119 protein-coding genes and 2 tRNA genes (2 of these 121 only partly in view) are annotated in these 115,343 nt (G+C 42.6%); 92 read left to right on the top strand and 29 right to left on the bottom strand.

All coding sequences use genetic code 11. The features are described from left to right. The 6 genes from EC328_RS10045 to EC328_RS10025 all read left to right on the top strand — a co-directional run. On the top strand, window positions 1-277 hold the 3' end of the coding sequence (locus EC328_RS10045) for a glycosyltransferase family 4 protein (protein WP_128426665.1). The gene continues 944 nt to the left of window position 1, outside the view; only the last 277 of its 1,221 coding nucleotides appear in the window; its start codon lies off the left edge, out of view; its stop codon occupies window positions 275-277. 162 nt (window positions 278-439) lie between these two features. Beyond that, window positions 440-601 (top strand): hypothetical protein, encoded by a 162-nt coding sequence (locus tag EC328_RS11550; RefSeq protein ID WP_164906096.1) that lies wholly within the window; start codon window positions 440-442, stop codon window positions 599-601. A gap of 32 nt (window positions 602-633) precedes the next feature. Next, complete coding sequence (locus EC328_RS10040; RefSeq protein WP_128427051.1) at window positions 634-1,521, top strand: radical SAM protein; 888 nt, start codon at window positions 634-636, stop codon at window positions 1,519-1,521. A gap of 174 nt (window positions 1,522-1,695) precedes the next feature. After that, on the top strand, window positions 1,696-3,201 hold the full coding sequence (locus EC328_RS10035; protein WP_128426664.1) for a DUF1846 domain-containing protein: 1,506 nt from the start codon (window positions 1,696-1,698) through the stop codon (window positions 3,199-3,201). Window positions 3,202-3,313: 112 nt separating this feature from the next. After that, window positions 3,314-3,390: transfer RNA gene (locus tag EC328_RS10030), tRNA-Pro, on the top strand. A gap of 95 nt (window positions 3,391-3,485) precedes the next feature. Beyond that, window positions 3,486-3,917: an SRPBCC family protein gene (locus EC328_RS10025; RefSeq protein WP_128426663.1), complete on the top strand. Its 432-nt coding sequence runs from the start codon at window positions 3,486-3,488 to the stop codon at window positions 3,915-3,917. A gap of 39 nt (window positions 3,918-3,956) precedes the next feature. On the opposite strand, the gene EC328_RS11940 is transcribed toward EC328_RS10025, so the two are convergent. Both EC328_RS11940 and EC328_RS11845 read right to left on the bottom strand, forming a co-directional pair. Further along, window positions 3,957-4,292 (bottom strand): GNAT family N-acetyltransferase, encoded by a 336-nt coding sequence (locus tag EC328_RS11940; RefSeq protein ID WP_206363977.1) that lies wholly within the window; start codon window positions 4,290-4,292, stop codon window positions 3,957-3,959. A 115-nt stretch (window positions 4,293-4,407) separates the two neighbouring features. Continuing rightward, window positions 4,408-4,530, bottom strand: a complete 123-nt coding sequence (locus tag EC328_RS11845; RefSeq protein ID WP_276318538.1) for a hypothetical protein — start codon at window positions 4,528-4,530, stop codon at window positions 4,408-4,410. A 100-nt stretch (window positions 4,531-4,630) separates the two neighbouring features. Between EC328_RS11845 and EC328_RS11545 the strand changes: the two genes are divergently transcribed. Next, window positions 4,631-4,774: a hypothetical protein gene (locus EC328_RS11545; RefSeq protein WP_164906095.1), complete on the top strand. Its 144-nt coding sequence runs from the start codon at window positions 4,631-4,633 to the stop codon at window positions 4,772-4,774. Beyond that, on the top strand, window positions 4,767-5,645 hold the full coding sequence (locus EC328_RS10015) for an MBL fold metallo-hydrolase (RefSeq protein WP_128426662.1): 879 nt from the start codon (window positions 4,767-4,769) through the stop codon (window positions 5,643-5,645). Before EC328_RS11545 ends, EC328_RS10015 begins: the two co-directional genes overlap by 8 nt. Here the strand turns inward: EC328_RS10015 and EC328_RS10010 are convergent. After that, a complete protein-coding gene (locus tag EC328_RS10010; protein ID WP_128426661.1) occupies window positions 5,642-6,343 on the bottom strand; it encodes a DUF4386 family protein in 702 nt (233 codons plus the stop codon). The two genes, EC328_RS10015 and EC328_RS10010, sit on opposite strands and share 4 nt — an antisense overlap. Then, window positions 6,333-6,923 (bottom strand): TetR/AcrR family transcriptional regulator, encoded by a 591-nt coding sequence (locus EC328_RS10005; RefSeq protein ID WP_128426660.1) that lies wholly within the window; start codon window positions 6,921-6,923, stop codon window positions 6,333-6,335. The genes EC328_RS10010 and EC328_RS10005 overlap by 11 nt, the downstream gene beginning before the upstream one ends. Window positions 6,924-7,124: 201 nt before the next feature. Between EC328_RS10005 and carB the strand changes: the two genes are divergently transcribed. The 7 genes from carB (at window position 7,125) to EC328_RS09970 (ending at window position 15,931) form a co-directional block, all read left to right on the top strand. After that, window positions 7,125-10,355 (top strand): carbamoyl-phosphate synthase large subunit, encoded by a 3,231-nt coding sequence (gene carB / locus EC328_RS10000; RefSeq protein WP_128426659.1) that lies wholly within the window; start codon window positions 7,125-7,127, stop codon window positions 10,353-10,355. 29 nt (window positions 10,356-10,384) lie between these two features. Beyond that, entirely contained in the window at window positions 10,385-11,200 is an 816-nt protein-coding gene (gene proC / locus EC328_RS09995) for a pyrroline-5-carboxylate reductase (protein ID WP_128426658.1), read from the top strand. A 150-nt stretch (window positions 11,201-11,350) separates the two neighbouring features. Continuing rightward, a complete protein-coding gene (locus tag EC328_RS09990; protein ID WP_128426657.1) occupies window positions 11,351-11,809 on the top strand; it encodes an NAD-binding protein in 459 nt (152 codons plus the stop codon). After that, on the top strand, window positions 11,802-13,139 hold the full coding sequence (locus EC328_RS09985; protein ID WP_128426656.1) for a TrkH family potassium uptake protein: 1,338 nt from the start codon (window positions 11,802-11,804) through the stop codon (window positions 13,137-13,139). The genes EC328_RS09990 and EC328_RS09985 overlap by 8 nt, the downstream gene beginning before the upstream one ends. An 11-nt stretch (window positions 13,140-13,150) precedes the next feature. Continuing rightward, on the top strand, window positions 13,151-13,801 hold the full coding sequence (locus EC328_RS09980; protein WP_128426655.1) for a potassium channel family protein: 651 nt from the start codon (window positions 13,151-13,153) through the stop codon (window positions 13,799-13,801). 24 nt (window positions 13,802-13,825) lie between these two features. Next, complete coding sequence (locus EC328_RS09975) at window positions 13,826-15,232, top strand: sensor histidine kinase (protein ID WP_128426654.1); 1,407 nt, start codon at window positions 13,826-13,828, stop codon at window positions 15,230-15,232. Between the two features lie 3 nt (window positions 15,233-15,235). Beyond that, entirely contained in the window at window positions 15,236-15,931 is a 696-nt protein-coding gene (locus EC328_RS09970) for a response regulator (protein WP_128426653.1), read from the top strand. Between the two features lie 359 nt (window positions 15,932-16,290). On the opposite strand, the gene EC328_RS09965 is transcribed toward EC328_RS09970, so the two are convergent. From EC328_RS09965 to EC328_RS11660, 3 genes are all read right to left on the bottom strand, one after another. Continuing rightward, entirely contained in the window at window positions 16,291-17,220 is a 930-nt protein-coding gene (locus EC328_RS09965) for a carbon-nitrogen hydrolase family protein (RefSeq protein WP_128426652.1), read from the bottom strand. A 53-nt stretch (window positions 17,221-17,273) separates the two neighbouring features. Beyond that, the gene (locus tag EC328_RS11665; RefSeq protein ID WP_206363855.1) at window positions 17,274-17,768 is read right to left on the bottom strand and encodes a type III PLP-dependent enzyme domain-containing protein; all 495 of its coding nucleotides are present in this window, start codon (window positions 17,766-17,768) and stop codon (window positions 17,274-17,276) included. Window positions 17,769-17,830: 62 nt separating this feature from the next. Then, entirely contained in the window at window positions 17,831-18,112 is a 282-nt protein-coding gene (locus tag EC328_RS11660; RefSeq protein WP_206363854.1) for an alanine racemase, read from the bottom strand. A gap of 89 nt (window positions 18,113-18,201) precedes the next feature. Between EC328_RS11660 and EC328_RS11745 the strand changes: the two genes are divergently transcribed. The 8 genes from EC328_RS11745 to EC328_RS09925 all read left to right on the top strand — a co-directional run bounded on the left by EC328_RS11745 (window position 18,202) and on the right by EC328_RS09925 (window position 24,868). Continuing rightward, a complete protein-coding gene (locus EC328_RS11745) occupies window positions 18,202-18,522 on the top strand; it encodes a PLP-dependent transferase (protein ID WP_240671478.1) in 321 nt (106 codons plus the stop codon). Between the two features lie 85 nt (window positions 18,523-18,607). Beyond that, a complete protein-coding gene (locus EC328_RS11740; RefSeq protein ID WP_420841496.1) occupies window positions 18,608-18,784 on the top strand; it encodes a PLP-dependent transferase in 177 nt (58 codons plus the stop codon). A 164-nt stretch (window positions 18,785-18,948) separates the two neighbouring features. After that, a complete protein-coding gene (gene msrA / locus EC328_RS09950; RefSeq protein WP_128426651.1) occupies window positions 18,949-19,509 on the top strand; it encodes a peptide-methionine (S)-S-oxide reductase MsrA in 561 nt (186 codons plus the stop codon). A gap of 147 nt (window positions 19,510-19,656) precedes the next feature. Continuing rightward, the gene (locus EC328_RS09945; protein WP_128426650.1) at window positions 19,657-20,073 is read left to right on the top strand and encodes a thioesterase family protein; all 417 of its coding nucleotides are present in this window, start codon (window positions 19,657-19,659) and stop codon (window positions 20,071-20,073) included. Window positions 20,074-20,215: 142 nt separating this feature from the next. Continuing rightward, window positions 20,216-22,225 carry an HD domain-containing phosphohydrolase gene (locus tag EC328_RS09940; protein WP_128426649.1) on the top strand — a complete coding sequence of 670 codons (2,010 nt, stop codon included), beginning with the start codon at window positions 20,216-20,218 and terminating at the stop codon, window positions 22,223-22,225. Between the two features lie 269 nt (window positions 22,226-22,494). Then, window positions 22,495-23,634, top strand: coding sequence for a hypothetical protein (locus EC328_RS09935; protein WP_128426648.1), 1,140 nt, complete (start codon window positions 22,495-22,497; stop codon window positions 23,632-23,634). A 118-nt stretch (window positions 23,635-23,752) separates the two neighbouring features. Beyond that, window positions 23,753-24,490, top strand: coding sequence for an alpha/beta hydrolase (locus EC328_RS09930; protein ID WP_128426647.1), 738 nt, complete (start codon window positions 23,753-23,755; stop codon window positions 24,488-24,490). 15 nt (window positions 24,491-24,505) lie between these two features. Continuing rightward, window positions 24,506-24,868 (top strand): VOC family protein, encoded by a 363-nt coding sequence (locus EC328_RS09925; RefSeq protein WP_128426646.1) that lies wholly within the window; start codon window positions 24,506-24,508, stop codon window positions 24,866-24,868. Window positions 24,869-24,884: 16 nt separating this feature from the next. On the opposite strand, the gene EC328_RS09920 is transcribed toward EC328_RS09925, so the two are convergent. Genes EC328_RS09920 through EC328_RS09910 form a run of 3 tightly spaced genes read right to left on the bottom strand, consistent with a single transcriptional unit; the run spans window position 24,885 to window position 29,281 of the window. After that, window positions 24,885-27,149: a transglutaminase-like domain-containing protein gene (locus EC328_RS09920; protein WP_128426645.1), complete on the bottom strand. Its 2,265-nt coding sequence runs from the start codon at window positions 27,147-27,149 to the stop codon at window positions 24,885-24,887. Next, window positions 27,142-28,347, bottom strand: coding sequence for a DUF58 domain-containing protein (locus EC328_RS09915; RefSeq protein ID WP_128426644.1), 1,206 nt, complete (start codon window positions 28,345-28,347; stop codon window positions 27,142-27,144). Before EC328_RS09915 ends, EC328_RS09920 begins: the two co-directional genes overlap by 8 nt. Then, on the bottom strand, window positions 28,340-29,281 hold the full coding sequence (locus EC328_RS09910) for an AAA family ATPase (protein WP_128426643.1): 942 nt from the start codon (window positions 29,279-29,281) through the stop codon (window positions 28,340-28,342). Before EC328_RS09910 ends, EC328_RS09915 begins: the two co-directional genes overlap by 8 nt. A gap of 189 nt (window positions 29,282-29,470) precedes the next feature. Between EC328_RS09910 and pdxA the strand changes: the two genes are divergently transcribed. The 13 genes from pdxA (at window position 29,471) to EC328_RS09845 (ending at window position 41,703) form a co-directional block, all read left to right on the top strand. Continuing rightward, window positions 29,471-30,460, top strand: a complete 990-nt coding sequence (gene pdxA / locus EC328_RS09905; RefSeq protein ID WP_128426642.1) for a 4-hydroxythreonine-4-phosphate dehydrogenase PdxA — start codon at window positions 29,471-29,473, stop codon at window positions 30,458-30,460. Between the two features lie 19 nt (window positions 30,461-30,479). Continuing rightward, complete coding sequence (locus EC328_RS09900) at window positions 30,480-31,514, top strand: S66 family peptidase (protein ID WP_128426641.1); 1,035 nt, start codon at window positions 30,480-30,482, stop codon at window positions 31,512-31,514. 92 nt (window positions 31,515-31,606) lie between these two features. Next, entirely contained in the window at window positions 31,607-33,823 is a 2,217-nt protein-coding gene (locus EC328_RS09895; protein WP_128426640.1) for a beta-propeller domain-containing protein, read from the top strand. A gap of 328 nt (window positions 33,824-34,151) precedes the next feature. Next, window positions 34,152-34,853, top strand: a complete 702-nt coding sequence (locus EC328_RS09890) for an FAD-dependent oxidoreductase (protein ID WP_128426639.1) — start codon at window positions 34,152-34,154, stop codon at window positions 34,851-34,853. A gap of 156 nt (window positions 34,854-35,009) precedes the next feature. Further along, entirely contained in the window at window positions 35,010-35,489 is a 480-nt protein-coding gene (locus EC328_RS09885; RefSeq protein ID WP_128426638.1) for a DUF6530 family protein, read from the top strand. Window positions 35,490-35,543: 54 nt separating this feature from the next. Beyond that, window positions 35,544-36,047: a GNAT family N-acetyltransferase gene (locus EC328_RS09880; protein ID WP_164906094.1), complete on the top strand. Its 504-nt coding sequence runs from the start codon at window positions 35,544-35,546 to the stop codon at window positions 36,045-36,047. A 76-nt stretch (window positions 36,048-36,123) separates the two neighbouring features. Then, the gene (locus EC328_RS09875) at window positions 36,124-37,239 is read left to right on the top strand and encodes a M20 metallopeptidase family protein (protein ID WP_128426636.1); all 1,116 of its coding nucleotides are present in this window, start codon (window positions 36,124-36,126) and stop codon (window positions 37,237-37,239) included. Between the two features lie 198 nt (window positions 37,240-37,437). Further along, window positions 37,438-37,557 (top strand): neutral zinc metallopeptidase, encoded by a 120-nt coding sequence (locus tag EC328_RS11935; protein WP_128426635.1) that lies wholly within the window; start codon window positions 37,438-37,440, stop codon window positions 37,555-37,557. 111 nt (window positions 37,558-37,668) lie between these two features. Continuing rightward, on the top strand, window positions 37,669-38,763 hold the full coding sequence (locus tag EC328_RS09865) for a putative NPN-dependent ornithine cyclodeaminase (protein ID WP_128426634.1): 1,095 nt from the start codon (window positions 37,669-37,671) through the stop codon (window positions 38,761-38,763). Between the two features lie 138 nt (window positions 38,764-38,901). Continuing rightward, window positions 38,902-39,801, top strand: a complete 900-nt coding sequence (locus EC328_RS09860) for a sensor domain-containing diguanylate cyclase (RefSeq protein WP_128426633.1) — start codon at window positions 38,902-38,904, stop codon at window positions 39,799-39,801. Between the two features lie 89 nt (window positions 39,802-39,890). After that, the gene (locus EC328_RS09855; protein WP_128426632.1) at window positions 39,891-40,304 is read left to right on the top strand and encodes a VOC family protein; all 414 of its coding nucleotides are present in this window, start codon (window positions 39,891-39,893) and stop codon (window positions 40,302-40,304) included. Window positions 40,305-40,307: 3 nt separating this feature from the next. Next, on the top strand, window positions 40,308-40,772 hold the full coding sequence (locus EC328_RS09850; RefSeq protein ID WP_128426631.1) for a DUF1801 domain-containing protein: 465 nt from the start codon (window positions 40,308-40,310) through the stop codon (window positions 40,770-40,772). Between the two features lie 355 nt (window positions 40,773-41,127). Further along, on the top strand, window positions 41,128-41,703 hold the full coding sequence (locus EC328_RS09845) for a ferritin-like domain-containing protein (protein ID WP_206363852.1): 576 nt from the start codon (window positions 41,128-41,130) through the stop codon (window positions 41,701-41,703). 21 nt (window positions 41,704-41,724) lie between these two features. Here EC328_RS09845 and EC328_RS09840 read toward each other — a convergent pair whose 3' ends face one another. Then, complete coding sequence (locus EC328_RS09840) at window positions 41,725-43,194, bottom strand: UDP-N-acetylmuramoyl-L-alanyl-D-glutamate--2,6-diaminopimelate ligase (protein ID WP_164906093.1); 1,470 nt, start codon at window positions 43,192-43,194, stop codon at window positions 41,725-41,727. A gap of 401 nt (window positions 43,195-43,595) precedes the next feature. On the opposite strand from EC328_RS09840, the gene rsgA reads away from it, so the two are divergent. Next, on the top strand, window positions 43,596-44,345 hold the full coding sequence (gene rsgA / locus EC328_RS09835; RefSeq protein ID WP_128426628.1) for a ribosome small subunit-dependent GTPase A: 750 nt from the start codon (window positions 43,596-43,598) through the stop codon (window positions 44,343-44,345). Window positions 44,346-44,397: 52 nt separating this feature from the next. Here rsgA and lpdA read toward each other — a convergent pair whose 3' ends face one another. The 4 genes from lpdA to pdhA are packed head-to-tail and all read right to left on the bottom strand — an operon-like array spanning window position 44,398 to window position 49,164. Further along, window positions 44,398-45,777, bottom strand: coding sequence for a dihydrolipoyl dehydrogenase (gene lpdA / locus EC328_RS09830; RefSeq protein ID WP_128426627.1), 1,380 nt, complete (start codon window positions 45,775-45,777; stop codon window positions 44,398-44,400). Between the two features lie 16 nt (window positions 45,778-45,793). Further along, window positions 45,794-47,086 (bottom strand): dihydrolipoamide acetyltransferase family protein, encoded by a 1,293-nt coding sequence (locus EC328_RS09825; protein WP_128426626.1) that lies wholly within the window; start codon window positions 47,084-47,086, stop codon window positions 45,794-45,796. A gap of 12 nt (window positions 47,087-47,098) precedes the next feature. Further along, window positions 47,099-48,079: an alpha-ketoacid dehydrogenase subunit beta gene (locus EC328_RS09820; RefSeq protein WP_128426625.1), complete on the bottom strand. Its 981-nt coding sequence runs from the start codon at window positions 48,077-48,079 to the stop codon at window positions 47,099-47,101. A 2-nt stretch (window positions 48,080-48,081) separates the two neighbouring features. Further along, entirely contained in the window at window positions 48,082-49,164 is a 1,083-nt protein-coding gene (gene pdhA / locus EC328_RS09815) for a pyruvate dehydrogenase (acetyl-transferring) E1 component subunit alpha (RefSeq protein WP_128426624.1), read from the bottom strand. Between the two features lie 319 nt (window positions 49,165-49,483). Between pdhA and EC328_RS09810 the strand changes: the two genes are divergently transcribed. Together EC328_RS09810 and EC328_RS09805 are read left to right on the top strand one after the other, a co-directional pair. After that, window positions 49,484-50,356, top strand: a complete 873-nt coding sequence (locus EC328_RS09810; protein ID WP_128426623.1) for a DUF1538 domain-containing protein — start codon at window positions 49,484-49,486, stop codon at window positions 50,354-50,356. Then, window positions 50,298-50,678: a P-II family nitrogen regulator gene (locus tag EC328_RS09805; RefSeq protein ID WP_128426622.1), complete on the top strand. Its 381-nt coding sequence runs from the start codon at window positions 50,298-50,300 to the stop codon at window positions 50,676-50,678. Before EC328_RS09810 ends, EC328_RS09805 begins: the two co-directional genes overlap by 59 nt. Before the next feature lie 50 nt (window positions 50,679-50,728). Here the strand turns inward: EC328_RS09805 and EC328_RS09800 are convergent, their stop codons facing one another. After that, window positions 50,729-51,631 (bottom strand): pseudouridine-5'-phosphate glycosidase, encoded by a 903-nt coding sequence (locus EC328_RS09800; protein WP_128426621.1) that lies wholly within the window; start codon window positions 51,629-51,631, stop codon window positions 50,729-50,731. Continuing rightward, window positions 51,628-52,578: a carbohydrate kinase family protein gene (locus EC328_RS09795; RefSeq protein WP_128426620.1), complete on the bottom strand. Its 951-nt coding sequence runs from the start codon at window positions 52,576-52,578 to the stop codon at window positions 51,628-51,630. The genes EC328_RS09800 and EC328_RS09795 overlap by 4 nt, the downstream gene beginning before the upstream one ends. Before the next feature lie 147 nt (window positions 52,579-52,725). On the opposite strand from EC328_RS09795, the gene EC328_RS09790 reads away from it, so the two are divergent. Both EC328_RS09790 and EC328_RS09785 read left to right on the top strand, forming a co-directional pair. Beyond that, window positions 52,726-53,334 (top strand): cysteine peptidase family C39 domain-containing protein, encoded by a 609-nt coding sequence (locus EC328_RS09790; RefSeq protein ID WP_128426619.1) that lies wholly within the window; start codon window positions 52,726-52,728, stop codon window positions 53,332-53,334. 32 nt (window positions 53,335-53,366) lie between these two features. Continuing rightward, entirely contained in the window at window positions 53,367-54,488 is a 1,122-nt protein-coding gene (locus tag EC328_RS09785) for an aminotransferase (RefSeq protein WP_128426618.1), read from the top strand. Between the two features lie 49 nt (window positions 54,489-54,537). Here EC328_RS09785 and EC328_RS09780 read toward each other — a convergent pair whose 3' ends face one another. Further along, window positions 54,538-56,136, bottom strand: a complete 1,599-nt coding sequence (locus EC328_RS09780; RefSeq protein WP_128426617.1) for an amidohydrolase — start codon at window positions 56,134-56,136, stop codon at window positions 54,538-54,540. A gap of 207 nt (window positions 56,137-56,343) precedes the next feature. On the opposite strand from EC328_RS09780, the gene EC328_RS09775 reads away from it, so the two are divergent. Further along, on the top strand, window positions 56,344-57,174 hold the full coding sequence (locus EC328_RS09775; RefSeq protein WP_128426616.1) for a deoxyribonuclease IV: 831 nt from the start codon (window positions 56,344-56,346) through the stop codon (window positions 57,172-57,174). A gap of 20 nt (window positions 57,175-57,194) precedes the next feature. Here EC328_RS09775 and mnmA read toward each other — a convergent pair whose 3' ends face one another. Both mnmA and EC328_RS09765 read right to left on the bottom strand, forming a co-directional pair. Continuing rightward, window positions 57,195-58,307: a tRNA 2-thiouridine(34) synthase MnmA gene (gene mnmA / locus EC328_RS09770; protein WP_128426615.1), complete on the bottom strand. Its 1,113-nt coding sequence runs from the start codon at window positions 58,305-58,307 to the stop codon at window positions 57,195-57,197. An 81-nt stretch (window positions 58,308-58,388) separates the two neighbouring features. Beyond that, a tRNA-Ala gene (locus EC328_RS09765) sits at window positions 58,389-58,464 on the bottom strand. Between the two features lie 121 nt (window positions 58,465-58,585). On the opposite strand from EC328_RS09765, the gene EC328_RS09760 reads away from it, so the two are divergent. The 6 genes from EC328_RS09760 to EC328_RS11930 all read left to right on the top strand — a co-directional run bounded on the left by EC328_RS09760 (window position 58,586) and on the right by EC328_RS11930 (window position 62,079). Continuing rightward, window positions 58,586-58,807: a hypothetical protein gene (locus EC328_RS09760; RefSeq protein WP_128426614.1), complete on the top strand. Its 222-nt coding sequence runs from the start codon at window positions 58,586-58,588 to the stop codon at window positions 58,805-58,807. Then, window positions 58,776-59,099 carry a YbjQ family protein gene (locus EC328_RS09755; RefSeq protein ID WP_240671475.1) on the top strand — a complete coding sequence of 108 codons (324 nt, stop codon included), beginning with the start codon at window positions 58,776-58,778 and terminating at the stop codon, window positions 59,097-59,099. Before EC328_RS09760 ends, EC328_RS09755 begins: the two co-directional genes overlap by 32 nt. A 51-nt stretch (window positions 59,100-59,150) precedes the next feature. After that, window positions 59,151-60,227 carry an AI-2E family transporter gene (locus EC328_RS09750; RefSeq protein WP_128426612.1) on the top strand — a complete coding sequence of 359 codons (1,077 nt, stop codon included), beginning with the start codon at window positions 59,151-59,153 and terminating at the stop codon, window positions 60,225-60,227. After that, entirely contained in the window at window positions 60,224-61,036 is an 813-nt protein-coding gene (locus EC328_RS09745) for a ferredoxin (RefSeq protein WP_128426611.1), read from the top strand. The genes EC328_RS09750 and EC328_RS09745 overlap by 4 nt, the downstream gene beginning before the upstream one ends. A gap of 112 nt (window positions 61,037-61,148) precedes the next feature. Then, a complete protein-coding gene (locus EC328_RS09740; RefSeq protein WP_128426610.1) occupies window positions 61,149-61,751 on the top strand; it encodes an acetate uptake transporter in 603 nt (200 codons plus the stop codon). 142 nt (window positions 61,752-61,893) lie between these two features. Continuing rightward, on the top strand, window positions 61,894-62,079 hold the full coding sequence (locus tag EC328_RS11930; RefSeq protein WP_128427050.1) for an N-acetyltransferase: 186 nt from the start codon (window positions 61,894-61,896) through the stop codon (window positions 62,077-62,079). Here the strand turns inward: EC328_RS11930 and truA are convergent. Beyond that, window positions 62,076-62,813, bottom strand: a complete 738-nt coding sequence (truA, locus tag EC328_RS09730; protein WP_128426609.1) for a tRNA pseudouridine(38-40) synthase TruA — start codon at window positions 62,811-62,813, stop codon at window positions 62,076-62,078. The genes EC328_RS11930 and truA overlap by 4 nt on opposite strands. 12 nt (window positions 62,814-62,825) lie before the next feature. Then, on the bottom strand, window positions 62,826-63,671 hold the full coding sequence (locus EC328_RS09725) for a YitT family protein (protein ID WP_128426608.1): 846 nt from the start codon (window positions 63,669-63,671) through the stop codon (window positions 62,826-62,828). 167 nt (window positions 63,672-63,838) lie between these two features. Between EC328_RS09725 and EC328_RS09720 the strand changes: the two genes are divergently transcribed. From EC328_RS09720 to EC328_RS09700, 5 genes are all read left to right on the top strand, one after another. Next, window positions 63,839-64,906, top strand: a complete 1,068-nt coding sequence (locus EC328_RS09720; RefSeq protein ID WP_128426607.1) for an NADH:flavin oxidoreductase — start codon at window positions 63,839-63,841, stop codon at window positions 64,904-64,906. An 83-nt stretch (window positions 64,907-64,989) separates the two neighbouring features. Continuing rightward, on the top strand, window positions 64,990-65,475 hold the full coding sequence (locus tag EC328_RS09715; protein ID WP_128426606.1) for a ferritin-like domain-containing protein: 486 nt from the start codon (window positions 64,990-64,992) through the stop codon (window positions 65,473-65,475). 4 nt (window positions 65,476-65,479) lie between these two features. Continuing rightward, window positions 65,480-66,082 carry an isochorismatase family protein gene (locus EC328_RS09710; protein ID WP_240671474.1) on the top strand — a complete coding sequence of 201 codons (603 nt, stop codon included), beginning with the start codon at window positions 65,480-65,482 and terminating at the stop codon, window positions 66,080-66,082. Between the two features lie 38 nt (window positions 66,083-66,120). Further along, window positions 66,121-66,444 (top strand): thioredoxin family protein, encoded by a 324-nt coding sequence (locus tag EC328_RS09705; protein ID WP_128426605.1) that lies wholly within the window; start codon window positions 66,121-66,123, stop codon window positions 66,442-66,444. Between the two features lie 90 nt (window positions 66,445-66,534). Next, complete coding sequence (locus EC328_RS09700; RefSeq protein ID WP_128426604.1) at window positions 66,535-67,020, top strand: CBS domain-containing protein; 486 nt, start codon at window positions 66,535-66,537, stop codon at window positions 67,018-67,020. A gap of 20 nt (window positions 67,021-67,040) precedes the next feature. Here the strand turns inward: EC328_RS09700 and EC328_RS09695 are convergent, their stop codons facing one another. Continuing rightward, window positions 67,041-68,570, bottom strand: coding sequence for a hypothetical protein (locus tag EC328_RS09695; RefSeq protein ID WP_128426603.1), 1,530 nt, complete (start codon window positions 68,568-68,570; stop codon window positions 67,041-67,043). A 150-nt stretch (window positions 68,571-68,720) separates the two neighbouring features. Here EC328_RS09695 and EC328_RS09690 point away from each other — a divergent pair, with 150 nt between their 5' ends. From EC328_RS09690 to EC328_RS11925, 3 genes are all read left to right on the top strand, one after another. Further along, window positions 68,721-69,014 carry a hypothetical protein gene (locus EC328_RS09690; RefSeq protein WP_128426602.1) on the top strand — a complete coding sequence of 98 codons (294 nt, stop codon included), beginning with the start codon at window positions 68,721-68,723 and terminating at the stop codon, window positions 69,012-69,014. Between the two features lie 181 nt (window positions 69,015-69,195). Next, window positions 69,196-69,963 (top strand): J domain-containing protein, encoded by a 768-nt coding sequence (locus EC328_RS09685; RefSeq protein ID WP_128426601.1) that lies wholly within the window; start codon window positions 69,196-69,198, stop codon window positions 69,961-69,963. An 11-nt stretch (window positions 69,964-69,974) separates the two neighbouring features. Then, complete coding sequence (locus tag EC328_RS11925; RefSeq protein ID WP_276318537.1) at window positions 69,975-70,346, top strand: methylated-DNA--[protein]-cysteine S-methyltransferase; 372 nt, start codon at window positions 69,975-69,977, stop codon at window positions 70,344-70,346. A gap of 147 nt (window positions 70,347-70,493) precedes the next feature. On the opposite strand, the gene EC328_RS09675 is transcribed toward EC328_RS11925, so the two are convergent. Beyond that, window positions 70,494-71,783 (bottom strand): L-cysteine desulfidase family protein, encoded by a 1,290-nt coding sequence (locus tag EC328_RS09675; RefSeq protein WP_128426600.1) that lies wholly within the window; start codon window positions 71,781-71,783, stop codon window positions 70,494-70,496. 226 nt (window positions 71,784-72,009) lie between these two features. Here EC328_RS09675 and EC328_RS09670 point away from each other — a divergent pair, with 226 nt between their 5' ends. Beyond that, window positions 72,010-73,743, top strand: a complete 1,734-nt coding sequence (locus tag EC328_RS09670; RefSeq protein WP_206363851.1) for a sigma-54-dependent Fis family transcriptional regulator — start codon at window positions 72,010-72,012, stop codon at window positions 73,741-73,743. Between the two features lie 63 nt (window positions 73,744-73,806). Here the strand turns inward: EC328_RS09670 and EC328_RS09665 are convergent, their stop codons facing one another. After that, the gene (locus EC328_RS09665) at window positions 73,807-74,034 is read right to left on the bottom strand and encodes a hypothetical protein (RefSeq protein WP_128426599.1); all 228 of its coding nucleotides are present in this window, start codon (window positions 74,032-74,034) and stop codon (window positions 73,807-73,809) included. 281 nt (window positions 74,035-74,315) lie between these two features. Here EC328_RS09665 and EC328_RS09660 point away from each other — a divergent pair, with 281 nt between their 5' ends. From EC328_RS09660 to glmS, 20 genes are all read left to right on the top strand, one after another. Continuing rightward, window positions 74,316-75,464, top strand: coding sequence for a baeRF7 domain-containing protein (locus tag EC328_RS09660; protein WP_128426598.1), 1,149 nt, complete (start codon window positions 74,316-74,318; stop codon window positions 75,462-75,464). A 144-nt stretch (window positions 75,465-75,608) separates the two neighbouring features. Next, window positions 75,609-76,808, top strand: a complete 1,200-nt coding sequence (locus EC328_RS09655; protein WP_128426597.1) for an SPFH domain-containing protein — start codon at window positions 75,609-75,611, stop codon at window positions 76,806-76,808. A 16-nt stretch (window positions 76,809-76,824) separates the two neighbouring features. Beyond that, the gene (locus EC328_RS09650) at window positions 76,825-77,859 is read left to right on the top strand and encodes a TFIIB-type zinc ribbon-containing protein (RefSeq protein WP_128426596.1); all 1,035 of its coding nucleotides are present in this window, start codon (window positions 76,825-76,827) and stop codon (window positions 77,857-77,859) included. Beyond that, window positions 77,853-78,674 (top strand): TPM domain-containing protein, encoded by an 822-nt coding sequence (locus EC328_RS09645; RefSeq protein WP_128426595.1) that lies wholly within the window; start codon window positions 77,853-77,855, stop codon window positions 78,672-78,674. Before EC328_RS09650 ends, EC328_RS09645 begins: the two co-directional genes overlap by 7 nt. 23 nt (window positions 78,675-78,697) lie before the next feature. Next, window positions 78,698-79,528: a sulfurtransferase gene (locus EC328_RS09640; RefSeq protein ID WP_128426594.1), complete on the top strand. Its 831-nt coding sequence runs from the start codon at window positions 78,698-78,700 to the stop codon at window positions 79,526-79,528. Window positions 79,529-79,636: 108 nt separating this feature from the next. Beyond that, window positions 79,637-81,142, top strand: a complete 1,506-nt coding sequence (gene malQ, locus EC328_RS09635) for a 4-alpha-glucanotransferase (RefSeq protein WP_240671473.1) — start codon at window positions 79,637-79,639, stop codon at window positions 81,140-81,142. Further along, a complete protein-coding gene (locus EC328_RS09630) occupies window positions 81,120-83,483 on the top strand; it encodes a glycogen/starch/alpha-glucan phosphorylase (protein WP_128426592.1) in 2,364 nt (787 codons plus the stop codon). Before malQ ends, EC328_RS09630 begins: the two co-directional genes overlap by 23 nt. A gap of 118 nt (window positions 83,484-83,601) precedes the next feature. Then, entirely contained in the window at window positions 83,602-84,927 is a 1,326-nt protein-coding gene (locus EC328_RS09625; protein ID WP_128426591.1) for a sugar ABC transporter substrate-binding protein, read from the top strand. Window positions 84,928-84,992: 65 nt separating this feature from the next. Continuing rightward, entirely contained in the window at window positions 84,993-85,451 is a 459-nt protein-coding gene (locus EC328_RS09620) for a hypothetical protein (RefSeq protein WP_128426590.1), read from the top strand. Window position 85,452: 1 nt separating this feature from the next. Continuing rightward, window positions 85,453-87,543: a carbohydrate ABC transporter permease gene (locus EC328_RS09615; RefSeq protein ID WP_128426589.1), complete on the top strand. Its 2,091-nt coding sequence runs from the start codon at window positions 85,453-85,455 to the stop codon at window positions 87,541-87,543. After that, on the top strand, window positions 87,540-88,421 hold the full coding sequence (locus EC328_RS09610; RefSeq protein ID WP_128426588.1) for a sugar ABC transporter permease: 882 nt from the start codon (window positions 87,540-87,542) through the stop codon (window positions 88,419-88,421). Before EC328_RS09615 ends, EC328_RS09610 begins: the two co-directional genes overlap by 4 nt. Before the next feature lie 11 nt (window positions 88,422-88,432). Next, complete coding sequence (locus EC328_RS09605) at window positions 88,433-89,521, top strand: ABC transporter ATP-binding protein (RefSeq protein ID WP_128426587.1); 1,089 nt, start codon at window positions 88,433-88,435, stop codon at window positions 89,519-89,521. 17 nt (window positions 89,522-89,538) lie between these two features. After that, a complete protein-coding gene (locus EC328_RS09600; protein ID WP_128426586.1) occupies window positions 89,539-90,576 on the top strand; it encodes a LacI family DNA-binding transcriptional regulator in 1,038 nt (345 codons plus the stop codon). Between the two features lie 125 nt (window positions 90,577-90,701). Then, complete coding sequence (locus EC328_RS09595; RefSeq protein WP_128426585.1) at window positions 90,702-91,316, top strand: hypothetical protein; 615 nt, start codon at window positions 90,702-90,704, stop codon at window positions 91,314-91,316. Between the two features lie 229 nt (window positions 91,317-91,545). Beyond that, complete coding sequence (locus EC328_RS09590) at window positions 91,546-92,787, top strand: HD-GYP domain-containing protein (RefSeq protein WP_128426584.1); 1,242 nt, start codon at window positions 91,546-91,548, stop codon at window positions 92,785-92,787. 8 nt (window positions 92,788-92,795) lie between these two features. Further along, a complete protein-coding gene (locus tag EC328_RS09585; RefSeq protein ID WP_128426583.1) occupies window positions 92,796-93,356 on the top strand; it encodes a DUF5317 domain-containing protein in 561 nt (186 codons plus the stop codon). A gap of 59 nt (window positions 93,357-93,415) precedes the next feature. After that, window positions 93,416-94,597 (top strand): carboxylate--amine ligase, encoded by a 1,182-nt coding sequence (locus EC328_RS09580; protein WP_128426582.1) that lies wholly within the window; start codon window positions 93,416-93,418, stop codon window positions 94,595-94,597. A 9-nt stretch (window positions 94,598-94,606) separates the two neighbouring features. Next, window positions 94,607-96,154: a Mur ligase family protein gene (locus EC328_RS09575; RefSeq protein ID WP_128426581.1), complete on the top strand. Its 1,548-nt coding sequence runs from the start codon at window positions 94,607-94,609 to the stop codon at window positions 96,152-96,154. Between the two features lie 106 nt (window positions 96,155-96,260). After that, window positions 96,261-96,776 (top strand): adenine phosphoribosyltransferase, encoded by a 516-nt coding sequence (locus EC328_RS09570; RefSeq protein ID WP_128426580.1) that lies wholly within the window; start codon window positions 96,261-96,263, stop codon window positions 96,774-96,776. A 41-nt stretch (window positions 96,777-96,817) separates the two neighbouring features. After that, a complete protein-coding gene (glmS, locus tag EC328_RS09565; RefSeq protein ID WP_128426579.1) occupies window positions 96,818-98,647 on the top strand; it encodes a glutamine--fructose-6-phosphate transaminase (isomerizing) in 1,830 nt (609 codons plus the stop codon). An 82-nt stretch (window positions 98,648-98,729) separates the two neighbouring features. Here the strand turns inward: glmS and EC328_RS09560 are convergent, their stop codons facing one another. Beyond that, entirely contained in the window at window positions 98,730-99,092 is a 363-nt protein-coding gene (locus tag EC328_RS09560; protein ID WP_164906092.1) for a helix-turn-helix domain-containing protein, read from the bottom strand. 168 nt (window positions 99,093-99,260) lie between these two features. Between EC328_RS09560 and EC328_RS09555 the strand changes: the two genes are divergently transcribed. The 10 genes from EC328_RS09555 (at window position 99,261) to EC328_RS09510 (ending at window position 107,462) form a co-directional block, all read left to right on the top strand. Then, window positions 99,261-99,446, top strand: coding sequence for a helix-turn-helix domain-containing protein (locus EC328_RS09555; protein WP_128426577.1), 186 nt, complete (start codon window positions 99,261-99,263; stop codon window positions 99,444-99,446). Window positions 99,447-99,563: 117 nt separating this feature from the next. Next, entirely contained in the window at window positions 99,564-100,586 is a 1,023-nt protein-coding gene (locus EC328_RS09550) for a tripartite tricarboxylate transporter substrate binding protein (RefSeq protein WP_128426576.1), read from the top strand. A 12-nt stretch (window positions 100,587-100,598) separates the two neighbouring features. Further along, window positions 100,599-101,024: a tripartite tricarboxylate transporter TctB family protein gene (locus EC328_RS09545; RefSeq protein ID WP_164906091.1), complete on the top strand. Its 426-nt coding sequence runs from the start codon at window positions 100,599-100,601 to the stop codon at window positions 101,022-101,024. A gap of 12 nt (window positions 101,025-101,036) precedes the next feature. Then, window positions 101,037-102,515: a tripartite tricarboxylate transporter permease gene (locus tag EC328_RS09540; protein WP_128426574.1), complete on the top strand. Its 1,479-nt coding sequence runs from the start codon at window positions 101,037-101,039 to the stop codon at window positions 102,513-102,515. 230 nt (window positions 102,516-102,745) lie between these two features. Beyond that, complete coding sequence (locus tag EC328_RS09535) at window positions 102,746-103,852, top strand: hypothetical protein (protein ID WP_128426573.1); 1,107 nt, start codon at window positions 102,746-102,748, stop codon at window positions 103,850-103,852. A gap of 80 nt (window positions 103,853-103,932) precedes the next feature. Next, window positions 103,933-105,021, top strand: coding sequence for an FAD:protein FMN transferase (locus tag EC328_RS09530; RefSeq protein ID WP_206363850.1), 1,089 nt, complete (start codon window positions 103,933-103,935; stop codon window positions 105,019-105,021). Window positions 105,022-105,039: 18 nt separating this feature from the next. Further along, the gene (gene ndk / locus EC328_RS09525) at window positions 105,040-105,447 is read left to right on the top strand and encodes a nucleoside-diphosphate kinase (protein ID WP_128426572.1); all 408 of its coding nucleotides are present in this window, start codon (window positions 105,040-105,042) and stop codon (window positions 105,445-105,447) included. Further along, complete coding sequence (cuyB, locus tag EC328_RS09520) at window positions 105,444-106,148, top strand: cysteate racemase (protein WP_128426571.1); 705 nt, start codon at window positions 105,444-105,446, stop codon at window positions 106,146-106,148. The genes ndk and cuyB overlap by 4 nt, the downstream gene beginning before the upstream one ends. A gap of 34 nt (window positions 106,149-106,182) precedes the next feature. Further along, a complete protein-coding gene (locus tag EC328_RS09515; protein WP_128426570.1) occupies window positions 106,183-106,848 on the top strand; it encodes a sortase family protein in 666 nt (221 codons plus the stop codon). A 143-nt stretch (window positions 106,849-106,991) separates the two neighbouring features. After that, complete coding sequence (locus tag EC328_RS09510) at window positions 106,992-107,462, top strand: phosphatidylglycerophosphatase A family protein (protein ID WP_206363974.1); 471 nt, start codon at window positions 106,992-106,994, stop codon at window positions 107,460-107,462. A 53-nt stretch (window positions 107,463-107,515) separates the two neighbouring features. On the opposite strand, the gene EC328_RS09505 is transcribed toward EC328_RS09510, so the two are convergent. Next, entirely contained in the window at window positions 107,516-108,865 is a 1,350-nt protein-coding gene (locus EC328_RS09505) for an alanine/glycine:cation symporter family protein (protein WP_128426568.1), read from the bottom strand. Window positions 108,866-109,313: 448 nt separating this feature from the next. On the opposite strand from EC328_RS09505, the gene EC328_RS09500 reads away from it, so the two are divergent. After that, a complete protein-coding gene (locus tag EC328_RS09500; protein WP_128426567.1) occupies window positions 109,314-109,913 on the top strand; it encodes a ribonuclease H1 domain-containing protein in 600 nt (199 codons plus the stop codon). Here the strand turns inward: EC328_RS09500 and EC328_RS09495 are convergent, their stop codons facing one another. Continuing rightward, window positions 109,914-110,342 carry a deoxycytidylate deaminase gene (locus EC328_RS09495; RefSeq protein WP_128426566.1) on the bottom strand — a complete coding sequence of 143 codons (429 nt, stop codon included), beginning with the start codon at window positions 110,340-110,342 and terminating at the stop codon, window positions 109,914-109,916. Between the two features lie 143 nt (window positions 110,343-110,485). Here EC328_RS09495 and mscL point away from each other — a divergent pair, with 143 nt between their 5' ends. The 3 genes from mscL to EC328_RS09480 are packed head-to-tail and all read left to right on the top strand — an operon-like array spanning window position 110,486 to window position 112,775. Then, complete coding sequence (gene mscL / locus EC328_RS09490) at window positions 110,486-110,923, top strand: large conductance mechanosensitive channel protein MscL (RefSeq protein WP_128426565.1); 438 nt, start codon at window positions 110,486-110,488, stop codon at window positions 110,921-110,923. An 18-nt stretch (window positions 110,924-110,941) separates the two neighbouring features. Next, a complete protein-coding gene (locus EC328_RS09485) occupies window positions 110,942-112,138 on the top strand; it encodes a patatin-like phospholipase family protein (protein ID WP_128426564.1) in 1,197 nt (398 codons plus the stop codon). A 19-nt stretch (window positions 112,139-112,157) separates the two neighbouring features. Further along, window positions 112,158-112,775 carry an NUDIX hydrolase gene (locus EC328_RS09480; RefSeq protein WP_128426563.1) on the top strand — a complete coding sequence of 206 codons (618 nt, stop codon included), beginning with the start codon at window positions 112,158-112,160 and terminating at the stop codon, window positions 112,773-112,775. Between the two features lie 13 nt (window positions 112,776-112,788). Here EC328_RS09480 and EC328_RS09475 read toward each other — a convergent pair whose 3' ends face one another. Beyond that, window positions 112,789-114,156 (bottom strand): MATE family efflux transporter, encoded by a 1,368-nt coding sequence (locus EC328_RS09475; protein ID WP_128426562.1) that lies wholly within the window; start codon window positions 114,154-114,156, stop codon window positions 112,789-112,791. A gap of 143 nt (window positions 114,157-114,299) precedes the next feature. Between EC328_RS09475 and EC328_RS09470 the strand changes: the two genes are divergently transcribed. Then, on the top strand, window positions 114,300-115,343 hold the 5' portion of the coding sequence (locus EC328_RS09470) for a sigma-54-dependent Fis family transcriptional regulator (RefSeq protein ID WP_128426561.1). Its footprint extends 837 nt past the window's final position; 1,044 of the gene's 1,881 nt are visible here — the first part of the coding sequence; the start codon lies at window positions 114,300-114,302; the stop codon falls past the right edge of the window.

Below are 115,343 nucleotides of genomic sequence, written 5' to 3'. Positions count from 1 at the left end.
CGAGGGAGTTATAAACGACGGTATAAATGGATATCAATACGATACCTTCGAGGAATTTAAATCCAGAGTGGAGGAGCTCCTTTCAGATGAGACAAAAAGAACTGAAATGTCCGGAAGAGCTGTTGAAAACTCACTTGGTTACTCTACCGGGATTTTTGCCGATAGTGTCGAGGAGTTATACTCGAGAGTCTTAAATAAGCATAACGATATTGCTGACAAAAAGGAAGGAAGGCTAAGTAGTCTGAGGAGAGGTCTGAGATTGAGAAGGCACAGTTGATCCAGTATGTGAGTAGCTATCGATAGGAGATTTAGGGATATGAATATAAAGATAACTGAAAAAGCAAGAAAACACATAAAAATGAAGTCAATTGACTCAATAACAATCGGAGCCTACATGACAAAAATGTGTTGAGGCAGGGCAACTATACCAAAGGTTTCTTTGGGAAGACCGATGAATGCTGACGAGTATTATATTGAGAGCGTAGAGGGTTTGGATATATATATCAGCAAGAGACTGGAAATCCAGGAAAAAGGGTTTCAAATCATCGAGGTGGGTATCCTGATCAAAAGAATTGATGTAGATGGAATAAGGATCATATAAGCTTGTAAGATGGAGGTAAGTGATTGGATAAGATGGGAAGCTGCATGATCTGTCCCAGAAGCTGTGGTGTCAACAGGAACATTGGTGAAAAGGGATATTGTGGAGAGACAGACAAGATCAGAATTGCAAGAGCAGCGCTTCATTTCTGGGAGGAGCCATGCATATCAGGGGATACAGGATCTGGTACAGTTTTCTTTACAGGCTGCAATCTTGGCTGTGTGTATTGTCAAAATTATGATATAGCTCATGAGGGTAGAGGCAAAGAAGTAACAATAGAAAGGCTTTCAGAAATTTATCTGGAGCTTGAGGACAAGGGAGCGGCAAATATAAACCTTGTTACTCCAACTCATTTTTCACCCCAAATTAAACAGGCCATTATTCGATCTAAATCAAAGGGGTTAAATATCCCTATAGTTTACAACACAAGCAGCTATGAGACAGTGGAGAGCCTTAGAGACCTTGCTGGGGTAGTGGATATTTATCTTTCAGACTTCAAGTATTTTGATGGTCTACTGGCAAAGAAATATTCAAATGCACCTGACTACCCTGAAATAGCTTCTAAGGCCTTTGATGAGATGATAAGTCAGCAGCCTGAACTGGTATTTAACGATAATGGGATTCTTTTAAGCGGTGTAATAGCAAGACACTTGGTTTTACCTGGTCAGCAGGAGGATTCGAAAAAAATCCTTGAATATTTGTATCTGAGGTATGGTGATTCTATACTCATAAGCATAATGAATCAATTTACCCCTTCAGCTCCTCTTATTTCCTGGCCTGAGATAAATAGAGTACTTGATGACGAGGAATACCAGCAGGTGATTGATTATGCCCTGGAGCTGGGGATCTCTAATGGCTACATCCAGGAAGGAGAAACTGCTAAGGAAAGCTTCATTCCTCCCTTTGACAATGAGGGAGTCTGATATAAAAGTAAAAGGCAGCATGCCATAAAGATCAAACAATTATGCTAATTGATGGTGCACAGCTTATAGTATGTGGTATAATTAATTTTGGATTTCAACAATAGGTATCCTGAATGGACTTCAGGATATTTGATTTTTTATGTTCTAATATTAATAACAAAGGAGACTTAAACTATGAAAGCAGGCTTTGATCCTCAACGCTACATCGAAGAGCAATCAAAATTCATCCTCGAAAGAGTAAACAATTTCGATAAGCTTTATCTTGAATTTGGAGGAAAGCTTATAGGCGATAAGCACGCTCAGAGAGTCCTACCAGGCTTCGATGAGGATGCCAAGATCAAGCTTCTTCAAAAGCTGAGGGACAAGGCTGAAATTATAATCTGCGTTTTTGCAGGCGACATCGAAAGAAACAAGATCAGAGGTGACTATGGTATTTCCTATGATATGGATGTTCTTAAACAAATAGATGAATTGCGGGATTTTGGGCTTGAGGTAAACAGCGTTGTAATAACTAGGTTCAATGGACAACCGGCAGCAAAGCTGTTTATAAACAAGCTTGAAAGAAGAGGAATAAAGGTATTCACCCATTCTTCCATTGAGGGATATCCTTCCGATGTAGACAAGATAGTCAGCGAGGAAGGATATGGTAGAAATGAGTATATCCCTACCACAAAGCCAATAGTCGTAGTCACAGCACCTGGACCTGGCAGTGGAAAGCTTGCTACATGCCTGAACCAGCTTTATCATGAGCATAAATTGAACAGGGTTGCCGGATATTCAAAATTTGAGACATTCCCTGTTTGGAATGTTCCGTTGAAGCATCCCTTGAATATTGCATACGAGGCTGCAACAGTAGATCTGAAGGATGTAAATATGATAGACTATTTCCATTTTGAAAGATACAGCGAGGTTGCAGTCAATTACAACCGGGATATTGAAATGTTCCCTGTTATAAAAAGGATAATAGAGAAGATAACCGGGAGAGAATCTCTGTATCAGTCGCCCACAGATATGGGAGTTAACAGGATAGGCTTTGGCATAGTGGATGATGAGGTAGTTAGAGAAGCTTCGAGGCAAGAGATCATAAGAAGGAGCTTTGCCACAGAGTGTGATTATAAAAAAGGACTTGTCGATGAAGAGATCCTTAACCGAATGAGAATAATAATGGAGGAACTTCAGCTCAAGAAAGAGGATAGAGCCTGTGTTGGACCTGCCAGGGAATACTCCGGAAAACTGAAAGACAATAACGGAAACAGTGATGTACCGGCAGTAATAGCTATCCAGCTTCTGGATGGAAGGATAATAACAGGAAGAGCTTCAGGACTTATGGATGCATGTTCTGCGGCCCTTTTGAACTCAGTTAAGACACTGGCAAATATTGCTGATGAGATATTGTTGCTGTCGCCTGTGATAATTGAGACAATACAGGAGCTTAAGACCAAAGGGTTCCATAGTAAAATTTCTACTTTGAATGCAAATGAGGTACTTATTGCACTAAGTATAGGTGCTGTAACTAATCCAACTGCACAGCTGGCACTGGACAAGCTACAGGAGCTTAAGGGGGCTCAGGCACATTCCACAGTCATGCTGAATGATGTCGACGATCAGATACTTAGAAAGCTTGGAATTGATATAACCTGTGATCCATTTTATCCCTCAGAAAATCTATATTACGTATGATCCAGATAATCGGACCCACCATTATATAGGAAGATGGGTCCGATATTTTCTGTTGTACTGGCAATCGAAATGCTTGAAAAAAAATATCGCTTGAATTATAATGATATACAGTCGGGGTGTGGCTCAGCTTGGTAGAGCGCTTGGTTCGGGACCATGAGGCCGGAGGTTCAAATCCTCTCACTCCGACCACCAGATACTGTCACCAGCAAACTGCCGGTGGCTTTTTTTACTTCTGCTTTAAAGTAAACAGACTCTCTGGGTATACATCTTCTGAGGTGAATAAGATGGGGAATATTAAAATCGAGCGAATAATACCTGTACCAAGAAGTTATATATGGAGTATAGTGGGGAGCTTCGACAAATCGCCGTCAAAAAGCTATAGACTTGAAATAAGCAAGCATGGTGATCCGGATAAGGAAGGCATTGGAACAGAAAGGATTTTATACAGCGGAAACGTAAAAGTTTATGAGAGGATCATAAGTGCTAAAAGAGAAGAGCATTTTGAATATGAGATACTAAGCGGTATGCCTGTAAAGTACTATAAAGGAAGGGCGGAATTCTTTGATGCTGAAGATGGGACCAGGATCGTCTGGACAGGGGATTATAAGGCAGGAAATCTCATCTATGGCCTTTTAGTAAGGATACTTGTAAGTAAAGCTATTATCAAGACGATTAAGGGCTTGGAGCAGAACTATATAGATTTAAAATCAACTTAGAAAAAGACAGCAATATTTTACATGCTTAATATTTGAGCATTAAAATATTACTGCCCTTATTTTATATTGGCTCAGTGTATTTCTTAGAACTGTTATAAATCCTTCGAGTATTTTGTGGCTTTCCATTAAGCCTTTGTTGAGACGGAAACTGAGAGCATTACCATTTCCATTTGATACAAAAATGAAGATATCCTTTATTTTCTCAAATGAATTTAGCCAATCCATAGATCTGTTGTATAGATCTGATCCAATACCTGAATTTCTATATTCATCCTTTATGAAAAATTGAGATAGTGAGCCTACTTCTTGTCCCTCGACTGAATCGAAATCAAAGAAAGCATCGCATTGAAGTGTTGCAAAACCTCCGGAGTAAATTTTTTATCAGCTATTGTACTGTAAGCATATCCAATGACTTCTTCACCATCCCTGTCAACAATTATATGATTAAATCGTGCGCTTCTTAATGCAGGAGGTATACGCGTGTCAAAGCTCATACCGTCAAAAACTCAGGGTGTATACCTGCAACGGATTTTTGATAGCTCATAAGACTATTGACCAGTTCCCTTATGCATATGACCTCTGACTCTGGGACAACTGAGTATTTAATATTCATCAAAACCATCCTTTCTTAGTCAAATTTCATATGATACAATTGTATCAGCAGGGAAGATAGATGCAGGTATGCAATATTTACTGTCATAAGGAAGGAATAAGTGTTAACATGGAGATCTGTGCCCAGTGTGGATTACCAGTTGACGGTGAGTGGTGAAAGACTTGACCCAGCACTTAAAACTCTTGCAGCATGTGGTAAGGAACAAACTAATATAAATGGATCCGGAGGTAAGTGTAATGTATGAGCTGATTCAGGTTGGAGAAAGAACCTACTACATAAATAGTCCAGCAAAAATGGGGCTTTATAAGCTTAATGATAATGAGGTAGTACTCATCGACACCGGGAACGATAAGGACGCAGGGAGAAAGCTCCAGAAAACAATAGAAGAAAACGGATGGAAACTCCGTATGATCATTAACACCCATTCGCATGCTGACCACATTGGAGGAAACAATCTGCTGCAGCAAAGACTTGGTGTCCCCGCATACTGTCCGGGGATAGACAAAGTATTTGCAGAAAATCCAATACTTGAACCATCCTATTTATACGGTGGTTATCCGGTAAAGGAGCTAAGGAACAAGTTTCTATTTGCCTCTGAAAGCGAGGTATCAGAGCTGGTCCCGGAGATATTGCCTGAAGGACTTGAAATGACAAGGCTCGATGGGCATTCATTTTCAATGGCAGGAATCAAAACCTCTGATTGTGTCTGGTTCCTCGCCGACTGTGTCACCAATGCCCAGATCCTGGAGAAATACCATATATTCTATCTATACGACCTGCAGGGCTTTCTGGATACCCTTGATAAGGTGGAAGGGCTTGAGGGAAAGCTGTTTATCCCCTCTCACTCTGAACCGATTGATGATATAAGAACACTGGTTGAGCTTAACAGAAGAAAAGTTAAAGAGATAATAGAGCTTCTCTTGAGTATAGTACAAGAATCAAAGTGCTTTGAGGACATCTTAAAGGATGTTTTCGACCATTATGGGCTTAGAATGGATTTTAACCAGTACGTCCTCGTCGGCAGCACTATAAGATCCTATTTGGCTTACCTTAAGGATAACAGTAAAATAACTGTAGATTTTATTGACAATAAGCTGTTATGGAAAGCTGATTAGTATATTGGCCCAACATCGGTAATCGTGATCTCTGACCCCAGTTTTTTGAATTTAAATATCAGAAAGAAAGTGAAAATAAGCCAAGGTATCAAGGATAGGAGTGAAAAAATCAAACCTATCATACCAAATGAAGAGGGTATCGACATGAGTATGCCAGATATTAGTCCTGACCAGCCAATTACCCTGGCATAGATGTTTGATCTCAGCATCAGTGCAGATATGATTATTAAAACTATTGCATTCAAAATATAATAAACATTGAAGGTTGACCCTGTATATCTTGCAATAGCAGCCTCACCGGCTGCTATTATTATTTGTCCTTGTATTACAGTATCAGCTGAGAAATACCTTTCGCTTAAGCTAAGCATTTCAAATGCTACATTGGATGGGAAATAAGCTGAAATGCCAATGACTCCAAGAACCGCAGCCAAAAGTGCTGCAGAAAATGACACATCCCTTAGGGACATTATCAGAGCAATGTAAATAGGTATCAATACGATAGTGTTGATGATGTATAGAAGGTCAAGGCTCAATAAACCGAGCAGCCAGTTGTTTCTGTAAAGCGCGAAAAAACCTTCGACAGTGGACGGCGGAGGGAAGACTATGTATAATACTATCTGCAAAGGCACGAGAGCAAACATTGCCAAAGCACACCATCCTGCCAGTTTATATAGTGGTTTCCATTGATCAGTTCCCATAATTTTCAATCCTCCCCTTTAATAAAATATCAATGATCGCATCTAATTCCTTATTCAATCCATCCCTATTGATTTCACCACTGCCTGATAAGTAAAGTGAGATCATGCCGTGTATACTATAAATTATTGTTTTCGCAACGACTCCTAAATCATCAGGTGACAGACGACCCTCCTTAACCAAAAAACCAAGTGTATCAAACCATAAATCAGAGAAGCCAAGTTCCTGCGAGGTCAAGTCATTTAAATCAGGCTGGTGCTGGTAATAGTAAAAAAAACGAAAAACATTGGGATAATCCAGGTAATAATCCATGTATATTCCGAATGCCTTTTTGATGCCTGCAATATCGTTCGACTGAGATGAAAAGCCTGACAGATCAGATACCATGTTTGAGATCAGATGATTCCTTGCGTACCACATAAGATTGCCCATGTCTTTAAAATGATGATAAAGAGTGGGAAAAGTATAGCCTGTTGCTTCAGACAGCCTACGCACTGTTATATTTTCATAGCCTTCATCTCTTATGATTTTTGCAGCTGCTTCTATATAATATTGCCTTGTTGAAATGTTTTTTCTATTCATCTGATCACTCCTTTAACTTAGTTAAAAAAATTAACTAAGTTAAATATACTCTCATTTATCTCCTTCGTCAACAACTTTGTAATACAATTGATATTTTTTATTCCAGATTTATAAACCACTTTGATTGTATACCCTTATGTGATATCATAATTAATTAGAGTTAAATTGGTACAGAGATGCCATACTAAGGAGGAAAATTTAATGCCAAAGAGAGCTGATGTCGACAAGATTCTCATCATCGGGTCCGGCCCGATAATAATCGGTCAGGCCTGTGAATTTGACTATTCCGGGACGCAAGCCTGCAAAGCCTTAAAGAGCCTGGGATACAAAATCGTGCTGGTCAACTCAAATCCCGCGACCATTATGACAGATCCAGAAATTGCTGATGTAACCTACATTGAACCTCTGAATGAAAAAAGCCTGGAGGAGATTATTGCTAAGGAAAGGCCCGATGCTTTGCTTCCAAACCTTGGTGGTCAAACAGCCTTAAACCTTTGTCTTGATCTTCATAAGGGTGGAGTGCTGGAAAAGTACGGGATAAAGGTTATTGGAGTGCAGATCGATGCCATCCAGCGTGGAGAGGATCGTATAGAATTCAAGAAAACCATGGAAAAACTTGGTATAGATATGCCAAAAAGCCTTGCTGCATACTCGGTTGAGGAAGCTGAAAGAATTGCTGAGGAGCTGGGGTATCCAGTAGTCATAAGGCCTGCTTTCACTATGGGCGGAACTGGAGGAGGTCTTGTATATAACCTTGAGGAGCTGAGGGTCATCGCAGGCCGTGGAATAAGTGCAAGCATGATCGGACAAATTCTTGTTGAGGAATCAGTTTTAGGGTGGGAAGAATTGGAGCTTGAGGTCATACGTGACAGCAAGAATCAGATGATTACAGTGTGCTTTATTGAAAACGTCGATGCTATCGGAGTACACACCGGAGATTCTTTCTGTACTGCTCCAATGCTTACAATAAGTAAAAAACTCCAGGAAAAGCTTCAGCGTTATGCCTACTCTGTTGTTGAATCCATTGAAGTTATTGGTGGGACCAACGTCCAATTCGCCCATGATCCAAGCACGGGACGAGTCGTTATTATTGAAATAAATCCAAGAACATCCAGATCCTCTGCGCTGGCATCCAAGGCGACAGGACTTCCAATTGCATATATATCAGCTCTTCTCGCATCGGGAATGACTCTCGACGAGATCCCTTACTGGAAGGAGGGGACACTTGATAAATACATCCCTTCTGGAGACTATGTAGTAGTAAAGTTTGCCCGTTGGGCATTTGAAAAATTTCCTGGAGCAGTTGACAGGCTCGGAACTCAGATGAAAGCTGTCGGAGAGGTTATGAGCATAGGAAAGACCTACAAAGAGGCACTTCAAAAGGCAATAAGGTCTCTGGAGATAGGAAGGCATGGACTTGGTTTTGCCAAGGATTTTAACTCTCGTTCTCTTGAAGAATTGCTGTCTATGTTAAAGGAGCCTACAAGTGAGAGACAGTTTATCTTATATGAAGCATTAAGAAAGGGTGCTGACATAGACCACCTTTATAAGCTTACCTATATTAAACCATATTTCCTGAAAGAAATGCAGGAAATAGTCCAGCTGGAGGAAGAGATAATTAAATTCAAAGGCGGAGACCTGCCGGCAGAGCTCCTAAAGAAAGCCAAAGAGGATGGCTTCTCCGATAAATATCTGGCTAAGCTTCTTGATACTACAGAGGAAGGTATTAGAGGCAGAAGAAAAAGTATTAATATAGTGAAAGGATACGAGGCGGTGCCGGTAAGTGGTGTTGACAATGCATCTTACTACTTTTCAACATATAATGCACCTGACTCAACAAATGTCAGCGATAAGAAAAAGGTAATGATCCTGGGAGGGGGTCCGAACAGGATTGGGCAAGGAATTGAGTTTGATTACTGCTGCGTTCATGCTGCATTCGCATTGAAGGATCTTGGTTATGAAACAGTAATGGTAAACTGTAATCCTGAAACAGTATCAACTGATTATGACACCTCTGACAAGCTGTACTTTGAGCCCCTGACTGTGGAGGATGTTCTTAGCATATACGAGAAGGAAAAGCCGGAAGGGGCAATAGTTCAATTTGGTGGGCAGACCCCCTTGAATATTGCCAGCGAGCTTGAGGCTGCTGGAGTCAAGATCCTCGGAACGTCCAAGGAGACAATTGACCTGGCAGAGGACAGAGATCAGTTTAAGAGGATCATGGAAAAGCTTGATATTCCGATGCCTGAATCCGGAATAGCTGTTGATGTGGAGGAAGCAGTCGAGATTGCAGACCGAATCGGATATCCCTTGATGGTCAGACCTTCCTACGTGCTTGGGGGCAGGGGAATGGAGGTCGTACACGACGAGGAGATGCTTAAAAAGTATATGACACAGGCGGTCGGGGTAACTCCTGAGCGCCCAATACTCATAGACAGATTCCTGCACCACGCCCTTGAATGTGAGGCGGATGCAATATCCAACGGAGATGAGGCTTATGTTCCAACTGTTATGGAACACATTGAATATGCTGGAGTACACTCTGGAGACTCAGCCTGCGTGATCCCTCCGGTCAGCATCCCCAAGGACTCCATAGAGACCATAGAGGCCTACACAAAGGCAATAGCAAAAGAGATGAAGGTTATCGGCCTTATGAATATGCAATATGCTATATCAGATGGAAAAGTGTATGTGCTTGAGGCAAATCCCAGAGCTTCAAGAACGGTTCCGCTTGTTTCCAAGGTCTGCAATGTTCAAATGGCAAAGATCGCAACTGAAATTATGATAGCCGACCACGAAGGCAATAAATACAAAATGGATAAGCTAAAGAAAAAGCTGATCAAGCACTACGGAGTCAAAGAAGCAGTTGTTCCATTCAACATGTTTCCTGAAGTAGACCCCACATTAGGACCCGAGATGAGGTCAACAGGAGAGGTGCTTGGTCTTGCTGATTCCTTTGAGATTGCTTATTTTAAGGCGCAGGAAGCATCTAAGGATACTTTGCCATCCTCAGGTACCGTTTTTATAAGCGTCAACGATCCTGACAAAGAGGATGTTCTTGAGGCAGCTAGAAGATTCTTTGCAATTGGATTTAAGATAAAGGCTACAGAAGGGACAGCAAATTTCCTCAGAGAAAATGAGATCCCCTGCGAGAAGGTCAAAAAGGTCTATGAGGGCAGGCCTAATATAACTGACGATATGATGAATGGGAAGATAGACCTTATTATCAATACGCCTATAGGCAAACTCAGTTCTATGGATGACTCCTATATCAGGAAGATAGCAATCAAGAACAAAATACCATATATAACAGTAATGCCTGCAGCAAGAGCCAGTGCAAAGGGTATAGAGGCTTATATAAGCAACGATTTCTCTGAGAATGTGAAGAAATCCCTGCAGGAGTATCATAAAGAGATCGAAACATTAGACTGATTAAAGCAATAAATAGGGAGGCTGATTTAATGATTCTGGGATTTATTGGATGCGGTAATATGGGTGAGGCTATGCTTTCCGGAGCTTTATCATCAGGATGGATCAGTCCGGAAAAGGTGATTGTTCATACAAAGACGGTATCCAGGACGGAAGATCTGAAGGAGAAGTATGGTATTGTAACCTCGAAGAGCAATGCAGATGTTGCAAGGGAAGCTGACTTTATTATCCTTGCAGTAAAACCGATAGTGTACGAAAGTGTGATATCGGAGATAAAGTATAAGATCAAGGATGGAGCTATAGTTCTTGGAATAGCACCGGCATATAGTATATCAAAGCTGGAAAAACTTATAGACAACCAACATGTAAAGATAGCAAAATCAATTCCTAACACACCTGCATTGGTGGGAAAGGGAATTGCAGGAATAAGCTTTTCGGGCAATATGGACGACACTGATAAGGATATAGTTTTTAGCTTCTTTAACAGCTTTGGGGAAGGGATCGAGATCAGGGAGGAGCTTATGGCAGCTGTCGGTACTCTTAGCGGTTCAGGACCAGCCTTTGTGTACATGTTCATCGAAGCCATGGCGCAAGCTGGGATCAAGTTGGGCGTACCCGCTAAGGATGCATACAGGTTTGCAGCTGCTACTGTAGAGGGCTCAGCCGCAATGGTCAGTAAAACTGAAAAGCATCCGGCTAAGCTAAGAGACGAGGTATGCTCACCTGGCGGTACAACCATAGAAGGAGTCGCTGCCTTGGAAAAATCAGGGCTTAATGGAATAGTTATAGATGCTGTGGAAGCATCGGTAACCAAGTTTTTAAGGATGCAAAGCGAAGCAGGGAAATAAAAAGAAGTCAAAACAGTATAAAGTTTGAGATCTGAGGGTAAACTTCAGATCTTTTTTGTCTTAACAAAAAATTAACTGTATTTTACAGAAATAAGCACTATATTTATACAATTCGCCATATGATTGGATTAAGGAAGGCAGGTGATCATAATGGAATTGATTCTGACAATTATAATGCTGATTCTTATGGCTGCAGGCTATATCCTCATGGATAGGCTTGATACCTTTTTAGCCAGTGATAAAGTTATGAAGGTTTCCAATCAGGATGAAACTCAATCAATCCTTGTTTATAAAGGCGATACTGATGTTTCGATGCTCTTGGAAACGGTAGATATTAATGATAAAAGCCTGGTATTTGCCAATGACTACGAGGATTATGAGTTAAGAGGGTGCAAAGCAATAGTTGCAATTTCTGATAATGACGCAGATAACCTAATGCTGTGTGTTAAGGCGAAGCATACGAAAGCTGGAATCACTACCATAGCAAGATGCAACAACAATTTGAACCTTGAGATTTTCAGAGAAGCTGGAGTAACAAAGATCGTAACAACCATGACAATGATGGACTCAATTAGACAATTACTTAAGGAAAGTGGTAAAAATGCTTAAAGGTATAAGACTTGGTGCTAAGCAAACATTGGCGGTCGGATTTATAGTGATCATATTAAGCGGAGCACTTTTATTGATGCTGCCAATATCTAACAAATCCGGAGACTCAATTCATTTCCTGGATGCGCTGTTTACATCTACTTCTGCGACATGTGTAACAGGGCTGGTAGTCTTTGATACCTGGAGCCAGTTTACATTTTTTGGACAGCTTGTAATACTAATATTGATTCAAACAGGTGGCCTGGGATTTATGACTATTGCCATATTGTTTTCCATGGTTCTGGGTAAACGGATAGGTTTGAGAGAGAGGTCCTTTCTCATGGAGGCTGTGAATTCCATGCAAATAAGCGGTGTAGTCAGACTTGTAAAGCACATCCTGATCGGGACTCTGATGTTCGAAGCTCTTGGAGCTGTGCTGTTAAGCTCAAGATTTTACGGGGAGTTCGGTTTGTGGGAATCGATCTGGTTTGGTATTTTTCATTCAGTCTCTGCATTTTGTAACGCAGGCTTTGACTTGATGGGCAGGATCGAGCCTTACACATCCCTTGTACCCTTCCAGTCAGATCCTGTTGTCAATCTTACAATTATGGGGCTGATCGTTATAGGTGGTATAGGCTTTGTCGTTTGGGATGATTTGTTCCGAAACAAGCTTGACCACAAAAATTATAGTCTGCACACAAAAATAGTCTTGATTTCGACAGCAGCATTGATTGCAGTGTCCACCATAATATTTTTTATGATAGAGTCGGAGGCTTCAATGAAAGGGATGGATTTTGGGGAAAGGCTATTAGCGTCATTTTTTCAATCTATAACTCCAAGAACAGCCGGATTCAATACGATAGATACTGCAGCTCTAAGCGAAGCGGGATCTCTTTACACAATGTTTCTGATGATAATTGGAGCCAGCCCGGGTTCAACTGCAGGAGGGATAAAGATAACTACCTTCGTAATCATAGGACTATCCTTAATAACCTACTTCAGGAAATTCGATGACGTAAATGTATTTAACAGAAGACTTGATCCTGCAATCGTCAGACGAGCTTTCTTCAGTGCTACATTCTATTTATTTCTTATGTTGGCAGGAACCTTCATCATAGTAAGCTCCCAAACCATTCTAATTGAGGACGCACTCTTTGAAGCCTCATCAGCAATAGGAACAGTAGGACTGACAAAGGGAGTGACGCAGAGTCTGTCGGGTATATCCAAGCTGGTGATCATAGCATTGATGTATAGCGGTAGACTGGGCAGCCTTACAGTGTTTATGGCAGTAAATGAGAAAAGATGCATCAGGAAGCTTAGAAATCCTGAGGATAAAATAATAATTGGGTAGGAGTGGTGTATATGAAGTCAATTCTTGTGATCGGACTTGGAAGATTTGGAAGACATCTTGCAATAAAACTTACTGAATTGGGAAATGAAGTAATGGTAGTTGATACCAATGAAGATGCAGTCGACAAAATAACAGGAATAGTAACCAGGGCACACATTGGAGACTGTATGGACGAAGATGTATTGAGGTCATTGGGTGTAAGCAATTTTGATATATGCTTTGTATGCATTAGCAATAACTTTCAATCATCACTGGAGATAACCTCCCTACTAAAGGACTTGGGGGCACCTTATGTGGTTTCAAAAACAGACAGGGACATCCATGCTAAATTCCTGCTGAAAATTGGTGCAGATGATGTCATTTATCCGGAGAGGGATATGGCTCAGAGAGCAGCTGTCAAGTACAGCTCCAATTTGGCTCTTGACTATATAGAGCTTACACCGGAGTATGCTATCTCAGAAATGTTTGTACCGGAGGAATGGATCGGGAAGACGATCAAAGAACTGGATGTAAGGATGAATCACAATATAAATATTATTGGCTACAAGAACAACAACCATGTGACTCCAATCGTTAATGCAGGGTATAAATTCAATGGCGATGAACATATTCTCATAGCCGGAAGTAAAAAGGATATCCTGCTTCTTGTGGAAGGAAATTAGATTAATTTGTCAGGAGGATCTGGAATGGAGAAGAAACAAATGGACAGAAATATCCTAAACGGTCTTAAGGCACTCCTGATATTCTCAATATCCTCTATTACTTCTGTCGGCATCAACTACCTTGGGGTAGGCAAAGAAAGTATTCTATTGGTTTTTTTACTTGGAGTTTTATTTTCGACAGTTTTAACCAGCAGCTATTTATGGGGGATAGTATCATCTATAGCTAGCATTATGCTGGTCAATTTTCTTTTTACAGAGCCAAGATTTACATTTGTAATTTCAAACAGTAATGACATTATCCTTTTAGTATTTTTCCTTATAACCGCTGGAGTTTCTGGCAAGATAACATCCAGGCTCCAGAAGCAGATCGAGCTGACGGAAAAGAACGAGAGAACTACGCTGATACTGTATAAGATAGCTTCAGGATTTTTACCTATAAGCGGTACGAAAAGCATTGTTAAAAGAGGTGCATCTTTTGTTAAAGAGTATACCGGTCATGAATGCGTTGTGGAGCTGGCAGACGAATCAGCAATCACTGAACTATCAGATGATGAACTGCTATGCTGCAGCTTTGATATAATAAGTAATACAGGTAAACTGGGAAGAATAATTGTATATGGGTTCGAGAAAGCTGAAGATAGTCAAGCGGAGATCATCATCCAGTCCATTGCAATGCAAATGGGAATTGCACTTGAAAGAGAACAGCTTTATACTGAAAGGGAAAAGATCAAGGTAGCGATGGAAAGAGAGCAGCTTAGGGCTACTCTTCTCAGGTCCGTATCTCACGATCTTCGGAGTCCTTTGACGGCTTTATCTGGTGCAGGGGAGCTGTTGTACGAAAATTACTATAACCTCTCTGATGAAGAAAGAAGACACCTTGCAGGAGACATCAGCGAGGAGATAACCTGGCTGACAAATCTTGTGGAGAATATACTGAATATGACAAGGATCAATGACTCACAATTGTTGCTGAAAAAAGAAGAGGAAGTAATCGACGACGTAATAAGTGAAGCGGTCAATCACATAAAGAGGTTCATGAGAGACAGAGTACTTACAGTTAAGCTTCCTGAAGAAGTGATCTCAGTCCCTATGGATGGGAAACTCATAGTGCAGGTAATAGTAAATCTATTGGAGAATGCAGTAAGACATACACCTCCTGAAGCTGAGATATCTTTGGAGGCTAATATATCAGAGGGTTATCTTGTAGTTTCCGTTTCCGATACAGGAGAGGGTATAGATAAAAGCATCCAGAACAGGCTTTTTGAGAAGTTTGTAACACTGGATACTGGAATTACGGACAGTAAACGTGGAATTGGATTAGGCTTGGCAATTTGCAAAGCAATAATAAGTGCACATATGGGGGATATTCGCGTCGAACCAAACACACCTAAGGGTAGCAGGTTCGTATTCCGATTGCCTTTGGAGGGGTAGCTAATGGAAACTAAAACTAAAATACTGGTCATCGAGGATGATAAATATATCTCCAATTTCATAGCCGTATCACTTAAGAAGGAAGACTATGAAGTATACATCTCGCAATCTGCTGCTGACGGATTATTTATGTTCTCATCCTATCGACCCGATATAATCCTTCTTGATTTAGGCCTTCCAGATCAGGACGGACTTGAAATAATAAAAGAACTAAGACAGTTTACTGAGATCCCGATATTAGTAGTATCTGCAAGGGGACAGGAAAATGATAAAATAGAAGCACTGGATATGGGCGCAAGTGATTACGTTACAAAGCCGTTTCACATGGGTGAGCTCATGGCAAGGATCAGAGTAGCTGAAAGAGCATTATCCCTAAGAGGAGGAAACGCAGAGGAGACCATATATAAATTCGATTACCTTACAGTGGATTATGAGAAAAGGAAAGTACTTGTGGATGAAAATGAAGTACATTTGACTCCTCTTGAGTATAAGCTCCTCTTGTTACTGATAGAGAATCAGGGGAAAGTGCTGACTCATAATTACATTATACGAAAGATATGGGGCTATGAAGCAGCGGGTGACAATAAGAGCTTAAGGGTTTTCATGGCCAACCTCAGAAGAAAGATCGGGAAGGGTGATTCAGGATGCCACCTCATTTCTACTGAAGTTGGAGTCGGGTATAGATTCCTGGAAGAGTAGACTAAAATATATTTGGGATTGAATGATCATATGGAGGTGCGTTTCCTTGAAGACTCAGAAGAGATTGGATAAGGTTTTAAAATGCACGAATGGAATACTTCGATGACAGCTCCAGGTATGTTTTTATGAGCGACTGTCTAAGAGGTGACGCAAGTCACTCTGATGAATTCACAAAAAAACCAGAACCTTTTTATCTATGCTCTCCAGCATTATTATGGCAATGACTATACATACATGGAAGTTGGCAATGGCGATGAGTTTATTTTAAGTCCTGAAGATTGGTGTAAAAAGCAGAATAAAAGGCCAAGGGTCACGATTATATGATTCCTTGGCTTTATACTGTCTCTATTTTTCTATCCCTATTTTTCGTGGAGCTTAAACTCGAGGATATCAGGCCTTGAATAGTGACCCATAGGGTCAAAATCCATCCTGCTTGAGATAGCATCATCAAGATCCAGGTCTGCATAGAGGATATCCTCCTTATTAAACACCGGACCGGCAAGATACTTTCCATATGGACTTACTACGCAGCTGCCTCCTGGGCACATTATTTCAGGCTGGTTTTTAAGCTCGTGGTAGTAATTCATATCAGGGGGATTCATGCTTTTTTCTACGTATTGATTACAACCGATCACAAAGCATCTCCCTTCAAGGGCAATGTGTCTCATAGTGCTCTGCCACTCATCCCTTGAGTCCGCTGTTGGTGCAAGATAGATTGTAACTCCCTTGGAATACATTGCAACCCTGGCAAGTGGCATATAGTTTTCCCAACAAATTAGAGAGCCCATCCTGCCGTATGGAGTATCCACAACTGTCAGCGTACTTCCGTCATCCTCTCCCCAAATATACCTCTCTGATCCTGTAGGCTTGAGCTTTCTGTGCTTGCCGAGGAAGCTTCCGTCCGGGCCGAATAAAAGGTTGGTGCAATATAATGATGCAGTCCTACCATCCCCGTCCTTCTCAGTAACACCTATGGACAAATAGATTTCAGATTCTCTGGCAGCATCAGAAAGGATTTCTGTTACGGGACCAGGTACAGCTACTGAGTTATCGTAATATCTTTTCCAGTCAGATCTTCCTTCCATAGTTCTGCTGCCAACTACAAATCCAAATGTAAATCCCCTCGGATAAGCCGGTATAAATGATTCCGGAAAAACAACCAGCTTAGCTCCATTGTCGGCAGCCTCTCTAATGAGATGTCTGGTCTTTTCCACAGTTGCCCTAAGATCCATAATAACAGGTGCAGCCTGTACCACTGCTACCCTGAGATTTTTTTCCGTATTTATCATTCTCTCCTCCTCCTCTTCCTGGTTTATATCTTATCACTACATTAACGTGATTACTACCTGAGCTTCCCTCTGCGCTCAATTATAAGTTCCCCTACCACCTCATCACCGGATACCAGAAAAGCCTTATCATACAGATTTACTACAGGACAGATATGGTTAGGGATGATTTCAATTTTGTCTCCTATGGAGATTTTCTCTCTGAATTCTTTGTTATAGATCAATGCGTGTTCATCGTAAACTCTGGAGATGAAAACCCCTTCATAGTTCCTTACCGCACCAAGACCTTCAGTAGCTGTAATTCCAACGGCCCTTCTCTGTATAGTCAGTCCCTTCGCACCGACATCCGTAACGACTCTTTCGTCAGTTGGCTTGCTAATTATGGTCGTAAGAACAATAGCAGCATTCTTATCGAAGCAACCGATAATGTTTGCCTGAGATGCATCAAGAAAGACATATGTTCCCAGTCTAATCTCCGTTACTCCAGGCAGGATAGGAGTATTTACGAGCATTGATGGAGTTGATACAATACTGACGACCCGGGGATCCATACCCATATTTTCAGCTATTTCAGCAAACCTTAGAGTTCTTCTCTGGCTCTCAAGGCTAATCTTTAAGCATTCATCCGGATCCTTGGCCCTATAAGAGTGACCGTCATGTGAAAATACTCCCAGGAATTGGAGCTCACTTCTGCCTCCTCAACCTTGGCAACTGTGATCCCTTTTGCACCCATTTCTTCCTGGATCAGAGCAACTGAAGGCATCTTATGAGTCTTCGTGTGAGGTCTGAGAGAGACTCCATTTTTGTCAGCAAAATCCTGCATAGTCTTAAGGTTTTCAAGCATCCTCTCCTTATTTACAAGCAGGGAAGGCGTATCGAGTTGAAAATATTTCATCCAAAAAACCTCCATTCCTTGTAAATAGTATATAATTGAGTTGACAGGAGGTCAATCAAGGTCTCACAAATATAACAGGGGGTATTTAAATGGTCGACGATAAAATTAGAGGAATGGGTTTTGCAACTCAGTGTTGTCATGCAGGACAAAGGTGTGATCCTTTGACGGGAGCACATAATACACCTATTTATCAGACTACTACATATGCTTTTAAAGATGTGGATCACGGAGCCAAATTATTTAGTGATGCATTCACCCCTGAGATTGGGCTCACTGATGGATATATATACACACGGTTTGGAAATCCTACACAAAATGCACTTGAGGAAAAGGTGGCTGTATTGGAAAAAGGTGAGGCAGCCCTTGCCTTCAGCTCAGGTATGGCAGCAATATCGTCTGTTTTTTGTTGATTGTTAAACCGGGAGATCATATACTTGCAGATAACAGCCTGTATGGTACAGCCAGTGACTTTTTGATCCAGATAATGCAAATGCCATAAGTCTGGGAGATGTGGATACCCTGATAGAACATCCGGCCTCAACCACCCATGCAGTTGTACCTCGGGAAGAGAGGATAGCTGCGGGCCTTACAGATGGTCTGGTGAGGCTTTCAGTAGGCATAGAAGATATAGAAGATATTATTGCAGATCTTAGGCAAGGACTGGAGGATTAGCAAATAATAAGACAGCTCCGTTTAATCTGGTGCTGTCTTTCCTTTAACTATCATTCAAAGAAAAATAGATGCAAATATCCTTAGTGCAAGAAGCTGGTTTAGAGTATAATATTCTTATGAAGGGTTCAGTATTTCAGGACAATAATTATGGGAGGTATCACACCATGGAAAAAAGATATGAAACGGCAATATTTGCAGGCGGATGTTTTTGGTGTATGGTTTCACCGTTTGAGGTTTTCAAAGGTGTAGTTGAAATCAAATCAGGCTATATAGGAGGACACGTTGAAAATCCCAAATACGAAGAGGTAAAAAAGAAGGAGACTGGACACTATGAAGCGGTTAAAATAATTTATGATCCTGAAAAAATAAGCTATGAGAAGCTGCTTAAGGCATTTTGGATGCAGGTTGACCCGACTGACGACGAGGGACAATTCCAGGACAGAGGACCTCAATACAGGACAGGCATTTTTTATACCACAGAGGAACAGAGAACTGCTGCAGAAAAATCGAAAAGAGAGCTTGACGAGAGCGGAAGGCTCCCAGGGCCTGTGGTCACTCAAATAATGCCTGCACCAACCTTTTACGATGCAGAGGATTACCATCAGGATTTTCATAAAAAAGAGCCAAAGCTCTATAAAGAAGACAGAAAAATATCAGGAAGAGATGAATTCATTGAGAAGTATTGGGGAAATGAGTTCTGGGAGCTTATGGAGGAAGAGGAATAAAATGATCTGCTACCTGCCTGTGTGGGCAGGTTTTGTTTTATTGCCAGGGAAAATGGCTAACATCGCTTGTTTAACGCGATAAATTAAAGGTATAAATCATAGTGAGATGATAGTTCTTCCAATGTTGCTGTTAAGGAGGTATCTGCGATGATTGAGCACAGGATCGAAGTTGGTTTAGTAAATGATTTCATGAAAGTAACAGGTCCAAATGATGCTGCTAAGGGTCCTGGTACAGAGGAATTGTATTATTTGGTATCTACCGGAGCTGTACTGGACATGGTAATTGAAGGCTCTGGTCAAATGCTGGACAAGCTCCTGCCCAAGGAATATACTACAGTCGGTACTTATATTGAGATTTTCCATGAACAACCCACTCTTGTGGGAGAGCCAATCAATGTAAGAGTAAGAGTTGACAGGGTTGAGAATAGTAGGATATTCTTATCTATAGAAGGATTTGATACATCAGGAAGAGTATTTATGGGAAAATATGAGAGGCATATTGTCAACAAGAATCGTCTTATGCAGCATGCGTATGATAGATTCCCCGGAGCGTCACAACCTTAAGAACAATACTAAAGCATAAACTTTAGAATATATCGGCAGGCTTTATGGTTAAGCCTGCCGATATTAGTCAGGGGGCACCGATCCGATGGCATATCCTATACGATAAATATTAGATCAAAACCACATCTTACGGAGAATTATAATGGCTAATCCAACAGTAAATTCAATGATCCAAAACGCAGCACTCCTCTTAATATTATCAATAATCTATGAGGTCACATATTATATTCCAGAGAACAAAAGGGCTGTAAGGCCTTATATAAATGGAATCTTTGTGGCTGCTATTTGTATTGCGATCATGATGGTACCCTTCAGAATGGATGGTGGGATAGTATTTGATACCCGTTCGATATTGATAAGCGTCACAGGATATATATTTGGAGCCCTTCCTACTATAATAACAGCAATAGTTGCATCAATATACCGGCTGTATATGGGCGGTCTCGGTGCAGCACCTGGAGTTATGGTAATAGTCCTTAGTGCAGTAATTGGGTTATTCTGGAGAAGGGATCCTTTGAAGCTCAGTAAGAATCACAATTGGATCAACATTTTGATCATGAGCTTTATTGTTCACATAGCAATGCTTATGACCATGTGGTTGATGTTTCCTGATCCTACAAACCTTCAAATAGTCAGAGCAATCGGCCTTCCGGTCCTTACGATCTACCCTGCAGGATCCTTGATATTGGCGCTGCTTCTTAGCAGGCAAAAAGAGCTTAGAGAATACCAGAATCAGCTAAAGCTTTCAGAGGAAAGATATCAAGCTTTGTTTGACGAAGCCCCATTGCCCTATCAGTCATTGGACGAGGATGGATATATTTTCGACATAAATCAGCAGTGGCTTGAAATGATGGGATACGACAGAAAGGAAGATGTCCTGGGGACATGGTTTCCAGATTATCTGGATTTGGATGGGCGGACTGGTTTTGCTGAGAGATTTACTGTATTTAAGGAAAAAGGGAGCATAATTTCTGAGCTTGTTATGATTTCCAAGGAAGGAATCCATCTCAATGTAAGCGTCGAAGGCAGAATAAACTATGACGTAGATGGAAGCTTTAAAAATACTCATTGCATCGTAAGAGATGTCACAGAAAAGAAAAAGGCTGAAGAAAATCTGGTTTATATAAGCTTCCATGACTACCTTACAGGGCTTTTTAACAGGAGGTACTTTGAAGAAGAGCTGGTAAGGCTCGACTCAAAAGAGAATCTGCCACTTTCCATACTTATGGGTGATATAAATGGACTCAAGCTTATCAACGATACTCTGGGACATTCCTTTGGCGATACTCTGATAACCGATACCTCCGAAATTCTGAGAAAATGCATGAAGGAAGAGTATTTGCTCTCAAGGACCGGAGGCGATGAGTTTACTGTGATCATGCCAAATACTGATTACTCAGAAGCAAGAGGTTTGATCAAAAAATTAAACGAAGAGATAACAGAGCATAACAATTCAAGAGATGATGTCATAAATGTGAATTTATCGCTGGGAGTAGCCACAAAGGAAAGATCAGATCAAAACATATCAGAGATAATAAGAGATGCTGAATATAACATGTACCAGAGAAAACTTCTGGAGAAGAAGAGCTCACACAGCTCAATAATTTCTTCCATGCAGGCCACGATGATAGAAAAAAGCCATGAGACCGAGGCACATGCAAGAAGGATAGCAACCATGGCAAGAGCAATAGGGGAGAAAATGGGTTTGAGCCAGCTCGAGCTTGATCAGCTTGAGCTGCTTTCAATGCTTCATGACATCGGTAAGGTAGCCGTTCCTGACAGGATATTAAATAAACCGGACAAGCTGACGCCTGAAGAATGGATCGAAATGAAGAAACATCCTGAGATCGGCTATCGGATAGCAGCTTCATCGCCTGAACTTTCACCCATAGCTGAATTTATACTTTGTCACCACGAGAGATGGGATGGTAAAGGGTATCCTCAGGGATTGACAGGAGAAGGGATTCCTCTCTTATCACGAATTTTATCAGTTGTTGACGCATATGATGCAATGACAGAAACAAGAGCATACAGAAAAGCGATGGAAAAGGAGAAGGCTCTCGATGAGATCAAGGATAATTCCGGGACTCAATTCGACCCTAAAATTGCAGATATTTTCATAGGTATATTGCTGGAACGCGGAAACGATTAGATTGATTGAAATGTATCAATATAAACTCAAAATAATTCAGACAAATGAGCTTGCTTAACAAAAAGGCAAGCTCCTTTAAATTGGTGAAGAACTGATAAAATGATGTAATTCAAGTGATTTGAACAATTTCAGGATAAAGAGCATATGATATGAATGAATAGATTTGAATCAGTGAATATTTTTGTCTGAAAAGTATTGTCATAAAAAATACAAAGTGTTATAATCATCTATGTGAAACACATATCAATACATATAAATGGAGGGTTAAAATGAAAAGATTACTGGCACTACTATTGGTACTTGTCTTGAGTATCAGCTTACTTGCAGGCTGTACACCAGCAGCACCTGCTGAGACTCCTGCAGAAACACCAGCAGAAACACCAGCTGAGACTCCTGCAGAAACACCTGCAGAACCAGCAGCAAGCAAAATCGCAAAGGTTGGTCTTGGACAAAACATTTCAATTGCTAAGTCCAAGGACAAAGGCGTTGACGCTAATGGCAACGAAGTACTTGCAACAGCTCAGGCTGATGTTACTATCGCTGCTGTAGGCTTTGATGCAGATGGTAAGGTAGCAAGCGTCACTATAGACGTTGCTCAAACGAAGGTAGCTTTCGACGCAGACATGAAGGTTACTTCAGACAAGGAATCAGAAGTTAAGTCCAAGAAGGATCTTGGAGCAGAGTACGGAATGATCAAAGCGTCATCAATCGGAAAAGAATGGTACGAGCAAATGGGAGCGTTCGAAGATTGGATGATCGGTAAAACTGTAGACGAAATAAAAGCTCTTAAGGTTAAGGAAAGAGATGAGTCACATAAAAACGTTCCAGACGTTCCAGAATTGACTTCATCAGTAACAATTACAGTTGAAAGCTATATAGCTGCTGTTGAAGAAGCTTGGAACAATTCAGTTGATGCTACAGGAGCAGAAACTGTAGGCCTTGGAGTTGAAACTCATATCAACAAGTCAAGAGATGCTGGCACAGATGCCAACGGCAATGCTGTAACAGCTCAGGCTCAGATTGATACTTACATGGCAGCAACTGCATTCGACAAGGATGGCAAGGTTGTAGCAGCTATCATCGACAGTGCACAAGTAAAAGTTCCTTACGATGCAGAAGGCAAAGTAGCTACTGACAAGACAGTTGAAGGTAAAACAAAGGTTGAACTTGGTCCTGACTACGGAATGGCTAAAGCTTCAGGCATTGGCAAAGAGTGGTTTGAGCAAATCGAAGCTCTTCAAGCTTGGATGGTTGGCAAGACAATTGACGAGATCAATGGCATGAAGGTTGTTGAGAGAGATGCTTCTCACCCATCAGTACCTGACGTTGCAGAACTTACTTCATCAGTTACTATAACAGTTGAAGGCTATCTGGCAGTTGTTACTGAAGCTTTCGAAATGGCTAGATAATTAAATAACTTAAAAAGGTCAGCTTTTAGCTGGCTTTTTTATTTTTATGCGCTCCCTGGTCTGAAATAAGTGGTACAATCATAATGAGGGCTTAAAATATATCTGGGTGGTGGATAATGTGAAGGCAAATTACCAAATCTATCTTCAGGGTGATAATGGAAAGGCAGTTCTATTGATGCATGGATTGACGTCGGGCGCAGCGCAAATGATCCCGATGGCAAGATTTATTAACGATTACGGGTATACAGTCTGCTGTGTAAATTTAGCAGGTCACGGTACTTATCCTGAGGACCTCACTAAAACAACTGCTGAAGATATGGTGCTTAAGGCAAAATATGATTATGAGAATCTAAGAAAGTATCACGACACTGTATATGTTGGTGGAATATCTACCGGTGGATTGCTGTCCCTTATGCTTGCAAGTATTTATCCTGAGATCAAGGGGATAGTATCCATTGCTGCTCCTGCGGAGCTTGTTCCGGGATCGTTTATCTCAGTTGATTATGCTGATAAGTCAGAGTTTCTGATCAGACCCCTTGAAGGAAAGACAGGAATATTCAAAAAATATCATATTCACTACGAGAGGATCGCAGTCAGGATTTTTGACGAGCTTAGAAGGCTTATGGATATTGTAGTTGATGAAGCCGTTCTTTCTGAAGTCAAGTGTCCGGCGCTGTTAATACATTCAGAAAATGATGATATTGCGGAACCTGGAAGTGTGGACATAATATCAAGTATGCTGGTAAAAAGCAACGTGGAGATATTCCGGCCATCAACCGGGGGACACCTTTCTATCCTTTCAGAGGACAGAGAACAGGTCTTCAGAAAAACGATCGATTTCCTTGGCGATAGATGATAAGGGGGTAATAGTGTGAAGTACTGCTGGACGACACTGACAGTAAATAATATGAGCAAATCACTGGATTTTTATAATGGTGTGATTGGACTGCCAATAACCAGACGAATAAAAGCCGGTCCTGAGACTGAGATATGTTTTCTTGGGGATGGAGACACCCAAATTGAGTTGATTTCCGACTTGGAGCTAAGGCCTGAATGCACTAACGAAGGCATATCAATGGGATTCATAGTCGATTCAACAGAATCGATGATAGAGCAGTTAAAAAGAAAAGGAATCGAGGTCCACAGCGGGCCTTTTCAACCCAATCCGGGAATCAGATTTTTTTACGTGAAGGATCCTGATGGCTATAAGATACAATTTGTTGAGAATCTATAGTGGAACAGGGACGAATTTATCGTCCCTTGTCTTTTATTCCCTTGATATACTTCAAATAAAGGAATCTTGGTTTTCCGAGGTCTTTCCTTGCTTTATCCTCCAAAGTATGCAGAAATTCCAGCGTGGTTTTTATCATGTCATTATCAGGAGCTATATCCCCATATTTAGCCTTCACAAAAGCATCGGAAATCTTCAATATTCCTGATCCGTTTATATCGTTGAACTTGTAAGCTATACGCTTAGCGTGGTCGGAGTGAGTTTCACCTGAGAGACTTGGATAACCTAATATCCCAAGCATATCGACTATATCATCATAATAGTGGATGATCTTATCCTGAGGTCCCATAGACTCTATAGATCGTTTTCTTCTCTGGTATCTCATAAAACCAAGAATCAGTTGTCCAGGCAAGACAGCCAACAATATTACCGCAGCAGATAGAGAAAAAATAATGTAAAAATCAGCATTTGTAACATCAAGGTCACCTTCAGTGTCTTCATTTACAAGCTCATCAGACATTCCCATGTCATCCGGATCCCTTCCAAAGCTTTCGGGGCTATTTGGATCAGTCGTTCCGTATTTGTCGGGTGAGTAATCCTCAAGTCTTAAAGGCAAGGGAAGCGCTGGCGTAGGTTCAAATGTCATCCAGCCGACTGGTTCAATAAATGCCTCAACCCAGGAATGAGCATTGTTATAGGTTACACTATATACCCCTTCATCAGCAGGTCCTCTTGCTATGAATCCCTCTACATACCTTGAGGGTATATCAGCTATTCTTAGCATGACAGTCATAGCGCTTGCATAATAAGTGCAATAGCCCTCTTTCCCATCGAAGAGAAAATAATCCACAAATTCTATTTCCTCAGGAACCTGACCCACATCCAGACGATAAGTATAGCTTGTCCTGAGATACTCTTCAATTGCAGCAGCTTTTTCATAGGGAGATTCCATACCTTCAATAATGCTGTTAGTAAGCTCTAAGGTCCTTTGAGTTATTGATCCTGGCAGGCTTAAGTAGAGCTCAATATCATCCAGCTCCTCAAGAGTTTCATTTGCTCCGTTTGCCAGCGCAATACCATAGGGCTTGGGTACGAGCACACTTAAATAGTAGCTCTCGCCGTCATACAACCCTCCTGGGGTGACCAGATAACCATCTCTTCCCATAATGAAAGCCTTAGATTGGAAGGAGTTCAGCTTCTCAGGGAATAGAGGACTAAAGAGAGTTGTAGAAGAAAAATCTCTGAAGGTTATTAATGCTTCAACCCTGTCATACAAAAGATCCTTCAAATTTTCTTCCACTCCGCTTATATCGTCTCCAAGCCTGTAAATATTTGAAGGTTCAGCAATTGCCTCCCAGCTCTCGCCGGTATAGATTTGTTTGACATTCCCTCTTAAATAAAGCGAGCGACTGCTTTTAACTGTCATTACCTGATCGCTTCTTTGCTTGACCGGGCCGCCGAGGCGGGAGCCGTCGGACTGAAAACCTGTCACTGAGAAATCAAAGCCTCTTGCCTCACCGACGCCCCTGCTTCCCTCGCCGGTTGATCTTAGATCTTCTACAAAAGGAAAGGTCTCATTAACCTTGGCTTCCAACCAGGGAAATTTCAGGTGCCGATCTGTTTTAGGCAGCAAGAGTGCAATCACTACGATCAATACAGAGTATTTAGCTCCCGTTCTGAACCTTAATAGCTGGCCTTCAGCGGAGCTATTGGGATTTTGAAACGATTCTCTTTTTCCGGGCATAAAGGCTCTGTTGCTTAAAAGCATTAAAAAAAGAACCAGAAATGCAGCTAAAAGCCACAGCGCTTCGTTTCTGAAGCTGTACCAATACATGATGTAAGCAAAAAGATTGTGTGGAAGCAATATAAGAATGCTTTTACCCTTAAAAACTACTGACGCAGTGAGCATTGATATCATAAATGCCAGTATAAATATGAAAGGCAACTGATAATCTGTCAGGATATTCTCCCTGCCCATAATGTTATTGATAATATTGTCAGAAAGTCCAATCAGCCAGGAATATAATCCAATCAGAGCATCGTTGAAGTATCTGTTTGCTATAAGCGATCCAAATACTGTTGCCACAGAAGCAAAGTAAAGTGAAATAGGATTATATAGAATATATTTAGCAATTATTGCTGCAGATGCTACAACCACCAGCTCATGGAGAATACCCTTTGTAAGGGTAATACCAATTCCCAGCATATGAGAAAGTACAAACACAATTGAAAAATATAGAGTCCAATTTATTGATCTCTGGATGCGATCTGATGTTTTATCCATAGGCTTCCTCCAGAGTTTTTTCAAAATCAGAGGAGTAATCAAGCAGTATTACAGGTATATACTCGTGCTTCAGTCTGCTTTCGACGGACCCGTCAATGAGGCCGATATTATTACGATAATCAGATACTCCAATAACTATCGGATTCAGACCTTGTACTGCCAGATCAAGCACCAATCTTCCTAAACCAGGGTCTACCATCGGGGTAATTATAACTATATTGGACCCCCTGGAGAGAAGACTGGACTCTGCCTCCAGCTGATCCTTAATACCGTGAGCACCGTTTGCGGAAAGCTTTGCAAGGATCTTCAGAAAAGGTTTCATGTCACTAATTTGAGACCCTTCAGCTCTGTTTATGACACTTCCCTCCTGATGGATGAGAGATACCTTTACCCCATGCTCGAGACAATGACCGATTATTCCCAGGGCGATATCAACCTCAAGATCCTCGAGTCTCCGATCTACATCCTTTGACAGTACCTCTCTGCTGTTATCAATAAATATGACGGCATTGGCGTCCCCTCTTTTTTCGAACTCCTTTACTATCATTGAATCCTTGGCTGCAGATTGCCTCCAGTGAATTGCCTTTAAGCTATCCCCATCCCTGAATTCTCTTAAAAAATTTATCCTGCCGAAATCTCTGAAGCTTAGATTGTTTATTATTAAATCACCAGCCTCACGGCTGGCAGATATCCTGAAGATTGAAAGCTTCTTGGGATCAGGGTATATCAAAAGCTCAGCTGAGCTTTCTATTTGGCGTCTCAGGGAATATAATCCAAAGGCATCTGTGGATATAAGGGTTATTTCACCTGTAGTATAGTATCCCCTCTTATTGGCTGTAATATGCTCTCTAACGGTATGAATTGCACCGCCCTTAAGTGATATCTCTATTGGCTGGGTGTCCCTTCCGGTGATGGCCTTAGAAGTATTATTTATTACAATAAGACTCGGCATTGACAGGGGAGACCTGTTTTTGACAGAGTATTCCAAAGTAATCCTATCGCCCTTTTTAAATTCCTTGCAAGGTATAGCAATGGTGCCAGATATCCTGCTAAGTGATATATATCCGAATAACAGAGGCAGAACAAGAAAAAGGGCATAGAAATACAATAGGAAGTAAGGGATCCTTCCTCCAACAATCAGCGCAAAAATTATCAAAATCATTCCAGCCGGCAACAGCAGCCTGAATCTGTTATTCATTGGATATCACCGGAACAGTGACCCTGTTCAGAACTCCTCTTAATATGTCCTCGATCTTCTTTCGTTCAATCCTCGCTTCTCCGGTTATTGAGATCCTGTGGGAAAGTACGGGAATGGACATTGACTTGACATCATCCGGAATGACGTACTCCCTGTTTGAAATAAAGGCTTTGGCCCTTGAAGCTCTCAACAGATCGATGGAGGCTCTCGGGCTTGCACCCAGGCGTATATCCTCGTAAACCCTCGTGGCTGCGGCAATATTTACGATATACTTATAGATATCCTCATGGACTCTAACCTTATCGACCTGGTCTTGCAGCTTGATAAGCTCCAACCCGTCAATTACAGGCTTAATCAACTCCATAGACTTTATTGCAGAATGGTTTTTGAGTATTTCAATCTCATTCATTTTATCCGGGTAGCCTAATGAAAGCCTCATAAGGAATCTATCCAGCTGAGCCTCAGGCAAAGGATAGGTCCCTTGGTACTCCATGGGATTTTGGGTAGCCAGGACCATAAAAGGCTTATCAAGAACATAATGCTCATCCTCAGTGGTAACTTCGCCTTCCTCCATTGCTTGAAGCAGGCTTGACTGAGTCTTGGGTGAAGTTCTGTTTATTTCATCAGCCAGAAAGATTTGATGAAAAATCGGTCCTCTTCTGAAAACGAATTGCCCTGAGGGCTTGTCGTAAACATTGATGCCTATGATATCGGAAGGCATAAGGTCCGGGGTAAACTGTACCCTCTTATAGCTTAGGTCCATACTCTTGGCGAGTGCCTTGACCAGAGTGGTTTTGCCTACTCCCGGAACATCCTCGATCAAAAGGTGCCCTCTGGCAAGAAGTGCTATCACAACATTCTCAAGCACATCATCCTTTCCTTTTATTGCAAGTTTCAGGCTCTCAAGTATGGCTTTGGATTTATTCGGATCCATGGCAACCTCCATATCAATAAAATATATTAGACAACAAATTTATACCCTTCTAATACAGGTTGACCATAATAATAAACCTTGATTTGTCTTGGATATAGATTAGAGCTCGGTTATGGTCTATACTGATATTATACTAAATTATTATTTTGAAGTATCGCAGATAACATAGGGTAACCAGGAGGGATTTATATGAAGCCATTTATTGGAATAACCATGGGGGATCCAGCCGGAGTCGGACCGGAGGTTATAGCAAAGGCACTCACTATGACTGAGATGTTTGATATTTGCAAGCCTGTGATAATTGGAAGCTATGAGGTCATGAAGGAAGCGATCAAAATATGCGGCCTGGAACTGACCCTCAACATAGTTTCTGACAGCTTCGACCTTGAATATGAGGATAAGTCAGTCAATGTTCTGGACCTTGGCAATATCGATCTTAAAGACCTTGTGCGAGGAAGGATAAGTGAAAAATGTGGCAGAGCGGCTTATCAATATGTTGAGAGGGCAGTGTCTTTGGCTATGGATGGCAGAATAAAGGCTGTGGCTACTGCACCAGTAAATAAAGAAGCCCTTAAGCTTGCAGGAGTTCCATACATTGGTCACACTGAAATGCTTCAAGGCTTAACAGGCGTTGAGGATCCTTTGACCATGTTCCAGGTTGATTCCCTGAGGATATTTTTCCTATCAAGGCATGTTTCACTAAGAAAGGCCTGTGATTTTGTTTCTAGCGATAAGGTATTTGAAACTGTGGTAAGATCCCATAAAGCACTCGTAAGGCTTGGTGTAGAGGATCCAGTCATCGCAGTTGCAGCTCTTAACCCCCATGGAGGAGAGCATGGAATGTTCGGTGAAGAAGAAATGGAGCACATAGAGCCAGGAGTCAACAGGGCAAGGCGAGCAGGGTATAAGGTTGAAGGCCCAGTGCCCGCTGATTCAGTGTTCTACTTTGCTCTTCAGGGGAAATATGACGGCGTGATCTCCTTGTACCATGATCAGGGTCACATAGCTGCAAAGATGCATGACTTTGAGAAGACTGTATCCATAACCAATGGACTTCCCTTTTTAAGGACATCTGTGGATCATGGCACTGCCTATGATATCGCTGGCATGGGTATAGCAAGTGGAACAAGCATGTATGAGGCGATCAGGCTGGCGGCTGACTACAGTAGATATTACTGACAAAAAGGAGCGAGACCATATGAAATTGATCAATCCTGAAGGATTAAAGCCTGGGGATACAGTTGCTTCAGTCAGCCTCTCATGGGGAGGAGCAGGCGATCCTGAAATTAACTGGAGATACCTTCTGGGGAAAAAGAGACTGGAGGACATATTTGGATTAAAAGTTGTTGAAATGAGCACAACTCTCAAAGGAAGCGGGTACGTATATAATCATCCCGAAGAAAGAGCCAAAGATTTGATGGATGCATTTAAGGATCCGGAAATAAGAGGGGTTTTTTCCTGTATAGGCGGAGATGACAGTATAAGGATGCTGCCATATATCGACTATGAATTGATTAGGGAAAACCCCAAGGTATTCATTGGATACTCTGATACTACGATCACACACCTGATCTGTCATAAGGCGGGGATATCATCATTCTATGGGCCATCGATACTTGCTGAAATGGCTGAGAATGTTGAAATGCACCAATATACAGTGGATTGGATCAAAAAATGCCTTTTCGATAACGATGTAATAGGAAGGATCCAGCCCACTGAGCTTTGGACCAGTGAACGACTTCCCTGGGAGGAAGGGAACAGGGATATAAAAAGAAAGATGCTCCCTAATAACGGTTATGAACTTCTTCAGGGTGAAGGAACAGTAGAGGGCAGACTCTTCGGGGGCTGCGTTGAGGTGCTTGAAATGGCTAAGGGAACTGAGATTTGGCCTGATTTGGACACATTTAACAGCGCAATACTGTTCCTGGAGACATCTGAGGACATGCCAAATCCTGAAAACCTGCTTTATGCTCTCAGGAACTACGGAGCTCAGGGCATACTTGAGAGGATAAATGGAATGATTTTCGGTAAGCCCTATCACAACAAGTACTACGACGAATATAAGGATGTAATAAAAAAAGCCTTGAAGGAATACTCCCTCGAAAGCCTTCCCGTGCTTTATAACCTGAGCTTTGGGCATACCTCCCCAATGATAGTGCTGCCATATGGCGCGTTGGCAGAGATAGACTGTATTCAGTCAGCATTTTCAATACTTGAACCTGGAGTCCTTTAAAACTGTAACCATATAGTAATCACATTGGCGCGTCAACAGGGTATAATTACCTTGTCAGGAAGCATAGGTTATATTTTTTGGAGGGGAATAAAATGAGAAGGCTTATAACTTTTATAGCTGTAACAGCTATGCTGCTATCCTCAGCTCCAGCATTTGCACAAGGTCTGGACGATGCCATCGCTCTGCATATAGGCAGCCCTCTGATTTTAACAGAAGGCAGAATGAAGGCTCTTGATCCGGATAATCCTAATGTCGTTCCTATGATCCACAAAGACAGGACACTCGTTCCACTGAGAGCTGTCAGTGAGCATTTTGGAGCAGCGGTCGACTATGATGATGTCAAAAGAGAAGCGATCATAACCTACAGTGGAAAGAGCTATTACTTCCCAATTGGGAAAAACCATTACAGGATACTTGAACAGGGTAAGGATCCAAGGACAGTCACTTATGATACTGAAGCCTTGATTATTGAAAACAGGACGATGGTACCATTAAGGTTGATATCTGAGGATATACTTGGCTTGCAGGTAGGCTACAGGGAGAAAGCGATCACCATAGGCAGTGGTGATATTACTATAAATAATGAGATGCTGTCTGAAATAAGAACAAGGATAGGTCAGGCTTTAAAGCCAGCTACTGAGGCCGAACTGCTGGCTCAGATAAAGGCAATGGACCTTTCATTTACTGAGAAAGAAAGGCTGGATATAATTCCTATGCCCTCACAGGATGCTGTGACTGGTGGGGAAGCCGCACCAAGCGAGGCTGGTGACTACTCTCAAACCAATGAGCAGGTTGAGGGCGTAAATGAGGCCGACGTTGTCAAGACTGACGGGAAGTTCATCTATGTCGCTGCGGGAAAGTCCGTAAGAGTCTATGATGCTAATAATGGGAAGCCGTTCTTAACAGATGAGATAACAGTAAAGGTAGACGATCAGACGGGTCAGTTTACTCAGTTTACAGAGCTGTATATCCATGATGGGAAGCTTATTGTACTTGGTGAGAAGGGGCGCTTTGGAAACTGGATAAGACCGGTCCCTGATGTCCCTGAAGAGAGAATGATAATGCCTTATTACGATCAATATGAAGGGTTCGTCTATGCTGGGATATACTCGGTTTCAACACAGGGCAAGCTCTCGCTTGATAGAGAGCTCGAGGTTGAAGGAAGCCTCCTTTCAAGCAGAAAGAAGGACGATACGCTATATCTTGTAGTAAATAAGTACCTTTACAGCTATGGACCTATGGAGGAACCCATAACACCCGTATTTAAAGATTCAGCCATTAGTGATGACCTGAAAGAGCTTGCAATAGACAAGGTCATGTATTTCCCCAGGAGGGCAGCAAGCAACTACCTGACTATCGCAGCAGTGGATGTGGAAAAACCATCTCAGCCTGCTAATATTGAAGCATTTCTTGGGACAGGAAATTTGATATACATGAGTAGAAACGCTCTTTACGTAGCCGGTCAGGACTATCACACTATATGGGGTTCAATCACAAATATTGCCAAATTCAATGTTGATGGTACAAAAATAGGGTTCGCAGGTGGAGGGCTTGTTGAGGGAACGATCCTTAACCAATTCTCCATGGATGAATACGAGGGAAATCTCCGGATAGCTACGACTAATTGGCAGAGGGAAAGTGTCAACGCAGTCTATATACTGGATGAGGATTTAAATCCTCTTGGTGCTGTAGAAAATCTTGCACCTGGTGAAAGGATTTTTTCGACCAGGTTTATGGGAGACTACGGATATATTGTTACCTTCAAGCAGGTAGATCCTCTGTTCGTACTGGATCTTTCAAATCCGTCAAAACCAAGAGTCACCGGTGAACTTAAGGTCCCTGGATTTTCAAGCTATCTGCATCCTGTCACAGATAAAGTGTTACTGGGAATAGGTAGAGACGTCGATGAAAATACCGGCATGCAGAATGGTATAAAGCTGTCGCTCTTTGACGTATCAGATGAAGGCAGACCAAAGGAGATGACAACTCTTGTCTTGGGAGGACCGGGGAGCTATGCTGATGTCCTCGACAATCATAAGGCTTTGATGCTAAACCTGAACGACGATATGGTAGCCTTTGACGTATCCTTAAGTGATATAACTGATAAGTATGTAAAGACAAGCTTCAACGGAGCTGCAGTTATCGAGGTCAGACCAACCGGCAGCATCAAGGTCCTGGAGCTGATCTCCAGTGAAGGTCTGTATGGCTCCTATGCAAAACGGCTGGTTTACATCGGTGATAGACTATACTATATAATTGACGATAATATCCGAGCTTTTGATATGGATGATTTTAAAGAAATCAAATAGGTACCAAGGTTGGATACTAATAATTCATTGCATAAGGCAAAACCCAACTGTTTGACAGTCCTACGTTATATAAGCTCCAAACATATTTCGTAGGGGATATGCAGGGAGATGCTGAGCTCATAAGCATACTCGCAGATAATGCACTGCCAGCTGTGGAATGACTTGAGGGGCTTGATATGGAGTTAAATGACTATATAAATGCTTAACGGAATAGTCAATATAAATCATTCTGTTGAATATGATATGCTTTCAGAAGTCAATAATTAAGCTTGAAGGGTTTATTTGGAAGTATTTAGTAGAATATATATGGCATGAAGGAGGGATAAAAATGGCTGATGGTAAAATAAGAACGGAGATCATTCTGGAAAGGATGATCCAAGAGACATCTGAGATTTTTTCATTCGTATTTAAGATACCCGGAGATTTAACCTGGATCCCAGGTCAGCACGGAATATTCAGGTATCGGGACAGACAAGTGGAGGAGGACAAAGGCTTCAGGATATTTAGTATCGCTTCGATAATCGACGAAGGGATCATGATGTTCTCAACAAGGATAACACCTGAATCCACGGACTTCAAGCAGCAGCTTTTAACCATGAAGCAAGGAGAGGTAATGACAGTAGAAGGTATAAACGGCAAATTTAAGATACCTGATTACAACAAAAAAGCCTGTATTATGGCAGGAGGAATAGGAGTAACCCCGATTCGTGCACTGGTAAAGCAAATGGAATCAGAGGGAGTATCACCGGCTGGAGTAACTGTTCTGTACTCTGACGACAGAGGTCAGTTTGCTTACGAGGAAGATTTGAGGAAGGCTGGAGAAGCAGTCAATGGTCTTGAAGTCATCCTGATTTCAGACAGGAATATTTTTGTTCAGAAGATAGAGGAATACACGAAGAATAACGGAAATGAATCTGCTTACCTAATCTCCGGAACTCCCGGAATGAATGCATTTATAACCGAAAAGCTTACCAAGGAAGGAATCGAAAAGACCAATATAATTACGGATGTATTCATGGGATACGAATAAAGACTGTAAAATGAATTAATCATAATGTGGTTCATATCAAATTTACTCAGGCGATGGAGAGATCCATCGCTTTTAATTTGACATAATGATAAATAAATATTAGTATATTACTATAATTAGTAATATACTAAATTAGTAAAAAGGATGTGTGTCAAAATGAAGATACCTACCACATTAAAACACAAGCCAGTAGTGGTTGTTGAGAATTACGGGAATGTAGACGGAAGATATGCTTATAAGACAGATGCCCAGGGCCTATCGATCGGGCTTGCACAGTGGAACGACAGAGGCAAGGTTGACGTATCTGCCAAAGTGTGGAGATATACGGGAGAAAAATGGTCAAGGCAATCCGAGGAGCTTCCTCTTCACAGAGCTCTCGATCTGGCAATCCTGATTTGCAGATCGGAGCTCCACTTCAGGGAAGCCTATAGATTTGAGAAGCTATATGACGAGAAGAATCCAATACTGGACAGAATTGGACTCCAGGGAGATGCGATGACTATAGAGGTGTGTACAGAAAACGAGCACATAGATGAAGATCTAAAAATCCTTCGTGACGCGTTGACAAAGGACGGAGAGCTTATTGGAGAAAGAATGGCCGTGTTATCAAGGCTGTTGAAGGAGCTGGGATATTGATATAATACTTATTGGAGATAGGAAAAGCTTATGATTTGGGAGGCTGCCATGGGGATGAAGTTTGAAACACAGAGGTTTATCGTCAAAGAAGCAGGAGAAGATGATTTGGAGTATGTAATGAGACTTGAGAGAGCTGAGGAGAACAGAGATTTTGTCTTTCAAAACACTTATGAAGAGCATAAGAGTAATATTGATTCAACTGAAAACATACTTTTTATTGTGCAGGATAGAGGATCCAGTGAGAATGCTGCATTCATCCTATGCAGCTATAAAATACCATATGACTCCTTTGAACTAAGGAGAATAGTAATAGAAACAAAATGCAAGGGAGCAGGCTCAGAGCTCATATCTGCACTTATTAAATATTCATTTGAAGTAGTGAAAGCAAACAGATTTTGGCTTGATGTTTTTACAGACAACGATAGAGCGGTCCATCTTTACAAAAAGCTCGGCATGGTCCATGAAGGGACCCTGAGGCAAAGCTACAAGGATTATAGCGGAAGATACAGGGACCAGATGATTTTTTCAATCTTGAATGAAGAATATGTGAAAAGGTAATTTTACTCTGTCATATGCTTTAGCGATGCACTATAATATAATGAGAGGTAAATACATGGAAGGGGAGATATATTGTATGAAAAAAGAAAACCTGGAATTGGCGATCAAGCTAAGACACGAGCTGCATCAAAATCCTGAGCCATCGAATTATGAAGTCTGGACAAAAAAGAGACTTATGGATTTTCTGAAGGAGCATACAAGCCTTGAGATAGTAGACAGAGGACTATGGTTCTATGCAATCTACCATGCTGGAGAAGATAAGCCAAACATCGCCTACAGAGCAGATTTCGATGCTATCCCTATGGATGAGGGCATAGAGCTCCCATATGGATCAAAGAATCCCGGAGTGTCGCATAAATGTGGTCACGACGGACACTCAGCCTCACTTGCGGCATTTGCGCTTGAGATAGATCAGGAGGGTGCTGACAAAAATATCTACTTCCTGTTCCAGCATGCTGAGGAAACAGGGGATGGTGCATTCCAGGCCAAGGTATTCATTAAGGAGAACAACATAGAGGAAATATTTGCTTTTCATAATACAAGCGGCACTCCACTTCGATCTGTAAATGTAATTGAAGGGACGAGTAATTTTGCATCAAGAGGGATGACTATTAAAATGGTTGGGAAACCGACTCACGCCAGCCAACCTGAGCTTGGCATAAATCCTTCGTATGCTATCGCCAAAATAATAAATTCAATTCCTGAGTGGACTTCTGCTGATAGCAACAGAGGTCTGGTCTTATGTACGGTAGTGCAGGTTAACATAGGTGAGCGTGCATTTGGGATAGCTGCCAGTGAAGGCGAGCTGTTGATGACAATAAGAGCTGAGTTTGAGGATGAGCTTGACAAGCTTCAGGACAATATGGAAAAACTTGCTATAAGAGAAGCTGAAAAGGATAAGCTTAAGGTAAGCTTCGAGTACAACGATATCTTCCCAGTTACAGCTAACCATCCGGAAAGTAATGTCAAGGTAAGAAAGGTTGCACTTGATAAGGGATTTAAGCTGATTGAGATGGAAAAAGGACATAGAGGCTCCGAGGATTATGGATGGTACACAAAGGAGACAAAGGGCACTATTTTCTGGATAGGAAATGGAGAAACCTATCCGGCAGTCCACACATATGAGTTCGACTTTCCAGATGAAAATATAGAGGTAGCAGTTGAAATGTTTAAGGGGTTGGCTGCAATATAGAGAATGGGCGGGCACAGAGTGTCCGCCTTTTTAGGATGTAAATTCCGGTGAATGGGTATAATTTCTTTATCAGGACAGGATGATCATGAGGAGGAATTTCGATGAAATGGCAGGGGAGAAGGCAAAGCTCGAACGTATCTGACAGGAGGAGCTCCGGAGGAGTCAGGAGAGGAGCTTCAGTAGGCTGCAAGAGGCTATGTGGTCCCGGACAGTTTTACACATGGAACATCGGAACAAAGGTCATATTGGTTTTCAAAGGGCTATGAAACAGGTAATCTCGACAGCTGGGACACCTTCAATACAAATGAGGGTTTTTAATGACTTCAAGGTACTTGCGGTGGGAATTCCAATGTAATATAATTGACTATAATTATAATGCAAGGCTGTAGTTTGATACTGCAGCCTTTCACATTCGGAGGAGGTTTTAGTATGAGCTTCAAAATGCCAAAGTACATATCGCCGGATTTCTCACTGCCAGGATTTGTGAATGCCCCGGATGCTAAGCTTGTGCCTTCTCCCAAGGATACAGTAGCACCTAAGAACTACCATTCGACGACGATTTTTCCTGAATACTTTAAAGTAAATGGTCAGTGGAAGCTTGCTGAGGAAAGCAGGATGGATTGCGTTGCAGTATATGAAGACGATAAGGTAGTAATCAAGGAAGCAAGAAAGCTAAAAAAGGGTGACCTCGTCTTCGTGGGTAGAACCGAGGATGCAATTGAAGGTATTTTTGTATATACCAATGCATTCGTTGAAGAGACCGAGGATGAGCTGGATTCCTTCGTATTCAGACAAGGAAGGACCAGGGAGACAGCTTACTCGATGGATTATAATTTTCTTGCTGAGCTCCTTAAATATGAAAGGGACAATGGGCACGTAACCTGGGTGCTTGGACCTGCCTGTGCCTTTGACTCAGATTCCAGGGAAGCCTTTTCAAAGCTTGTTAAGGGCGGCTACGTCGACTCTATTCTCGCAGGGAATGCTTTAGCCACGCATGATCTTGAGGCAGCCTTTATAGGAACAGCCCTGGGACAGGATATACGGACCCAAAGATCAATGCCCAATGGTCACTATAACCATATAGATACAATAAATGCTGTCAGGCTTCACGGCAGCATCAAAAGCTTTGTGGAGAATGAAGGAATCGACAATGGAATAATGTTTGAATGCGTAAAGAACGATGTTCCTTTCGTACTTACAGGATCTATAAGAGACGATGGACCTCTACCGGAGGTATACAGAGATGTATACGAGGGACAAAACGCCATGCGGGATCAAATAAGAAAGTCCACCACAGTAATATGTATGGCATCCATGCTGCACTCTATAGCAACAGGCAACATGACTCCTACCTATAGAATGATGGAGGATGGGACCATAAGACCGTTATATTTCTACAGCGTTGACATTTCAGAGTTCGCAGTCAACAAGCTTCGCGACAGAGGCAGCCTGACAGTAAAGACAATTGTGACCAACATACAGGATTTTATAATGAACATAAGTAAAAGACTTGATATTATATAGATTAAACCGGAGGAATGGACACCTACGGTTTCTTTGGACATAAGTCATGACAGGCATAAAATTATTTGGCGCTATCATTTTATAAAGTGAAGATACGATGGTAGTATATAATAAACATCAGTATGGGAGCGGATCTTGATGACCTGCTATATCAAAGAAGAATATTATAGATTCATATTTGACAATACAAAGGATGCCATCCTTCTGACCACTCCGGACGGCAGGATCCATCATGCAAATAATGCTGCTTGGGAGATGTTTCAGAGAACGGATGAGGACTTTCAAAAAGAGGGCAGATCGGGGATTATAGATCCTGAGGATACAAATTTGGAACGAATGCTCAGGGAAAGGTTGGAGAAAGGGTTTGTCACTGGTGAACTTACTTTTATAAGAAAAGACGGCAGCAAATTTATTGGACAAATCACTTCCTCGTTATTTAACGATGAAAACAACGAAACATGGACGGCGATAATTATAAGAGATGTCACTGAATCAAAAAAACTGGAGAGGAAACTTAAGGAGGCAAATGATAAGCTCAAAGATCTTGCATATATAGATTACCTGACAGGAGTGCTTAACAGAAGAGCCCTCATAGACAGACTCGGCCAGGAAATGGAACGCTCGAAAAGAGAATTCAAGCCTCTTTCCCTGATACTATTGGATATCGATTCCTTCAAGGAAATAAACGACACCTATGGGCACATTACAGGAGATCAGGTACTGAAGGCATTTGCAAGATCGATAAAAGAAAGCCTAAGAGCCTACGATATTCTTGGAAGATTTGGAGGGGATGAATTTCTTATATGCCTCCCAGATACTGATTTTGATTCAGCAATCGATATTGCAGAGAGAATAAGAAAGAATATTGCTAAGATCGAGGTTCAAAAAGGAGACGTAGTAATAAAGCTTTCCTCCAGTGCCGGCATAACCTACTATGACCACAACTCCACTGAGGATCTCGATACTCTCATATCTAAGGTGGATTACATAATGTACAGGTCAAAAGAAAAGAAAAATTCGATTTACACTTCCATTTAGGGAGTGTATTTTCTTGGCTGAAATATAGAATTACCTCTATTTATTTTGGGTATTAAACAACATACGAGTAGATTTAAAGGAGTGATAGAATGTCTGTAAGTGTTTACCTTAATTTTGACGGTAATTGCAAGGAAGCAGTTGAATACTACAGAAGTGTTTTCAGGGCTGATCCTCAACAAATAATGACCTTTGGCGAAGGACCTTCAGATCCTGCGTATCCAATACCCGAGGAGGCAAAGGATCGCATAGTGCATACCTTTCTTGACATTAAAGGCATGAGACTGATGTTTTCGGATATTTGGCCTGGAATGGAGTTTATAGTGGGAAACAATATGTCGATGATAGTTGTGGATAAGGACATGGATGAGATAAAAAGACTCTATGAAGAGCTGAAGGAAGGCGGAAAGGTTGAAATGGAGCTTCAGGAAACCTTCTGGAGCAAGGCATATGCAAGCATAGTAGACAGGTTTGGAGTATGCTGGCAGTTAAGTCATGGGGAATAGACGATGATGGTCCATGCAGCCTCACCAGAAGAGTATATTGAATCACTGCCTGAGGATAGAAAAGAGATAATCAAAGAAATCAGGAATGCCGTGAAGGATAATCTTCCTGAAGGCTTTGAAGAGACCACTGAACACGGGATGATAACATATTATGTACCTCACTCGATTTATCCTTCAGGATACCACGTAAATCCCAAGGATCCTCTTCCGTTTATGGCAATTGCCTCCCAGAAAAATCACATTGCAGTCTATCATATGGGCATTTACATGGATGATGAGCTTTTAAGATGGTTTATGAAAGAGTATGACAAGGCTGCAACAACCAAGCTTGATATGGGGAAAAGCTGTATAAGGTTCAAAAATCCAAAAAAGGTTCCGGTGGATTTGATAGGAATGTTATCAGCCAAGCTGACACCAAAGAAGTATATTGAACTTTATGAGGCCTCTGTCAAATCAGTAAAAAGGTAATTTATATCACAAGCCCCTGGTTTACTTAGACCAGGGGTGTTTTTTTGTTTAGCTTCACGAAATTTATCTTTTACTCTATAGTTTTTATTGTATAATCATAAATATCATAATGAGAGAAGGTTTCGCGTAATGGATAGAAAAGAATATATTCAGGGGATAGTAATAGGGGTATCAGCATACCTTTAGCATTCGGGCTAATATGGATAGGTATTGGTTTTTTCATTTACTCTCAGGTCTTATTCCTTAAGGAAACGTCTGATAACTAAATAACTTAAGTTCAAAACATATTAATCATATATCTAACACAACTCCATACTACAATTAAATTATAGAACAAGAAAAGGAGATGTTATATATGAGAAAAATGTTGTTTTCTTCGGGATTAGCCTTAATAATTGCTATAAGCGGTATTAGTATCTCACATGCAAGCCCGGCTGATTTTGGTGCTGCTGGAGCAGAAGCTGACCAGGAATACACCCTTGAGGAGATGCTGCAGTATGCAATTGAAGATGAGTTTTTAGCTCAGGCAGAATATGAGATCATAATTGAAGAATATGGTTTGATCAGGCCTTTTTCTAACGTAATAAGGGCGGAAGGGAGACATATATCAGCTTTGCTACCGTTGTTTGAAGAATATGACTATGAGATTCCGTCAAACGATGCGAAAGAAAGAACCGTAATCCCGGATTCTTTGGAAGAGATATTCTCTGTTGGCGTTGAAGCAGAAATCAAAAATATTGAAATGTACAAAAGCTTTCTTGAAGAGGAACTGCCAGACGACGTAAGGAGAGTATTTGAGAATCTTATGAGAGCTTCAGAAAGTCACCTGAAGGCATTTGAAAGGTCCGAAGCAAGAAATACAGGCGGATCAAATATGTTTGGAGGGAATTCTCAATCAAAGGGATTTGCATTCAGATATGGCACAAAATAAACAAAAAGCGAGATACCAGGTCTAATGGTCTGGTATCTCTTTTCCCAAATAATCTAATACTATCTTTTTTTCATCAAAGGGGTAGTCGACACCCTTTATTGACTGCCAGATTTCATGTCCCTTACCTGCAATAAGAAAAATATCATTTTCCATCAACATATCGATTCCATTTTGTATTGCATCCTTTCTGTTTGTGATCCTAATGTATTCGACGTCTGTTGAATCGATTCCAGGAATAATGTCGTCAATTATTGAATCCGGATCCTCCCATCTGGGATTATCAGAGGTAACTATACAGTAATCGCTTAACTGGCCGGCAATTTTTCCCATTATAGGTCTTTTGCCTTTATCTCTGTCGCCACCACACCCAAACAGTGTGATTAATCTACCTTCACAACCTTCTTTCAAGGCCGTAAGAACATTCTCAAGGCCGTCAGGTGTATGTGCGTAATCGATTACAATACTATAATTTGAATCGACTGGCACCTTCTCCATTCTGCCCGGAACTCCTTTTAGCGATTTTACTGCTTTCTCAATTTCTAAAATATCCACACCTTCCTCTATTCCAGCTAATATTGCGCCGGTAAGATTATAAATATTAAAATCCCCTATAAGGCCTGTCTGAAAGGAAAACTCCTTCTGATCAAATGAAAGCTTAAATTCGATTAAACCATTTTTATGTTTTATATTGCTAATTATGACTTCTCCATTGGCTCTTCCAAAGCCAATCATTTTGGAGGAAGTTTTATTGATTTCTGAATACATCCTTTGCCCATATCCACCTTCAAGGTTGATTATTTTATATGTCATCGGTTTATCAAGAAATCTCTTTTTTACTTTATAGTAATCTTCCATTGTAATATGATAATCCAGATGATCCTGAGTCAGGTTGGTAAATATGCCTCCCCTGAATTCTATATCATCGACTCTACCCATATCTATACCATGTGAGGAAACCTCCATAACTACATACTCGGCACCCATATCAGCCATTTTTCTAAGTATAAACTGAAGCTCAAGCGATTCAGGAGTTGTATTATGCAAATCTATGCTCAGATCCATAAATTTAGCTCCAAGAGTCCCAATTACACCCGATTTCCTACCGGTTTTCTCGAGTATATCCTTTAAAAAATATGTAGTGCTCGTCTTTCCGTTAGTACCCGTTACTCCAATGACTCTCAATTTTGAAGACGGATTTCCATAGAAAGTGTTTGAAATCGCAGATAGGGCTCTTCTGGTATCTTCAACTTTGATAAAGGGTAAATTGTTATGATTGTTTTTGAGCGATTTTTGGTGTATAACAGCTATCGCACCTTTATCGATAGCTGCATCAATAAATTCATGGCCGTCATTTTTTGATCCCTCTATTGCCACAAACAAATAATTTTTACCGCAATTTCTGGAGTCATGACAGATACCTTCTATTTCAATTTGAGAGAAAGAATCTGGCAATGATTGGTTGCAACCTTTAATCAAATTTTGCAGCTTCATACTAAACACCTCCATTTAATGTGCATATACCCCAAAATAGCCTTGTTATATTCTACATTATAATTGTGATGAAACTGTGATTGTTACATAAATAGTGAATCTATAAGGAATTATATGGAATATATACTATTTTTCAGAAATTTAAGTAATTGACATAATAAAAATAAGATCATATAAAGGCTTTGTAATAATATGCTGGAGAAAGGGGCTGCTCAATTATGAGAGAGATTGTAACAGCATTGGAGGAAGTAATTCAATAGGGTGCAAATCCAACCTTTCTTTGATATGCTGTAAACACAACACGGCTGAAGGGTCGTGTTTTTTGTGTCCGCAAACACCTTTTATCAGGATAGGTTTTGCGGTATTTTTGTGCCCTGAGACATAATAAAGGGGAATGCCGTATGACAGGTCATAAATTTAACGACTTGAGGGATTATACTGATACTGAACGGGAGGAAACAATAGATAATAAATATTTGGGAAATATCGGATTTGAGAGATTTTTTGCCAGACAATCAGATAGCGATGAGGCATTAAGCGAAGAAAAGGCAATTGCCAGGGTAAGTGAGATTCGCAGGGAGAAATATAAGATCATTGGGCTTGATGGGGAGAAGCTGGCTCATCTGAAGGGGAGTACATTCTATAAGAGAATATTTAAACCCAGATCCACCCTGGTCCTACTGGGTTCATCTGGTGTTGGAAAGTCGTCGCTAGTAAATACGCTTTCCGGAAAAGAACTGATGAAGGTGAAAGAGATGCGGGAAGATGACAGCAAGGGAAGACACACAACCACCCATAGACAGCTTTTGATCTTTGAGGATGGAACTATGATAATTGATACGCCGGGGATGAGGGAGCTTGAGCTATGGGATGTATCAGAAGGCCTTGGTGCAGCCTTCAGTGATATCGAAATGCTATCCGTGGAATGCAGATTCAAAGACTGCAAGCACTTAGGAGAACCGGGCTGCGCTGTACAAAAAGCAATTAAGTCCGGCGACCTTTCCAGGGATAGATGGAACAGCTACCTGAAGCTAAAAAAAGAAGCTGAATTTGCTGCAGCGAAGGAAAGCAAAAACCTTTTACAGCAAAGGAAGGCAAAGGAACGAAGCTTTGGCAAGATGCAGAAGACTTTTAAGAAGAATGGTAAGTAAAAGTAATGATCCAGGGATAACAATATCCCTGGATCGGTTTTTGTAAGGTATTCTATACGTGTATAGGTTTGTCGATCACTGCAAAGGCTGCTTCCATAAGTGCTTCAGCAAAGGTAGGATGAGGGTGTATGGTCTTTGCTATGTCATAAACGGTACCCTCAAGCTGCATAACAGCTGCTGCTTTGGAAATCATATCTGATGCTGTGGCTGCTGCCATGTGGACTCCGATGACCTCACCGTATTTGTTGTCGGAGATTATCTTGACAAAGCCGTTAGTCTCACCCTCTGCAATAGCCATCCCGTTTGCCATAAGCGGGAACTTTCCTACACTGTAGTCCAGACCCTTATCCTTGGCTTCCTCTTCGGTTATACCAACACTGGCAAGCTCAGGGAAGGAGTAGACAACTCTTGGTATTATATTGTAGTTCATCCTGCTTTCCACACCCATTATCGTTTCGGCAGCAACTATACCCTCTGCAGATGCAACATGAGCAAGTGGAAGAGTACCATTTACATCTCCGACTGCATATATATTGTCAATACTTGTTCTAAGCTTAGGATCTGTTTTTATAAAGCCTCTTTCATTCATCTTTAGATCCAGTGCTTCCAATCCTTTTAGATTGGGTTGGATACCCATGAATACAATAAGCTTGTCACCTACTATCGTCTCTTCCCTGTCCTTCCTGTTTACAGTGACCTTAGGACCTTCAACTCTGCTGATATCACTTTCACCAAGTATTTTAACGCCGTCTTTTTTAAGCTGTCTTTCCAACAGCTGTGAAAGCTCATGGTCAGCTCCCGGAAGAATCGACTTATTCTTGTGGATCAAAGTCACCTTGGTTCCAATTGCATTGAATATCGTAGCAAATTCAACAGCGTATACGTTTCCGCCAAGAATCGTTACCGCCTCAGGCATCTCCTGCAGGCTTAAGATACCTCTGCTGTCCAGTGCATGACCATCCTCCATTGATTTTGAGAGGCCAGGAATTTCCGGGACATTGCTCAATGCGCCTGTTGCGATTATCAAGTTTTCAAAGCTTATTTTTTCACCGTTTATCTCCATCGAGTGGTTATCAAGGACCATTCCTTCACCATTAATAAAGGTGATCTTATTTTTTTTAACCAGAAGCTCTATTCCTGAAACCAGCTTATCTACTACCTTGCTTTTTCTTTCCATCAGGAGCTTCCAGTCGACCCTGGCATTGGAAAGATCGACTCCTGAAATTCCGAAATCATTGCTCCTTAGCAGATCTCTGTAATGCCTTGCAGATATGAGGAGAGTCTTTGTAGGTATACAACCCCAGTTAAGGCACAAACCACCTAATCTTTCTCTTTCCACCAGCAATACCTTTGCTCCCATCTGTGCAGCCTTAATTGCAGAGACATACCCTCCAGGACCGCCGCCTAATATGGCAATATCATATTTTTCCATTAAAATCAGCCCCAATCTATGACTTAAGGAGCAGCAGCTCCGGCTCAGATAAAAGCTCCTTGACTATATTCAGGAACCTCGCTCCGCTAGCTCCATCGATTATTCTGTGATCGTAGGAAAGTGACAAAGGCAGCACATGTGCGACAACTATCTCATCATCCCTCACGATAGGCTTTTTAGTTACTCTTCCTAAACCAAGCACTCCGGACTCAGGGTAGTTGATGATCGGTATGCCAAAGTAACCTCCAATAGAGCCGTAGTTAGTTATTGTAAAGGTACTGCCCTTAAGCTCAGCCAGCTCGATCGTATTGTTCTTTGCCCTTGTGCTGACATCCTCAACAGCCTTGGCCAACTGAACGATAGAAAGTCTGTCAGCCTCCCTTATAACAGGGACCATAAGACCTCTATCAGTATCTGCAGCGATTCCAATGTCATAGTATTTTTTAAGGATCAGCTCATCCTTTTCCATGTCAAGGCTTGCATTGAATTCAGGAAGCTCCTTTAGTGCTGCGATCGCAGCCTTAATAATGAAAGGCATATAAGTCAGGTTTACACCCTCGTCCTTCAGGGAGTCCTTATACCTCTTTCTAAGATCATACAGCTTTGAAATATCCACCTCATCCATTGCAGTGGTATGAGGTATTGTAAACCTCGATTGAGTCATCTTTTCAGATATTGTTTTCCTGATCCTTGTCAACGGTATTCTTTCGACCCTTTCACCTGGGGCAGACTGTACAGCCTTTGATATTATATTTTCCTCAGGCTTTGTCTTCGCTTCAGGCACTCTGTCAGATTCTTTTTGGGAGGCGTTGTAGATATCCTCCTTCATGACTCTGCCGTTAGGTCCGGTTCCCTTTATCTTGTTGATATCAACTCGAAGATCCTTCGCCAAGGCTCTGGCAACAGGAGTAGCAAGTACTTTTTCAGTTGATGTCGCTTCAGTTTTTTTCTCAAATCCTTCGGTGCTTGACGGTATTACCTCAGATGAGGCAATTACCTCGCCTACAACTCCTGCAGTCTCTTCCTCAACTACCTCGGGTGCCCCATTGGAAACTGCTTCCTCACCGGCAGCATCAGTATCTATAGTTACAAATACCTGCCCCACATTTATCGTATCACCCTTTTTTGCCAGCAGCTGGAGCACAGTGCCTGTCCTTGGAGAGGGTATTTCAGTGGTAACCTTGTCAGTTTCGACTTCAGCTACAGAATCGCCCTCTTTTATTTTAGAGCCCTCCTCCACAAGCCATTTAGTTATTACACCCTCGTGTATTCCTTCTCCTATATCTGGGAATTTAAATTCGAATTTCATATCCTGCACCTCCTAATACTTAACGATTTCTTCTATGGTCTTTGCGATTCTCTCAGGTGTAGGTATATAGTGATGCTCGCCTCTTGGAAGTGGGAAGGTCGTATCAAAACCTGTCAGTCTTGTAGGCGGAGCCTCAAGATGGAGAAATGCCTTCTCGTTGACTACAGATATTATCTCAGCACCTACACCTAAGGTTTTAGGCGCCTCGTGCACTACCAGTATCCTTCCGGTCTTTTTAACTGATTCCACGAAGCTCTCCCTGTCCATTGGCGCAATAGTTCTTAAATCTATGATCTCTGCTGATATATCCTTTTTTTCAACTATATCCACGGCTTTCTGCACATCCCTTACCATCGCTCCCCAAGCCACTATAGTTATGTCAGTACCCTCTTTAACGACCTTGGCCTTGCCAATGGGGATCTCATATGCTTCCTCGGGTATATCCTGCTTGAAAGCTCTGTATATTCTCTTGGGCTCCCAGAAAAGCACCGGATCAGGATCCCTTATTGCTGCTATCAGGAGACCCTTGGCATCGTAGGGTGTTGAAGGGATTACTACCTTAAGTCCCGGGATTTGAGCATATAAAGCTTCAGTACTTTCTGAATGGTGCTCCAATGCTCTTATTCCTCCGCCATAAGGAGCTCTTATGACCATAGGCAGGTGGTATTTACCTCTTGATCTGTTTCTCATTCTTGCAACGTGGCTTATGATCTGGTTGAAGGCGGGGTATGAGAAGCCTGAAAACTGCATTTCCACAACAGGCTTAAGACCATTTATTGCCATACCCACTGCAGTGCCTACTATTGCCGACTCCGCAAGGGGAGTGTCGAATACTCTTTCTTTGCCATAGGTTTTCTGGAGATCCACAGTCGCTCTGAAAACTCCTCCCTCAACGCCGACGTCCTCGCCGTATACTACTACTCTGTCATCCAGAGCCATTTCATTCATCAAAGCCTGGTTTACTGCCTGAACTATACTAAGTGTATTAGCCATCCTTATTTACCTCCCTTAAGATATGCCCTGTATTCATCAAGCTGCTCCTGAAGCTGTAATGGCATCTTTTCGAAGTGGTATTTGAATATATCCTCCAATTCATAGCTTGAGTTCTTTTCAATATCCTCGAAGGTTGCCATGACCTCCTCCTCAAGCCTCGACAAAGTATTCTTCTCCCAGTCCTCATCGATTATTGCATTATCCTTAAGATAATTGCCGAATCTCTTTACAGGATCCTTGAGACGCCACTCTTCAACCTCTTTGTCGTCCCTGTACTTTGTAGGGTCGTCGGAGGTCGTGTGGGCAGCAAGTCTGTAGGTATAGGCCTCTATAAGGGTTGGACCCTCTCCATTTCTGGCTCTTTCAACAGCAGCTTTTGTGGCATTGTACATTGCAAATATATCGTTTCCATCCACAAAAATACCTGGCATACCATAGGAAACAGCCTTCTGAGCCAGATTTCCACTCATGGTTTGGATAACTCTTCTTGTCGATATTGCGTACTGGTTGTTTTGTATGACGAAAACCACCGGAGCCTTAAACACTGCAGCAAAGTTCAAAGCCTCATGGAAATCTCCATGGGATGTGCCTCCGTCTCCCACATAGGTAAGCACAACATCTTTTTCACCCTTGATGTTAATAGACATCCCTATACCTGTTGCATGCTGAAGCTGGGAAGCTATTGGTACTGACACCGGAAGCACCCTTACATCCTCAGGAGTATGACTTCCCCATTCATCGCCATACCAGTAGGTATAAATATTTTTGAGACTGACTCCTCTTGTGAGCCATGCACCCAGTTCCCTGAAGGCAGGGACAAGCCAGTCCTTTTTTTCAAGAGCAAAAGAACTGCCAACCTGAGCGGCCTCCTGGCCAATATTTGGAGCGTAGGTGAGCATCCGGCCTTGCCTTTGATAGGACAACGCTTTCTCGTCGATCGTCCTCGAGTATAGCATGGTCTGGTACATTGATTTTAGCTGATCAGCTGACAATTCAGGAATGTCGTCCTTTAGAACTACCTTGCCGTCAGGATCAAGTACCTGGTAAATCTTATTATCTAACGGATTATGTTCTTCGAATTTCACGAAGCATACCTCCTTATATATTAATTGATAATTATTATCATCTTAGTTATATATTACCAAAAACGTATATAATAAACATAATTTCAAAAATTTACCCGCTTTGACCAGAAAACACTGTTCTATTTAATAAATGAGGAAATTGCATAATTGAAAATTTTAAGCTAAAACTGACAAACCATAACTATATATAGTGTTTTTATTGTTTGCGCCATACTATATGTAGATAGCAAGTAATGAGTAATATAAATATGCAATTTCCTCAAATATTTGATTAGAAGTCATATTGTATAGGGTATGGACTTACGAGGGAGGTGAACACTTGCAGGTATTAAAAAATAAACTAAAAGAAGTTATCATGGCAGTATTGCCAATAGTAGGTATAGTTTTGTTGCTGAATTTCACAATAACACAACTTGTCGGAAAGCAGCTGGGTTCATTTTTAACCGGAGCTTTACTTGTTATTGTAGGACTCACATTGTTTTTATTCGGAGTGGATCTTGGAGTAAGCCCCATAGGAAGGTATATAGGTGGTGCAATAGTAAAGCGGAATAGCCTCCTGGTACTGACGATATACGGGCTTATCCTTGGATTTTTGATCTCCATTGCAGAGCCTGATCTCCATATTCTGGCAGGCCAGGTGGATTTAGCTACAGGTGGAATGCTTCCAAAGCTGCAATTGGTTGTTATGGTCTCCATAGGGATCGCAGTTATGCTGACTCTTGGGTTCATTAGGATAGTATATAATATATCTCTTAAGCTTATATTCTTCATATTATATGGGCTGGTCCTGGTTGGAGGGCTACTCGCTCCTCAGGAACTGTTAGCAATATCTTTCGACTCATCTGGTGCGACTACCGGAGCCATGACGGTGCCATTCATATTAGCCCTTGCACTGGGAATATCAGCCCTTAGGAAGGATAGCAGATCCTCTGAAGCTGACAGCTTTGGTCTCGTCGGTATATCTTCGGTCGGAGCTATATTGGCCGTAATGGTGATGAGTATCTTTTCAAGCGGAGGTATAGCAGAAGCATCTGATGAGTTAGTCAGCCACGGTAGTTCGGATACTATTTTAGAGAGACTCCTGACGATCTCAGGTGAGGTTATCTTGGAAGCCAAATCATGGTGTAGCCTATATGACCCAGTTGTGCAAGGTTTCGGGAGCAGCTTCACTGGATTGTATCGCAGAGGATGAAGATGGAGAGGGTGAGTATATGTACCAGGTGATAAATGCTATAGTTGACAAGGGAAGAGCGGAAGACGTTGTAGACGCGGCAACTGCTGCCGGTGCAAAGGGCGGAACCATAATAAATGCAAGAGGCGCCGGAATCCACGAAACCAGAAGAGTTTTCGCCATTGATATTGAACCTGAAAAGGAAATCGTAATGATAATCGCAAAGAACGAATTAGTAAATGGGATTATCCAGGCTATAAATGAAAGACTGGAGATGGATAAACCAGGCAACGGAATAATCTTTGTTCAGAAGGCTATTAAGACATACGGACTATATGAGTAAATTATCGGACTGTGTAGAGTAACTACACAGTCCTTGCTAATCCGGGGATTTTAGAGAGACACTGCAATCTTCGCAGCTAACCTGGCATTGTTATATACCAGCTGTATGTTTGATTCAAGGGATTCTCCACCGGTAATTTCCTTGATTTTTGCAAGAAGGAATGGGGTAGTATCCTTTCCCTTTATTCCCAATGCTTCTGCTTCCTTGACAGCATCCTCAATTACTCTTGCGATAAGGTCAGCATCCATTGAGTACTCCTCCGGGATCGGATTTGCGATCAACGCTCCACCCTTGAGACCCAGATCCCACTTAGTCCTAAGGATGTCCGCTATCTCTTCAGGGGTATCAGCCTTATAATCCACGGCAAAGCCGCTTTTTCTTGTATAGAACGCTGGTAGCTCCTCTGTCTGATAACCCAATACCGGTACTCCCTTTGTCTCTAGGTACTCAAGAGTGAGTCCCAGATCAAGTATGGACTTGGCACCTGCACATACAACTGCCACTTCAGTCATAGCAAGCTCTTCGAGGTCAGCCGATATATCCATTGTTTTCTCGGCTCCCCTGTGTACTCCGCCTACACCTCCTGTGGCAAAAACCCTTATGCCTGCCATAGAAGCGATTATCATTGTGGAGGCAACAGTAGTGGCTCCATCTCTTTTGTGGGCTACAAGGTAAGGAATATCTCTTCTTGAGACCTTGGCGATATTTTTAGCTCTTCCCATGTAGTCAATTTCTTCAGATGTAAGTCCAGCCTTAAGTCTTCCTCCTATTATCCCAATAGTAGCCGGGACAGCCCCATGCTCCCTTATTATTTCCTCGACCTTCAATGCAGTTTCGACATTTTGGGGGTAAGGCATCCCATGAGAAATGATCGTCGATTCCAGGGCGACGATCGGCTTTTTATCTTCAATTGCCTTTCTTACTTCTTCACTTAGATCAAGATATCTGTTCACTTTATTTCCTCCAATCTTCTTGAAATTATGGCGATTTTATCTATACTCATTTCCTTGTTTATGGTATCCTCAGAGCTCATAGCTACTATTGCTGCGCCCATTGCATATCTTATTGAGTCCTTCAGTGGAAACCCGTTTAATTCTCCGTAAATAAGCCCGGCCTGGAATGCATCGCCGGCTCCGGTGGCATTCAGAGGAACGAACTCAGTGGAGCGGTACCCACCATGCTCCCCATCCTTTGCACTATAGAAAACCCCATCCTTGCCCAGGGTTATACAAACATTTAAAACCCCTCTGTCATGGAAGATGTTTGCTGCTTTTAATAGATCATCCCTGCTGTGGATCCTAATCCCGGTTAATGTCTCAGCTTCTATCTTATTTGGTTTTATGGTATGAAAGCTTCCAATAATAGATGCTGCAGACTCAGCCTTGGCTGTGGAGACCGTATCAAGAAAAAGTTTTTTGTGGCGAAACTCATTTGTTGCTTTTTCAAGTACATCCTTTTTTAGGTTTGCGTCAAGGACGATTATTTCGCTTTTCTCGATCGAGGCTTTATTGTTGCTGATATACTCCCAGTCAAGCTCCACCATGATCTCCATCGCATTGATTGCAAGATCCATATCCTTGTTTTCATCAAGTATAGCCAGATAAATACCTGTGGGGCTGGAAACTCTTTTTACAAAGTCCACATCAATGCCGGATTTTTTTGCCTCCGTAAGCAGGTAATCCCCAAAGCTGTCATTTCCTACGATAGAGAAAAGCCTTGTTGGGATGCCCAGCAATGCAGTATTTTCTGCAATATTCCTTCCAACACCTCCTGGCGACAGCTTTACACTTCCAATATTCGAATCTCCTCTAATAAGTATTTTCGAGGGCGAGCCAACAATATCAAGGTTGGCCCCCCCTATTACTGCAACTGCACCCAACGAAGCATTCAAATCGATCAACCCCTCCCATTCGTAGCTATAGAGCTATTTTACCCATGTTATGCCCATTTTCAACAAGCGCTGGAAGTTATGATCACAGGGCTATAATCTTCACAGATCCAGTAAATCTGGTATAATGTAAACACACCTGAAATGGAGGGGAAGACTATGCTCCTGAAAGAGAAGCTTTTCAATGTCGAAGGCTCCTATGGAGGTCAGCAAAGCTGGCTTAAAGCATTTAAGATCAAAAATCAGTTTTGGGCTGACAGATCATGTGGAGTAACAGCAGCTGCAAATCTTATTATGTACCTCTCAAGGACGAGAAAAGAGCTGTCAGCATTGTACCAGGGAACTACAAGAGGGGATTTTGTAGGGCTGATGAAGGAGTTATACCCTTTCATAAAGCCCAGAGTTTATGGGATACCCACCCTCACCAAGATGAGGCGGGGGATTCAGAGATATGCGTACGCAAGAGGTATCAGATTGGGCTTCTATATGGAAAGCTGGATTTGGGATGTAGACGAAGGAAGCGACTTCATTATCAGGATGCTCGAATTGGACAGACCAGTCCTGTTATTAACCTGGAACTCTTCAAACAGGGAATTCAGAAACCATTGGATAACAGTTACCGGCATTATCAGGAAAAAGGAAGGCTTCGATCTCATTGCATCCAACTGGGGTAGACGAAGGATCTACTCATATGAGGAATGGATTAGGGACAAAGCTCTCTTAAGAGGGGCAATAGCCTTCGAATTTGACAAGCCAAAGTCGAAATAATAACATGAACTTTAATGAAAGGATTGATTTAAATGAAGCTTAAGCCGTTTAAGGTGGAGCAGTGGATGAATGAGTATGAGATGGATGCGATTAATAACATAGCTGAGACCTGTGTTGATTCGATATCCTTAAAGGAGCTTCTCCAGCTTACAGGAACTCCTGAGGCAGATTTTTTCAAGGAACTCTCAGAGAAGAAGCTCACCTATGGGTATATAACCGGTAATCCTGATCTAAAAAACGCAATAAGCAGCTTATACAAGAACCTTACCTCTGATGATATACTTACTACAAATGGAGGGATAGGCGCAAACAACCTTATCCTTCAGGCCATAGTCGATAGGGGTGACAAGGTGGTATCCATAATACCGACCTATCAGCAGTTATATTCCATACCGGAGTCGATTGGAGCTGATGTCACTGTAGTTTACCTGGAAAAGGAAAAAAATTATCTCCCCGATATGGAGCTCTTAAAGAGGGTTGTAGACGACAATACAAAGCTTATAGCTCTAAATAATCCAAACAATCCTACAGGTGCTATCATCCCGGAGGAGCTGATGAAGGAGATAGTGGAGCTTGCGAGAAAACACGATACCTATGTTCTCTGTGACGAGGTTTACAGAGGCCTTAATCAGGATGGAAGCTACCAAAGCTCCATAGCAGACCTTTATGAGAAGGGGGTAGGCACATCAAGCATGTCAAAGGTATTCTCACTTGCAGGCCTCAGGCTTGGCTGGATAGCTACCAAGAATATCGAGCTTATGAAGAAGCTGGAATCTCACAGAGATTATAGCATTATAAGCTGCGGGATGCTGGATGAAATAATTGCAGCCCATGCCCTTGGGAACAAGGATAAGCTTCTGGAGAGAAACCTGGGGATAATAAAGGAGAATCTCGAAATACTGGATAATTGGATAAAAGAGCATCCAAGATTTTCCTTCGTGAAGCCGAAGGCAGGCACGACCGCTCTTGTCTACTACGATTTTGATATAAACTCCTATGATTTTTGTATCGGACTTATGGAGCATTCAAAGACCCTTGTAACTCCGGGAGATTGCTTTGAATATGAGAAAAGCTTCAGAATAGGCTATGCTGCTTCGAGGGAGGTCCTAATAAAAGGCCTTGAGATGCTGGCAGACTATGGGAATAAGCTTTAAGAAGTAAAAAAAGAAGCTGTCAGGAAATATTCCTGACAGCTTCAAGTCTTTATCTTTCGTAAACGAATTTACCATTTACCATTGTCTTTTCTACCTTGACATTCTTTATATCCATTGGATCGATGGAGAAGATATCCCTGTCAAGAACGATAAGGTCAGCAACAAATCCTGGTAACAGCTTCCCTTTGACATCCTCCTTGAATTCATTGAAAGCACTTCCTGCAGTATACGCGTCGATCGCATCCTCAAGATCCATAGCCTCCTCAGGATAATAGCCCCCATCTGGATGACCGTCAAGTCCTTTTCTGTTGACTGCACAGTAGATGTTTTGGAATGGATTGCAGTCCTCGACCGGTGAATCTGTTCCAAGGCTAACCGGTGCTCCCATCTTATAAAGAGTATTGAATGCATAGGATGTCTTTGCAAGCTCCGAACCAACTCTGTCCTCAATTATCCTGTTGTCATAATCAAGGAATATTGGCTGATACATTACCGGAATCTGAAGTCTGGTCTGTCTTTCAAGCTGCACCATGCTCGTAATCTGGTTGTGGACTATTCCATGACGCAGAGGATTTTTACCGTCAGGCATTGTGTTCTCATAAGCTTTCATGACGCTTTCAACTGCAGCATCCCCTATGGCATGAGTGACTACTGTTATGTCGTTCTCAACAGCAAGATCAACCAATGCCTGAAGCTGATCATCACTTAGCGCCTCAACTCCAAAGGTCCCGGGAGCATCTGCATATTCCTTCTTCATATAAGCTGTTCTGGCACCAAGAGAACCATCCTTGAATAGCTTTAGGGCACCCTTCGAGAAGAACATCTCATCGTATTTGCCTGTTATATGCTCCGATTTCAAATACTCCTTAAAGTCCTCGATATCCTGGAAATTATACTGATGCCTGTATCTGAACTTAAGTTTTCCCTCATTGTAGAGGTCGTGAAGAAGCTTGAATACCTCTTTGAAATCCTTTCCCAGTACGTCGCAGGATTGAACTGAGGTCAAACCCTGACTGACTGAATAATCCATCGACATAAGGAATTCCTTTTCCCTGGTGGCCATATCCTTCTCTGGGATAGCTTTTCTAATCAGCTGAACTGCATTTTCATTGAATATACCATTAGGCTTGCCGTCTTCGCCGATTTCTATTTCTCCACCATCTACTTTTGTATTCTCGTCAACCCCCAATATTTCAAGAGCCTTGGTATTTCCAACTCCGACATGACCGCAAGTCCTCTCAAATACTATAGGGATCTCTGTGGATATCTGGTCGAGATCGAATCTGTTTATCATCCTTTTTTCACCTGTTGCGAAATAGTCCTGATTCCAACCCCTACCCGGCATTGCTTTCATATCAGGATCTTTAGCCAGAAACTCTCGACCAAGTCTTATTATATCGTCTATGGATTTTGCAGGTATAAGATCACAGGAGTTCATGGCTGCACCCTTCATAGTAATATGAAGATGGCTGTCATTTAGACCCGGAAGTATGGTTCTTCTTTCCATATCGAGGACCGTATCCGCGGATTCACCTGCCAGTTCAGCATTACTGCCGGCTTTTTTTATCAAGCCGTCTTCTATCAGCAGAGCTTCTACAAAATGTCCTTTTTCTGCAAAAATCTTTGCATTTTTGATTAAAGTCTTCAATCAATCATCTCCCAATATTATTTTCCCATCTTAGCGCATATACCCCACTCAGTACAATTGAAGCTATTATTGTGAATATTAGCTTCAATTAGCAAGATGCTTTATTACAATAATAAAGCTATATTGTCAATTAATCAACAATGATTTAATTTTTGTTATTTAAAACATGGGTATAAACGGCTTAATATTTATTTCGAGGAGGCTAAAATGTTTAAAATAGGCTGTCATTTATCGGTATCAAAAGGCTTTGAAGCAATGGGTATTGAGGCTTTGTCAATAGGAGCGAATTATTTCCAGTTTTTCACGAGGAATCCCAGAGGAAGCAAGGCTAAGGAGATGGATCCGGAGGATGTCCTGCGGCTTAGTAAGCTAATGGAGGAGAACAATATAAGCGGGGCTCTTGCACACGCACCATACACTCTCAATCCTGCTTCCAAGGATGAAAAAGTCAGGCAGTTTGCAGAGGAGGTAATGAGGGATGATCTTCAACGACTTGAGCTTATGCCTGGGACTTTTTATAATCTTCACCCCGGAAGCCATGTTGGACAGGGAGTCGATGAGGGAATAAGGCTTGTGATCGGACTGCTTGATAAGGTCATGTGGAAGGATCAGAAAACAATAGTTTTATTGGAGGCAATGGCAGGCAAGGGGACTGAGCTTGGAAGGAGCTTCGAAGAGCTAAAAAGGATACTTGACGGTGTCGAGCAAAAGGATAGGATAGGAATTTGCATAGACAGCTGTCATATAAGCGATGCAGGCTATGATATAGTAAACGACCTTGATGGAGTATTGGAGGAGTTCGATAGGATAATAGGCCTTAAGTGGCTAAGGGCTGTTCATATAAATGACAGTATAAACGAAATAGGAAGCGGCAAGGACAGACATGCAAAAATAGGGGAGGGAACCCTGGGACTTGATACATTCGAGAGGCTCATAAACCACCCCAGTCTTCGAGACCTTCCCTTTGTCCTGGAGACACCCAATGATACAGAGGGTTATAAAAAGGAGATAGAGCTTTTAAAATCGCTATATAAGTAAAGACTGCCGGCGGCAGTCTTTCAATCTATATTGATTTGGCTGTATACCTTATTAAGAGGCTCTGCGGACCTTATTATTGAGCTTCCCAGACATACCTCTCCGTCATATAGTACAGCAGCCTGGCCAGGCGTAACAGCCTTCACAGGTTGGTCAAATCTTATATTAAGAGCACCGTCTTCAATCTCTGAAACCGTTACGGGTATATCAGCCTGACGGTATCTGAACTTTGCGGTACATTTCATCGGAAGCTCCGGAGCCTTCCCGGATATCCAAACAGGATCCTCACCCTGAAGGGAAATTGAGAACAAAGCAGGGTGGTTTTCGCCTTGGGCAACAAAGAGCTGATTGTTTTTGAGGCTTTTTCCTACCACAAACCAAGGCTCACCAGTACCCACTCCGCCTATGCCTATGCCTTTCCTTTGGCCAAGAGTGTAGTGAATGAGTCCAGAGTGTCTTCCTATCCTTCCGCCATCCACATCTATAATATCGCCCTCTTCAGACAAAAGGTACTTGTCAAGAAACTCGTCAAAATCTCTCTCGCCAATAAAGCATATGCCTGTTGAATCCTTCTTCTTCGCTGTATAGAGCTTATACTCCTCTGCAATCTCCCTGACTCTTTTCTTCTCAAGGTGACCGATAGGGAACAAGGTTTTAGACAAGGCCTTTTGAGTTATCCTCGATAGGAAGTAGCTTTGGTCCTTGCTCTGATCCTTGCCTCTAAGGAGCACGAACTCCCCGTTTCTATTCTCAACCTGGGCATAGTGGCCCATGGCTATGAAGTCAGCATCAAGCTTTAGGGCATAATCGAGAAAAGCATTGAACTTGATCTCCTGATTGCACATAACGTCAGGGTTTGGAGTCCTCCCCTTCTTATACTCGCTAAGGAAGTAGCTGAAGACTCTCTCCCAGTATTCCTTTTCGAAATTTATTGTATAGCATGGAAAGCCAAGCTCAGCTGCAACTCTTTTAGCATCCTCTGCGTCCTCAGCCGATGTGCAGACTCCGTTTTCATCCTTCTCATCCCAGTTCTTCATGAACAGTCCGATCAAGTCATAACCGGCTTCCTTCAACAGCACTGCTGAAACCGAAGAATCCACGCCTCCGCTCATACCCAATATTACTTTTTTCTTCATATCATCTCAACTCCATATATACATTCATTCCTTTTGCATGAAAAAGTCACTTCATTATGCTTATGAATGAAGTGACAGGTTTGGTGGAGATAAGGGGAGTCGAACCCCTGACCTTCTGAATGCCATTCAGACGCGCTCCCAACTGCGCTATACCCCCAGACATATTCATATAATAGCAAAATGTACTTTCCTTTGCAAGAGTTTTTGGATAGCAATGAGCTAAACCTTGCCATTGAAAGCTCTACGTGCTAAATTATCATTAGGAGGTGGTGACGCCTGTGAAATGGAAAAAGCTTATAGCTCCAATCATAATTACCATACTGATTTTGATCTATCTATTCTTTTGCGTATTTTATCTGTCCAGGGAACCCATGCCTCCAATATTCAGGTTTTTTGCCGTCGCAATACCGCTTTGCTTTATGGGTGTGAGCATTTATGTGCTATATGAGAGAATAAAGGAGATAAGGAGTGGAGAGGAAGATGATCTTAGTAAATACTGATTATATTACCGGAAGGGAATTTGAGATGCTGGGTCTTGTAAAAGGTGGAACAATACAGAGCAAGAATATCGGGAAAGACATAACACAAGGCTTCAAAACTCTCGTCGGCGGTGAGCTGAAGGCATACAACGAAATGATGAATGATGCAAGGGCTCTTGCCACCAAGAGGATGGTAGAAGAGGCAGAGGAGCTGGGGGCAGATGCTGTAGTAAACATAAGATACGCATCCTCTGCAATAATGCAAAGTGCGGCTGAAGTAATTGCCTACGGAACAGCTGTAAAATTCAAATAGAGGCAGGATTATTCCTGCCTCTGATTTTAATGAAAGTTGGTGTAGAACTGAATGAAGCTTCCAAAGTTAAATAAAGCAGCTTGGTTTGACTTGACTGCCTTTATAATTGTAATAATTGTTTTTTTCCTCGTTAAAAAGCCTCTGGGGAGCATGATAAATCCATTTATATATGCATTGGTAGCAGCATATCTGCTGGATCCTCTCGTGAAGCTGCTGGAAAAGAAAGGTCTTAAGAGAATTTGGGCAATACTTCTAATATTCGCAGCCATAGCCGGCATTATTGCCATAGTATTCGCAACATTTATCCCAAGACTGACAAGGGACATGTCGGTTTTCATCAGCGACATACCCAGGATATTTGAATTTCTGAAAGATTTCATCGAAGGCCTCAGAGCCGGAGAAATTCCGTTCATACCGGAACCAATCCAGGAGTTTTTAAATATAGAAAAAGAAATTGCAAATATTTCAAACTACCTTAGAACTGCAATGGGAGGGATACTCAATTCGTTGGCCAGTTCAACTGGAACCTTGCTTGATATAGTGATGACTCCACTGGTAGCCTTTTATTATCTGAAGGATAAGGATAAGCTGGCCAACGGGATCATGAGTGCTTTCCCTGCTACTCTCAGAAATGGAATATCGGAGCTCGGGAAGGATGTAGACAAGGTACTGGGAGGATTCCTGAAGGGACAAATTACAGTGGCCATATTTGTCGGTGTGCTTACCGGGATTGGCTGCAGGATCATTGGCGTTCCATACTCCCCGACAATTGGCTTTATAGCAGGTCTTACAAATATAATCCCATACTTTGGACCATGGCTTGGAGGAATACTGCCAGTGGTACTGGCTCTTTTGGAAAAACCACTGATGGCGTTGTGGGTAGTGATACTGATAATAGTTATCCAACAGATAGAATCAAGCCTGATTTCACCACAGATAATGTCTCATTCAGTTGGACTCCATCCTCTGACGGTCATATTCTCGGTTCTCTTCTTTGGCAGCATGATGGGGATACCTGGAATGATAATTGGAGTACCTTTATCCGGAATACTGAAGGCAATAGGTGCTAAAGCGATGAAATTCAGATCAAACCTCACGGAGGAAGTCAAGAAAGAGGCAAGCATATGAGCCATCATATAGTGGCTTTTAGTCCTACAGGAAATACGGATAGAGCATCTGGAGCAATAATGAGCGGCATCAGGGCAGTGGCCAGCAAAGGGATTGATTTTATATGGGTCGACATAACACTTCCCTCAGGAAGAAGGAGAGCTCTTACATTTACGAAAGAGGATATTGTGATCTTAGGGATGCCCGTTTATGCAGGAAGACTTCCAAATCTGCTATTGCCATATTTAAACACAATCGAGGGAAACGGTGCAAAATGCATATGTGTTGTTACCTATGGAAACAGGCACTATGACGATGCACTGATTGAACTATGCGATCTTGTTGAAGAGCGAGGCTTCATTACAATAGCTGCTGCCGCAGTCGTGGGACAGCACTCCTTTTCAGAGGTACTTGCAAAGGGGAGACCAGACGAGGATGATATTGCGAGACTCCATGGTTTTGGTGAGACAATAGGAAGAAGTCTTTCGGCCTCAAATCCGGAAACGAATTTAACAATTCCGGGAAATTATCCCTACAGGCCTTATTACAGACCGATAAGTGAGGATGGAGAGTATGTTGATTTTCGGAAGATCAAGCCAGAAACTCTGGAGAATTGTATAGACTGCAAACTATGTGCCAGCTCATGTCCTATGGGATCGATCGATTTTACGGACGTATCAAGAATACCTGGTCCGTGTATAAAATGCTGTGCCTGTGTAAGGGTTTGCCCGGTATCTGCCAAGGTATTTACTGACAAAAGCTTCATTTGGCATAAGGAGGAGCTGGAGGAAAGGTATAAGGAGAGAAAGGAAATAGACCTGTTTATCTGATCCCGATACGATCAGAAAAATCATATAAATACTTGTTGCTTTGCATATTGAATGTCTGTATAATAAAGGCTGTATCATATGACAGAAATATAACAATATTTAGGGGGAGAATATGCAAAACAGCAATAATCGAACGGTGGTATCCATAAAGGATACGGCAGCAAATCCAGCACCGCTGGGACTTCTTGGCTTCGGACTTACTACAGTTTTACTTAATATCAGCAATGCAGGACTTATTCCCATGAGTGCCATGATACTTGGAATGGGGATCTTCTACGGCGGTATTGCACAGATAATTGCAGGAATAATGGAGTGGAAGAAAAACAACACCTTTGCGGCAACTGCCTTTACCTCATATGGTATGTTCTGGCTGGCGTTCGTCACAATAAAGACCATGCCGGTCCTGGGCCTGGCCGCTGCACCTGATGGAAAGGCTTTGGGAGCATTTCTGTTTATGTGGGGACTTTTCACCTTTGTCATGTTTATAGGAACATTGAGGATAAGCAGGGCACTTCAGATAGTTTTCGGCTCACTTACTATCCTGTTTATGCTTCTTGCCATAGGTGACTTTACAGGAAATCATTCACTTATAAACATAGCGGGCTATGAAGGTATATTCTGCGGATTTTCAGCTATATATACCGGCCTGGCTCAGGTAATAAACGAGGTGTATGGCAAAGAGATACTCCCTATTGGAGCAATGGCAAAAAAATAAAGCATTAATAAACAGTATTTTGACGATTTAAAGGGATGTGGTAGAATTAATTCGATCACATCCCTAAATCTTTTTTGGAGGCGAATAATCTTGGAAATTAATATAAGAGAATACATAGCAGAGGACTTGGAATGGAAGGCTTCTGGCAGAAAAGGCCGTACAGTTTGCAAGGAATGCTGGCTATGAGGAAATAATCCTATGGACCGTCAGCATATTAAACGAAGCCAGGGGCTTATATAGAAGTCTGGGATTCTCCATGGAAGAAGAAATACCCTATAACATATGGGGCAGGGATCTTACTGAGGAGAAATGGGCAATGAAGCTCTAATAGTAGACCTCTTCGAGGAAAAGACCATGAGGAGGCACTGTTATTCCTGCCTCGGATCGGATGCCTGATCTGAAGATCTCCTCGATTCTTTCCAGTGTCATCTTCCTGGTTCCAATTTCTATTAGCGTGCCTGTCAATATTCGAACCATGTTGTGAAGGAAGCCATCTCCAATAAAGCTCAGTACCAGCATATCTCCATCCATTCCGAGCTCGATTGAATCCAGTCTTCGAACTGTTGATTTTTTAGTCTTTTTAAGGGAGCTGAAGCCGATGAAATCATGGGTACCCATTAGAATAGCGGATGCTTCCTTTATTTTTCCCAGATCAAGTATTTCCTCAAAATGCCAGGAATACTTTCTTACAAAGGGCGGCTGCACCTCTCCTGTCCATAAATAGTAGGAGTACTTTTTACCCTTTACATTGTATCTTGAATGGAACCGCTCAGGGGCTTCCGAGACATCCCAAATCACGATGTCCTTTGGAAGATAGTGGTTCATGTACGACTTCATCTCCCCCAAAGTCATAGTGGATGAGGTTATAAAATTAGCAACCTGTCCTCTTGCATGAACACCTGCATCTGTTCTTCCTGAGCCGACTATCGAAATATCCTCACCTGTCATTCTGCATACTACGTCCTCGAGCTTGCCCTGGATGGTCATATCTGAGTTTCCAAGCCTCTGCCATCCCAGGTATCTGCTTCCATCATATTGAATCTTAAGTCTTAAGTTTCTCATAATCCAACACTCCTATTCAAACGTGAAACCCTCTCCCTCGACCTCGGTTATATATGAGACAGCTACAAATGCCTTTTCGTCTATGGACTTTATGAAGTTTCTTATCCTGATATATTCACTCCTGGATACGATGGTATTGATTATCCTCTTATCCTCCTTGGAATAGCCGCCCGTGGCATGATAGATGGTGGTTCCCCTGAAAACGTCAACGAGAATAAATTCATTTATCTCATCTATGTGGTCTGAAATGATTATCATATTGATTTTCACGTTAAAGCCTGCAATCATCTTATCTATAACAAAGGAGTTTATTACTATTCCAAGCAGGGCATACATTCCCAGTCTGGCTCCAAATACGAGTCCGGCAAAAAGCGTTATTAGAAAATCTGCAGCCAGAAGTGATTTTCCTATGTCCAGATGAAGGTATTTGTTTATTATTTTTGCAACAATGTCAGTTCCGCCAGTGGATGCATTCTGATTGAAAACTATTCCCATTCCCACGCCTGAAATAAGTATCCCGAAAATAAGGTTAATAAAAAGGTCGTCTGTGAAAGGATGAGTCATTGGAACCACCAGCTCAAGCAGTGCTATCATACCTGATAAAGCCAGGCTGGAGTAGACAGTAAGACCCCCAAATTCCTTGCCAAGTACAAGGAATGCAGTTATGAATAGAATTATATTTATGACAGCCAGGATAACCCCCATGGGGATCGACGGTATAAGGTAGCTCAGGACCATAGCAAGTCCAGTAGCACCTCCAACTGCCAGGTTGGATGGCATAAGGAAGAAATAGAGTCCCGCTGTCATTATAGCCAGTCCAACATTGATAATCAGAAATTTTTTGATATTAAGCTTCATGTTTTGTACCCCCTTGTCGAAGCACTAATTACCGAATTTCGATAAGATATGATAACAGAAAAACAAGAAATTAACAACCCCTCCATTAACACTTTACTTTGATCCCTGGTACCCGTAAAATAGAACTATAGGATATTGCTGAAAAATTCTGTAGAAAGGTTGATATAATGGCAGGAATATTTGAACCCAGGTACATAAGGAAGATAAAAATAGAAAACGGCTTAGCGTTGCCTCCAATGGTAGCCTTTGGATTTGCTGATGAAAGTGGGATGGTATCTGACAGGAATGTTGCACATTACTCAAGGATCGCACAGAATGGAATAGGCTTGATAATAGTCGAGGCAACCTGCATAAGCCCTGAGGGGAGACTAGACTCCAGACAGCTGGGAATTTGGGATGACAGCTTTATAGATGGACTATCAAGAATTTCAGGTGCTGTGCATGAGGCAGGCAGCAAGGTATTCATACAACTTCATCATGCCGGGATGAAGGCCAAGAGTGATGTTGCAAAGGAGCCCTTTACATCTTCCGACTATGATGACGGCAGGATGAAGGGAAGAGAAATGACTTATGAAGAGATAAAAAGAGTCATAAGCCAGTTCAGGGAGGCAGCAATAAGAGCCAGGGAAGCCGGATTTGACGGGGTTGAGATACATGGAGCCCACGGTTACCTGTTGACCCAGTTTTTCAATTCGAAGGTCAATAAGAGAACTGATCAATACGGGGGAACATTTGAAAACCGAAACAGACTGGCAGCTGAAATCTATGAAGATGTAAGAGAAGCTTGCGGAGATGATTTCGTAATAGGAATAAGAGTGGGATCAAACGATGACAACCTGGAGGAATCCATAGAAAGAGCAAGGTTTTTTGAGAAATTGGGATTCGATTATCTCCATGTTTCAACTGGCTTTGACGGGACTCGCTCTGTTGATGAGCTTCCGGAGGATTTCCCGTGTAACTGGATAGTATATGGTGGAGTCAAAATCAAAGAAAATGTTGGCATACCTGTAATCGGAGTCAATATGATAAAGGATGAAAATCAAATAGGGTATTTGCTCAATAATGAGCTTCTTGACTTTGTGGCTCTTGGAAGAGCACAGCTTGCCGATTACAACTTTGTCAAGCACATGAGAAACAATGATAAAATACTATATTGTCTTGAATGTAAGCCCTGTAAATGGTGGACAGATGGAAGAGAATGCCCAAGACAGATCCAGGCAGCAAGACAAATCTGAAAAAGAGGTGTTACCCTTGCAAAGACAGGGTATACATAAAGGGTAATGTATGATGTATCAAACCATACCAAGGAGGCTGAAAGATGAATAACGTGGAATTTGCGATTCAAATGGAAATCGACGGTCAAAAGTATTATCTGGAGCAGGCAGAGAAAAACAAGGGTACAGCGCTTGAAAAGGTTTTTAAAATGCTCGCCAAGGATGAGGAAAAGCATGAGGCATTGGTAAGAAACTATGCCAAAGCCGTGGGATACGATTTGTCCGAAGAAAATGCAATCACTGAGTTCAACAACGTATTCAAATCTGCTGAGGACTTCAAGACTGAGCTTAAGGGGATGCCTGAGCAGATAGATGCCTACAGAATGGCTCTTGAAAAGGAAAAGGAAAGTATTGAGCTTTACCATAAGATGAAGGATGAAGCATCAAATGAGAAGGATAAAGCACTATTCGATTATCTTATCAGGCAGGAAGAATATCATTTTACGATTTTCGACAACCTGGTCCAACACCTCCGTATAGCAGAGGAATGGGTCGAGGACGCCGAGTTCGGGAAAAGAGAAACATACTAAAACTATGGACAGCTGCTTAACTGCAGCTGTTTTTTCAAAGAGGGAGATAGTTATGGATAAAAGCATGATAGTTGTGGATTGCCAGTTTGACTTTATCTACGGCAGTCTTGCGTGTGAAAAGTCAGAGGATGCAGTAAGAAGAATAGTAAGGTATATAAACTCTAATAATGTAATTCCATTGTACTCCATAGACTGGCATTCACCCGATAATAAAAGCTTTGTAATAAATGGGGGTACCTGGCCTGTCCACTGCGTTCAGGGTGATGAAGGTGCAATGCTTCATGATGATTTTGACAGATCTGTATCATTACCCTGGCAAAGGCCAAACGAAGGCAACGTGTTCAGGAAGGGAATGGATGACGATTTAGAGGAGTATTCAGCATTCTACGCAGTAAGGGAAGACGGTAAGCGGATAAGTGAAGTCTTGACTAAGAATGTTGTGGTGGCAGGGATAGCTACCGAATTCTGTGTTAGGGAGACGGTTTTGGAGCTTCTAAAGAATGGACACGAGGTCGAGCTTCTCGCTGATGGCTTGGGGTATGTAGATAAGGAAAACCATAATAAAACATTGGAAGAGCTGAAGGAGCTTGGTGTAAAACTCGTATGACGGATAGGAGATATATATGACGGATAGGAGATATATATATGGAAGATAACAGGATATTTTGGATAAAGGATCAAATCGAGCTGGATGAGTTTTCAGCCAGGGGGAGATTCATATTATACTTCAGCTCTAAGGGCTGCAATGTTTGCCATTCAGTATTTCCAAAGCTGATCCAGCTGCTAAAGGATCACCCGATAGATATTGGCAGGATAGATGTTGATGATAGTAAGAAGCTGGCAGGTCAAAGCCTTATATTCAGTATACCTACTATCATAATTTTCGATGAGGGAAGAGAGATACACAGGGAAAGCAGATTTATTGATTTTTTAGGCTTGGAAAGACTTTTCAGCATCATGTTCCAATAGGCTCCATTTGGAGTCTATTTGTTTTTGAGGAAGTACTGTTGGGTATCTATACTGTGACCAAAACAAACATCTCAAGAAGGGGGACTGGATATGCTGGTTAAGGATATAATGGCAAAAGATGTGATAACGGTTAAATCAACTGATACAGTGGATACCTGTGCAAGCCTCTTATTCAACCATAATATCAGCGGATTGCCTGTAATGGATGATGAGGGCAAGCTTGTTGGTATAGTAACCGAGGGTGATTTGATCAGAAGGGAGTCAAGGATCCAGGGTCCCGCAGTATTGGAGATATTGGGAGGATTAATTTATCTCGATACACCAAAGAAATTCATGGAGGAGCTAAAAAGGTCCATGGGGCAGTTGGTTCAGGATGTAATGAGCAAGAAGCTCGTCACGATTTCCCCTGAGGCTTCTGCAGAGGAGGCGGCTACATTGCTTGTTCAAAACAAGATCAAGCGGCTTCCGGTAATCGATAAAACCGGCCAGTTGGTAGGTATCGTTTCCAGAAGGGATATTCTAAACTATCTTTTCCCTCCTGGAAATGTTGATGACAATTTGAAAAAAGAGTTATAACTTGGTCTGTGATGGGCATCCTATTGGATGCCCATTCTTTTGATGTAGTCGTTGATTGCTTTTATAGTATTTTCCTTGCCTGATTTATCGGGGGTCACCTGCTTCATCTTGAGTTTCAGGTAGTTCCAGAAGGCTGAAGTCATTCCCTGCTCATTGATTGCAAAGGCTATGGATGGGATGCTGTATTTTAGAACGAAGAGTCCAACATTCTCCTTGATATATATAGATAGGTCATCATCTGAACTGTCAAGCAGCGCTACATTGTAATTCTCGTGATGCTTTAATAGAGATACGATATTTTCAAGATGTGCCTTCATTGTGTACTGGTCATAAGGTATCTCCCTCTCGGAAAACATTGTCGAGAATCCTATGGGGATTCTTTTTTCCTTTATATCCTCAATAGCCGGAAGTGCAACTATTTCTGTTATCCTGCTGGTTGCAAGGCTTTGGATCAGCCTATTCAGTCTTATCCTGTGGAAAGTGATCATTGATGCCTTGTCAGGATGGTTCGGTTCCTTCAGGATCCTCTCAAGCAGGAATTGCGGAAAGGTGAATGATGACAGGATCCTGGACCTTATCATTATGTCGCCGTCTTCGTTTTCGAACTCTACCATTGACTCCAGGTGCTCAGCTGAAGATATTGGATTGAATATCTTCATTAAAGGCCTGCACTGCCTTAAAAAATCAGCGAATTCAACCTCGTACGCTTTAATTGCAGTCTGATCAGTGAAGTAATTGTTGACTGAGCTGCTTGAAGTACTGCCCACCGAGTTGGATATCAAGGCACAGGTTTCCGGAGCGATGAACATAGTTCTCCTGAAGACCCCATCCATTGTCTTTGGATAGTACATAGGCTCTATCCGGCCAGTCATGTAGAACGGCAGCCACTCCTTTATGGCGGCGAGCATCTCGTCAAGAGATCTGCTTACTGTGTGCACGATCTTTACGTTATTTTCCCTCTTCAATACCTCAAAGAACAAGGCTGCCCATTTAGCAGTAAAGGCAGGATCTCCCGCTAACCATTCCAGATCCTCGTTGCTGTAAAGAAGAAGCGTCTGGGGTGATGGTGATTGTATTACTGCTGAAAGGAATGCCAGCACACATTGCCTTTTTCCTTCTATGCCCACATAGGTCCCCGAATCTATCCTCTCAAGTGGAAGTCCCGCAGTCTCTGTATTCTGGGTCTGCGGCTTCTTGAAGCTGAATTCATCTATGTTCTTAATAAGAGATACTATATGATCATCTGCTGCAGATTCCCTGTTTTGGAGCCATGATATCATCAATCCTGATATGCTTGCGGAGTCAGTTGATACCTGCCTTTGGTTGACGCCTAATGCATCAAACAAGCCGTCTCTCTGGTAATCCTCTGTACACCTCTTTGAAAGAAACCTTGATATTGGCTCTATATAATCTTCATTTTTTGAGGGCTTCCTTGTACCTGATCTAAGCCTGCTGACGAAAGAAGGGTCCATGGCTATGTGTCTTGCCAGCATACTATTGCTTGTATTGGTTAGCTTCATAAGAAAATCAAGCTTTTCGTTAAAATCCATAGCCTACACCTCCTATACATAGTATACCAAAGAGATTTAATCATTTCTATAAAATTTGTCATAAAAGTTGCCACATTTTGTCACTGACTAATGGAGGCACTGCGGGGAAGTAAGTATTAATGGGGTAATATTGAGTTGGAGGTGTAACACATGGATTACCCGGTCCACTTAAAAACAGGATTTTTTAAAACAATAAGCTGTCGCCTGAGCCTTGACGAGCCAGGGATAAACATCATTCCTATTGATCCTCTAAAGGAGGGTTCTGTGTATCTGCCATGGGATTCAATTTTCGAGGTATCCTTTTTGGAATGGGAGAATTCGATTGAAATCGATATTCTAACCTCCATTGGTACATACCTGGGCACTGTTGACGATAAGGAGCAGGCCAGAATGCTTGCACATGAGCTTAAGGAGGACCATAAAATAAGGATCAGATATCAATAGCATATTAAATTAAAATCATTAGATTGCCTGACCAGCAATCTTTTTTATTAATCATCATGGACCAAAGAGTAAAAAATAAACCACAGGGAGCATCCATAAACAAGCCATTCATTGACACACTCTATAAAACAAAATACAATGGAATCAGGCTTCGGCTTATTTTTATGAATGGAGAAATTAAATGAGAATAATCAAGAAAATAACAGGGAAGGTAATATATGCCTTCGGTCAATTTTTGTCAGCGATCTTCGACTTGTTCATCTGGATAGCAGGAGCGGCAGTAAGCCTTGTTGCTGGAATAGCAAGTGCAGTTGCCGCACTTATCGGGATGGGTGGATGTCTGTTGATACTCCTTTTGTCGACTCCCGCCGGTCTTTTATTGCTTTTAAATCCTGTAACCCTGATGGCGATAGTTTTTTTTGTTGTATTCCCAATTCTGGGTTATAAATTCATATCCTTTTTGAAATATCTGAAATACATAGTCACGGAATATCTGTTCGACCTTGGCAGCTACCTGATGGATGGCAAGGGTCAATACAAGAGTTTCTCCGAATACGGACATAAGTATCAGCGAATGGAGGAGGAGAGGATAAGCAGGGAGAGAGCAGAAAGGCAACAGCAGCAGCAAAGGGAATGGGAAGAAAGGTTCAGACAATGGCAAAGCTATCAGCAGCAGAGCCAGCAACAGGGTGGGTACTACAGGCAGCAGCCCTATTCCAACCCGATGACAGAGTTCAGATCAAGATATGAAAAAGCATGCTCTACCCTTGGAGTCGGGACGGACACAGACAAATACCAGGTAAAGCTAGCCTATAGAAAGAAGGCGAAGGAATACCATCCTGATATAAATCATTCTCCTGACGCAACAAGAAGGTTCCAGGAGATAAACGAGGCATATGAGTTTTTAAGTGATGAGAACATTGAAAGGTATAAGCAAATGAGGAATTAGGAGGTTTTATAGTGAAGGATAGTTTTTATAGCTTTGACACACTGATAGGAGCATTGACTGTAACTGAAAAATCAGGCTTTATTAATGGACTTTATTTTGGAAGATTAAATCCGAAGGGCTATGAGAATAAGAAAACTGAACTTATTGAAACCTGCATTGCACAAATTGAGGAGTACCTTAATGGAGACAGGAGGGAGTTTCAGCTTCCTTTACTTATGGAGGGAACAGATTTTAGAAAAATCGTATGGGAAGCACTTAAGACAATACCCTACGGCGAGACCAGAAGCTACAAGGACATTGCGATCCAAATAGGCAAGCCAAAGGCAATGAGGGCAGTAGGTGGCGCAAACCATCATAATCCGATATCTATTATCGTTCCTTGACATAGAGTCATAGGAACCAACGGTGGGTTGGTAGGATTCGGCGGCGGTCTTGATATCAAGGGAAAATTGTTGAAGCTTGAGCAGGCAGGCAATATCGAATAACGCATACAAAACTAATAATGGGAGCCATTTGGCTCCCATCGATTTTTATACGCATTTCTCGATCATTACATCCAATATAGCTTCGTCGGTGTTGCTCATGCCCTTGGTTGAAACATGCGCAAGATTTCTTATGGATTCTTCGGGAGTATTTCCCAGGATCCCATTGTCGGAGGGTATCCGGATGCCTGACAGAGCCATTAAGGATGCATCTTTTGCAGCATCGACAGATATGGCAAGCTTATAAGCACAGCCTATCTTTGCACCGTCGCAAAACATTCCAGAAACTCCCGCAATCATATTATTTATTGAAGCCTCAATTTGTTCAACTGTCCCGGATTTTAAATTTGCAATACCGGATGCACAGCCTACCCCTGCAGCTACGCCGCATCCACACACTGGAGTAAGCACTCCAAGGTGTACCTTTACATAGATTGTTACAAGGTGACTAAGTGCTACTGATCGAATTATCAGGTCTTTTTCAACGCCTGATTCCAGCCCAAGTACAGAGATGGGTATTATTGCAACCAGGCCATGGTTTCCTGATCCGGCGCTGCTCATTACAGGCAGTGGATATCCAGTCATTCTTGCCTCTGATGCCGATACCGTATATGCCTTTGCCTTGGAAAAGGCGTCGGTTATCTGAGCCTTGAAGTGCTTGCCCATTCCGAGCCCGATATCCTCATTGATTCCCACTTTTGCCAGTGAAAGATTCATCTCGATCCCATCGTTGATAAAGGACAGGTCCTCTATAGGGCATTCATTGGCAAAGTCAATAAGCTGCCCGATAGTAAATTCCTTTATCCTGAATCTAATGTCCTCTGTTTTAGGATTTGGCCGCTGATCCTCAGCAAATGATTGATCCTTCTGATATGTGATATGACCATTCAGTCTCTCAAGAACTATATTTGTATGGGTATCCTTGATTTCAACTTCAGATATGTTTCCTTCACCCCATGCTGTGGCCTTTATGTAAAGACTGGTAAGTTCCTTGTCAAGGATCACCTTTATTCTTCCGGCATCGACCATTTCCCGGGATTTTGATATGCAGGGTCCATCAATAGTCTTTAGGACCTCAAGCCCGTAATCGGGGTTGCCGCAGAAGATGCCAAGAGCGGCTGCGAAGTCAAGACCTCTCTCGATAGTGCCCGGTATTCCCACACTCATTCCATTTTTCAAAATATTATTGTTTACCACCAGTTCCATTTTTTCAACCGGGCATGCCAGCAGTTCGGCTGCTCTTGCTGCGCAAAAAGCAACAGCTCCAGGCTCCGTACAGCCAAGTGCAGGCTTGACCTGGTCCTTTAATATATCGATCAATACGTTAGAATTTGTCATATCTCCACCTCCATCAAATAGTAATGCAATTCCCGTGCCAGGATATCTTTTACTGATAATGGCTTATTTTACTCAATTTCCGACTTATGTCTGAAAAATAATTGCACTGATTTATCAATAATGATAATCTATTGCTGAGAGAACGAAGCATAACCCTAAAAAAGCTGTTAAATTGACTTATCAAATATGAGAAGCAATTATCTGATTTGAGAAAGGAGTTAACTCCATGAGCATGCTCAATAATATAAAGGGCGAACTGCAGCACATAATTGAAGCACTTCATGCAGTGACAAATGTAGATATCACCATCGTAGATGAAAGCCTTGAAAGAGTGGTTGGGACAGGAAGGCACAGTGAGGCGATCGGAAGACAAGCACCCAGCAATTCTGCCTTTCATAAGTGTATTAATACAGGCGAACAGTACTTTATAGAGAATCCAAGGCTTCACTGCATATGCGGCGATTGCGAGAGCAAGGATGATTGCAGCGAACTCGTCGAGATATGTCTCCCCATAAGCTACGAGGGCGATATCATCGGAGTATTGGGGCTATGTGCATTTGACGAGAAATCGCGGGATAACCTTCTAAACAACAGAGATGGCTATGAGAGGCTTGAGGATCAGCTCAAAGGGATCATAAATACAATGCTGAAGGAGAAGGACTATGGCAAACAGCTGGAATACAGGTCGAATGAGCTTGAGACTCTTATAAACTCCATAACAGAGGGCATATTGATCATAGATGAAGCAATGAGAGTGGCATCAGTCAATGCATATTTATCAGAAAGGATGGATCTGGAACAGGGCAGAAAATACCTTATAAGAGAGATCCTTCCCGAGTCGGTACTGGACAAGCTAAGCTCCAAGGGTTTTTCCGGGGAGCTTGGTCCTGTAAATATACGTGGTGAAGAGTACATAATCCAGAGCAATCCGATAATCTCAGATGGAGGCAGGGGTGGATATGTATTGGTACTCAGCGACTTTGGGAAAATGAAGCAGTCTGTTCTCAAGTCCAGGAAGGGAAACGAGATAGTAACATTCGAGGATATACTTGGAGAGAGTGAAGCAATAAAAACCGCCAGGAGGCAAGCTATCCAGGTTGCCGGAAGCGATGCGTCAGTGCTTATTTTTGGAGAAACTGGAACCGGGAAGGAGATCTTCGCAAGAGCAATACATTTTGCAGGCAACAGGAGCGAGCAGACCTTCCAGCCTGTAAACTGCGGTGCGATCCCGGAAAACCTTATGGAAAGCGAGTTCTTTGGCTACGAAAAAGGTTCATTCACCGGTGCCAGCTCATCGGGCAAACTGGGCATTTTTGAGGTTGCAAAAGATGGTACTCTGTTTCTGGATGAAATAGGTGAGCTTCCACTTGGGATGCAGGTGAAGCTTCTAAGAGCTCTCGAACAAAAGGAGATAATACGGGTAGGGGGCCACATGGGCATAAAGGTAAATCCGAGGATAATATCGGCAACACACAAGGATCTTGCCAAAATGACAAGAGATGGTTATTTCAGAGAGGACCTGTTCTACAGGCTTAATATTGTACCTCTGTTCATTCCACCGCTGCGGGATAGAGGCTACGATGTTCTAATACTGGCCAGGGATTTTTTGGAGCATTTCAGCAGACTTTACCAGAAGCCGATTTACGGCTTTACTCCCGGTGCTGAGCGTTTACTCCTGAAATACAGTTTTCCCGGAAATATAAGAGAGCTTAAGAATCTAATAGAATATTGTGTAATATTCTCAAATGAGTCCAGAGTCAATGAGGAATACCTTTCAAGAAAGATGACAGCATCACAAAATGTTGATACCAGGATGCTTTCGGAGCTTACAAAGGCATATGAGAGAGACCTGATACAATCGAGACTTCAGGTGACGGGCGATTCAGTCGAAGCAAAAAAGGAGCTGGCAAAACAGCTTGGCATTAGCATTGCTACCCTTTACAGAAAGCTGGAGCAATAAATACTTCAGCTGTCTGTAAAGGGTACTTGAAGCGTATCAGCAATTAAATAAAATAAGCGCCTCCTAAGAAGCGTTTATTAAGCTCAATATTGTCGGATAGTACAATGCAAGGATGGATATTGCTGCGCTGATCCAGAAAAATATCTTAGTGCCCTTGCTTGCATTCTTTTTTTCAATAATGGAATAGCCTTTATATAACAGAATACCTGTAATCAGAACAAATATCGGCTTATATTGTGTGAGATTGGAAAAATAAGCACTGCCTGCAGATCCCAGACCCAGGGATGCCAAAATAAGGCCTCCGCTTCAGCACATGGATGCTGCCATAGCAGAAAATATTGATCCTACGCCAAAAAGCTTTTCTTTCATAACACACCTCCCATACCCCATAGGGGTTTGTTTTTTATTTTAGCATAATCTCGACTTGCTTTCAATCAAAACATACCAATCCCGACGGGGTACCTCTCATGTTTTATTCTCTACAAGAGTGGTAAAAGTATATTGAACAATAGTTTAGCTGAAATTCAACACAAGGGATCGACGGGAATCAATGTATTGAAAGGAGATTGACTATGGAAAAAATCAGCTTTGACTTATTGAAGCAAATGATGGAGGAAGATCATAAGGGACTTGTCTCAATTTACATGCCCACATGGAGGTATGGGAGTGAAGCTGCGCAAAGCAGGATACAGCTGAAGAATATATTAAAGGAAGCAGAGGAAAAACTTATCTCCATGGGCTATGGGGTAAGAGAAGCAGCTGAACTCTTGAAACCCTGTACTTTGCTTTTGGATGACGCTTTGTTTTGGCAAAAACAGGACAAGACTCTGGCACTTTTTATCTCTGAAAGCTCATTTAAACATTTCAGACTGCCAATTACATCAGAGGAAACCCTGAGTGTGTCCAACAAATACTACCTGCGACCACTCATTAAATACCTGTCATCAGATACCAGGTTCAATGTTCTTGCCCTAAGCCAGTCAGAAATAAAGCTATACAAAGCAGGTGCCTATGATATTGAAAGGGTCGATGTACCTGAGATAGATGAGCTTGTTGAAAACTACATCCCGGCAAACGAGCTGCGTCAGGAAGCGACAAGTCCTAAGGGAGCAGCAGGTGGTGCCACTTCATTCCTTCACGGCTACAATGAAATGAGCCAGACGGAGAAGAATGAGATATCAAAGCATTTGAGAACTATAGATAAAGAAGTATCGAGAGTATTGAAGGATTCGGGAGCTCCTCTTCTGGTTTACTCCGTCGACTACATTTATCCTATGTATAAAGAAGTGAACACTTATCCTCATCTCATGGAGGAGTCGATAAAGGGAAGTCCCGTAGGAGCCTCTCTCCGGGATATACATGACAAGGCAATGGAGATAGTTGTACCCAAGGTTGAAAGCACGCTGGAAAGAGAAATTGAAAAATTCAACACCCTTAAGGGCACTGATTCCAAGCTGTCAAGCTGCGATGCCGCAGAGATAACCAAAATGGCATTGCATGGAAGAGTAGAAAGGCTGTTTGTAGCTGACGGTGTACAGCAGTGGGGATTTCTGGACAATGACACAGGAGAAATAATAGTCGACAACAGAGAAGGCGAAAAGCATATGGAGATCCTCGATCGTGCCTTGATAGCTGCAATGGAAAATGGCGGCAAGGTATACGTTCTGGATAAGGAGAGGATGCCGGTCCTTAAACCTGCAGCAGCAATTCTGAGATACTGAAGAGACAAAACGGAAGGTGCAGCTCCAAGGGCTGCACCTTCAAAAATGTTGACCACATAATTATTTGAAATTCACAGTTGTGTTGGGGTATAGTTATACCGTGGGATCAAAGGAAATATTAATAAATATATGAGGAGGGCTATCATGGGATTGATCAAAGCAATCGGAAGTGCCATAGGAGGATCTTTGGCCGATCAGTGGCTTGAGGTAATTGAGCCTGATGATATGAGTGATAACACTGTTTTCACAAAGGGAGTCACTGTCAGAAAGGATGACAGGAGAGGCTCAAACAGAAAGGGAACCGAAGATGTAGTATCGAACGGTTCCATGATACACGTCTATCCAAACCAATTCATGATGCTCGTGGATGGTGGAAAGGTAGTGGATTACACCGCAGAGGAAGGATACTACAAGGTAGACGACTCCTCAGTGCCTTCATTGTTTAACGGAACGTTTAAGGAAGCGCTTATTGAGTCATTCCAGAGAATAAAATTCGGTGGAGTTACTCCATCAAAGCAAAAGGTCTTCTACATCAACCTGCAGGAGATAAAGGGCATAAAATTTGGAACTCCCAACCCCTTGAACTATTTTGATGACTTCTATAATTCGGAGTTATTCTTGAGGACTCACGGAACCTACTCAATAAAGATAACAGATCCTCTCTTGTTCTTTATGGAAGCTATTCCCAAGAACGAGGACAGGGTGGAGATCCAGGATATAAACGAGCAATACCTTTCAGAATTTCTGGAGGCCCTTCAGGCTGCCATGAACCAGATGTCCGTTGACGGGATAAGGATATCCCACGTTCCCTCAAAAGGCAGGGAGCTAAGCTCATATATGTCCCAGATTCTTGATGATGAGTGGAAAAAGAACAGGGGGATGGAGATCCAGTCTGTAGGTATAGCAAGCATCTCCTACGACGACGAGTCCAAGGAACTCATAAACATGAGAAACAAGGGAGCTATGCTGGGAGACCCATCAGTTAGGGAGGGCTATGTACAGGGCTCTGTTGCAAGGGGCTTGGAGGCTGCCGGCTCCAATGAAGGAGGTGCTATGGGAGCATTCCTTGGCATGGGTGTAGGGATGCAGGGTGCTGGCTCATTTATTGGAGCTGCAAGTCAATCTAATCAAAAGCAGATGGAGGATCAGGCTCAGAAAAACGAGCAGGCGCAGCCCAAAAAGGCAAACGAGTGGTTCTGTACAGAATGCGGAGCCAAGAACAGCGGAAAGTTCTGTTCAGAATGTGGATCCAAAGGGCCTGAGAAAAAAGCCTGCACAAACTGTGGGTATATCCCGGAAGGTGCAACGCCAAAATTCTGTCCGGAGTGCGGCAACAAATTTTAGCTGCTGGAGGTAGAAAATGACAACCACAAGTTTTAAGTGTCTGAATTGTGGTGCAGGTATCCACTTCAATCCGGATTATGGGAAATTCAAATGTGAATATTGCCTCAGTGAGTTCACCGAAGAGCAGCTGAACAAGGGCTATATCGATGAAGCGGGAGATATCCCTGCCCATGAGAAGGAACACCTTGTAAATTACCATTGCAACAGCTGCGGAGCCGATCTTGTCACCGATGATACTACCTCTGCTACCTTCTGTTACTATTGCCATAATCCTGTTATTCTGTCAGGGAAGCTGGAGGGAGAGTTCAAGCCAAGGAAGATCATACCCTTCAAAATCAGCAGGGACAGAGCTCAGGAGCTGTTTATGCAATGGGCTGGAAGGAAAAAGTATGTTCCAAAAGACTTTACCAGCCAATCACAGCTTGAAAAGATAACCGGAGTATACCTTCCCCACTGGAGGGTAGAGGCAAATGCACGGCTTGATTTCGTAGGCGAGGGAAGGGAAACGAGAGTCTGGAGAAATGGAAACACAGAATACACTGAGACGAAGAAATATGAGATAGTGCGAAAAGGGAACCTTGAGATAAATAACGCAGGGGCATCGGGCTTTGATAAGATCGATGCAAGGCTTTTAAATGGGATAGGACCATATGACGAGGACGGTGCCATACCATTCTCAATGGGATATCTTTCCGGCTTTTATGCAGAGCAATATAATGTTCCAAGGGAAGATGTCGAGCCTATGGTAAAGCAGGACCTTCAAAAGTATTTTGGCTATATGCTCAGCGAAATCACGGCAGGTTATCAACAGGTTATTCCCCAGAAGAAGGAGATGGAGCTTAATCTTAAAAATTGGCATTTCTCACTTCTGCCTGCATGGATACTGACCTACGGATATAAGGGGAAAACATACGTTTTTGCTGTAAACGGACAGTCGGGGAAATCATTCGGAGACCTGCCGCTTAGCGAGGGCAAGGTTTTCTCAACTGCAGGCTTGATTGCAGCAATAGTATTCAGCGCCCTTGCAATAGGAGGTATGTTCCTATGGTAGCAAATAGAAGATTATTCATACCATTCCTGCTTGTTGCCCTTGTATTTTTTTCAAGCTTATCAGTTGCCGCAGAAGTCGATTTGCTTGTAGTGGATGACGCAATGCTGTTCTCGTCGTCTGAGGAATCCATTCTTGAGGAGTCAGCAGCAGGTCTTTCAGATCAGTACGATATGGATATAGTGATAGTCACAACAAATGATTCTCAAGGCAAAAACTCGAGAGAATACGCTGATGATTACTTCGATTATCAGGGATATGGGAGAGGCAACGATTATTCCGGGATACTGTTTCTGATCGATATGGACAACAGGGAAGCATATATATCTACCTCAGGGAAAGGAATAGTGTATTTGACGGATGAGAGGATAGATAGAATACTGGATGCCGTGGAATCAGACTTATTTGATGGGGACTATTATGGAGCAGCATCCGGATTCCTGAGAAAGACCGAGGAGTATCTCCTGGCGGGAATACCTTCCGACCAACACACAGTGGAGGAAGGCAGTGAGGAAAATAAACTTACTCCCATAGAGGCTGCACTTAGCCTCCTGGCGTCCCTTGGTATCGGAGGAGGCTTCTACGGGTCGGTCAAATCGGGGTACAGGATGAAGAATCCTCCAAATCCATTTTCTTACAGGAATAACAGTATTGTGAATCTTGCCGACAAAGGTGACAGGCTGGTAGATACCTCTGTTACCTCCAGGATAATACCACGAACACCCCCGCCTGGCTCAAGAGGCTCATCCTCCGGCAGAAGCACGGTTCACAGGTCCTCCAGCGGCAGGATGCATGGCGGAGGGGGAAGAAAATTTTAACGACAGTATGGAAGGAGAATATAATGAAAAGCATCGTATCCGCAGAATGGCTTGTTGAAAATCTTGATAAAGAGGGAGTATTAGTGCTTGACGCCAGATCAGAGCTTGGAAATCCAAGCTATGGCTCTGATGCATATAAAGAAGGTCATATAGAAGGAGCTGTCTATGTTTCAGTTGAGGATATTCTAACGGGCGAGGTAAAGAAGCATGGAGGCAGACACCCTCTTCCTGACATGGACGAGTTTGTGATGAATATCAACAAGCTTGGAGTGGACGACAAATCAAGTGTGATAGTATATGATGACGGTGATTTATCTAATGCCTCAAGGCTTTGGTGGATGCTTAAGCTGATCGGCAAAGAGGATGTGAGATTACTTGGCGGCGGGATCAAAAAATGGATCGAAAAGGGATATCCTGTATCCAAGACAATAGCTTATCCAAATCCGGGAGAAAAACTAACAGTAAAAATGAACCCAAGCATAGAGGTTTCCATAGAGGAAGTCAGAGAGGCACTTAAGGATCCAAAATCAGCTGTCATAGATTCGAGAACAGCTGAACGATTCAGGGGAGAGGTTGAGCCCATAGATAAGGTAGCAGGTCATATCCCGGGAGCAGTTAATTACCCATGGACTGATTTGACTGAGGGTGAAAGAGTTCCGGACTTAGATGAGCTTATGGATCATTTCAAACCCTTGAAGGGGTATGATCAGCTGATAGTCCATTGTGGATCCGGTATAACCGGTACTGTGAATGTATTGTTTATGGAAGAGATAGGACTTAAGCCAAAGCTTTATGTAGGAGGCTGGAGTGATTGGATAACCTATCCCGAAAATGAAGTAGCAACAGGAATGTGATCAAGGATAATATTTATGTTTTCATGATAACTCATCTGGGGTATCATGAAAGTATGTTCAACCGGTTGCACAAATGTGCAGCGAACCCAAGGCAAAGGAAGTGGATATGTGAAGAAGCGAGAAAGTGGTATCTTAATGGGGATTTCATCACTTCCCGGGAAATATGGTATTGGAGATTTTGGAAAGGAAGCCTATGGTTTTGTCGACTTTCTCGAAAGGTCAGCTCAGAGCTACTGGCAGATACTTCCTTTGGGACCGACAGGTTTTGGGGATTCACCCTATCAAAGCTTTTCGGCATTTGCAGGGAATCCATACTTTATAGACCTGGACGAGCTGGTGGAGATAGGCTTCCTTGAGAAGTCCGACATTGACTCTGCAGGCTTTGCAGAAGACAGCAGAGTGGATTACAGTCATATATATAAAGAGAAATACAGACTTCTCAGGCTGGCATTTGAAAAAAGCAAGAAAGCCCTTGGGAATACCCTGGCCGAATTCTACGATGATCATAGCTGGTGGCTCAGGGAGTTTTCTGTTTTCATGGCTATTAAGGACAGCCAGGGGGGAAAAGCCTGGTCTGAATGGGATGAGGATTTGAAGCACATCGGCAGCCCTGAGGTCCAGGAATTTGAAAAAAGAGAATCAGACAGGATCGATTTCTGGATATTCACCCAGTACTTTTTCCTGAAGCAGTGGCTGAAGCTAAAGCTTTACGCAAATGATAAAGGGATAAAGATCATAGGCGACCTCCCTATCTACGTTTCAGAGGACAGCTCCGATCTTTGGGCAAACCCCAAATACTTCAAGCTCGATGAGGATCTCAAGCCAAAAACTGTAGCGGGAGTCCCGCCGGATTACTTTACAGCAAAGGGCCAGCTTTGGGGAAATCCCATATACGACTGGAGTGCATTGGAGGAATCAGGCTACGACTTTTGGATCAAAAGGATAAAGCAGAGCATCCTGCTGTACGACACCATCAGGATTGACCATTTCAGAGGATTTGAGTCCTTCTGGGAAGTTCCCTATGGTGCGGAGGATGCGGTAAACGGGAAGTGGACCAAGGGACCTGGAATGAAGCTTTTCAATAAAATTGCCCAGGTATTTGGAGATGTAGATATAATAGCAGAGGATCTGGGGTTTCAGACTGAAGAAGTAGTTGAGCTTATTAAGGCTACTGGCTTTCCGGGCATGAAAATACTGCAGTTTGCCTTTGATCCTGAAGGAGACAATGACTACCTTCCGCACAATCATGACAGAAATTGCATTGTTTATACGGGAACACACGACAACAGGACCGTCAGGGACTGGATAGAGACAGCGCCGAAGGATTCGAGGGAATATGCGATACAGTACCTCAAGCTGGATGACGATGAAGAGGGCTACAACTGGGGTTTGATAAGAGGTGCCTGGGGTACGAATGCCTATCTTGCCATAGCTCAGATGCAGGATTTTCTGGATCTTGGTGAGGAAGGCAGAATGAACGAGCCTGCAACACTGGGTCAAAACTGGACCTGGAGGGTATTGAAGGAGCAGCTTACAGATAAGCTTGCAGACAGGATATCCAGGCTTACCTGGATATATAGGAGGTGTAAGGATGATCAACCACGAGAATCTTAAAAATAGGATCCAGCTATATTCTCAAACAACCTTCGGCTCATCCTTTGAGGAGCTGCTGGACACTGAAAAGTATGTAGTATTATCAAAAGCTTTGATGGAAAATGTACTTCCCTTATGGACTGAGTCAAGGAATGCTCTTGCAGGTAAGAGGCGGGCCTTTTATTTGTCATCTGAGTATCTTATGGGAAGGTTTCTTACCAACAACCTTATTAACATGGGCGCCAAGGAAGAGGTAGAGAAGCTTTTGGACGAGATGGGAATAGAATACGATTCAATCGAGGAGTCTGAAGAGGACCCCGCTCTTGGGAATGGAGGATTGGGAAGACTTGCAGCCTGTTTCCTGGATTCTGCAGCGACCTTGGGCTACCCTCTCGACGGATACGGCATTAGATATGATTTTGGATTGTTCAAACAAAAGATCAAGGACAAGGAACAGGTTGAAGAAGCTGATAACTGGACAAAGTTCGGCGATCCCTGGGGGATCAGAAAGGTAAAGGAAACAGTTCTGGTAGCCTTCAGAGGCAGCGAGATAAGGGCTGTTCCCTACGATTACCCTGTGATCGGGTATGGGCACAAAATGATAAACACCCTTAGACTATGGAAGGCTGAATCACTTGAGGAATTTGATTTCAAGGCATTTAACGACCAGAATTACGATCTTGCTGTCAAAGCCAAGAACGATGCGGAAAATATTGCCAAGGTGCTTTACCCGAATGACTCATATGAGGAGGGGAAAAAGCTAAGGCTAAAACAGCAGTATTTCTTCGTTTCAGCCTCATTACAGGACATAGTAAGGAGATATAAGAAAGAAAACAACAGCATTGAAGGCTTTGCGGACAAACACGCAATTCAGCTGAACGACACTCACCCTGCGGTAGCCATTCCCGAGCTGATGAGGATATTGACAAAGCTGGAGGGAATGGAATGGAACAGCGCATGGAAGATTGTTAAGAACGTCTTCGGTTATACAAACCATACCCTTATGGCAGAGGCGCTGGAGCAGTGGCCGGTAAGGTACTACGAAGAGCTCATTCCACAGATATATGAGATAATCCAGCGAATAAACTACATGCTTCTTGAGGAGCTCGCAGGCTATGGTATTACACATGATCAGTTTCATAAGTATGAGATAATCAACAATGGAAATATCAGGATGGCATGGCTTTCAATCTATGGCTCCAAATCAGTGAATGGCGTAGCCAGGCTTCATACAGACCTGTTGATAAACCAGGAGCTGAGGGATTGGTACAGGCTGTATCCATGGAAATTCAACAACAAGACCAATGGGATAACACAAAGAAGGTGGCTTCTGCAGTCAAATCCAGAACTATCGAGTCTTGTAAGCGAGCTTCTGGGAGGAGATGAGTGGATAACAGATCTCGCAAAGCTAAAAGAGCTGGAGAGGTTCGCATGGGACGAAGCCATCCTCGAGAGGTTCAGAGGGATCAAGCAGCTTAAGAAATCACAGCTTGCAGAGTATATCAAGTACACTGAAGGGGTTGATATTGACCCGGGATCCATCTACGATATTCAGATAAAAAGGCTTCATGAATACAAGAGACAGCTGTTGAATGCACTGCACATTATACATCTTTACTTCCGTATTAAGGAGGATCCTGAGCTTGATATCCATCCAAGGACCTTTATATTTGGTGCAAAAGCTGCACCCGGTTACATCAGGGCAAAGGGGATAATAAGACTTATTAATGATATCAAGGAGCTCGTAAATAACGATCCGGTAGTAAGCAACAGGATAAAGGTAGTATTTGTACAGAATTACAGGGTTTCCTATGCTGAAAAGCTGTTCCCTGCGGCAGATGTATCCGAGCAGATCTCAACTGCCGGTAAAGAAGCATCAGGAACAGGAAACATGAAATTTATGCTGAATGGTGCACCTACTCTTGGAACCTATGATGGTGCCAACATAGAGATAGTAGAGGAAGCAGGTGAGGAGAACAACTACATCTTTGGACTGCGGGTCGAGGATATAAAGGCTATTGGAGATACCTACGATCCCAAGGAAGTCTATAACAACAACCCAAACCTGAAGCGTGCCCTGGACTCTCTGGTCGATGGGACCTTCAAAGACGACACGGGAGTTTACAGAGAGATATACAATTCACTATTATACGGAGCTGACTGGCACAGGCCAGATAACTACTATGTGCTAAAGGACTTTGAAGAATACAGGCTTGCACAGGAAAAAATCGACAGAGATTACAGGAACAGCATTGAATGGGCTAGAAAATGCTGGTTGAATTTGGTAAATTCGGGTAAATTTAGTTCTGATAGGACAATTGAGGAATACTCAAGGGAAATATGGAGCATAGAAAAAATATAAACTCCGAAGGGCTATGCCCTTCGGATGAAATATGGATTTAATAAGGGGACATCATCCCCAGTTAAATTATATTTTTTGTTTCATGCAACCGTATGCACAAAGAATAGGGGGAAAGAAAATGAAAAAAAGATTCACATTGGCGTTGATCCTGGTTTTGGCAATGACTATCACAGCATGTTCACCAAAGGCACCAGAGCCTGCACAACCAGGTCCTGAGACTCCTGCAGTAGAAGGAAGTACTGCTACCATATCTGTACAGGTGGAGTCAAGCTGGAGAGAATATTATGAAGCAGCAGTAGCAAGAGTAATGGAAAAGAATCCTGGTGCGACGATAAATCTTATCGAAACAGGCTCCTTTGATCACCTGGAAGTTTTGGATGCTACAGATGTTACAAATCCTGATGTTGCTGATGTTTTTGCAATTCCTGCAGACAGGATATATGGCTTGTCCAATAATGAGGCACTTGCTCCACTTGATGTAAAGATGATGGCAGAAAATATTGGCGGTTTTTCAGATTACGATGCAGGTCTTGGAGGAAATCTAAGAGTAGATGGCGAGTATCTTGCGTTCCCGATGAATATCGAGACGCTTGTAACCTTCGTAAATACCGCTAATGCTGCATCCAAAGGAATAGACATATCAGGTCCGGTGGAATTGACCGAGCTGGAATATACTGATATGCTGCTTCCAGCCTTTGATGCCTGGTTTGGAGTAACCTTTGCAAATGCGGGCGGTATTGAACTCCTCGGACATGATGCACAGGGCAACCTTTTCTCCGACTTCACAAAGGAATTCAGTGAACTGAACGAACAGCAAAAGGCCGTTTTTACAGCTCTATATGATTATTGGAAACAACACTACACTAATGGGACCCCGATGTGGGACGCAGAAGCAGCCTGGGGCTATATGGACACTGAGTTTTCAACCGGCGGCCAGACAGCATTAAGAATTGAAGGTCCATGGTCCACAGGAAGCTTATCAGCACTTGCTGGTAATGGAGCTGACCTTGAGGTAATCCCAATAAACCAGATAACTGTAAAGGGTTATCCTCTCGCTCACTGGAAAGGTGGATGGGGGTTGGCAATAAACTCAAGAAATGAAGGCGATGAAGATAAAATGGCTCTTGGAATGGCAATGATCGAAGAGATCGTGAATCCGGAGTTTGCGGTAGACTTCTTTAAGGCAACAGGAAAAATCCTTGAAAACGTATCTGTCGACCAATATATGAATTCCGACCTGTCTGAAACCGATAAAAAGGTAATTTCAGCAGTGCTTGAATCCTATGAGGCAGCTCCTGCAAGACCGTTGTTCACAGAATGGGGATCAGTTTGGGATACCTGGAAGAACGGACTACTTTCCTGGTCCGCAAATAATCCGCAAACAGTCGAAGATGCATATTCAGCTATGAAGGCATCCTTTGACGCCATGATGGCAAACTACTAAGATAATAACTTTGGGAATAGGGATAAACCCCTATTCCCAAAACTTTAAACCAGGGATGTGAAGAGATGGAAAACAAGAGAGCCCTCGATCGGAGAGGCTTTTATATTATTGCTGGAATTTGTGCTCTATTGATACTTTTCAACTCCCTTGAAGCCGCTGCGAAGGTCAAGGACGTGGAAATGTTCAATAAATGGTTCCAGGAGACCTACATGGGCGAACAAATAACCGAGTCCAATTTTCAGGAGTATCTTGTCAGCAACATGGCTGAATATTTTTTGAAAACAGCATTTCCGGTTTCAATAGCACTAACTGCATATTTTGCTATCGGGAAATCCAGGGTATTTGGAGCAATGGTCTATGTTTGGCTGGTCATCTCCTTGGGAGGATTCATATACCACCTTCTCCAATGGGATTTTTACTCAATATTTTATTACATAGGAATAGTTCTTTATATTATACTAATTGTGAAGACATATTCTATCGCTTTACTTGGTACCTACAATTCATCTGAGGGTGGTGATTGATTTGGGTAAGTTCAACAGATATCTGTATGATGAGATAGGAAGGGAATATAAGAGAAAAAACCTATACTTAGCTGAGTTGGCAGAAATAGACGAGCTGCTGGATAACAAGGATGTGGATAAGCCCGGCCTGAGGAAAAAGAGAAGAGACCTTATAACTGGAAGGGATAAGCACCCATATATTATCCAGCTTAAGGAGTTAAGCAGAAACGAAAGGGAATTCAAAAAACGGTTGAAAAGTGAAGTGAACTCCTTTTCAAGAACCATTTCGGGCGAGCTGGACAGAAATGAGAGAAAGCTTAAACTGAGGTTCCTTGCCAGTGAAAGGGCAGCTGATTTTTACAGGGAATACAAGGACATCAGCTACGATGCTGAATTTAATTACAGGAAGGCTGAACTTGAAAGAACACAGCTGCCAGGGATCCTCGATAATATCAAAAAAATCAAGGATGAGCTTATTGAATTGGAGAATCTAAAGAGAGCAGCTGATCCATCTGAGGAGGCATTAAAAAAATCCGAGTATGAATCCTTCAAATCCTCTCAGAAAAAGACAATTAAAGAAGAAATAGCAAGGATAAAAGTGTTGAGGAAGGAAGGTACCATCTCCAGGAAAGCTGAGGCCAATTTGGTTCGGGAAGCTAAGCAGAGAAGCAGAAACTCAGTGAAACTGAAGGAGCTTGAGATCCCAACAAAGGGTATAACAGATCAGCTTAAGAGCAAGAATATCGAGTTGAGGAATTCAACCAAACAGAGCCTGAAGATCCTAAAAAGCGACATAGCAGATCTAAGAAAGGTGACTCCTGTAGAGGTTGAAAAAACCAAGCCATTCATATCCTTCGTTACTCTATTGCTGCCAGGTTTGGGACAGGCCTTGAATGGCCAGCTTGGAAAAATGGCGGTTATGATATTCGGTTCATTATTCATATACCTGATTGCTATACCCTATGCCTTGGGCTATGGAAATTATCAGGGTGAAGGTATTGCTGGTCTTATCAGCCTGGCAGAAGGCGGTGCAAGGATAGACAAATCCCTCATATTCATGATCGAAGGAATCGTTTCCATATTTCTTTTACTTCTGGCAGCACTTGTGCTGTATGTTTCCTTCTCAGACGTATACAGGGTTGAAACTGGAAAGATAAAGGGAATAAGACCAAAGTCATGGTTTGAAAACAAGAGGTCATTGTTTGAAGAAGGTTTTCCATACGTAGCCTCTATGCCTGCAATGATCATAATACTATTCATTGTTCTCGTTCCTGTTATTACAACCTTCCTTCTGTCCTTTACAAACATGGATCCACAGCATCAGTCTAAATTCAGCTGGATAGGTATACAAAACTACAGACTCATAGCTCTGGGAGAGGGGCTTGCGGGAAGCGTATTCTGGCTGATACTTGTATGGACACTGATATGGACCTTGGCAGCAACCACTCTGTCCATACTGATAGGCTTCTTTATGGCTCTTTTAGTAAACAACGAACGCGTGAAAGGGAAGAGATTCTTCCGTACCATATACATCCTTCCATGGGCAGTTCCTGCGTTCATAACAATAATGTACTTCAGCATAATGACAGCTCCGGGAGGCTCGATAACTGAACTACTGGCAGGGATATTCAATACCAGGATAGAGATAAAAAACAACACTCTCCTTACCAGAACAGCCTTGATCCTTATACAGGGATGGCTGGGAAGTGCCTATGTATTCCTGTTGACTACCGGAGTACTCCAGTCCATACCCTCTGATCTGTACGAAGCAGCAGATATCGACGGAGCCACTGCCTGGGACAGGATGATCAGGATCACTGTACCACTGGTGCTATTCCAGATATCACCCCTATTAGTGACCCAGTACACCTTCAACTTCAATAATTTCAGTGTGATCTTCCTTTTCAACGAAGGAGGTCCCTTTAATCCTCAACGATACGGAAACCTGGCTGGTTCGTCAGACCTGTTGATATCATATATCTACAAGCTGGCTATAATGAATCAGTATCAGGCCATTGGTGCAGCCATTACAATCTTCATATCCCTGGGGCTGATGGTTTTCGCTTACCTCGGATTCAGAAATTCTAAGGGTTTTAAGGAGGGCAGACTATGAAAAAGGATAAAATTTACCTCTCGGACAAGCCTCCTCTGACGCCTCTGGGTAGAGTCGGCCTCGGCATGACCTATGCAGTGCTCGCTGCATGGGCAGCGGCTATAATTTGGCCATTGTTGCAAATGGTCATATCAGCCTTCAACGGCAAGCAGCAGCAGTATATTATGGCAAACACCAACTTCGAGTTTTCCACCAGGCACTTTGAGTATTTATTCACTGAGACACTCTTTCTAACCTGGGTCAAGAACACGCTCTTTATTGCGGGAACAACAGCTGTACTGACGCTCATTGTGGTCTCATTTACAGGCTATGCATATTCAAGGTACAGATTCAAGGGGAGAAGGGCATCCCTTATGGCAATAATGCTGATACAGACCATCCCAACCTTCGCAGGGATCACAGCCTTCTTCACTATGCACTCCATAGCATCGGCAATCGTACCTCAGTTTACAAGACAGATGATGCTTATATTGATCTACACCGGAGGGGGAATAGCCTCAAATACCTTCATCCTTAAGGGCTATATCGATTCAGTTTCCACTGAGCTTGATGATGCTGCAAGGATCGACGGCTGCTCAAACTTTGACGTATACAGACTCATAATCATGCCTATAGCCAGGCCTATGCTAACAATAATAGCTCTTTGGTCGTTCATAGGTCCGTTCATGGATTACCTTATGGCAAAGGTTTTGCTCACAAATCCTCAATCCTACACCCTTGCCACCGGATTATTCACTCTGGTCAGTGACTTCAGGACGATGAACCAGCCAGCCTTCGCTGCAGGAGGATTGCTGACGGCAATTCCAATCGTTTCATTGTTCATTGTGCTTCAGAAACAGCTGGTATCAGGCTTGACCAGCGGCTCAGTAAAAGGATAGGAGGAGAGTTTATGAAGGTCATACTAAAAAATATAGGGAAAAAATATGAGGGAAGAGAAGAGTTTACTCTCAGGAACATAGACCTTGAAATAGATGACAGGGAATTCTGTGTAATACTGGGTCCGTCAGGCTGCGGAAAAACCACCCTTTTAAGGATGATCGCAGGACTCAACTCCATCACTGAGGGAGACCTTATGTTCGACGACAGAAGGGTAAACACGGTTCCACCCAAGGACAGGGACATAGCTATGGTTTTTCAGTCATATGCGCTTTATCCGCATATGACGGTATATGACAACATGGCGTTTTCCCTTGCCATGAGAAAGGAGAGCAGGAAGCTTATTGATGAGAGAGTCAGGGAGGCAGCGGAGCTTCTTCAGATAGAAAACAACCTTTATGCCAAACCCGCAGACATATCCGGCGGACAAAGACAGAGGGTTGCCTTGGGAAGGGCGATCGTCAGAAAGCCCAAGGTATTCCTTATGGATGAGCCGCTTTCAAATCTGGATGCAAAGCTGAGAGAACACATGAGAGTTGAGCTTGTCAGGATCCACAAACAGCTGGGAACAACGACCATATATGTCACCCATGACCAGACAGAGGCAATGACAATGGCAAATAAGATCATATTGCTGGACAAGGGCAAGGTCCAACAGGTTGGAACACCTGATGAATTCTACAACAAGCCTGTAAATATTTTCGTGGCGAGGTTTATCGGGTCACCGACTATGAATATCCTGGAGGGTGAATACAAAAACGGCAGGTTTGTATCCAATAATAATACAATCAAACTTACCCCTTTCGAGGAAGACAGAGAAAGCCTTTCTGCTTTTGAAGGCAAGAGGATATCCATGGGAATAAGGCCGGAGAGATTCGTCAGTGACGATACCTATGAGGATATCTTCAATGCCAAGGTCGACGTCATAGAGATGCTTGGAAAGGAAAAAACCATATTTGCAAAACTTGAGGACGGAACAGATCTGGTAATATCTGTACCTGGTCATCATGAGTTCACAGAGGGTGAAAGCCACAGCTTCGGATTTGATAAAAGTGCGATCCACTTCTTCGATTCAGAGACTGGAATTCGTATCAATCCATGATTTAGGGAGTGGATGCCATGAGAGAAATCAAGAGGATAACCATTAGAGATGTGGCAAGGATGGCGGGTGTTTCACCCTCCACAGTATCCCGTGTCGTATCAGGTAATCCGAGGATCAGCATAGAAACAACTGAAAGGGTCATTAAATGCATGGAAAAAATGGGATACCATCCAAATGCGATTGCCAGATCCCTTGCAAGCAGCATCTCAAGCACAATAGGCCTTGTAATGCCCCAGGGACCAGGGGAAGCATTGTCAAATCCCTTCTTTCCAGAAGCACTGAGCGGTATAATAAGAACCTCGTCAGAGATGGGATACGACATATTGCTGGTGTCGCATCATGGCGATGAGGACGGGCAGGTTAACGCCATAAAAGCCATGATAAATGCCTCCAAGGTAGACGGGATTCTCCTTATGACGAGCAGAAAGGACGACAAGTCCATAGCTTATCTCGATTCCGTAGACTTCCCTTATTCAGTCATAGGATCTCCGGACAATGGACAAATGAGCTTTAACCATGCTGATAATGATAATATAATGGCTGCGTATGAGCTGACAAGCTATATGATAAGCAAGGGCTTCAGAAGGCTTGTATTGATATCCGGAGGCAAAGAGCTTACAGTTACAAGAATGAGGATAACGGGCTTCAGAAAAGCCCTCGAGGAATCCGGGATCCCGTACACTGACGACCATATACTCGTAGGAAAATTTGATGAGGAGACAGGTTATAACTTTGGCAAGAGGATATCTGATCCAGTAAACAGAATAGATGGTATCATTGCAACAGACGACGTGCTGGCATTTGGCGCTGCGACGGCTCTTCTTGAAAGCGGCTTGAGGATCCCTGAGGATGTTGCCGTTTCAAGCTTTAATAACAGCGTATTGTCAAGAAGATGCAACATTCCAATCACCTCCATAGAGATCAATCCCGGAAGACTGGGCGAGGAATCGGTAAAGCTTGTCATTGATTCAATTTTGAATGGAACAAGGGGAAAAAGCGTAATCGTGCCTTACCAGCTACACAAACGTGCATCCACAGAGGGCTTCACTAAATAGTGCAGTATATTTATAATTTTCACACTTTATTTGACTCTGTTACGCATTTTATATTGAAAGTAATGATTAAGCGTGTTAATATCTAATTATGGTATGCTATTTTATAATTTATTGTGGGGGATACTATGGATCACAAACTGATGGAAGACAATTTAAGAAAAATTGAAGCGGTTGTGTCCAGCAAGATAGTAGTTGGTGAGGACAATCAAATCGACGAGGTCCACATTGTTTCAAACGGGCACAGAGGTGCCAAACAGATTGCCAGAGATATCCAGTCCGTTCTTCTTGCTACATACAACGTAGATATTGACCACAAGAAAATAAGCATAGCCCAGATTCCGGATGAAATGATCCAAAGGAACAGCTGCCGGGTAAAGCTTAACGGAGTATCCCACGATACCTTCGGAACAAAGGCGACAGTAAGGGTCAATCTATCCAAGAAGGAAGACGAATACGTTCACTCCAGGACAGGCGTAAATACTGTGCGAAATGTAGACAGGATGCTTGTTGAGAGCACTCTTGCTGCGGTACAGGATGCTTGCGGCTTTGAGGATGCCTTTATCTTCGAGGATGTCAGACAGATCCAGATATCCGGTGGAGCTGTAGTCATCGTATGCGTTACCGGGATTTGGAACGACACAGAGCAAAGACTTTCGGGCTCCTGCGTGGTAAAGAATGATTATCACGGAGCAGTTGTAAAGGCGACTCTTGACGCTGTCAACAGGTTTTTAACAAAGTAGAGATCAATGCCGGCTAATTTTTTAGTTTTAATGAGCGGAGCGAATATAGCATGCTGAACTAGCGGACAGCAGAGTACTCTAAGAGGAGGCTATATTCGATGAAAAAAGTTATCGGTGCATTTATGAGCATTCTAGCATTGGTTCTGGCAGCAGGCGCAAATTTCTCACTGATCTAACTATACATGAAGCATAAAACTAGCCGGCATTATCTATATAAGGAGAGATAGGCATGGGGATCAATACTAAAACCAAAGTATACCTTGGATTCCTTGTGGCTTTGGCGATAACATTGTACATATATCTTGCTCTCAACTTCAGCCTGGGACCTGTTGGTCTTCTGGCTTTTTGGTCAATACTTGCAATAGTTGTTGAGTCACTTTTAATACCCTTGCCTAACAATATCATTGGAGTTTCTGTTGGCTATGCAATAAATATTGCCACGATAATCATTGGGGGACCGCTTCTTGCGACCACAGTGGCAGGACTTGGTTTTCTATGCAGAGCACCTAAGATTGCAGGAAGGGGATATGTCCATATCCTTAATTTACCTCCCCATAAATCAGTATTCAATGTTTCGCAAAGCATCATTGTTACCGCACTCATAAGTTTGATATATATTTCATTCGGTGGAAAAGTAGGAGTATTTTCATTGATCCCTACTATTTTGATATTGTTAACAGGTGTAGTAATTAATACGTCAATAATTTCTGGATTTTTGTCTATTTCTGGTAATTCCAGATTTATAAATACATGGATCGCCAATATTAAGGGAGTTTTTCCAAGCGCAGTAGCAGTAGGGACAATGGGTATCATAATAGCCCTGGCGTTTATTGGATATGGGTATGGTGCCGTTATTCTGTTCTTTGGACCTCTCCTTTTGGCAAGGTATTCCTTCAAGCTGTATATAGAGATGAGAAATCTATACCTTTCAACCATCCAGGCGTTGAATAAGACAGTAGAGGCAAAGGACCCATACACAAGCGGTCATGCAAACAGGGTGGAGAAATTCGCGGTAGAGCTTGCAGAAGCATATCATCTTCCATTTGAGAGCGTTCAAAACATAAAGACAGCTTCTATTCTTCACGATATAGGGAAAATTGGTATCAACGACAGCATACTGAACAAGGCCACAAGGCTGTCACAGGAAGAATTCCATGAGATAATGAGGCACCCAAGCATAGGTGCGGATATAATAAGCAAGGTAGACTTCCTCAAGGACATAACGACTATTGTCAAGCATCACCATGAAAGGTTCGACGGGAAGGGATATCCGGATGGCCTACACGGCGACGAGATACCAATAGAGGCGGCTATACTGACAATCGCGGATTCCTATGATGCAATGACCTCCGACAGACCATACAGAAAAGCGCTGACTCAGGAGGAGGCTTTTGAAGAGCTTAAAAGAAATGCAGGAACACAGTTTCATCCTCAGCTGGTAGAAACCTTTATTTCAATAATGAACCATTAGGTGATCCCATGTTTCTGGAGCCTTCTGTTTTATCCATTGCCCTGGCTAAGCTTAGGGGCGGAAAAATAAAAAATCTCGAAAAAGTAAGCATCAAGGGCTATTGGATGTTCATTCTCGCAGCTATCCTTCAGGGAGCGCTCTCGTTCGGCAAGCTGTATAAGCTTCCACTGGTAGAAAGATTGACGGGCGACTGGCTTGTATATGTAATGCTTATAACATACACCGTAATGCTTATTACTGTAATAATCAACTATGAGAAAAGCTACATGAAGCTGTTTTTCATAGGTCTCTTGCTCAATATGGCGGTGATCCTTTGGAATGACGGCAGAATGCCTGTATCCATGGATGGTATACAAGGTATAGGCCAGGAAACTGTGCTGCCGGATCGGGAAATGGATATCAAGCATGTAGCCGTGGATAAGGATACAAGGCTTGTTTGGCTGGCAGACATAATTCTTATACCAAAGCCCTATCCGCTTCCTAAAATAATCAGCATAGGAGACATATTTATCATGGGTGGAGTGTTTCTTTTTTTTCAAAAGGAAATGCTGGCATCAAAACGCAGTTGACAATCCCAAGCACTTCCTGTATAGGTTGAAGTGGTTGGGATATTTTTTGGAGGTGGGTCATGCAAACTAAGGCAGTAGTATTGGGAACCAATTATTTTATAGGACTTACTATCATAAGAACATTGGGCTACGAGGGAGTAAAGACCATCGCAGTGGATTACCTCGAAGAGGCCCTTTATGGCTCAAAGTCAAAGTATCTGGGCGCTCACTATTTAGCTCCAAGCTTTCGGGAGGATCCACAGGGTTATATCGCTAAGCTAATTGAGATCGCATCAAAGGAGGATACAAAGCCCCTTCTTTTCCCCAGTGCCGATCCATATGCCGAGTTTATTGACGAACATCTGGACATACTTAAAGAACACTTTCTGATTCCCATGAAGGAAAAAGGTCTCTGGACGAGCGTAATGAAAAAGGAGAGTCTTTTCCATCTTGCAATAGAGCATGGCATGCCTGTCCCCGAGACGATAGAAGCACCGGACCCAAACCTGGCAGACAGGGTTGAAGCAGAACTTGGATATCCATGCATTGTTAAGCCTGTGGATTCTCCTGCCTTCGTTGCAAAGTTCAGAAGAAAGGTACTTTATTGCAATAATCGCGACGAGCTTTTAGATGCAGTGGGAAGAGCGGAAAATGAAGGGCTGAAGGTAATAGTCCAAAGAATAATCCCAGGCTTCGATGACCATATGTATACCTTTGATTTTCATGTGGATCAAAGTGGCAGGATATCACATTGGGCTACCTGCAGAAAGCTGAGACAGTTTCCAATAAACTTCGGTGCTTCGGTATATACTGAGCAAAGGTACATCCCCGAACTTGCTGAGCTTGGGATCCCATTTATTGAAAAAATCGGCTACAGAGGTTTTGGAGAGATAGAGTTTAAGAAGGATGAAAAGACCGGGAAATTTTACATGATCGAAATTAACACAAGGACTACTACTCTGAACTATCTTCTATACAAAGCGGGCATCAACTTCCCATACGTTTGCTACAGAGACATGACGGGAGACCCCCTTCCTGACAAAGCTGTAAAGGAGGATACAGGATATGTGTTCCAGTATTTGTTTGAGGACATTCTTGCTTGCAGGGATTATATGAGAAAAGGACAGCTAACAGCCTGGGAGATACTTAAATCACTGTTCAGAAAGAAAGCTCCTGCCATTTGGAGTCTGGACGACCCCATGCCTGCATTAAGCTACACGGGAACATTAATTGGAAAGACAGTCAAGAGACTGCTTCGGTAGGAGGAATATATGAGGCTAAACAAGCTCCTTGAGGGAATTGAAATATTGGAAACCAGGAATGCACTTGCTTCTGATGTCAAGGGTGTCGCTTATCACTCAAAGAGAGTGGAAGAAGGATATATATACGTTGCGATCAAAGGATACAAGACTGACGGTCATCTTTATATCGGTGAAGCGTTGGAAAAGGGTGCTATAGCAGCAGTCGTTGAAGAATTTTCAGACCTTCCCATACATCAGATAAGGGTTGCAAATTCCAGAGTCGCTTTATCAAGGCTTGGTGCGAACCTGTATGGCCATCCATCAAAATCCATAAGAACGGTGGGGGTAACTGCAACAAACGGCAAGACGACTACTACCTTTATTCTGGACAGGATGTTCGAGCTGGCTGGGTTCAAATCGGGCGTTATTGGAAGCGTTCTTAATAAGACAGGCGGAAGGATCGAAACAGCAGAGCTTACAACACCGGAAAGCCTTGATCTCCAGGATTTATTCTCGGAAATGCTGGGAAATGGGATCACCAGGGCATCCATGGAGGTATCCTCTTCAGCTCTCGAGCTGTACAGGACCAACGACATCGATTTTGACATAGTGTCCTTTGCCAACTTCAGCAGAGAACACATCGATCAGCACGGGAGCTTCGAAAGGTACTGGGAGGTCAAATCGAGCCTTATAAGAAATGCAAAGGGATCCGCTATAGCAGTGTTGAATGTTGATGATGAAAAGATAGCAAGTCTTCGTGAGCAGACAAAAGCCAAGGTTGTTACCTATTCTATTAACGGGGATGACGGCGACATATTGTGCAAAGGTGTAAGACTTGTAAAGGGCAGGGCAAATTATCAGGTCATTGTTAAGAAGGATATCGATCTTGGAGAAGTCACAATAAAAAAGGGTGACTTCAACATAAGCCTTGGAATTCCCGGATACCATTCCGTAGAGAATGCTATGGCTGCAACGGTCATAGCTCTTGCAGACGGTATCCCGGTAAATATAATTATAGATGCTCTGAATAGCTTCAAGGGAGTTGAACGTCGTTTTGAATTTATCTTCGAGGATGATTTCATAATAGTTGACGATCACTTTGCCAACGTCAAAAATATAAACAGCACTTTAAGTACTCTTGCGGATATGGAGAGAAACAAGCTCCACATTGTCTATGCAATAAGAGGCAACAGAGGGACAACCGTGAACAGGGAAAATGCAGAAGCCTTGGTGTACTGGAGGGAGAAGCTTGGGCTGAACGATCTTGTTGCCACGAGGAGCATTGGAGCAGTTGGATGGAAGGACGAGGTAGCACCTGAGGAAGAGCAGGTCTTCAAAGAAGTGATCAGTCAGACAGATCTTCGTCTGAAGGTTTTTGATACACTCGAGGAAGCTATAGGAGACGTACTTAAGAGAGTGGAGAAAGACGATATTGTTCTTTTGGCTGGCTGTCAGGGAATGGATCGTGGAGCAAGAGCCGCATTTGACCTAATTGCCGGAATTCGACCTGAAATCGACAGGGAAAAGCTGTATTATCCTCTTGAAAGAAGAATATCAGAGCATATGGACCAGCTGTAAAAAATTGTTTGGAAATTCGCGCTGTTATGTTAAACTTATGTTGTGTAAGTTCGACCCCATGGGATCGACTCTTGGGAACATAAAGAAGAATTGAGGGGGAAGTGTTTTGGATCTTAAGTCTAAAATCAGGGAAATAGAAGATTTTCCAATAAAGGGAGTAAGCTTTAAGGATATAACGACTCTCACCAGAGATAAGGATGCATTCAACCAAGCAGTTTCAAGCATGATAGATGATCTGAAGGATAAAGAAGTTGATTACATCGTGGGACCTGAGGCCAGAGGATTCCTGTTTGGTGCCGCAGTCGCATACGGTTTGGGAGTTGGATTCGTCCCCATAAGAAAACCAGGGAAGCTTCCCGGTGAAACAACAAGCTTTGAGTACGAGCTTGAATATGGTACAAACACCCTTGAGATCCATACCGAATCAATCAAGAAGGGTGACAGGATCGCGATCGTAGATGACCTTCTGGCAACAGCAGGGACAGTTATGGCCGCAACCAAGCTGATCGAGTCTCTTGGCGGAAACGTTGTGGCTCTTGAGTTCGTTATAGAACTTACCTTCCTGGGAGGAAGAGAGAAACTTGAAGGCTATCATGTCAACTCATTGGTAAAATACGACTGATCGGGTGTGACTGAAAGCAAATCACTTTGGAGGGATAAACTATGTGTGGTATAGTTGGTTATGTAGGAGCAGGAAATGCTCAGGACATCATCCTCGACGGCTTGTCAAAGCTTGAGTACAGAGGCTACGACTCTGCAGGGATTTCCATAATAGAGAGCGGGAAAATGAAGACCAGGAAGCTGTCAGGCAGACTTGGGGTCCTGGCTGGAAGCCTTGAAAAGGATCCCATAAGTGGAACTATAGGCATGGGTCATACAAGATGGGCAACTCATGGTGCGCCAACCGACGACAATGCCCATCCTCATACGAACGGGAAGGGTACAATAGCCGTTATACACAACGGTATAATAGAGAACTACAGGCCTATAAAGGATGAGCTTCTTGCCTTGGGCTATAAATTCAAGTCCGAAACAGACACAGAGGTTATCGCCCATCTGCTGGATCACTATTATGAAGGAGATCTTCTTCAGGCCGTTTTTAAAACAGAGGCCAGACTCAGAGGAGCATATGCACTGGTAGTAATGTGTGAAAGCAGTCCCGATGAGATAATCGCCATCAGACATGAGAGCCCAATAATACTTGGTGTTGGCGAAGGAGAAAACTTCATAGCATCTGATATTCCCGCAATACTAAAGTACACAAACAAGGTAGTATATATTGAAAATAAGGACATAGTAAGACTCACCAGATCAGGATATGAGATATTTGGAGAGGACAGAAAAAGGATCGACAGACAGGTAAGAACAATCGAGTGGGATCTTGAATCGGCAACCAAGGAAGGCTACGAGCACTTCATGCTGAAAGAGATTTATCAGCAGCCTTCAGTCATATCAGAGACAATAAACAGAAGACTTGATGAGAACGGAAGCTTATTCCTCGAAAACATAGCAATCGATGAGGATACTATAAAACTGATCAACAAGATATATGTGGTTGGCTGCGGTACAGCATACCATGCAGGACTTGTTGGAAGATATCTTCTTCAGGAATTCCTGAAGGTGGATGCACAGGCTGAGATAGCATCTGAATTCAGATATTCTGACCACTACATCGATGATAAGACTCTGGTAGTCATTGTAAGTCAATCTGGTGAGACGATGGATACCATCGGTGCATTAAAGGCTGCCAAGGCGAAGGGTGCAAGGATACTGTCGATAACCAATGTAGTTGGGAGTTCCATAGCAAGGGAATCCGATGACATATTCTACACATGGGCAGGGCCTGAAATAGCTGTCGCATCAACAAAGGCCTATACCACTCAGCTCACAGCATTCTATATACTGGCTCTTTACTTTGGAAAGCTTAAGGGTACTCTGGAAGACAAGTGCTATGATGAGATCCTGGCTGAGCTAAAGACTCTCCCCGGCAAGGTGGAGGCTTCCCTTCCGGCATTTGCTGAAAAGGCAAAAGCAGCCGCTCAGGAGATTAAGGACAGCAAATCAATATTCTATCTGGGAAGAGGACTTGATTACTACACAGCCCTCGAGGGAGCATTGAAGCTGAAGGAAATATCCTATATCCACACTGAAGCATTCCCTGCAGGTGAGCTGAAGCATGGCACCATAGCTCTTATAGAGGAAGGAACTCCTGTAATTGCAGTTGCCACACAGCAAAGCATATATGAAAAAATGGTTTCTAACATCAAGGAGGTAAAGGCCAGAGGAGCTGTTGTTACCGGAATCACGAGAAAGAGGAATACGGACCTTTCCGAGGTAGCAGATACAGTGATATATCTTGAGGAGAGCTTCAATATATTCATGCCTTTATTGTCTGTGGTTTATCCGCAGTTGTTGGCATATTACACATCCCTTGCAAAAGGAAATGACGTGGACAAGCCGAGGAACCTCGCAAAATCGGTTACTGTTGAATAGGGAAAAAGCCGCTTGAGCGGCTTTTTTTAATGGTTACACTTTTGAAATGACCTGATTAAACATTAATCACAGACCTAAAAAATTATAGACTTCCTTTACTGAGTATAAGGTTCATATAAGCGATGACATTTCTTTTCTCTTCCTCGCTCAGTTTCCCATAAGCATCCAGGAGCATCTTTTCGTCTGTACCAAGATACTGAGGGGTCTTCTCCCGAAAAACATCAGCGGAGGGAGCTTCCATCGGGAGGCTTCCGGTAAGCATCCAGTCAATGTTTATCTCCAGCACCTTTTTAAGAAGCATAAGGGTATTGGCTGATGGAGCGAATTTGTCATTTTCGAGATCGCTCAGGTTTCCTGTTGACAAGCCGGTAAGATCCCTAACCTCTATGAGCGACAATTTCTTTGCTTTTCTTGCAGATCTGATCCTTTGCCCTATGGTGGACACTTTAACACCTCCAGGTTTTCTGACATCAGAGATTTTAAGTCATTTTGTATTGACAGTATCTGACATCTGAGATATCCTATAATTAAGATAGTTAATCATACTAAGCCCATTCTACCACATAAATCAGCAAAAAGAGAATAGAAATTCTTTTTAGGGATGTGATTTTTAATGAAAAGGAGAAAGTTGACCCCATTTGGAGAAAAAGTGAAACGAAAGCTCGTCGAGGTTAACATGACCCAGAAGAAGCTGGCGGAAGCATTGGGAACCTCAGAGGTATATCTTAGCATGATACTTTATGGAGAAAGGTCAGGTAAAAAGTATATACCAGGTATAAATCAAATTTTAGAGCTGTAAATGGATTGGTCTTCGTATATGAGTATCGGAGACCATCGTTATTTTATAATACTCTTGCATGATTAATAGTGTCAGTGGTAATATAAGTGTGACTATTTATTATGGGGAGCATTGAGAATGAATAAGAAAAGATCGATTTTAGTTTCACTTTTACTGATATCAATACTGATGATCACAGGATGCAGCCAGGGAAAGACTGAGGAGATATTTCCTTCCCGCGACATCAACGGGATCATCCAATGGGGTGCAGGAGGAGGTACGGACATTATTTCCAGGTCATTGACGCCTCACGTTGAGGCTCAGCTTGGGAAGACAATAGTTCTGCAGAACATGACCGGCGCTACCGGTGCAATAGCTGCTCAGTATGTATATGGTCAGCCTGCAGACGGCTATACTCTTCTTTATGGAGCTGAGAATCCTCAGTTGTACGAGGTAATGGAAATATCTGAGCTAAGCTATGATGATTTTGAACCGATAATCGTAATTGGAAGGGAGACTGCAGTGGTTGTAACTACTGAAAGCTCAGGAATAGATTCTCTCGACCAGCTATTGGATAATGCATCTGATTCTCCGGGGACAATTAAGCTTGGAACCACAGGTCCTGGAGGACTGCCTTATGTCGTTGCCGCTCTTTTTAATGCCGTCGATAAAGCGGAATTCAACCAAATACCCTTCGATGGAGATGGACCTGTTGTAACTGCACTACTCGGGGGGCATGTAGATGTAACAGTGACAAAGCTTTCAGCAGTCAAGGAGCTGGCATCTGCCGGTGAGGTAAAGATCCTGGGAAGCATATCCGAGGAGCCGATAACCGGTTACGAGGAAATACCTGCAATAACAAGCACCAGACCTGAATACTCAAAATATCTTCCTTGGGGTCCATTTTACGGTGTTTATGCAAAGAAGGATACTTCGCCTGAGATAATTGAAATCCTGAAGAATGCTTACCTCAAAGGATTCCAAAATGGTGAGTTCCAGGAATTCCTATCTGAAAGTGCCATAACACCTATGGGCATTTCAGGAGACGAAGCAAGAGACTTTCTGGAAAACTGGAAAAAGGTATCATCCTGGCTGCTTTACGATGCAGGAGGAGCAAAAATATCACCTGAGGAGATTGGCATAGAAAGAGTAAATCCGTAGGCTGTGATAACAATGAAGAAATCAAACCATAAAAAGAATGCCATGATAATTTTTGCCCTTGGGCTTTTCAGCCTTGGGGCTTTTTGTCTTTCAATAATTATGTTTATAAAAGACCCGACAATTGCCTCTGCAGGTGCATTGCCTCTTGGAATATCAACCCTTATGCTGATTATCAGCATTTATCTATACATAACACAGCCGGATGGCGAAGGAAAACTCAGGATGGAACCCCGGGTTCTGCTGATAATAACGGGTCTGTCATTATATATACTCCTGACCTACCTGATAGGCTTTTATCCATCGACTGTAATTTTTGCCGTTTATTCGGTTATTGTTCTGGGTGAGAGGACGTCTGTCAGACTATTTTTGTTTTCGATCGGACTTGTATTGGTGCTTTGGATTCTATTTGGGACCATATTCAGGATCACGTTACCATAGGGAGTTGATACTATGCTTGAAGGACTTGCAGGACTGTGGATACCTATATCAGATCCTTTCTTAATACTTCTTATAGCTGCCGGAACCTTTGCCGGTATCTATGTTGGAGCTATACCCGGCCTATCGGTGACCATGGCGGTCTCACTGCTTATCTCCTTTACTTTCTCATGGGATATGTTCAATGCTTTGGCCCTTATGACAGGGGTGTTTGCAGGAGGGGTATATGGAGGCTCGAGACCCGCAATATTATTGAATATACCAGGAGCACCTGCAGCCATAGCAACATCCTTCGACGGTTATCCATTAGCTAAGCTGGGACTGGCTGGTGAGACGATTGGTACGGCGACGATCCAATCATTTCTTGGAGGTATGATGGGATTGTTGATCATGGTCTTTGCTACACCTATTATGTCTCAGACAGCCCTTGCATTTGCTCCCAGGGACTACTTTTTGATAGCCTCGATGGGACTTCTGCTTATCGGGAGTCTGGGTGGCAAAGCTCCATTAAAGGGAATACTAATGGGCTTAATGGGCGTTATACTCGGGTTGACTGGGATGGACCCCTTTACAGGTGAAGGAAGGTTTACCTTCGGTTCGCTGGCTTTGATGGGAGGGATAGACTATGTGGTAGCCATGATAGGTCTATTCGGAGTTTCAGAGGCTATAAGCCAGATAGAGCTTATAGGAAGACCTGTCATCAGGCAAAAGCTGGACAGGATAATACCGCTATGGAGCGAGATAATAAGGCACGTACCATTGACTCTCAGGGCTTCAGCAATAGGAGCATTCATAGGTGCGCTTCCTGGAGCAGGTGGAGATATTGCGGCACTACTTGCATACGACCATGCCCGAAGGACAGTCAAGAAGCCGCAGAGACCATTTGGGGAGGGTGCCGTAGAGGGAGTAATTGCTCCTGAGGCAGCAAATAATGCAGCAGTCGGAGGTGCGTTTATACCTATGCTGACGCTTGGAATTCCTGGAGACAGCGTTACTGCCGTTATCCTTGGTGCATTATTTATACATGGTTTAAGGCCTGGTCCCCTGATGATGTCTGAAAAACCTGAGATATTCTGGTTTTTTGTGTCCGCACTTTTCCTGAGCAATATTTTCATGCTGATTTTTGGCCTCATGGGAGTAAGGGTATTCTCGCGTATAGTTGAGATTCCCAAGCAGTGGATAATCCCCACAATATTAATACTTTCGATGATCGGTGCATATGCTATCAGGGGGAGATATCTGGATCTGGTACTGGTGGTAATCTTTGGAGTAGTTGGCTACGCGCTAAAGCAGAATGGATACCCAACCGGACCTGTCATTCTTGGAATGATCCTTGGACCCATGATCGACAGCAACTTTCGAAGGGCAGCACTTTCTGCAGGATCCTTGATCGGTGTGCTGGTTGAAATATTTACTAATCCCATCAGCCTTGTCCTGTTTACAGCCATTGGCCTTTTGTTAATCTCAGGCATTAGACTTGGAAAACGACTTTAGATAAATAATAAAGTCATTAATCGTGACAAATCTGCCTGGTGTTTATTGTAAACATGTTTTAAATCGTTGCAAACGCTTGTCCGGGATTAGGATGCTAAACAGAAAAGGGATAATGTTCGTTATAATATAGATAAATAGAAATTTAACGATATATCTATTGCACCCAAAAAAGTTACATGTTATAATCATCTTGTTGTTTGAACCTATATAAATTTCATGGAGGGTGAAGAATGAAGAAAATTATTTCATTGTTATTAGTACTTATGCTAAGCATTGGCTTGCTTGCAGGTTGTACTCCAGCAGCACCGGAAGCACCAGCTGAAACACCAGCAGAAACACCAGCTGAAACACCTGCAGAAACTCCAGCTGAAGAACCAGCTGCAGAGGGAACCATAGTAAAGCTTGGACTTGGACATGTTATATCCATAGCAAAATCCACGGACAAAGGAACAGATGCTAACGGGAATGCAGTAAATGCAGGAGCACAAGCAGATGTAACGATTGCATCGGTAGGCTTCGATGCTGACGGCAAAGTTGTAAGCGTATACATCGATGTTGCTCAAACTAAGGTAGCATTCGATGAGAACATGGTAGTGACTTCAGACAAAACTGCTGAAGTAAAGAGCAAAAAAGACCTTGGAGCAGACTATGGAATGGTTAAGGCTTCAGGTATTGGCAAAGAGTGGTTCGAGCAAATAGCAGCTCTTGAAGATTGGATGGTAGGCAAGACAGTTGAAGAGATCAAGGGTATGAAAATGGCAGAAGGAAAAACTGCTGAAGAGGACCTTGTATCATCAGTTACCATTTCTGTAGGCGACTACATCGCAGCAGTTGAGCAGGCTTGGAATGAGTCTATCGAAGTTGCTGGCGGAGAGACTGTAGGTCTTGGTATCAAAACATCCATAGCAAAGTCCAAGGATGCCGGAATCGATGCAAATGGAAATGCAGTTACAGCTGCTGCTCAGGTTGACACTATAATTTCAGCTGCCGCATTTGATGCAGAAGGTAAGGTAGCAGGAGCAATAATCGATACTGCACAGGTAAAGATTCCTTTCGATGCAGAAGGAAAAGTTTCAGTTGATAAAGCTGGCGAGTTCAAAACAAAGAACGAGCTTAAGGAAGAATATGGTATGATCAAGGCTTCCTCAATAGGTAAAGAGTGGTATGAGCAGGCAAGAGCACTTGCTGATTGGATGGCTGGAAAGTCAATCGATGAGATCAAGGGAATGGAGCTTGCAGAAGGTAAGACAGCTGTAGAAGATCTTGTATCCTCAGTTACAGTTGGAGTTGAAGATTACCTGTTAGTAGTAGAAGAGGCAGCTTCAACAGCAAAATAGTTCTTAACGACTCCCTCAAATGAGGGAGTTTTTATTTGCCTGAAAATGTGGTTTTTGGTATGATGTTCTGGGGTGATAATTTGAAAAAAACAATAATAATAGTACTATTGCTCTCACTTATGTCAGGAGTGGTGTCAGGCTGCGGACTAAAAGTAGAGTACGAAAAATATACAGATACATTCTTTGATTCCTTCGACACCATTACTCAGATAGTAGGGTATGCCAGGACGGAGGAAGAGTTCATGGAGTATACTGCAATGATGCATGACAGGATGCTTGAGCTCCACAGGCTGTATGACAAATACAACAACTACGATGGGTTGAATAATATCAAGACCATTAACGATATGGCAGGCAAGGAACCGGTCGTAGTTGAGAAAGAGCTTCTTGACCTGATAGTTTTCTCAAAGGAGATGTATGAGAAAACAAGCCACAGGACGAACATTGCATTTGGGGCAGTGCTGTCGATCTGGTCTGAATACAGGGAAGAGGCTGAGTCGGATCCAACCAAGGCAAAAATACCTCCTATAGAAATACTTGAGGAGGCAAGGAAGCATACGGACATCAACAAGGTTATAGTTGATACAGAAAACAGCACAGTGTTTCTCGAAGACCCAAGGATGTCTCTGGACGTAGGAGCTGTGGCTAAGGGCTTTGCTGCTGAAATAGTGGCCCGTGAAGCTAAGGAGGCAGGCTTTGAATCCTTCATAATGAGTGCAGGGGGGAATATTCGGGCAGTTGGCAAACCATTGGACGGTGAGAGGGACAGATGGGGTGTAGGCATCCAGAATCCTGATAAGGATGTATTTGGAGATGGCTCAAATACTCTTGAAACTATCTTCGTCAACGATGCATCGGTAGTAAGCTCTGGTGATTATCAACGATACTATATGGTTGGGGATCAAAGAATACACCATATCATCGATCCTGAGACGCTCATGCCTGCCGCACACTACAGAGCCGTAAATGTTGTCATAGGGGATTCAGGGCTTGCAGACTTCTACTCCACTGAGGTATTCCTGCTCCCCTATGAGCAAAGCAGGACTTTTGTCGAGTCAGTGGATGGCCTGGAGGCAATATGGGTTTTTGCAGATGGCAGAGTCGAGATGACAGATGGATTTAAAAGAATAGCTCTTAGTCAGGGTGCAAGTGCAATTGACAAGAAGTGAGGACAGGGAGGTATGGTCATGGAAAGAACCTTTGTCATGATAAAGCCGGACGGAGTAGATCGGGGCTTGGTTGGAGAAATAATTTCAAGAATAGAGAATAAAGGACTCAAACTTCTTAATCTAAAGCTGATATGCGCATCCTCGGATATACTTGAAAACCACTATATGGAGCACAGAAATAAACCGTTTTTTCAGGATCTTGTGGATTCAATGAAGGATAAATCTGTTTTGGCAATGGTGGTCGAGGGGGAGAATTCTATAAAGTTAATGAGGATAATGGTGGGAGACAAGGACCCTTTATGTGCATTTCCTGGTACCATTCGAGGAGATTACGCCTTTGAAACCACAAGAAATCTGATACATGCCTCGGACTCCCTGGAGGCAGCAGAAAGAGAAATTAAAATATGGTTTGGAGATAAGCTATGACAAAAAAGACAATTGGAATAATCGGAGGAATGGGACCTCTTGCCACAGTGAAGCTGTTTGAAAGAATTGTCACAAATTCCGGTGCAGCTTCTGACCAGGAGCATCCGCGAGTCCTCATTGACAACAATACAAATATTTCGGACAGGACCGGTTTTATACTTGGCAGGGGGGAAGATCCTGTACCGGAGCTTATAAAAAGCGCAGTGGGACTTGAAAAAATGGGAGCAGATTTTCTTATAATGCCGTGCAACACAGCCCATTTCTTTTTGAAGGAAATCTCTGGATCCATCAACATACCTTTTATCGATATGCTGGAGGAAACTTTGAAGGAAGCCTCCAAGGCAGTGTCAGACGGGAGGATCGGTCTACTTGCAACAGATGGTACTTTACAGTCAGGGATATATGATAAAAGGGCTGTCGATCATGGACTTAAGCTTATCCATCCTAAGCCTGAGGAGCAGGCAAAGATAATGAAGTTCATATACAGTATCAAAGGCGGAGATTTAAAAGGTCATTCCGAAGGCTTTCAGGAAATTGTCACAAGGATGGCAGATGAAGGCCTGAAGGCTGCAATACTTGGCTGCACTGAGCTTTCAGTCGCAATCGATTACATTGAGCTGGATAAAAGGATAACTTATCTTGACCCCCTTACCATAATTGCAAGAAAAGCATTATTTGAATCTGGCTGTGTTACAAAATAGAATGATGGGCATCTATATGTTGAGGTGATTTGCTATGCGAAAATGGCTTTCTGCAATTCTTATTATAACTGGTCTGGCTTTGATACTTTCTCCTCTGTTCACAGAGAGAATGGTGGAGCAGCAGATCGAAAGAACCAACAAGTACATTGAAAGTATAACTGCCGAGGAGATCGAGCTGAACAGACAGATGAAGGCAGAGTATGATTACTCGGCCATAGCTGACGTTTCAGCCATAACAGCTGCAGTTGCAGTGTCACAGTTCGAGGATCCCAATATCGTTGGTTTGTTGAAGATACCTGAGCTTGGCATCGACCTCCCAATATTGAACGGAGTATCGGATGCAAATCTGATGGCGGGAGCCGGAACCATGGTCCCGGATTTGGTCATGGGCGAGGGAAATTTTTCTCTGGCCTCTCATTATATGAAGGATCCGAAGCTTTTGTTTGGAAACCTGTTGAACGCACAGCCTGAAATGTCTGTAAAGATAACAGATAAGAGAAATATTTATGAGTATAAGATCTACGAAACAGTACTTGTGCCTGAAACTGCATTATATATGCTGGACCAGGAAAGGGCGGAGCTAAGAGGTAAGCCGATCATATCACTTATGACCTGCTATTATACCTCAAAAAACGGCAAAAGGTTTTTCGCACTTGGTGAGCTGGTTGATACCTATGAATACTCAGAGGACAAGTTTTAGCCGCACTAATAATGCGGCTATATTATTTTATATTCCGATTTGGAGAATACGAACCAGTTCAAAGGGGTAAAATTGAACTGGATATTTTAAAAGGGGGTTTTGATTTGGATAAAAATAAAAAAAGATACCAGCACAGATATAACATGGATGAGCTGAAAGAGATGACAATCGAGATGATAAACAGAAGAGGAGTTCAGCTTGAGGATATTGCAGATATAGTATTTGATCTTCAAAAGAATTACTATGAGAACCTTACAAAGGAAATGTGCCTTGAAAATATACATGCGGTCTTAAGGAAAAGAGAGATAATCCATGCGATCATAACTGGCATAGCAATAGACGAGCTGACAGAGAAGAAATTGTTGCCGGAGCCATTGCAGTCGATAGTCGAAGCAGATGAAGGCCTTTATGGGATAGATGAAATATTGCCGCTATCCATAGTAAATGTATACGGTTCCATAGGGCTTACGAATTTTGGCTATCTTGATAAAGAAAAGATCGGAATCATTAAGGATCTTGATACCAAGAAGGGTGAAGCGGTCCACACATTTTTAGATGATATAGTTGCTGCAATAGCAGCCGCAGCCGCAAGCAGGATAGCACATTCTGAATAAAAAACCTGGAGCATCATACTCCAGGTTTTTTATTGGATGATATTTTTCAATAATTATTTCGCAGTTCTTTCCTTTGCGAAGTATTCCTTAGTAAGAGTTATGATAGTACCGCTCATTAAAAGAACACCAATCAAGTTTGGAATAGCCATTAGTCCGTTCAATGTATCTGCAAGATCCCAAAGGAACTCAAGACCGCCAACTGCTCCAAGTACAACTGCAGGTATCCAGATTATTCTGTAAGGCATTATTGCACCTTTACCAAGAAGGTACTCTGCACATCTTTCACCATAGTATGCCCATCCGAGGATAGTTGAAAAGGCGAAAAGAACTATACCTATTGATACGATGATACCACCACCTGGGATAGACTCGTTGAAAGCCTGAGTTGTAAGGGCAGCCCCTGTAACTCCTGAATCCCAAAGTCCCGATACCATGATAGCTAAAGCAGTAAGTGTACAGATAACTATAGTGTCCATGAAAACCTCGAATACTCCCCAAAGACCTTGTCTGACCGGGTGGTCAGTAGTCGCTGCAGCGTGAGCTATAGGAGCACTACCAAGACCTGCTTCGTTGGAGAATACACCACGGGAAATACCCCTTCTCATTGCAGTTGCTATTGTTGCTCCGGCGAATCCGCCTGTTGCAGCGGCCGGTGTAAATGCATGCTTGAATATCAATGCAAACGCATCTGGAATATGAGAAGCATTGCCTATTATTATTACAATTGCTCCGGCTATATAAATAGCAGCCATAAAGGGAACCAGCTTCTCTGTAACAGCACCTATTCTCTTGATTCCGCCTATGATAACAAGAGCTGTAAGGATTGCAAGAACCACTCCTGTAGCAATTGGAGGAATGTTGAAGGATTCTTGAAGAGCTGCTGCAACTGAGTTTGATTGAACCATGTTGCCGATTCCAAACGCAGCAAGAGCTCCAAATATCGAGAAAATAACTGCAAGCCACTTCATCTTCAGACCATTTTGGATGTAGTACATAGGACCACCTACGAAACGGCCATCTTCTGTCTTTTCTCTGTATTTTACCGCAAGAACGACCTCACCAAATTTTGTTGTCATACCAAATATTGCAGAAACCCACATCCAGAATATTGCTCCAGGTCCGCCAAGTGCAATAGCAGTTGCTACACCTGCTACGTTACCTGTACCAACTGTAGCAGCAAGAGCTGTGGCTACAGCCTGGAAAGGAGTGATCTCACCCTCGCCCCTGACTTCCTTGGAGAACATCTTGAAGAAGGTGTTTTTCAAAACATAACCTAGTCTTAATACGGAAAAGAAATTAGTTCTAATAGTCAAATAAATACCGGTACCTACCAACAGGAACAGCATTGGGGGACCCCAAACAAATCCGTTCACTGTACTGTTGAGTTGCATAATAAAGTCCATAAATTCCCTCCTTTGTTTTTTGTTTTCAAGTTTCGGCTCTGCATAAACCTTGGTGAAGGTTCAATTTCTCAGGTTAAAATCGTTTTCCTCCTCGACGAATCAACCTAAAATGATTTTAGCAAAATTAATACATCATTACAACAACAAAGTTAATAGAAAATTCCCAATATAGAGAACATTGACAAGTCATTAACAAAATAAAACACAATCATATTTCCATATATATACAATTAATATTAATTAATGTTGATAAATAGATGATTTGAGTAATAAACCAGATGAGGGTATTCCCTGCAAAGACAAAAAACCGTTAAAAAAAAATAAAATTAATTAAAAGAATAACAAAATAATGGAAGCTTATCTGGTGGATCCCTACTTTGGGGTAACCTTATCTAATAAGCATGGAGCCTTGTGGTATAATTAATACAACAATCATCAGGAGGTTAGTATGGAAAGAAAATACTATAGCGTTAAAGCCGGTAGAAAGCCTGGGATATATGAGACATGGGAGGAGTGCAAGGAACAGGTAATAGGCTTTCCGGGAGCTGAATATAAGAAATTCTCCACTCTAAAGGAAGCGGAGGAATTCCTCGGAAGACAATCTGTAAAAACGGATATGGAGACAGCGAGGCTAAAAGAATGCGAAGCTTCTGTATATGTCGACGGAAGCTTTGATCTGGGGTCTTGTACCTACAGCTACGGTGTCGTCATTTTGACAAGAGACGATTCCTATAAATTCAGCGGCAGGGAGGTAGATCCTGAAATGGCTATGATGAGGAATGTCTCAGGAGAATTAAAGGGCGCGATGAAGGCCATGGAATGGGCTATTGAGAACGAAATAAAAACCCTCTACCTGCACTATGATTACACCGGCATCGAGCGGTGGGCAAAGGGCGACTGGAAGACCAACAAAGCTGGTACGAAAGCATATAAGGCTTATTTTGACAGCATCAAGGATAAGCTTACAGTAGAGTTTATAAAGATAAAAGCACACTCCGGAAATAAATATAATGAAGAAGCAGACAAACTGGCCAAGGATGCTATATGATCATTCAACCCTTTCATAGTTGACATTGTTTCTTTGAAGAAGAAGCAAGGCATAGTCGTCCACACGATAATCGTTCTTATAATAAATATTCTTTATTCCTGCCTGGATCAATGCTTTGGTGCAATTAAGACAAGGAAAGTGAGTGACGTAAGCAGAGCAGTTTTTTACGGATATACCCTCCTTGGCACAGTACAGGAGAGCATTCATCTCGGCATGTATCGTAGCAATACAATGGCCGTCTCTCATTGTATGCCCTACGTCGTCGCAGTGAGGATTCCCTGAAACTGAGCCGTTATAGCCCGTCGACACTATCCTGTTGCTGTCATTTACCAGTACACAGCCTACCCATGCTCTGTCGCAGGTTGATCTGGTGGCCACCAGCTCGGTTATCTGCATGAAGTATTCCTTCCAGTCCTTTCTCTTGCTCATGTTTTTCCTCCCGTAGAATTTTGATTTATCTATTTATGGTGATATCTTCTCAATCCATATTATAACATAGCGGAAACAATAGGGAATGAAATATTCTGGGTATAATCTAACGGTAATGATAATACAAAAAGGAGGAGACATGAATGTTCCAGGAATTTAAAAAATTTGCCATGAGGGGGAATGTCATCGATCTGGCTGTTGGTGTCGTTATCGGAGGTGCCTTCGGAAAAATAGTGGCATCACTGGTTTCGGACATCATTATGCCGCTTGTAAGTCTGGTGGTCGGAGGAATGGACTTAGCAGGGAAATTCGTAAGTCTTGACGGGAATACTTATCCAACTCTTGCAGCAGCGCAGGAGGCAGGAGCAGCAACTCTCAATTATGGTTTATTTATAATGGCAATCGTTGATTTTTTAATTATCGCATTCTCTATTTTCATGGTAGTGAGGGCTATTAACAGGATGAAAAAACCGGAGGAGCCTGTAGTAGAGGAGCCTACCACTAAAGAATGTCCATTCTGCAAATCACAGGTAGCTATTGCTGCAACAAGATGCCCTCACTGCACATCCTCTTTGGAGTAAAGAAGGAAGTGATCTAAAATGTATGGCTTGGTTCTTGAAGGCGGGGGAGCTAAGGGCAGCTACCATGTAGGAGTATATAAAGCCCTCCTTGAGGAGGGAATACCAATAGGAGGAGTCGCAGGGACCTCGATCGGTGCCTTGAATGGAGCTATGATAGTTCAGGGAGACTTTGAGATCTGCCTGAAGCTCTGGGAGAGCATCAGCTATTCTAAAATCATAGGAGCAAACGATGAGGAGATAGAAAGGCTTACCCGATTAAGGCTTGGGAGAGAGGAGCTTCTGCTTCTGGCTCAAAAGCTTAAGCTTTTGATTACAGATAAGGGCTTTGATATTTCGCCTTTCAAAAGGATGCTGGATAAATATGTGGATGAGGATAAACTAAGATCCTCAGAAATGGACTTTGGGCTGGTGACCTTTAATCTTTCAGACTTAAAACCTGTGCAGCTGTTCAAAGAGCAGATACCCTATGGGGAGATGAAAAACTATCTCCTTGCATCGTCCTATTTGCCTATTTTCAGATTTGAGAGGCTGAATGGAAAGCTATATCTTGACGGAGGGATTTATGACAATCTTCCATTCAGGATGCTTATTGAAAAAGGCTACGACAAGCTGATTGTTGTGAGGACACATATGGATGCAAGGACACGGGAAATATTACCTCATGAATTGGAGGCCATAATAATTGAGCCTTCTGAGGATATTGGCAGGACCTTCAATTATGATAAGGAAACGGTCAGCCATAACATCTATCTTGGTTATTACGATGCCTTGAGGCAATTGAGAGGACTTAAAGGATCCAGGTTCTATTTCGAACCCAAGGGTGAAGGGTATTATTTTGACATGTTCGCTCACATGAATGAGGATACCATAAAGGATGTCTCCGAGCTAATAGGATTTCAGGGAGATCCATCTCTAAGATCCCTATTCGAGGAAATACTTCCTAAGATCGGAAAAATGCTGGACCTTGGACAGAATAAGAGCTATGAGGATCTGGCAATTAGCCTCATTGAAAGACAAATGCACGAAGCGGGCATGGATAGATTCAGGATCTATCATTTCGACGAAGTGATCAGATCAAAGTCTCTGGATCTTGTTCGATTCAGGGGAAGGGATAACAACAGACTTGCAAGACTAAAGGAGCGATTGGAGAATATCAGCCCCTTTAACAAAGAGGAGCTCTTGCTTCAACTGGCAGATATAATATTCAGAAAATGAGCAACATGGAGGGAAAACGGTGGATATCAATAAACTGGCCTTAAAGGTACAAAACAGGACTCCCAAGCCCATGGATGTAAAGGGAAGGTTTGCGGTTTTGATACCGTTGATAAACAGAAACGGCGTATGGGAGATCATTTATGAACTCCGCTCCAGGAACATAACCCAGCCTGGAGAGGTATCATTTCCGGGTGGAAAGGTTGAACATGGAGAAAGCTTCATGCAGACTGCTATAAGAGAAACTCTCGAGGAGCTTCGTATAGACAGGGAAAATATAAATCTCATAGGTGAGCTTGATTTTTTGGTTTCCTATGCCAATTTTACCATCCACTGCTTTCTTGGAATAATAATGAACGTGGATTTTGAAGATATAGATCCAAATCCGGACGAGGTGGATCATATCTTCACTGTCCCAGTAAGCTTTTTTGCGGAGAATGAGCCTCTGGTCCATGAATTATCATTAAAGACGGAAGACAGCGAAACATTTCCATACCACCTGATCCCCAATGGGAGGGACTATAAATTCCGCGTGGGAAAGCACAGGATATTGTTCTATGAGTATGGGGACTACACTATTTGGGGCTACACCGCAAGGATGACCCATCAACTGGCTGAGATAATACGAGGGCTGGAATAAAAATCGAGGGGCTTTAGAGCTCCTCGTCTTTTAAATGCTTCAGTGAAAAGGTTATGAGTACGGCTGCAATCAGGAATGATGTGAAATCAGCTATTGGTCCTGCCATCCACACACCGCTGAGCCCAAATAGCTTGGGCAGTATAAGTAATGCCGGTATCAGGATAAGGACCTGCCTTGAAAGACTCAAAAGCATTGACTGCCTGGGTTTTCCAGTTGCCTGGAAGTATGCGCTGCTCACTACCTGAAAGCCTACGAAAGGGAATGCCATAAGTAAAGTCCTCATGCCAGGTACGGCTATAGACATCAACTGGCCGGATACCCCCTGCTCTCCAACAAAAGCCTTTATTATGATCTCAGGGAAGAACTGGACGATAATGAACCCCAGTGTGGTTATGGTGGTGGCTGATATGGCAGCGTATTTGAGTGTCTTTTTGACCCTGCTATACTTCTTTGCTCCGTAGTTATATCCCATAATAGGCTGTGAGCCCTGGTTTATACCGAATATGGGCATAGTGATCATCATGCTTACCGAGTTGATCACTCCCATACTGGATGTAGCCATATCGCCTCCATAGCTCTGAAGGTTAGTATTATATAAAGCGGTTACCATACTTGCTGCTATCTGCATGCTGAAAGGTGCCACTCCATTAGCCACGATTTTCTTAATTATTTTCAGATCGGGCACGAGGTACCTTTTTCTAATGGATAGTATGCTTTTACCTGTCAGGAAATATCTTAAGACCCACATTGCTGAAACAGCCTGAGAAATTATTGTCGCAAGTGCGGCTCCCCTGACCCCCATATCGAAAACAAAAATGAAGATAGGGTCCAGTATCATATTCAAAAATGCTCCTATCAGCATTGTGAACATGGCAATTTTAGGATTGCCTTCACCTCTGATAAAGTTATTCATTCCAAAGCCAATAGCATTAAGAGGTGCTCCTATCAATATGACCTGTAAATAATCCTTGGCATAGCCGATATTCGAGCTGCTCGCACCAAATAGTTTAAGCAGGGGCTCAAGAAGCACGGTGCCTGCTGCACCCAGTAATATGCCGTCCACTGCAAGCATTGTCAGTGAATTTGCTGCGATCCTGTCCGCTTCCTCCTTCTTGCCCTCTCCCAGCCTTATGGATACCAGGGTATTGCCTCCTACACCTATAAGCATTGCGAATGCCATTAGAACAAGCATGATAGGCATGCCTATATATATCCCGCCTATGGCGACACTGTCAACGCCTCTGCCTATGAAGATCCTGTCCACTATATTATAAAGGGCATTGACCACCATCCCTACTATTGCAGGTACAGAGAACCTTAGAAGTAGACTTGGTATCGACTCCATTCCCAGCCTTTCCGCTCTCTTTTCATCTCTATTCATATTCTCACTTCCTTAGAAGAACTAAATATGATTATACTATAACATAAGATTTTGGCAACTTAATACTTCCTAAAGGAACTGGATCAAGATTATGGTTTTCAACAGTGCCCCGGAAGACTATACTATAATCAGGAGGTGCACACATGTCTAAGAACAGGGATTTTGTAATCCGGTCACATGATAGAAGTGTAAAGTACGGCATAGATTCCAGGCAGCGGACCAGTAAGAAAATGCTCGATGAGAGGGAATTCGATGCACTTATAAAATCCAAACAGGAGTTAGTAGCCGTTGCTGAACCATTCATAAACCAGCTCTACACCTTTGTAAAGGACTCGCAGTTTTTGGTTATCCTCACTGATGAAGACGGCTGTATCCTGAGTGTTATCGGAAACGAGGATATGCTTCAGAAAGCACATTCGACTTATCTGATCCCAGGGGCATATATGGGAGAGGAATATATAGGGACCAATGGCATGGGCACTTCAATAATCGAGGGATACCCCCTTCAGATAACTGGTAATGAGCATATTCTGGAGCTATTGCAGGGATGGACCTGCTCCGGTGCCCCCATAAGAGACCCCGAGGGAAGAATAACAGGCTGTATAGATCTTACAGGAAATATAGAGCTTGTGAACTCTCATACCCTTGGAATGGTTGCTGCTGCTGCCACAGCCATAGAAAAAATGTTAAGCCTTAAGAGATACTCAGAGAGAATAGAGGCTGACAATATGTACATAGAGGGGATAATAAATTCACTTCCTTCAGCGATTTTTACAGCTGACCTTCAAGGGAGGGTAAGGCACTTCAACGAATTCTCCTACGGAATGCTCGGATACGAAAGAGATGAGTTCATCCACATAGACTGCTCCAGGCTCATACATGGATGGCCCAAGATCGTGGAAAGGCTGTCTAAAAAGGAGAACATCCTCCAGGAAGATGTGGAAGTAAGCCTTAAGGCAAACAAAAATGAGGTAAATCTAAGCGCTTATCCGATATTTGGATCCGATGGCAATACAAAGGAAATCGTTTTCGTTCTTAAAGACGTAAAAAAAATGAGAAGACTCGCCAACAAGGTGACAGGATCTCTTGCCGTATACACCTTCGATAAGATAATCGGGGAATCACCAACCTTCTTACAGACAGTTGCCTTTGCAAAGAAGATAGCTGACTCAAAGTCAACTATTCTG

The organism is Gudongella oleilytica (assembly GCF_004101785.1).
GTDB lineage: Bacteria > Bacillota > Clostridia > Tissierellales > Tissierellaceae > Gudongella > Gudongella oleilytica.
The sequence above is the reverse complement of the archived record's forward strand: the minus strand, read 5'-3'. Positions and strand labels throughout refer to the sequence as shown.

Bases quoted from the DNA above. Each gene is read 5' to 3' on its own strand.
- EC328_RS09620 (WP_128426590.1), top strand. From the start codon at position 84,993: ATGGAAAACAAGAGAGCCCTCGATCGGAGAGGCTTTTATATTATTGCT.
- EC328_RS09985 (WP_128426656.1), top strand. From the start codon at position 11,802: ATGCTTAAAGGTATAAGACTTGGTGCTAAGCAAACATTGGCGGTCGGA.
- EC328_RS09670 (WP_206363851.1), top strand. From the start codon at position 72,010: ATGAGCATGCTCAATAATATAAAGGGCGAACTGCAGCACATAATTGAA.
- EC328_RS09940 (WP_128426649.1), top strand. From the start codon at position 20,216: ATGGCTAATCCAACAGTAAATTCAATGATCCAAAACGCAGCACTCCTC.
- EC328_RS09715 (WP_128426606.1), top strand. From the start codon at position 64,990: ATGAATAACGTGGAATTTGCGATTCAAATGGAAATCGACGGTCAAAAG.
- EC328_RS09850 (WP_128426631.1), top strand. From the start codon at position 40,308: ATGATGGTCCATGCAGCCTCACCAGAAGAGTATATTGAATCACTGCCT.
- EC328_RS09500 (WP_128426567.1), top strand. From the start codon at position 109,314: ATGGAAAGAAAATACTATAGCGTTAAAGCCGGTAGAAAGCCTGGGATA.
- msrA (WP_128426651.1), top strand. From the start codon at position 18,949: ATGGAAAAAAGATATGAAACGGCAATATTTGCAGGCGGATGTTTTTGG.
- EC328_RS09895 (WP_128426640.1), top strand. From the start codon at position 31,607: ATGAGAAGGCTTATAACTTTTATAGCTGTAACAGCTATGCTGCTATCC.
- EC328_RS09685 (WP_128426601.1), top strand. From the start codon at position 69,196: ATGAGAATAATCAAGAAAATAACAGGGAAGGTAATATATGCCTTCGGT.
- EC328_RS09540 (WP_128426574.1), top strand. From the start codon at position 101,037: ATGCTTGAAGGACTTGCAGGACTGTGGATACCTATATCAGATCCTTTC.
- EC328_RS09875 (WP_128426636.1), top strand. From the start codon at position 36,124: ATGAAAAAAGAAAACCTGGAATTGGCGATCAAGCTAAGACACGAGCTG.
- EC328_RS09510 (WP_206363974.1), top strand. From the start codon at position 106,992: ATGGATGAGCTGAAAGAGATGACAATCGAGATGATAAACAGAAGAGGA.
- EC328_RS10010 (WP_128426661.1), bottom strand. From the start codon at position 6,343: ATGGGAACTGATCAATGGAAACCACTATATAAACTGGCAGGATGGTGT.
- EC328_RS10015 (WP_128426662.1), top strand. From the start codon at position 4,767: ATGTATGAGCTGATTCAGGTTGGAGAAAGAACCTACTACATAAATAGT.
- EC328_RS10040 (WP_128427051.1), top strand. From the start codon at position 634: ATGGGAAGCTGCATGATCTGTCCCAGAAGCTGTGGTGTCAACAGGAAC.
- EC328_RS09745 (WP_128426611.1), top strand. From the start codon at position 60,224: ATGAGCCATCATATAGTGGCTTTTAGTCCTACAGGAAATACGGATAGA.
- EC328_RS09935 (WP_128426648.1), top strand. From the start codon at position 22,495: ATGAAAAGATTACTGGCACTACTATTGGTACTTGTCTTGAGTATCAGC.
- EC328_RS09910 (WP_128426643.1), bottom strand. From the start codon at position 29,281: ATGGATCCGAATAAATCCAAAGCCATACTTGAGAGCCTGAAACTTGCA.
- EC328_RS09855 (WP_128426632.1), top strand. From the start codon at position 39,891: ATGTCTGTAAGTGTTTACCTTAATTTTGACGGTAATTGCAAGGAAGCA.
- EC328_RS10025 (WP_128426663.1), top strand. From the start codon at position 3,486: ATGGGGAATATTAAAATCGAGCGAATAATACCTGTACCAAGAAGTTAT.
- proC (WP_128426658.1), top strand. From the start codon at position 10,385: ATGATTCTGGGATTTATTGGATGCGGTAATATGGGTGAGGCTATGCTT.
- EC328_RS09805 (WP_128426622.1), top strand. From the start codon at position 50,298: ATGACCCAGTTGTGCAAGGTTTCGGGAGCAGCTTCACTGGATTGTATC.
- EC328_RS09825 (WP_128426626.1), bottom strand. From the start codon at position 47,086: ATGAAATTCGAATTTAAATTCCCAGATATAGGAGAAGGAATACACGAG.
- EC328_RS09600 (WP_128426586.1), top strand. From the start codon at position 89,539: ATGAGAGAAATCAAGAGGATAACCATTAGAGATGTGGCAAGGATGGCG.
- EC328_RS09970 (WP_128426653.1), top strand. From the start codon at position 15,236: ATGGAAACTAAAACTAAAATACTGGTCATCGAGGATGATAAATATATC.
- EC328_RS09645 (WP_128426595.1), top strand. From the start codon at position 77,853: ATGGTAGCAAATAGAAGATTATTCATACCATTCCTGCTTGTTGCCCTT.
- EC328_RS09820 (WP_128426625.1), bottom strand. From the start codon at position 48,079: ATGGCTAATACACTTAGTATAGTTCAGGCAGTAAACCAGGCTTTGATG.
- EC328_RS09700 (WP_128426604.1), top strand. From the start codon at position 66,535: ATGCTGGTTAAGGATATAATGGCAAAAGATGTGATAACGGTTAAATCA.
- EC328_RS09690 (WP_128426602.1), top strand. From the start codon at position 68,721: ATGGATTACCCGGTCCACTTAAAAACAGGATTTTTTAAAACAATAAGC.
- EC328_RS09655 (WP_128426597.1), top strand. From the start codon at position 75,609: ATGGGATTGATCAAAGCAATCGGAAGTGCCATAGGAGGATCTTTGGCC.
- EC328_RS09840 (WP_164906093.1), bottom strand. From the start codon at position 43,194: ATGAAGCTGCAAAATTTGATTAAAGGTTGCAACCAATCATTGCCAGAT.
- EC328_RS09535 (WP_128426573.1), top strand. From the start codon at position 102,746: ATGAAGAAAATTATTTCATTGTTATTAGTACTTATGCTAAGCATTGGC.
- EC328_RS09705 (WP_128426605.1), top strand. From the start codon at position 66,121: ATGGAAGATAACAGGATATTTTGGATAAAGGATCAAATCGAGCTGGAT.
- EC328_RS09885 (WP_128426638.1), top strand. From the start codon at position 35,010: ATGAAGATACCTACCACATTAAAACACAAGCCAGTAGTGGTTGTTGAG.
- EC328_RS09625 (WP_128426591.1), top strand. From the start codon at position 83,602: ATGAAAAAAAGATTCACATTGGCGTTGATCCTGGTTTTGGCAATGACT.
- EC328_RS09865 (WP_128426634.1), top strand. From the start codon at position 37,669: ATGAGCTTCAAAATGCCAAAGTACATATCGCCGGATTTCTCACTGCCA.
- EC328_RS09860 (WP_128426633.1), top strand. From the start codon at position 38,902: ATGACCTGCTATATCAAAGAAGAATATTATAGATTCATATTTGACAAT.
- pdxA (WP_128426642.1), top strand. From the start codon at position 29,471: ATGAAGCCATTTATTGGAATAACCATGGGGGATCCAGCCGGAGTCGGA.
- EC328_RS11845 (WP_276318538.1), bottom strand. From the start codon at position 4,530: ATGAATATTAAATACTCAGTTGTCCCAGAGTCAGAGGTCATATGCATA.
- EC328_RS09630 (WP_128426592.1), top strand. From the start codon at position 81,120: ATGATCAACCACGAGAATCTTAAAAATAGGATCCAGCTATATTCTCAA.
- EC328_RS09890 (WP_128426639.1), top strand. From the start codon at position 34,152: ATGGCTGATGGTAAAATAAGAACGGAGATCATTCTGGAAAGGATGATC.
- lpdA (WP_128426627.1), bottom strand. From the start codon at position 45,777: ATGGAAAAATATGATATTGCCATATTAGGCGGCGGTCCTGGAGGGTAT.
- EC328_RS09965 (WP_128426652.1), bottom strand. From the start codon at position 17,220: ATGATAAATACGGAAAAAAATCTCAGGGTAGCAGTGGTACAGGCTGCA.
- EC328_RS09515 (WP_128426570.1), top strand. From the start codon at position 106,183: ATGCGAAAATGGCTTTCTGCAATTCTTATTATAACTGGTCTGGCTTTG.
- EC328_RS09975 (WP_128426654.1), top strand. From the start codon at position 13,826: ATGGAGAAGAAACAAATGGACAGAAATATCCTAAACGGTCTTAAGGCA.
- EC328_RS09595 (WP_128426585.1), top strand. From the start codon at position 90,702: ATGGATCACAAACTGATGGAAGACAATTTAAGAAAAATTGAAGCGGTT.
- EC328_RS09945 (WP_128426650.1), top strand. From the start codon at position 19,657: ATGATTGAGCACAGGATCGAAGTTGGTTTAGTAAATGATTTCATGAAA.
- rsgA (WP_128426628.1), top strand. From the start codon at position 43,596: ATGACAGGTCATAAATTTAACGACTTGAGGGATTATACTGATACTGAA.
- EC328_RS09675 (WP_128426600.1), bottom strand. From the start codon at position 71,783: ATGACAAATTCTAACGTATTGATCGATATATTAAAGGACCAGGTCAAG.
- EC328_RS09495 (WP_128426566.1), bottom strand. From the start codon at position 110,342: ATGAGCAAGAGAAAGGACTGGAAGGAATACTTCATGCAGATAACCGAG.
- truA (WP_128426609.1), bottom strand. From the start codon at position 62,813: ATGAGAAACTTAAGACTTAAGATTCAATATGATGGAAGCAGATACCTG.
- EC328_RS09485 (WP_128426564.1), top strand. From the start codon at position 110,942: ATGTATGGCTTGGTTCTTGAAGGCGGGGGAGCTAAGGGCAGCTACCAT.
- EC328_RS11745 (WP_240671478.1), top strand. From the start codon at position 18,202: ATGGTCGACGATAAAATTAGAGGAATGGGTTTTGCAACTCAGTGTTGT.
- EC328_RS09790 (WP_128426619.1), top strand. From the start codon at position 52,726: ATGCTCCTGAAAGAGAAGCTTTTCAATGTCGAAGGCTCCTATGGAGGT.
- mnmA (WP_128426615.1), bottom strand. From the start codon at position 58,307: ATGAAGAAAAAAGTAATATTGGGTATGAGCGGAGGCGTGGATTCTTCG.
- EC328_RS09775 (WP_128426616.1), top strand. From the start codon at position 56,344: ATGTTTAAAATAGGCTGTCATTTATCGGTATCAAAAGGCTTTGAAGCA.
- carB (WP_128426659.1), top strand. From the start codon at position 7,125: ATGCCAAAGAGAGCTGATGTCGACAAGATTCTCATCATCGGGTCCGGC.
- EC328_RS09980 (WP_128426655.1), top strand. From the start codon at position 13,151: ATGAAGTCAATTCTTGTGATCGGACTTGGAAGATTTGGAAGACATCTT.
- EC328_RS09695 (WP_128426603.1), bottom strand. From the start codon at position 68,570: ATGGATTTTAACGAAAAGCTTGATTTTCTTATGAAGCTAACCAATACA.
- cuyB (WP_128426571.1), top strand. From the start codon at position 105,444: ATGACAAAAAAGACAATTGGAATAATCGGAGGAATGGGACCTCTTGCC.
- EC328_RS09880 (WP_164906094.1), top strand. From the start codon at position 35,544: ATGAAGTTTGAAACACAGAGGTTTATCGTCAAAGAAGCAGGAGAAGAT.
- EC328_RS09650 (WP_128426596.1), top strand. From the start codon at position 76,825: ATGACAACCACAAGTTTTAAGTGTCTGAATTGTGGTGCAGGTATCCAC.
- glmS (WP_128426579.1), top strand. From the start codon at position 96,818: ATGTGTGGTATAGTTGGTTATGTAGGAGCAGGAAATGCTCAGGACATC.
- EC328_RS09640 (WP_128426594.1), top strand. From the start codon at position 78,698: ATGAAAAGCATCGTATCCGCAGAATGGCTTGTTGAAAATCTTGATAAA.
- EC328_RS09920 (WP_128426645.1), bottom strand. From the start codon at position 27,149: ATGGATAAAACATCAGATCGCATCCAGAGATCAATAAATTGGACTCTA.
- EC328_RS09845 (WP_206363852.1), top strand. From the start codon at position 41,128: ATGAGAAAAATGTTGTTTTCTTCGGGATTAGCCTTAATAATTGCTATA.
- mscL (WP_128426565.1), top strand. From the start codon at position 110,486: ATGTTCCAGGAATTTAAAAAATTTGCCATGAGGGGGAATGTCATCGAT.
- ndk (WP_128426572.1), top strand. From the start codon at position 105,040: ATGGAAAGAACCTTTGTCATGATAAAGCCGGACGGAGTAGATCGGGGC.
- EC328_RS09660 (WP_128426598.1), top strand. From the start codon at position 74,316: ATGGAAAAAATCAGCTTTGACTTATTGAAGCAAATGATGGAGGAAGAT.
- EC328_RS09785 (WP_128426618.1), top strand. From the start codon at position 53,367: ATGAAGCTTAAGCCGTTTAAGGTGGAGCAGTGGATGAATGAGTATGAG.
- EC328_RS09545 (WP_164906091.1), top strand. From the start codon at position 100,599: ATGAAGAAATCAAACCATAAAAAGAATGCCATGATAATTTTTGCCCTT.
- EC328_RS09725 (WP_128426608.1), bottom strand. From the start codon at position 63,671: ATGAAGCTTAATATCAAAAAATTTCTGATTATCAATGTTGGACTGGCT.
- EC328_RS09585 (WP_128426583.1), top strand. From the start codon at position 92,796: ATGTTTCTGGAGCCTTCTGTTTTATCCATTGCCCTGGCTAAGCTTAGG.
- EC328_RS09900 (WP_128426641.1), top strand. From the start codon at position 30,480: ATGAAATTGATCAATCCTGAAGGATTAAAGCCTGGGGATACAGTTGCT.
- EC328_RS09575 (WP_128426581.1), top strand. From the start codon at position 94,607: ATGAGGCTAAACAAGCTCCTTGAGGGAATTGAAATATTGGAAACCAGG.
- EC328_RS09475 (WP_128426562.1), bottom strand. From the start codon at position 114,156: ATGAATAGAGATGAAAAGAGAGCGGAAAGGCTGGGAATGGAGTCGATA.
- EC328_RS09750 (WP_128426612.1), top strand. From the start codon at position 59,151: ATGAAGCTTCCAAAGTTAAATAAAGCAGCTTGGTTTGACTTGACTGCC.
- EC328_RS10035 (WP_128426664.1), top strand. From the start codon at position 1,696: ATGAAAGCAGGCTTTGATCCTCAACGCTACATCGAAGAGCAATCAAAA.
- EC328_RS09590 (WP_128426584.1), top strand. From the start codon at position 91,546: ATGGGGATCAATACTAAAACCAAAGTATACCTTGGATTCCTTGTGGCT.
- EC328_RS09720 (WP_128426607.1), top strand. From the start codon at position 63,839: ATGGCAGGAATATTTGAACCCAGGTACATAAGGAAGATAAAAATAGAA.
- EC328_RS09915 (WP_128426644.1), bottom strand. From the start codon at position 28,347: ATGAATAACAGATTCAGGCTGCTGTTGCCGGCTGGAATGATTTTGATA.
- EC328_RS11665 (WP_206363855.1), bottom strand. From the start codon at position 17,768: ATGGATCCCCGGGTCGTCAGTATTGTATCAACTCCATCAATGCTCGTA.
- EC328_RS09990 (WP_128426657.1), top strand. From the start codon at position 11,351: ATGGAATTGATTCTGACAATTATAATGCTGATTCTTATGGCTGCAGGC.
- EC328_RS09550 (WP_128426576.1), top strand. From the start codon at position 99,564: ATGAATAAGAAAAGATCGATTTTAGTTTCACTTTTACTGATATCAATA.
- EC328_RS09555 (WP_128426577.1), top strand. From the start codon at position 99,261: ATGAAAAGGAGAAAGTTGACCCCATTTGGAGAAAAAGTGAAACGAAAG.
- EC328_RS09605 (WP_128426587.1), top strand. From the start codon at position 88,433: ATGAAGGTCATACTAAAAAATATAGGGAAAAAATATGAGGGAAGAGAA.
- EC328_RS09505 (WP_128426568.1), bottom strand. From the start codon at position 108,865: ATGGACTTTATTATGCAACTCAACAGTACAGTGAACGGATTTGTTTGG.
- EC328_RS10005 (WP_128426660.1), bottom strand. From the start codon at position 6,923: ATGAATAGAAAAAACATTTCAACAAGGCAATATTATATAGAAGCAGCT.
- EC328_RS09610 (WP_128426588.1), top strand. From the start codon at position 87,540: ATGAAAAAGGATAAAATTTACCTCTCGGACAAGCCTCCTCTGACGCCT.
- EC328_RS09580 (WP_128426582.1), top strand. From the start codon at position 93,416: ATGCAAACTAAGGCAGTAGTATTGGGAACCAATTATTTTATAGGACTT.
- EC328_RS09740 (WP_128426610.1), top strand. From the start codon at position 61,149: ATGCAAAACAGCAATAATCGAACGGTGGTATCCATAAAGGATACGGCA.
- EC328_RS09710 (WP_240671474.1), top strand. From the start codon at position 65,480: ATGGACAGCTGCTTAACTGCAGCTGTTTTTTCAAAGAGGGAGATAGTT.
- EC328_RS11660 (WP_206363854.1), bottom strand. From the start codon at position 18,112: ATGAAATATTTTCAACTCGATACGCCTTCCCTGCTTGTAAATAAGGAG.